105 protein-coding genes (1 of these 105 running past the window's edge) are annotated in these 115343 nt (G+C 63.2%); 68 read left to right on the forward strand and 37 right to left on the reverse strand.

What is annotated here, in order from left to right:
- The coding region (locus U5760_RS22975) for a DUF2827 family protein (RefSeq protein ID WP_322014599.1) at window positions 1-217 on the forward strand (217 nt) is incomplete at its 5' end.
- Between the two features lie 66 nt (window positions 218-283).
- On the opposite strand, the gene U5760_RS22980 is transcribed toward U5760_RS22975, so the two are convergent.
- Both U5760_RS22980 and U5760_RS22985 read right to left on the reverse strand, forming a co-directional pair.
- Window positions 284-1588: a DUF3443 domain-containing protein gene (locus U5760_RS22980; protein ID WP_322014600.1), complete on the reverse strand. Its 1305-nt coding sequence runs from the start codon at window positions 1586-1588 to the stop codon at window positions 284-286.
- Window positions 1585-2043, reverse strand: coding sequence for a DUF2844 domain-containing protein (locus U5760_RS22985; RefSeq protein WP_322014601.1), 459 nt, complete (start codon window positions 2041-2043; stop codon window positions 1585-1587). Before U5760_RS22985 ends, U5760_RS22980 begins: the two co-directional genes overlap by 4 nt.
- 601 nt (window positions 2044-2644) lie before the next feature.
- On the opposite strand from U5760_RS22985, the gene U5760_RS22990 reads away from it, so the two are divergent.
- The 5 genes from U5760_RS22990 to U5760_RS23010 all read left to right on the forward strand — a co-directional run bounded on the left by U5760_RS22990 (window position 2645) and on the right by U5760_RS23010 (window position 8914).
- Window positions 2645-2845 carry a hypothetical protein gene (locus U5760_RS22990; RefSeq protein WP_322014603.1) on the forward strand — a complete coding sequence of 67 codons (201 nt, stop codon included), beginning with the start codon at window positions 2645-2647 and terminating at the stop codon, window positions 2843-2845.
- Between the two features lie 110 nt (window positions 2846-2955).
- Window positions 2956-4353 carry a circularly permuted type 2 ATP-grasp protein gene (locus U5760_RS22995; RefSeq protein WP_322014802.1) on the forward strand — a complete coding sequence of 466 codons (1398 nt, stop codon included), beginning with the start codon at window positions 2956-2958 and terminating at the stop codon, window positions 4351-4353.
- Between the two features lie 37 nt (window positions 4354-4390).
- Window positions 4391-5332: an alpha-E domain-containing protein gene (locus U5760_RS23000; RefSeq protein ID WP_322014604.1), complete on the forward strand. Its 942-nt coding sequence runs from the start codon at window positions 4391-4393 to the stop codon at window positions 5330-5332.
- A 46-nt stretch (window positions 5333-5378) separates the two neighbouring features.
- Window positions 5379-7913 carry a circularly permuted type 2 ATP-grasp protein gene (locus tag U5760_RS23005; RefSeq protein ID WP_322014605.1) on the forward strand — a complete coding sequence of 845 codons (2535 nt, stop codon included), beginning with the start codon at window positions 5379-5381 and terminating at the stop codon, window positions 7911-7913.
- A 29-nt stretch (window positions 7914-7942) separates the two neighbouring features.
- On the forward strand, window positions 7943-8914 hold the full coding sequence (locus U5760_RS23010; protein ID WP_322014606.1) for a transglutaminase family protein: 972 nt from the start codon (window positions 7943-7945) through the stop codon (window positions 8912-8914).
- Between the two features lie 65 nt (window positions 8915-8979).
- Here the strand turns inward: U5760_RS23010 and U5760_RS23015 are convergent, their stop codons facing one another.
- Window positions 8980-9708 (reverse strand): response regulator transcription factor, encoded by a 729-nt coding sequence (locus U5760_RS23015; protein WP_322014607.1) that lies wholly within the window; start codon window positions 9706-9708, stop codon window positions 8980-8982.
- Window positions 9709-10508: 800 nt separating this feature from the next.
- Between U5760_RS23015 and U5760_RS23020 the strand changes: the two genes are divergently transcribed.
- The 14 genes from U5760_RS23020 to U5760_RS23080 all read left to right on the forward strand — a co-directional run bounded on the left by U5760_RS23020 (window position 10509) and on the right by U5760_RS23080 (window position 32731).
- On the forward strand, window positions 10509-11291 hold the full coding sequence (locus U5760_RS23020) for a response regulator (protein ID WP_322014803.1): 783 nt from the start codon (window positions 10509-10511) through the stop codon (window positions 11289-11291).
- A gap of 540 nt (window positions 11292-11831) precedes the next feature.
- The gene (locus tag U5760_RS23025; protein ID WP_322014608.1) at window positions 11832-12932 is read left to right on the forward strand and encodes a porin; all 1101 of its coding nucleotides are present in this window, start codon (window positions 11832-11834) and stop codon (window positions 12930-12932) included.
- Window positions 12933-13186: 254 nt separating this feature from the next.
- Window positions 13187-13546 (forward strand): transposase, encoded by a 360-nt coding sequence (locus U5760_RS31710; protein WP_415914158.1) that lies wholly within the window; start codon window positions 13187-13189, stop codon window positions 13544-13546.
- Entirely contained in the window at window positions 13543-14001 is a 459-nt protein-coding gene (locus U5760_RS23030) for a hypothetical protein (RefSeq protein ID WP_322014609.1), read from the forward strand. Before U5760_RS31710 ends, U5760_RS23030 begins: the two co-directional genes overlap by 4 nt.
- Before the next feature lie 559 nt (window positions 14002-14560).
- Window positions 14561-14773, forward strand: coding sequence for a hypothetical protein (locus U5760_RS23035; protein WP_322014610.1), 213 nt, complete (start codon window positions 14561-14563; stop codon window positions 14771-14773).
- Between the two features lie 289 nt (window positions 14774-15062).
- A complete protein-coding gene (locus U5760_RS23040; RefSeq protein ID WP_322014611.1) occupies window positions 15063-19988 on the forward strand; it encodes a tetratricopeptide repeat protein in 4926 nt (1641 codons plus the stop codon).
- Window positions 19989-21646: 1658 nt separating this feature from the next.
- A complete protein-coding gene (locus U5760_RS23045) occupies window positions 21647-23197 on the forward strand; it encodes an NCS1 family nucleobase:cation symporter-1 (RefSeq protein WP_322014612.1) in 1551 nt (516 codons plus the stop codon).
- Window positions 23198-23214: 17 nt separating this feature from the next.
- Window positions 23215-23943: an aspartate/glutamate racemase family protein gene (locus U5760_RS23050; protein ID WP_322014613.1), complete on the forward strand. Its 729-nt coding sequence runs from the start codon at window positions 23215-23217 to the stop codon at window positions 23941-23943.
- Window positions 23944-23992: 49 nt separating this feature from the next.
- Window positions 23993-25108 (forward strand): LysR family transcriptional regulator, encoded by a 1116-nt coding sequence (locus tag U5760_RS23055; protein ID WP_322014614.1) that lies wholly within the window; start codon window positions 23993-23995, stop codon window positions 25106-25108.
- 512 nt (window positions 25109-25620) lie between these two features.
- On the forward strand, window positions 25621-27402 hold the full coding sequence (locus tag U5760_RS23060; RefSeq protein ID WP_322014615.1) for an alkaline phosphatase family protein: 1782 nt from the start codon (window positions 25621-25623) through the stop codon (window positions 27400-27402).
- A gap of 169 nt (window positions 27403-27571) precedes the next feature.
- On the forward strand, window positions 27572-29017 hold the full coding sequence (locus U5760_RS23065) for a cytochrome-c peroxidase (RefSeq protein ID WP_415914159.1): 1446 nt from the start codon (window positions 27572-27574) through the stop codon (window positions 29015-29017).
- Between the two features lie 309 nt (window positions 29018-29326).
- On the forward strand, window positions 29327-31024 hold the full coding sequence (locus U5760_RS23070; protein ID WP_322014616.1) for a tetratricopeptide repeat-containing sulfotransferase family protein: 1698 nt from the start codon (window positions 29327-29329) through the stop codon (window positions 31022-31024).
- Window positions 31025-31436: 412 nt separating this feature from the next.
- The gene (locus U5760_RS23075; RefSeq protein ID WP_322014617.1) at window positions 31437-32183 is read left to right on the forward strand and encodes an enoyl-CoA hydratase-related protein; all 747 of its coding nucleotides are present in this window, start codon (window positions 31437-31439) and stop codon (window positions 32181-32183) included.
- 80 nt (window positions 32184-32263) lie between these two features.
- A complete protein-coding gene (locus U5760_RS23080) occupies window positions 32264-32731 on the forward strand; it encodes a MaoC family dehydratase (RefSeq protein ID WP_322014618.1) in 468 nt (155 codons plus the stop codon).
- 197 nt (window positions 32732-32928) lie between these two features.
- Here the strand turns inward: U5760_RS23080 and U5760_RS23085 are convergent, their stop codons facing one another.
- A complete protein-coding gene (locus U5760_RS23085) occupies window positions 32929-33495 on the reverse strand; it encodes a TetR/AcrR family transcriptional regulator (protein ID WP_322014619.1) in 567 nt (188 codons plus the stop codon).
- A gap of 165 nt (window positions 33496-33660) precedes the next feature.
- Between U5760_RS23085 and U5760_RS23090 the strand changes: the two genes are divergently transcribed.
- From U5760_RS23090 to U5760_RS23135, 10 genes are all read left to right on the forward strand, one after another.
- A complete protein-coding gene (locus U5760_RS23090) occupies window positions 33661-34749 on the forward strand; it encodes a histidine kinase (protein WP_322014620.1) in 1089 nt (362 codons plus the stop codon).
- On the forward strand, window positions 34746-35378 hold the full coding sequence (locus U5760_RS23095) for a response regulator transcription factor (protein WP_322014621.1): 633 nt from the start codon (window positions 34746-34748) through the stop codon (window positions 35376-35378). The genes U5760_RS23090 and U5760_RS23095 overlap by 4 nt, the downstream gene beginning before the upstream one ends.
- A 153-nt stretch (window positions 35379-35531) precedes the next feature.
- Window positions 35532-36305, forward strand: coding sequence for an enoyl-CoA hydratase (locus U5760_RS23100; RefSeq protein WP_322014622.1), 774 nt, complete (start codon window positions 35532-35534; stop codon window positions 36303-36305).
- A 46-nt stretch (window positions 36306-36351) separates the two neighbouring features.
- Window positions 36352-38430, forward strand: a complete 2079-nt coding sequence (locus U5760_RS23105) for a 3-hydroxyacyl-CoA dehydrogenase NAD-binding domain-containing protein (protein ID WP_322014623.1) — start codon at window positions 36352-36354, stop codon at window positions 38428-38430.
- A 28-nt stretch (window positions 38431-38458) separates the two neighbouring features.
- Entirely contained in the window at window positions 38459-39634 is a 1176-nt protein-coding gene (locus U5760_RS23110) for an acetyl-CoA C-acyltransferase (protein ID WP_322014624.1), read from the forward strand.
- Window positions 39635-39657: 23 nt separating this feature from the next.
- On the forward strand, window positions 39658-40440 hold the full coding sequence (locus U5760_RS23115; protein WP_322014625.1) for an SDR family oxidoreductase: 783 nt from the start codon (window positions 39658-39660) through the stop codon (window positions 40438-40440).
- Between the two features lie 53 nt (window positions 40441-40493).
- Window positions 40494-41282: a crotonase/enoyl-CoA hydratase family protein gene (locus tag U5760_RS23120; protein WP_322014626.1), complete on the forward strand. Its 789-nt coding sequence runs from the start codon at window positions 40494-40496 to the stop codon at window positions 41280-41282.
- Between the two features lie 88 nt (window positions 41283-41370).
- Window positions 41371-43278 carry an acyl-CoA synthetase gene (locus U5760_RS23125; RefSeq protein ID WP_322014627.1) on the forward strand — a complete coding sequence of 636 codons (1908 nt, stop codon included), beginning with the start codon at window positions 41371-41373 and terminating at the stop codon, window positions 43276-43278.
- Between the two features lie 89 nt (window positions 43279-43367).
- Window positions 43368-45179 (forward strand): acyl-CoA dehydrogenase C-terminal domain-containing protein, encoded by a 1812-nt coding sequence (locus tag U5760_RS23130; protein WP_322014628.1) that lies wholly within the window; start codon window positions 43368-43370, stop codon window positions 45177-45179.
- 39 nt (window positions 45180-45218) lie between these two features.
- Window positions 45219-46202: a nitronate monooxygenase family protein gene (locus U5760_RS23135; protein ID WP_322014629.1), complete on the forward strand. Its 984-nt coding sequence runs from the start codon at window positions 45219-45221 to the stop codon at window positions 46200-46202.
- A 101-nt stretch (window positions 46203-46303) separates the two neighbouring features.
- Here the strand turns inward: U5760_RS23135 and U5760_RS23140 are convergent, their stop codons facing one another.
- The 6 genes from U5760_RS23140 to U5760_RS23165 form a co-directional block, all read right to left on the reverse strand.
- On the reverse strand, window positions 46304-47056 hold the full coding sequence (locus U5760_RS23140) for a tetratricopeptide repeat protein (protein ID WP_322014630.1): 753 nt from the start codon (window positions 47054-47056) through the stop codon (window positions 46304-46306).
- A 617-nt stretch (window positions 47057-47673) separates the two neighbouring features.
- Complete coding sequence (locus U5760_RS23145) at window positions 47674-48315, reverse strand: DUF1109 domain-containing protein (protein WP_322014631.1); 642 nt, start codon at window positions 48313-48315, stop codon at window positions 47674-47676.
- Window positions 48312-48815, reverse strand: a complete 504-nt coding sequence (locus tag U5760_RS23150; protein WP_322014805.1) for a DoxX family protein — start codon at window positions 48813-48815, stop codon at window positions 48312-48314. The genes U5760_RS23145 and U5760_RS23150 overlap by 4 nt, the downstream gene beginning before the upstream one ends.
- Before the next feature lie 5 nt (window positions 48816-48820).
- Window positions 48821-49600: a DNA-binding domain-containing protein gene (locus U5760_RS23155; RefSeq protein WP_322014632.1), complete on the reverse strand. Its 780-nt coding sequence runs from the start codon at window positions 49598-49600 to the stop codon at window positions 48821-48823.
- On the reverse strand, window positions 49590-50513 hold the full coding sequence (locus tag U5760_RS23160) for a DUF692 domain-containing protein (RefSeq protein WP_322014633.1): 924 nt from the start codon (window positions 50511-50513) through the stop codon (window positions 49590-49592). The genes U5760_RS23155 and U5760_RS23160 overlap by 11 nt, the downstream gene beginning before the upstream one ends.
- A 30-nt stretch (window positions 50514-50543) precedes the next feature.
- Window positions 50544-50855 (reverse strand): DUF2282 domain-containing protein, encoded by a 312-nt coding sequence (locus tag U5760_RS23165; RefSeq protein ID WP_322014634.1) that lies wholly within the window; start codon window positions 50853-50855, stop codon window positions 50544-50546.
- 194 nt (window positions 50856-51049) lie between these two features.
- Between U5760_RS23165 and U5760_RS23170 the strand changes: the two genes are divergently transcribed.
- Complete coding sequence (locus tag U5760_RS23170) at window positions 51050-51742, forward strand: DUF1223 domain-containing protein (RefSeq protein ID WP_322014635.1); 693 nt, start codon at window positions 51050-51052, stop codon at window positions 51740-51742.
- A gap of 65 nt (window positions 51743-51807) precedes the next feature.
- Window positions 51808-52698 carry a protein-disulfide reductase DsbD domain-containing protein gene (locus U5760_RS23175; RefSeq protein ID WP_322014636.1) on the forward strand — a complete coding sequence of 297 codons (891 nt, stop codon included), beginning with the start codon at window positions 51808-51810 and terminating at the stop codon, window positions 52696-52698.
- Window positions 52699-52706: 8 nt separating this feature from the next.
- On the opposite strand, the gene U5760_RS23180 is transcribed toward U5760_RS23175, so the two are convergent.
- Both U5760_RS23180 and U5760_RS23185 read right to left on the reverse strand, forming a co-directional pair.
- Window positions 52707-53348: a DUF1109 domain-containing protein gene (locus U5760_RS23180; RefSeq protein WP_322014637.1), complete on the reverse strand. Its 642-nt coding sequence runs from the start codon at window positions 53346-53348 to the stop codon at window positions 52707-52709.
- A complete protein-coding gene (locus U5760_RS23185; protein ID WP_322014638.1) occupies window positions 53345-53890 on the reverse strand; it encodes a sigma-70 family RNA polymerase sigma factor in 546 nt (181 codons plus the stop codon). Before U5760_RS23185 ends, U5760_RS23180 begins: the two co-directional genes overlap by 4 nt.
- 206 nt (window positions 53891-54096) lie before the next feature.
- Between U5760_RS23185 and U5760_RS23190 the strand changes: the two genes are divergently transcribed.
- A complete protein-coding gene (locus U5760_RS23190; protein ID WP_322014639.1) occupies window positions 54097-54690 on the forward strand; it encodes a TetR/AcrR family transcriptional regulator in 594 nt (197 codons plus the stop codon).
- A 17-nt stretch (window positions 54691-54707) separates the two neighbouring features.
- Here U5760_RS23190 and U5760_RS23195 read toward each other — a convergent pair whose 3' ends face one another.
- The gene (locus tag U5760_RS23195; RefSeq protein ID WP_322014640.1) at window positions 54708-56780 is read right to left on the reverse strand and encodes an FAD-dependent oxidoreductase; all 2073 of its coding nucleotides are present in this window, start codon (window positions 56778-56780) and stop codon (window positions 54708-54710) included.
- Window positions 56781-57248: 468 nt separating this feature from the next.
- Between U5760_RS23195 and U5760_RS23200 the strand changes: the two genes are divergently transcribed.
- A complete protein-coding gene (locus U5760_RS23200; RefSeq protein WP_322014641.1) occupies window positions 57249-57530 on the forward strand; it encodes a hypothetical protein in 282 nt (93 codons plus the stop codon).
- Window positions 57531-57532: 2 nt separating this feature from the next.
- Window positions 57533-58528, forward strand: a complete 996-nt coding sequence (locus tag U5760_RS23205) for an alpha/beta hydrolase (RefSeq protein ID WP_322014642.1) — start codon at window positions 57533-57535, stop codon at window positions 58526-58528.
- A 55-nt stretch (window positions 58529-58583) separates the two neighbouring features.
- Here U5760_RS23205 and U5760_RS23210 read toward each other — a convergent pair whose 3' ends face one another.
- Complete coding sequence (locus U5760_RS23210) at window positions 58584-59633, reverse strand: methyl-accepting chemotaxis protein (protein ID WP_322014806.1); 1050 nt, start codon at window positions 59631-59633, stop codon at window positions 58584-58586.
- Between the two features lie 465 nt (window positions 59634-60098).
- Here U5760_RS23210 and U5760_RS23215 point away from each other — a divergent pair, with 465 nt between their 5' ends.
- From U5760_RS23215 to U5760_RS23225, 3 genes are all read left to right on the forward strand, one after another.
- The gene (locus U5760_RS23215; RefSeq protein ID WP_322014643.1) at window positions 60099-61016 is read left to right on the forward strand and encodes a LysR family transcriptional regulator; all 918 of its coding nucleotides are present in this window, start codon (window positions 60099-60101) and stop codon (window positions 61014-61016) included.
- Window positions 61006-61407: a hypothetical protein gene (locus U5760_RS23220; protein ID WP_322014644.1), complete on the forward strand. Its 402-nt coding sequence runs from the start codon at window positions 61006-61008 to the stop codon at window positions 61405-61407. The genes U5760_RS23215 and U5760_RS23220 overlap by 11 nt, the downstream gene beginning before the upstream one ends.
- A 194-nt stretch (window positions 61408-61601) precedes the next feature.
- Complete coding sequence (locus U5760_RS23225) at window positions 61602-62171, forward strand: DsrE family protein (RefSeq protein WP_322014645.1); 570 nt, start codon at window positions 61602-61604, stop codon at window positions 62169-62171.
- Window positions 62172-62191: 20 nt separating this feature from the next.
- On the opposite strand, the gene U5760_RS23230 is transcribed toward U5760_RS23225, so the two are convergent.
- Window positions 62192-62542, reverse strand: coding sequence for a HigA family addiction module antitoxin (locus U5760_RS23230; RefSeq protein ID WP_322014646.1), 351 nt, complete (start codon window positions 62540-62542; stop codon window positions 62192-62194).
- 254 nt (window positions 62543-62796) lie between these two features.
- Between U5760_RS23230 and dnaN the strand changes: the two genes are divergently transcribed.
- The 3 genes from dnaN to U5760_RS23245 all read left to right on the forward strand — a co-directional run bounded on the left by dnaN (window position 62797) and on the right by U5760_RS23245 (window position 65557).
- Entirely contained in the window at window positions 62797-64020 is a 1224-nt protein-coding gene (gene dnaN, locus U5760_RS23235; protein ID WP_322014647.1) for a DNA polymerase III subunit beta, read from the forward strand.
- Between the two features lie 209 nt (window positions 64021-64229).
- Entirely contained in the window at window positions 64230-65174 is a 945-nt protein-coding gene (locus U5760_RS23240) for a metallophosphoesterase family protein (RefSeq protein ID WP_322014648.1), read from the forward strand.
- Window positions 65175-65266: 92 nt separating this feature from the next.
- A complete protein-coding gene (locus U5760_RS23245) occupies window positions 65267-65557 on the forward strand; it encodes a cupredoxin domain-containing protein (RefSeq protein WP_415914167.1) in 291 nt (96 codons plus the stop codon).
- Window positions 65558-65598: 41 nt separating this feature from the next.
- On the opposite strand, the gene U5760_RS23250 is transcribed toward U5760_RS23245, so the two are convergent.
- Window positions 65599-66075: an OsmC family protein gene (locus U5760_RS23250; RefSeq protein ID WP_322014808.1), complete on the reverse strand. Its 477-nt coding sequence runs from the start codon at window positions 66073-66075 to the stop codon at window positions 65599-65601.
- A 171-nt stretch (window positions 66076-66246) separates the two neighbouring features.
- Between U5760_RS23250 and U5760_RS23255 the strand changes: the two genes are divergently transcribed.
- Window positions 66247-66885, forward strand: a complete 639-nt coding sequence (locus tag U5760_RS23255) for a GntR family transcriptional regulator (protein WP_322014649.1) — start codon at window positions 66247-66249, stop codon at window positions 66883-66885.
- 129 nt (window positions 66886-67014) lie between these two features.
- Entirely contained in the window at window positions 67015-67332 is a 318-nt protein-coding gene (locus tag U5760_RS23260; protein WP_322014650.1) for a hypothetical protein, read from the forward strand.
- An 81-nt stretch (window positions 67333-67413) separates the two neighbouring features.
- On the opposite strand, the gene U5760_RS23265 is transcribed toward U5760_RS23260, so the two are convergent.
- On the reverse strand, window positions 67414-68019 hold the full coding sequence (locus U5760_RS23265) for a TetR/AcrR family transcriptional regulator (protein ID WP_322014651.1): 606 nt from the start codon (window positions 68017-68019) through the stop codon (window positions 67414-67416).
- Between the two features lie 183 nt (window positions 68020-68202).
- Between U5760_RS23265 and U5760_RS23270 the strand changes: the two genes are divergently transcribed.
- Window positions 68203-68973 (forward strand): alpha/beta hydrolase, encoded by a 771-nt coding sequence (locus tag U5760_RS23270; protein ID WP_322014652.1) that lies wholly within the window; start codon window positions 68203-68205, stop codon window positions 68971-68973.
- 162 nt (window positions 68974-69135) lie between these two features.
- Here U5760_RS23270 and U5760_RS23275 read toward each other — a convergent pair whose 3' ends face one another.
- The gene (locus tag U5760_RS23275) at window positions 69136-70197 is read right to left on the reverse strand and encodes a polyamine ABC transporter substrate-binding protein (RefSeq protein ID WP_415914168.1); all 1062 of its coding nucleotides are present in this window, start codon (window positions 70195-70197) and stop codon (window positions 69136-69138) included.
- A gap of 717 nt (window positions 70198-70914) precedes the next feature.
- Between U5760_RS23275 and U5760_RS23280 the strand changes: the two genes are divergently transcribed.
- The gene (locus U5760_RS23280) at window positions 70915-72624 is read left to right on the forward strand and encodes a dihydroxyacetone kinase family protein (protein ID WP_322014654.1); all 1710 of its coding nucleotides are present in this window, start codon (window positions 70915-70917) and stop codon (window positions 72622-72624) included.
- Window positions 72625-72668: 44 nt separating this feature from the next.
- Here U5760_RS23280 and U5760_RS23285 read toward each other — a convergent pair whose 3' ends face one another.
- Window positions 72669-73541: a LysR family transcriptional regulator gene (locus U5760_RS23285; protein WP_322014655.1), complete on the reverse strand. Its 873-nt coding sequence runs from the start codon at window positions 73539-73541 to the stop codon at window positions 72669-72671.
- Between the two features lie 209 nt (window positions 73542-73750).
- Here U5760_RS23285 and U5760_RS23290 point away from each other — a divergent pair, with 209 nt between their 5' ends.
- From U5760_RS23290 to rbsK, 4 genes are all read left to right on the forward strand, one after another.
- On the forward strand, window positions 73751-74728 hold the full coding sequence (locus U5760_RS23290) for a sugar ABC transporter substrate-binding protein (protein ID WP_415914160.1): 978 nt from the start codon (window positions 73751-73753) through the stop codon (window positions 74726-74728).
- 145 nt (window positions 74729-74873) lie between these two features.
- On the forward strand, window positions 74874-76517 hold the full coding sequence (locus U5760_RS23295; protein WP_322014656.1) for a sugar ABC transporter ATP-binding protein: 1644 nt from the start codon (window positions 74874-74876) through the stop codon (window positions 76515-76517).
- Between the two features lie 51 nt (window positions 76518-76568).
- A complete protein-coding gene (locus U5760_RS23300; protein WP_322014657.1) occupies window positions 76569-77570 on the forward strand; it encodes an ABC transporter permease in 1002 nt (333 codons plus the stop codon).
- Between the two features lie 91 nt (window positions 77571-77661).
- Window positions 77662-78618: a ribokinase gene (gene rbsK, locus U5760_RS23305; protein WP_322014658.1), complete on the forward strand. Its 957-nt coding sequence runs from the start codon at window positions 77662-77664 to the stop codon at window positions 78616-78618.
- Window positions 78619-78781: 163 nt separating this feature from the next.
- Here the strand turns inward: rbsK and U5760_RS23310 are convergent, their stop codons facing one another.
- Together U5760_RS23310 and U5760_RS23315 are read right to left on the reverse strand one after the other, a co-directional pair.
- Window positions 78782-79114 carry a DUF3331 domain-containing protein gene (locus tag U5760_RS23310; RefSeq protein ID WP_322014659.1) on the reverse strand — a complete coding sequence of 111 codons (333 nt, stop codon included), beginning with the start codon at window positions 79112-79114 and terminating at the stop codon, window positions 78782-78784.
- Window positions 79115-79131: 17 nt separating this feature from the next.
- Window positions 79132-79440, reverse strand: a complete 309-nt coding sequence (locus tag U5760_RS23315) for a hypothetical protein (protein ID WP_322014660.1) — start codon at window positions 79438-79440, stop codon at window positions 79132-79134.
- A 294-nt stretch (window positions 79441-79734) separates the two neighbouring features.
- Here U5760_RS23315 and U5760_RS23320 point away from each other — a divergent pair, with 294 nt between their 5' ends.
- Both U5760_RS23320 and U5760_RS23325 read left to right on the forward strand, forming a co-directional pair.
- The gene (locus tag U5760_RS23320) at window positions 79735-80634 is read left to right on the forward strand and encodes a LysR family transcriptional regulator (RefSeq protein WP_322014661.1); all 900 of its coding nucleotides are present in this window, start codon (window positions 79735-79737) and stop codon (window positions 80632-80634) included.
- 513 nt (window positions 80635-81147) lie between these two features.
- Window positions 81148-81888: an acetoacetate decarboxylase gene (locus U5760_RS23325; protein ID WP_322014662.1), complete on the forward strand. Its 741-nt coding sequence runs from the start codon at window positions 81148-81150 to the stop codon at window positions 81886-81888.
- A 26-nt stretch (window positions 81889-81914) separates the two neighbouring features.
- Here the strand turns inward: U5760_RS23325 and U5760_RS23330 are convergent, their stop codons facing one another.
- Both U5760_RS23330 and U5760_RS23335 read right to left on the reverse strand, forming a co-directional pair.
- Entirely contained in the window at window positions 81915-82904 is a 990-nt protein-coding gene (locus tag U5760_RS23330; RefSeq protein WP_322014663.1) for a DMT family transporter, read from the reverse strand.
- An 87-nt stretch (window positions 82905-82991) separates the two neighbouring features.
- Window positions 82992-83807, reverse strand: a complete 816-nt coding sequence (locus U5760_RS23335) for an AraC family transcriptional regulator (protein WP_322014664.1) — start codon at window positions 83805-83807, stop codon at window positions 82992-82994.
- A gap of 264 nt (window positions 83808-84071) precedes the next feature.
- On the opposite strand from U5760_RS23335, the gene U5760_RS23340 reads away from it, so the two are divergent.
- Window positions 84072-84686: a thioredoxin fold domain-containing protein gene (locus U5760_RS23340; protein ID WP_322014665.1), complete on the forward strand. Its 615-nt coding sequence runs from the start codon at window positions 84072-84074 to the stop codon at window positions 84684-84686.
- Here U5760_RS23340 and U5760_RS23345 read toward each other — a convergent pair.
- The 5 genes from U5760_RS23345 to U5760_RS23365 all read right to left on the reverse strand — a co-directional run bounded on the left by U5760_RS23345 (window position 84680) and on the right by U5760_RS23365 (window position 88216).
- Window positions 84680-84964 (reverse strand): hypothetical protein, encoded by a 285-nt coding sequence (locus tag U5760_RS23345; protein ID WP_322014666.1) that lies wholly within the window; start codon window positions 84962-84964, stop codon window positions 84680-84682. The two genes, U5760_RS23340 and U5760_RS23345, sit on opposite strands and share 7 nt — an antisense overlap.
- A 90-nt stretch (window positions 84965-85054) precedes the next feature.
- Window positions 85055-86083 (reverse strand): alpha/beta hydrolase, encoded by a 1029-nt coding sequence (locus U5760_RS23350; RefSeq protein ID WP_322014667.1) that lies wholly within the window; start codon window positions 86081-86083, stop codon window positions 85055-85057.
- Window positions 86084-86129: 46 nt separating this feature from the next.
- Window positions 86130-86555 (reverse strand): organic hydroperoxide resistance protein, encoded by a 426-nt coding sequence (locus U5760_RS23355; RefSeq protein WP_322014668.1) that lies wholly within the window; start codon window positions 86553-86555, stop codon window positions 86130-86132.
- Window positions 86556-87067: 512 nt separating this feature from the next.
- On the reverse strand, window positions 87068-87271 hold the full coding sequence (locus U5760_RS23360) for a hypothetical protein (protein ID WP_322014669.1): 204 nt from the start codon (window positions 87269-87271) through the stop codon (window positions 87068-87070).
- Window positions 87272-87388: 117 nt separating this feature from the next.
- Window positions 87389-88216 (reverse strand): phosphate/phosphite/phosphonate ABC transporter substrate-binding protein, encoded by an 828-nt coding sequence (locus U5760_RS23365; RefSeq protein ID WP_322014670.1) that lies wholly within the window; start codon window positions 88214-88216, stop codon window positions 87389-87391.
- Window positions 88217-88426: 210 nt separating this feature from the next.
- On the opposite strand from U5760_RS23365, the gene U5760_RS23370 reads away from it, so the two are divergent.
- The 3 genes from U5760_RS23370 (at window position 88427) to U5760_RS23380 (ending at window position 90887) form a co-directional block, all read left to right on the forward strand.
- The gene (locus U5760_RS23370) at window positions 88427-89446 is read left to right on the forward strand and encodes a fatty acid desaturase (protein ID WP_415914161.1); all 1020 of its coding nucleotides are present in this window, start codon (window positions 88427-88429) and stop codon (window positions 89444-89446) included.
- A 104-nt stretch (window positions 89447-89550) separates the two neighbouring features.
- Window positions 89551-89895, forward strand: a complete 345-nt coding sequence (locus tag U5760_RS23375) for a hypothetical protein (RefSeq protein WP_322014671.1) — start codon at window positions 89551-89553, stop codon at window positions 89893-89895.
- A gap of 41 nt (window positions 89896-89936) precedes the next feature.
- Entirely contained in the window at window positions 89937-90887 is a 951-nt protein-coding gene (locus U5760_RS23380; RefSeq protein ID WP_322014672.1) for an aliphatic sulfonate ABC transporter substrate-binding protein, read from the forward strand.
- A 50-nt stretch (window positions 90888-90937) separates the two neighbouring features.
- Here U5760_RS23380 and U5760_RS23385 read toward each other — a convergent pair whose 3' ends face one another.
- Complete coding sequence (locus U5760_RS23385) at window positions 90938-92353, reverse strand: LLM class flavin-dependent oxidoreductase (protein ID WP_322014673.1); 1416 nt, start codon at window positions 92351-92353, stop codon at window positions 90938-90940.
- Between the two features lie 5 nt (window positions 92354-92358).
- The gene (locus U5760_RS23390; protein WP_322014674.1) at window positions 92359-93603 is read right to left on the reverse strand and encodes an acyl-CoA dehydrogenase family protein; all 1245 of its coding nucleotides are present in this window, start codon (window positions 93601-93603) and stop codon (window positions 92359-92361) included.
- A 354-nt stretch (window positions 93604-93957) separates the two neighbouring features.
- Here U5760_RS23390 and U5760_RS23395 point away from each other — a divergent pair, with 354 nt between their 5' ends.
- From U5760_RS23395 to U5760_RS23430, 8 genes are all read left to right on the forward strand, one after another.
- The gene (locus U5760_RS23395) at window positions 93958-95445 is read left to right on the forward strand and encodes a sugar ABC transporter ATP-binding protein (protein WP_322014675.1); all 1488 of its coding nucleotides are present in this window, start codon (window positions 93958-93960) and stop codon (window positions 95443-95445) included.
- Complete coding sequence (locus U5760_RS23400; protein WP_322014810.1) at window positions 95445-96503, forward strand: ABC transporter permease; 1059 nt, start codon at window positions 95445-95447, stop codon at window positions 96501-96503. The genes U5760_RS23395 and U5760_RS23400 overlap by 1 nt, the downstream gene beginning before the upstream one ends.
- Before the next feature lie 72 nt (window positions 96504-96575).
- The gene (locus U5760_RS23405) at window positions 96576-97811 is read left to right on the forward strand and encodes an SfnB family sulfur acquisition oxidoreductase (protein ID WP_322014676.1); all 1236 of its coding nucleotides are present in this window, start codon (window positions 96576-96578) and stop codon (window positions 97809-97811) included.
- Window positions 97812-97837: 26 nt separating this feature from the next.
- Window positions 97838-98920: a substrate-binding domain-containing protein gene (locus U5760_RS23410; RefSeq protein WP_415914162.1), complete on the forward strand. Its 1083-nt coding sequence runs from the start codon at window positions 97838-97840 to the stop codon at window positions 98918-98920.
- A 195-nt stretch (window positions 98921-99115) separates the two neighbouring features.
- On the forward strand, window positions 99116-99928 hold the full coding sequence (locus tag U5760_RS23415; RefSeq protein WP_322014677.1) for an ABC transporter substrate-binding protein: 813 nt from the start codon (window positions 99116-99118) through the stop codon (window positions 99926-99928).
- A 55-nt stretch (window positions 99929-99983) separates the two neighbouring features.
- Entirely contained in the window at window positions 99984-100724 is a 741-nt protein-coding gene (locus U5760_RS23420) for an amino acid ABC transporter permease (protein WP_415914163.1), read from the forward strand.
- On the forward strand, window positions 100721-101437 hold the full coding sequence (locus U5760_RS23425; RefSeq protein WP_415914164.1) for an amino acid ABC transporter permease: 717 nt from the start codon (window positions 100721-100723) through the stop codon (window positions 101435-101437). The genes U5760_RS23420 and U5760_RS23425 overlap by 4 nt, the downstream gene beginning before the upstream one ends.
- Window positions 101438-101885: 448 nt before the next feature.
- Complete coding sequence (locus tag U5760_RS23430) at window positions 101886-103544, forward strand: methyl-accepting chemotaxis protein (RefSeq protein WP_322014679.1); 1659 nt, start codon at window positions 101886-101888, stop codon at window positions 103542-103544.
- A gap of 71 nt (window positions 103545-103615) precedes the next feature.
- Here the strand turns inward: U5760_RS23430 and U5760_RS23435 are convergent, their stop codons facing one another.
- From U5760_RS23435 to U5760_RS23460, 6 genes are all read right to left on the reverse strand, one after another.
- The gene (locus U5760_RS23435; protein ID WP_322014680.1) at window positions 103616-103957 is read right to left on the reverse strand and encodes a DUF4148 domain-containing protein; all 342 of its coding nucleotides are present in this window, start codon (window positions 103955-103957) and stop codon (window positions 103616-103618) included.
- A 234-nt stretch (window positions 103958-104191) separates the two neighbouring features.
- A complete protein-coding gene (locus U5760_RS23440; protein WP_322014681.1) occupies window positions 104192-105544 on the reverse strand; it encodes a cytochrome c in 1353 nt (450 codons plus the stop codon).
- 8 nt (window positions 105545-105552) lie between these two features.
- Window positions 105553-107331, reverse strand: coding sequence for a GMC family oxidoreductase (locus U5760_RS23445; RefSeq protein ID WP_322014813.1), 1779 nt, complete (start codon window positions 107329-107331; stop codon window positions 105553-105555).
- Window positions 107328-108077 carry a gluconate 2-dehydrogenase subunit 3 family protein gene (locus U5760_RS23450; RefSeq protein ID WP_322014814.1) on the reverse strand — a complete coding sequence of 250 codons (750 nt, stop codon included), beginning with the start codon at window positions 108075-108077 and terminating at the stop codon, window positions 107328-107330. Before U5760_RS23450 ends, U5760_RS23445 begins: the two co-directional genes overlap by 4 nt.
- Window positions 108078-108426: 349 nt before the next feature.
- Window positions 108427-108660, reverse strand: coding sequence for a hypothetical protein (locus tag U5760_RS23455; RefSeq protein ID WP_322014682.1), 234 nt, complete (start codon window positions 108658-108660; stop codon window positions 108427-108429).
- 241 nt (window positions 108661-108901) lie between these two features.
- Entirely contained in the window at window positions 108902-109297 is a 396-nt protein-coding gene (locus U5760_RS23460) for a VOC family protein (RefSeq protein ID WP_322014683.1), read from the reverse strand.
- A 255-nt stretch (window positions 109298-109552) separates the two neighbouring features.
- On the opposite strand from U5760_RS23460, the gene U5760_RS23465 reads away from it, so the two are divergent.
- Together U5760_RS23465 and U5760_RS23470 are read left to right on the forward strand one after the other, a co-directional pair.
- On the forward strand, window positions 109553-110110 hold the full coding sequence (locus U5760_RS23465) for a carboxymuconolactone decarboxylase family protein (RefSeq protein ID WP_322014684.1): 558 nt from the start codon (window positions 109553-109555) through the stop codon (window positions 110108-110110).
- Between the two features lie 37 nt (window positions 110111-110147).
- Complete coding sequence (locus U5760_RS23470; protein WP_322014685.1) at window positions 110148-110996, forward strand: helix-turn-helix transcriptional regulator; 849 nt, start codon at window positions 110148-110150, stop codon at window positions 110994-110996.
- Between the two features lie 336 nt (window positions 110997-111332).
- Here U5760_RS23470 and U5760_RS23475 read toward each other — a convergent pair whose 3' ends face one another.
- On the reverse strand, window positions 111333-112220 hold the full coding sequence (locus U5760_RS23475) for a LysR family transcriptional regulator (protein ID WP_322014686.1): 888 nt from the start codon (window positions 112218-112220) through the stop codon (window positions 111333-111335).
- A gap of 106 nt (window positions 112221-112326) precedes the next feature.
- On the opposite strand from U5760_RS23475, the gene U5760_RS23480 reads away from it, so the two are divergent.
- From U5760_RS23480 to U5760_RS23490, 3 genes are all read left to right on the forward strand, one after another.
- Complete coding sequence (locus U5760_RS23480) at window positions 112327-112926, forward strand: short chain dehydrogenase (RefSeq protein WP_322014687.1); 600 nt, start codon at window positions 112327-112329, stop codon at window positions 112924-112926.
- Between the two features lie 113 nt (window positions 112927-113039).
- Window positions 113040-113978: a dihydrodipicolinate synthase family protein gene (locus tag U5760_RS23485; RefSeq protein ID WP_322014688.1), complete on the forward strand. Its 939-nt coding sequence runs from the start codon at window positions 113040-113042 to the stop codon at window positions 113976-113978.
- A gap of 42 nt (window positions 113979-114020) precedes the next feature.
- Window positions 114021-115343 carry the 5' portion of an aldehyde dehydrogenase (NADP(+)) gene (locus tag U5760_RS23490; RefSeq protein ID WP_322014689.1) on the forward strand. It continues 258 nt past the right edge of the window, so the window shows 1323 of its 1581 coding nt (coding positions 1-1323); the start codon lies at window positions 114021-114023; its stop codon lies beyond the right edge, outside the window.

Genomic DNA, 115343 nt, shown 5'->3' on the forward strand with positions numbered 1-115343 from the left:
GTCGCTCTGCCCGGATCTGGGCTACTACTACGAAAGCAGCAATGTGGAGGCCGGTGCACGCCGACTGGTTGAGGCTATCACCACGCATGACAGCCAGGCTGGCTGGTATCGCGAGCGACAGCGCACGTTGATCGGACGTCACTTGCCCGACAACCCGCAGGTGGTCGCGACTTATGCCGCCTTGCTGGATGACCTGATGAAGCGGCCGCTGCGTTAGTCCCCGCGGAAGATTGAAGTAACGGCACCCCGCGCTGGATCATCGGAAACTTCGCGTACTCTATCCTCAGAAGGCAAAGAAGGGACCATTTCCCGCGGGAGTTGTCTGGTTATCGATGGCGGCATAAACCCGTCGCCCGTAAAAGAACGGTAAACCCCACGCGAAGATGCTGCCGTTGTAGCCGGCGAGGTCGTTGAATGCCCAATTACTGGAGGCCAACAGTGTTTGTACACTGACCACGCTCATGTTAATGGAAACGTTCGTGTTGTCGATATCGGTGATGGTCGCATTCAGGTTTTGCGTTGCGCTCGAACAGAACCAGTCGCCACAGAGCGTGAAGGCACTGCTGGAAAAAAACAGGCCGTTCGCACCGCTATCCAGATAGCTCACGGGGTAGACCGTTCCATCCGAGGTGGTGGTGGTCACGAAGCCGTTCGAAGCATTGGCATGCAAGACCGTCGCCGAACCAAGCTGGTTATCCGCTTGCGTGCCGATGCCGAATGTCAACGTGCCGCTCACTGAAGAGGCGCCGTCCGCTCCGATTGCGGGCAGGTCGATCACGACGCCGTTGTTGTCCGCACTAAAGGCGGCAACGGGATTGCTGACTTGCTGCGCCAGTGGTTGGGAACTGGGTGCGCAGCCACTAGACGGGCAGGCGTAGTACCACGGCGAGATGGCCTGAGAGGCGCAGCCCAGTCCACAGTCCGAGTTGAAGAGTCCCACCCCCAGGATGCCGTTCGCGTGCAAGGTGGTGGCATTGTTCATGGCGATGCCGCTGCTTTCACAACTGCTGGGTGTGGCGGGGAAAGAGGGGTCGCCGATGACCTGGATGGGTAGCGACGTTGCGGTTTCCCCGGCGAGTTTGACATCCGCAAGGCGTACGGCGCCCCAACTGTACCCGGTGCCGAAAACGGCGCATTCGCCGGCCGCCGCCGAGCCAGAGCCTGCCGGCACGGCGGGCAGCACCAGACTGGAGGGCAAAGCGGAGGCAAGCAAGCGCAAGCCTTGTGAGCCTGTGTCGACCTGGACGTTGTCGATGGTTGCACAGTTGCTCGTACCCGGAGCGCACACGGTGACGCTCGTGGTCAGCATGTTGAGCGTTAGCGTGGGCGTAGGGCCGACGGTGACTGCCACGACGTTGGGTGTGGCCGACTGGGATACGGTGGTCGGGGTGCTGGTGGCCACCGGTGCACTGGCCGACGTTGCCGAGCTTGCGGGCGCGACTGTGGACGCGGCACCTGGACTGGCATTCGTCACCGCGGTATTCGATCCGCTGCCGCCACCACCGCCACATGCGCCAACTGTGGAGAGAAGCATGGTGCAAAACATTGCAGCAACGAACCGCGTGGCGCCACCGGGCCGGCCGTTCATTGCAGGTCTCCTTCACTCATGCCTGCGGGCAGCGCCGACGGCAGCCAGGCACGTCCCGCGTAACCGCGCATATGCCCGCCGGTTTCGACGACGACGCCAGCCGCCGTTACCCGCGCATTACGCATTTCGCCGGCGCGGGAAGCTGTGTCGCGCCAGGTGGCGGCATAGCGTCCGAGAATGGAGTCGAGATCGGGCTGTACAGGGCCATTCCACCGGTAGGCGAATGCCTTTCCGGTTGACGTTGCCACGTATTCGTCGATTGTGGTGTTGTTGGCGTCGGTGTAGCTGATGACCTGTGCCATTGTTCCGGAGAGTGTGCGCACGGTAGCGCCGCTCGGTGTCGAGGCCGGGTCCCCTAAGGCGGCGCGCACGGGCGTGCTAGCCAGACCGAGGAGACTGAAAAGGTAGACGAAAGCCGTGGTACGGCTGGTCCGCACAACGTTGAAAGCGCTCATGACACCTCCGACGTAGCTGGCGTGCCAACTCGAAGCCAGCCATCCCGTATTGATATGGAAAACTAACTATATATCGATGACTTTGTTGGACGTTCACTCCGCAAACTTGTTGCTGTCTGTGATTGAGCATACAAAGTTAAAAAATTTTTTCAATTACTGGATGCCGTTAAATTTGTGAACAAAAGTCAAATTGAGGGAATAAGCGGATGATTTAATGCTGCAGGCATTTTTTTAACAATTTGACAATGCGTATTGAATGGAGCGTGAGTGGTGCAGACAAACGTCGAGCAGTACTTCAAGGCTGGCTGGATGAATTGTTACCGTTTATTGACGGGCTCCCGGAATGGATAGGGAGACTGATGAAATGGTATGCGGAATGGTTGACAATGCTTCACAATCTATTTCTTTTGTATCGGTTAAATTTCTATGCATATTCGGTTAATTAAAACAGAAATTGCTTGAGAATTTGGGCCGTTGCGGAGCGTAACCACGCGGTCGGAAGAGACTCTGGTGCTAATTCTAGATTTATTGGTTGTGAGATCCCGGTTGTTTGGTCGAAAAAATTGAATTTCTTTTTAATTAAAAATAATCGAGCGATGATTTGAAAATAACTACGGAAATTGAATATCTCAAGAAGCTCGCGGAGCGCCTTGTTCGGCTGTACACCGATCTGGAAAGCAAGGAGAACTTCGGTCCGATCTACAGGCTGGCATTTACCCTCGAAGATCGCATAGGGAGCGGCCATCCGTTTGACGGCGATATCGAGCGGGCGGAAATGCTTCTGGGAAGAACGGGCTTCTGACTTCTGGCAGTCCTGCAACGCCTGGCGCTAAAAATCCCCTGTTGAATGACACCAATGGACTAATCGTCCCCTCCGGATGAGGAGTAGGCAATTTGAATCCCTTTGATGAAATGGTTGTGTCTGGAACCGATGTACGGCCGCCTTATACGCAGCTCATGGGATGGCTGGGCGCGCAGAATCCCGCATATCTGGCGCAAAAGACGTCCGACGCCGAGGCGGTCTTTCGTAGAACCGGAATCACGTTCGCCGTGTACGGGGACGAGCAGGCGACGGAGCGCCTGATTCCGTTCGACATCATCCCGCGTGTCATTTCATCCGCGGAGTGGACGAGACTGGCGGCAGGTATCGAGCAGCGCGTAACGGCGATCAACATGTTTCTCGACGACGTCTACCATCGCCAGGAGATTGTACGAGCGGGCATCGTGCCGCCTGAACTCATCGCGCAGAATGCGGCATTTCTCCCGGAGATGATCGGATTTCGACCGCCCGGCAACGTTTACACGCACGTCATCGGGATCGATATCGTGCGCACGGCCGAGAATCAGTTCTACGTCCTGGAAGACAACGCACGCACGCCCTCCGGTGTCTCCTACATGCTCGAGAACCGGGAGACGATGATGAAGCTATTTCCGGAATTGTTCCAGCGCGTGAAGGTGCAGCCGATCGAAACGTATCCTCAACTGCTACGTCAGTCGCTCTCGGAAGTGTGCCCGCAGGGCGTAGCGTCGGACAACCCGACCATCGCCGTGCTCACGCCTGGCATTCATAATTCGGCGTATTACGAGCATTCGTTTCTTGCGGACCAGATGGGTGTCCATCTCGTCGAGGGCAGTGATCTGCGAGTCGTCAACGGTCGCGTTGCGATGCGCACCACGGAGGGATTTCGCCCCATCGATGTCCTGTACCGCCGCATCGACGATGCCTTCATCGATCCGCTGGCTTTCCGGCGCGATTCGGTACTGGGCGTGCCGGGAATCATGGATGTGTACAGGGCGGGCAACATTACGATCGCAAACGCGCCTGGAACCGGCATCGCGGACGACAAGGCCATCTATTCCTATATGCCGGAAATCGTCAAGTTCTATACCGGGCGCTCCGCGATACTGGAGAACGTGCAGACCTGGCGTTGCGCGGAAAAGGACAGTCTGGCTTATGTCCTTGCCAATCTCGGCGAACTGGTGGTGAAGGAGGTGCATGGGTCCGGCGGGTATGGAATGCTGGTCGGTCCGGCAGCGTCTGCTGCGGAACGCGAGGCCTTCGCAGCCAGGCTGCGCGCGAACCCGGGCAATTACATCGCCCAACCCACGCTCGCTTTGTCGACCATTCCCATTCTGACTGAAAGCGGGCTGGCGCCACGGCATGTCGACTTGCGCCCCTTCGTTCTGGTTTCCCAGCGCATTCGTGTGACGCCGGGCGGACTGACGCGCGTTGCCCTGAAGGAAGGATCCCTGGTGGTGAACTCGAGTCAGGGCGGTGGAACGAAAGACACCTGGGTGCTGGCCGACTGACCCGTTCGATTCATACTAAAGCCAGGAGTCAATACCTATGTTACTCGGACGAACCGCCAGTGGCCTGTACTGGATGAGCCGCTATATCGAGCGGGCCGAAAATACCGCGCGAATCGTCGATGTCGGACTGCGCATGGCGCTTACACGAAGCCAGGATGCGGGCAGCGACTGGTCGTCGGTGGTCGTGAGCTCCGGCGTCGAGGAAGGATTTCGCAGCAAGCATGCCGCCTGTACCGTAGATTCCGTGGCCGACTATCTCCTGCGCGACCGGAGCAATCCGTCCAGCGTCCTGCTGTGCTTCGAGCGAGCCAGAGAAAACGCCCGCATGGTCAGAACTGCGCTCACGCGGGAGGTATGGGAGGGAGTGAACGAAGCGTGGATGATCGTGAAACGCGTGCTGGCCGAGCCGGTGCGTGCGGCTGAATTGACCGAGATCATCGATACCATCAAGCGACAGTCGGTGCTTATTCTCGGTACGTTCAGCGGCACGATGCTGCGCAATGAAATTTTTAATTTCATCCGTATCGGAACGTATATCGAACGTGCGGATAACACCGCGCGCATCCTGGACGTCAAGTATCACCTTCTGTTGCCCTCCGTCGCGCATGTCGGTACGTCGCTGGACTTCTATCAGTGGGAGTCCCTGTTGCGTTCGGTGGCGGCGCATCGGTCATATCGATGGGTGTACGACGCGCAATACCGCCCGCTCAATGTTGCCGATTTCCTCATTCTGAACCAGCGTATGCCCCGTTCCCTGCGTTTTTGCTACGAAGGGGTGAGCGAAAATCTCCAGCAACTGGCCGCCGGTCACGGGGCTTCCCATCCTTGTCATCGTGTCGCGGCCGCCATGCTGAAACGGCTGGCCGGGAGCTCCGTCGACTGCCTGTTCCGGGGCGGATTGCACGAATTTCTCACGGACTTCATAGCAGACAATAATCGTCTTAGCGCCGAAATCGCCGGTTGCTACAACTTCGATTGAGGATGTCATGCTTGCAGAGAAGATACGGATTGCAGAGCTTTAAGTAATGAAAGATGTCGAGCGTATCGGCGACCTGATCGGGAATGATCCCGATGGTCGCTGTGCAGTGCCTTTTCCTGTGTGGCAGGAGTTTTTTCGTTTTTCCGAAGCGGGTGGCGTGTCGTCGTTAGCGGCTGCGTACGTCGAATTGCAGCAGAGGGTGACGCAGAGCGGAATCGTGCCTCCCTTTGGTACTGATGGCGACACGCGAAACGATGCGGTTTGGTCGCCCGGAGTCCTCCCGATGATGATTGCATCGGCGGATTGGGGTCTTCTGGAAAAGGGCGTGCTGCAGCGAACACGCCTGCTCGATGCAATTCTGGAGGACACGTATGGCGACGGGAAGTTGCTGCAAGAAGGGCTGCTTCCACCGGCGCTCGTGACGGGGCACCCCGGATATATGCGGGCGATGCGGGGCGTGCGATCCGTTGGAGACATGTGGCTGTATCTCGTCGCCTTCGATGTAGTCAAGAGCCGGGATGGGAGGTGGCGCGTTCTGGCGCAGCACACTCATCACCCGTCCGGGCTGGGGTATCTGCTGGAAAACCGGCTGGCGACGTCGCATTTATTTCCCGACGCTTTTAGCGCATTGCATGTACAGCATGTAGCGGCGAGCTATCGGGCATTGTTACGTGGGCTGAGGAAATTGAGTCCGTCGAACGCGGACGCGAGAGCGGTGCTGCTGACGCCAGGTTCACGCGATCGCATGTATTGCGAGCATGCCTATCTCGCACGCTATCTCGGCTTGACGTTAGTCGAAAGCGGCGACCTTACTGTGCGAGACAATCGACTTTATCTGAAGACGATTGTGGGCCTCGAACCGGTCGGTATCGTGCTGCAGATGCAGTGCGATCTGAGCATCGATCCGCTGGAGTCATGGCCTTGCGCTGCGCCCGGAGTGCCAGGGATCGTGCAGGTTGTTCGGGCTGGACGAGTCATTGTCGCTAACGCGCCGGGGTCGACGTTTCTGGAGTCGCCGGGGCTTTTCTCATTTCTACCCCGTCTCGGCGAGCGGGTGCTGGGTGAACCTCTGAGTCTCGGGAGTGTGCCGACGCACTGGTGCGGGCATGAGGAAACGTGGCCAGGAATGCGGCCGTCCCTGCGCGCTCATATCATCAAGTCAAGTTATGGGAGGAGTGGCCATGAAAATCAATGGTTCGAACCGGTGGAGTGTGCGCAGCTGACCGAGTACGAACTGGATCGATGGGCGGCGCGGATTGACGCGCGGCCAGCAGATTATTTGCTACAGGAACCCCCGTGTGCTCAGTGGGTACCGTTTTGGCGTGAAGATCGCGAGGACGACGGGCAATACGGAATGCTGGAGCCACGTCAGACGATAGTGCGCGTATATGCCGTGGCGGACGGCCCGAAGTCCTGGCGCGTTATTCCCGGCGGCCTGTCGCATGTGTGCCCCGCAGGCGTGACGCCCGATGCCTGGCGCCTGGACGAGAGAGTCAGTATCGACACCTGGGTGTTATCGGATCGCGAGTCGGTAGTCGCGGCAGCGCAGCAACAGGAGGCGGGAGCGGAGACGTTCGGTTCGCCCAGCACCACGGTATCGAGCCGGGCGGCCGAGAATCTGTTCTGGCTGGGTCGTTATACGGAGCGCGCCGTCAACTGCGTACGACTGGCGCTCGCCGCGATCGGACGCCTCGATGGCCACACGACGCCTCGGGACGCTTCGCATCTGGAGTTGATCTGGCAGCTATGTCGCGAGAACGGAATGATCCGGGAGACCAGCGGGGCGCCGGCGCCCGACGCGATTCGCGATCGACTCGTCGCTTCGTTGAAAGGGAGCCGTAACGGCGGTCCGGGCCTGGTCTTCAACATGACGGGGATGCGCGAAGCCGCACGCGCGATCCGGGAGCGGCTTTCAACCCAGCATTGGCAATTGATTCACAACGCGTCCGAACTGGCGGTCCGGTTTGGAGACGAGGTCGGGGACGACGACTCGCTGGGCATGGGCGGAGTGATAAACGCACTTGAGAAGCTCAAGCTTTATCTCACGGCGATTACCGGGGAGCAGACCGACCATATGACACGGGACAACGGCTGGCGACTATTGTCCGTGGGCCGAAACATCGATCGTCTTTCTTATCTGGCTCACACGCTTTCCAGCGCGTTGGAATTCAGGGCGATTGATGGACCGGACGGCTTTGAACTCACGCTCGAACTGTTCGACAGCGTGGTCACGTATCTGTCCCGTTTCCAGCGCCGCTTTGACGTCGCGCCGCTGGTGGAATTGCTTGTGCTCGACGCGGACAATCCACGCTCGCTGGGCTGGGTAGCACGGACATTGCGCGCTCGACTATCGCGGATGGAGCTGGGGGACAATCACGCGCTTGGCGACATCGCCCGGACGGTCCCTGACCCGCGCGACTGGTCGTTGCAGAATCTGTGTGCAAAGGACGCAGATGGACAATATGGGAATCTCATTGGACGGGTGCGTGAGTGCCTCGCGTCGACATGGCAGTTGTCCGATCGTATTGGCGAGCGGTACTTTACCCATGCCTCGGCGGCGGACAGATCCTTGTCGAGTTGAAAGACGCTGAAAGAGAGTTGAGGTAGTGAATGTCTAAACAGGGCGAATCTCCCCCGTATCGCGTTTTGCGTGTGACGCACGAAACCGGATATCGCTATGAAGGGAGAGTCGAATACGCGTCACACGTGGCGTGGTTGAGGCCGGTTGAGCAGCTGCGTCAGAAGCTCTTGAATTTCGCCATTGAGATTGACCCCCGGCCGGATGCGATGACGTCTATGCTTGACGCCTTTGGAAATCATCGTATTCAGTTTGCGATTGATCGGCCGCACGATCATCTCTCGGTTCGGACCGTGAGCACCGTCGGGGTTCACACCTCGTTCGCTACCGACGATTTCGCGTGTCGAACAACGTCGGCGCCCGCTTCGACTTCGGTGTGCGGATTGTCTTCCTGGGAGGAAGTTCGGCAACGCTTTGCGTATAGCGGAACGAGGCCGTTCGATCGGGCCAGCGAATTTATCTTTCCGTCGCCGTTCGTGCCATGTCATTCCGATCTTGCGCGTTACGCCGCAGCGAGCTTTACGCCTGGCCGGCCGCTTCTGGAGGCGGCATGGCACCTGATGGGGCGCATTCATACGGACTTCGAATATTCACCCGGTGCCACGGATGTGAAAACTACCGCGCTCGACGCACTCGCACTTCGTCGCGGCGTATGCCAGGACTTTGCCCATGTCATGATTGGAGCGTTGCGTTCCATCGGCCTGGCCGCCCGCTATGTGAGCGGTTATCTGATGACCTATCCGGCTCCGGGTTGTCCTCGATTGATTGGGGCAGATGCGTCTCACGCCTGGGTGGCCGTGTACGATCCCTTGTGGAAAGACGACGGTGGCTGGATGGAGCTGGATCCGACGAACAACCGTGCCCCCGGCTCGGATTACGTCACCTTGGGGATTGGGCGGGACTATTCCGATGTCACACCGCTGCGCGGCATCATTCACGGTGGTGGCGTGAAGCACGATCTGAGCGTCGCCGTCACGGTGGAGGACGATGAATCCGCCCGTTGAAACCACCTGAAACCAGTGCGGAGAAGCGTTCCTGCTTGTGGGCCGCTGAACCGCCTGTGCCGCACTCAAGAAGGCGTTGTGGACGGCTGACCTGGGACGGGGTCATGCACGAGTTCGAGGCGATAGCCGTGCGTATAGATCGCACGCAGACGCACGCCATTTTCCGGCCCCAACCGAAGCTTGGTACGCAGGCGATGAATGTGTGTGTCGAGGCTTCGCGAGACCTTGTCCGGTTCGCGCCCCCAGATTCTCGTGATGAGCGTATCGCGTGGCATGACACGCTCCATGTTCCGAAAAAGCAGCGCTGCCAGATCGAATTCCTTTGGGGTTAATTCGAGAGTTTCATCGCCCAGAAGAATGAAGCGTCGGCCCAGATCAATGCGGTAGCGACCGACTTCCAGCGGGCGTCCGTGCGGCCCCGCATCGGGATAAGCCCTGCGCAACAGCGAATGAACGCGGGCGAGTAGCTCTCGCGGCCGCACCGGCTTGATCATGTAATCGTCCGCGCCGGCGTTCAGGGCGAGCACCAGCTCGTCCTCCCGCGTTCGATTGGTGAGGAAAAGAACGGGCATTTCACGCCCAATACGGTGCCTCACCCAACCGAGAACATCGAGGCCGGAGATATCGGGTACCTGCCAGTCGAGCAATAATAGATCGACCGTTTCGCTTTCCAGGTAGCGAATTGCCTGGGCACCCCGTTGAAAAGACCGCACCTCGTGTCCATCGTCTTGTAAGGTCAGCTCGAGAAATTCCGCTTGGCTACGGTCGTCTTCGAGCGAAAGAATTATCGCCAACTTTGGGTCCTCGTTCGTTGCACATGCCGAACCGGTCTCCTGGTTTCAGGTTGGGCGATTTGCTGGCATGTTCACATACCCGATCAACGATAAGTCAGTGACTTGGGTGGTTGATCGGGCATATCGATCGGAATTCGTATTTTTTGCGTGTGGTTCGTAATTTTTGCATTTCGACTCCAGGTTATTTGTGAATTTTTTTGAATGCGCGAGGAGGTCGGGAAGTTGAGGGGTTTTTGCAAAAATTGACAAAAATTATTCAGGATGAGTGCTAGTATCCGCCGCGGATTCATGAGCCGTTGCGCAGGTAGATCAGGAAATCGAAGCAATGCACTTTTCTGTGGAACGACAGGTAGTGCTATTAAGTGAGTGCTGCTAATTGTAGATCAGAAGCCGCTCGTAATATGCCGTCATATTCGGACACGGTGACGGTAGGCGGAGCGCTCGCACGATAACCCGGCAACGCACGAGAAAATGGCCACTCTGGTCAGACAGAGCTCTTGGGGGTCAAATGAATATTTCCTCGCGCTTGGCGCTCAGAATATCTCGCGGTTTTCACGGCGACATCGGGAGTTGGGTTTTCCGAGCCGATTGGGCCGCCGCATTTGAGTCGACGTTGTTCCAGTCGTCTGCCGGGCGTTGGTGACGACTTTGTGATCGACACGCGCCGACTTCCTTCGAGCCTGTTGCGGCCGGGCACAGCGAAAGGCGGCCGCGTCCTGCCGGCCGGGGCGGGTCTTTGTTTTCGCTCGATTACGGATTATGCTGACAAGCAGGGGTTGGCCCGATTAGGTTCGTTGGACATGTTCGCCGATACTCATATTCTTCTTGTAGATGACAACCCGGATGAGCTGCGACTGCTCATTGAGGCCCTGCGAGGCGCCCGATTCAGGATCAGTGTCGCCATGGATGGTATGCAGGCTTACCAACGCGCGCTCGCCGGCAAGCCCGACCTGGTCGTGATGGATATTCGAATGCCCCGCATGGATGGTTTCACCGCATGCCGGCTGCTGGCGGCCAACTCGGACACCCGTGAGATCCCGGTCATTTTCCTGAGTTCACTGAGCGACCTGGACAAGCGCCTGGAGGGGTTGGGTGCCGGCGCCGTCGACTACGTGATCAAGCCGTTCGAGCCGGCTGAAGTTGTCGCGCGAATCCAGGTGCATCTTAGAAGAGCGAGGCCTGTCCGGACGGACGTCGAAGTGGAACTGGGCGGCACGTCAGATGGGCCACTCGTGCAGGCGGCAATTGACTATCTGCTGTCCCATTTGCATGATCCGCCGACATTGGACGATCTTGCGAAGCTTCTCGGAACCAATGAGAAGCGGCTTTCTCGTGCGTTTCGCAAGAATATCGGCAAATCTCCATTCGAATATCTGCGTGAGAGGCGTCTCAAACTCGCGGCGCGTCTTCTTGCTGAAACATCGCTCGCTATCAATGCCATATCGGACGAGACGGGCTTTACCAGCGCGGCAAACTTTGCGACGGTATTTCGGGAGCACTTTGGCCAGACGCCTTCCGAGTATCGGCGGGCGAACTGCAAGGAGTCTGTGAAAGCACTGCCCGATGACAGTGAGTCACGATAAGCTCGTCGCTCAGCGGCAGCTCGATCGACTAGCTCGAGGCGAGGCAGGGCGGCTATCCTGAGAGCGTGATCGATCTTCCGTTCTTCTGGAGAACGAAGTGTCATCGATTCTGACATGGCAATCATGCTAACCGTAGGCACCCATGCTCGATACGATCAATTGAAGATCTTGAACGCGATTTTTCCCAATAGACCGAGCCGTATACATCAGCTCGACAAGATTATTCGCCTTGCGTGCGCTGCAGCTTTTATCGCGGTTACGGTCAGTATGCTTGTACCGACGTTAGTTCGTGTCCATTCCGCGTTGGAGCCGGCTTCGGCCCGCGGTAGTGTTGGCGGCTGCAAAACTGCGATTGGGTGTTGGGTGCAGTTCCACGCCCGGGCAGGTTAAAAGCAGGGCGGTCATGATGTCACCTCAGTCAGTCTGTTAGGAATGCTATTGTGCAGTGCGGTATGCGACGTCTAATCGACATCCAGGTTGGCCGCAACGGGCTTGTGTTGTACCTGGCCGGCGCCAATTTTCATGTGAAGAGGCGACAAGTTGAAAAATGCGCATCTGGCTGGACCGCTCCTGATCATCCTCTCCACGGGTGCCTTTGCCCAATCGAGTGTGACACTGTATGGGGTGATTGACTCGAACGTTCGCTACCTGACGAACGCGAGCTCTACCGGCAATTCGCTCGTGGAAATGGGAACGGGGGGAATGTCGGAGAGTGAGGTGGGTATCCGGGGTGTCGAGGACATCGGGCAAGGCGTGTCCGCAATTTTCCGCATTGAGAACCGGTTTTTTTCTGGCTCCGGGCAATCCGACCCGGCGCTCCCATTCTGGAATACGGCGTTTGTCGGGCTCCGTTCTGCGACGCTCGGGCAACTGACCTTGGGTCGACAGACGAATACCCTGGTCGACACCGTAACGAAGGTTTATGCATCCAACCCGTGGATTCCCTATTCGAATTCGTTCCAGCCTGAGCTGACAATGACGGCCGGCATCTGGACCAGCAATCTGGCGAAGTACGCGATACGGTTGGGGAGCCTGACCGGTGAAGCGTCTTACGCCTTCGGGGGGGATGCCGGTCATACTTCGTATGGTTCGCAGATGGCTTTCGGTTTGGGCTGGTTGCCTGGCGGCCCCGTGAGTCTCGCTGCTGCTTACTCGGCGATCCGGGACTCGACGAACGGATCGCTTGCGAAGCTCTGGACTGCGGGCGGCTCTTACACATGGGATGCTACGCAGTTCCACGCAGGGTATTACGAGAACCGGCTCGATCCCGGATTTAGCTCGTACCTGAATGGCCCATTCACGCAGGAAGAGCTAATGGCGCTTAAATATCTTGATTTCAGTTCGCGCCGAATGATGACGGCAGGGATTACGCAAACCGTCAGTACGACGTGGCACTTTTCGCTTAACTATTGGCGTACATGGCAATCGGGCAAGACGACCGATCTCGACGGTACCGCATCGCAGTTCCAGCTCGTTGCGGACTACAGCCTGTCGCGGCGTACCGATGTTTACCTGGAAGGTGACTACAGTTTGTACAGAGGGGATCTGATTGGCGCGCAGCTACAGGGTGCGAATGCCTTGGGGTCGGCAGTAAAGTCGACGCAGCTTGGGCTTGCCGCGGGCGTGAGACATCAGTTCTAGCGATATCGGCTTACTTATTGCTTTGAGGAGTAGTCATATCAGCGTGATTCCGGTACTCCGGGTTTCCCGGAAAATTAAATAGTTTTCCTTATTGTATCGGTTGACAAGGGTTGACATTCGTATATCAACGAATGGGCTAATCTCGATACGTGGCAGTTCTTCGACGTCTGTCTGGTATAGCTTCCTATGCTTGGCCACGCCTGTTCATTTTGTCTCCAGACACGGACCTTCGCATTGCACGATCAGGACGCGCCATGAAATGTCCCGCTATCGCCCTCGTATCTGCACCCGGCCCATCGCAGCACACATCTCACGATCTGACCCATGAACAGTGGCATCGTATCAGGCCGCTATTTACGTTGTTCGATGCGATGCCAACGCTCGGTCACCGGCATGCAAGCACGAGAGAAGCGGTTAATGGCGTTCTTTGGAAGATCGTGAATGCTTGCGCGTGGCTCAACGTGCCACGAAGCTATCCGGCCGGACCTTATTGCCAGGATATCTGCATGGAGTGGGATCAGAAGGGCCTGCTGGCTGCTATCCTGCATGAATTGCACGGGGACGCTGCTCCCCGCATGCTCGAGGAGGCCAGGCGCGCGGGTGAGATGCCATGAAAAATAAAACTCGCATGCCGCGTACGAAAGAGATGTTGTTGCCTCTGCCGGGGAGCAACGTACGAAGTATTTCTCTCGAAAATCACCTCGCGCTCGCGACGATGCGTAGCGGCCACGGCACAACCGAAACGATGGTGGCGCTCTTGCGGGTTCTCTACATGACGTATTACCTGCTTGAGCGGGATTGTACGGAGGCAGAGCTTGCGGATTTTCGCCAGGCAGAAGTCACCCTGGATCGGTGCATTCGTGCTGCGAGTGAAAAGCGAGGATGGCATCTTCCGGAGGAGGTGCTGCCGGCGATCGAACAGGTGTTGCGACGTAGCGATGAAATCGTCGGCTCTGTGCCGAAGTATCGTTACGTGGAAGCATGGGAAAGACTGGAGCGCTTCGTTCGTTCCGGCCGGCTCTCGCCCCTGCCGGGCAGTGGCATGATGCCCCGGCAGGCGGCCTTGTAGACTAGCGACGTTTGAGGGTTGCAGCCAGAGCGCGGTGTGGCGGGAGGGTGGAGTCCATCAATGTTGCACCCCGAAAAAAAGGTCCCGCACCAAGGCGGGACGCAAACATGGGAACTCGGATAGAGTCATCCTCCCATGGACTGGCATACATTCCGGAATGGAATGTACAGCTCAATTTTATCTGCGGTTAAACCCAATATTTTGAATTATTGTCAAAGTGCGGGTGCCCAATCTGCGATTGATGCTTCGCAGTCAGCAGCCGTCCGCATTGTTCAGATCCCCATCTGCTCGGCCGCACTATCGCAACCGATGTGATAGATGGTCTGGCGACATTCGTAGTATCGGCGCCGCTCCGAATTTATTCCCCTTGATGGCGGCAAGAAGTGCGATGGGGCTCGTGTCATTTGTTGACAATATTGCGCCCCTGTTTCCCTTTAGGCTAATGCAAGGGGTGCCGGCGTAGCCAATACGCGAGGCAGACCCATGAGTTCCATGTCGACCGCTCAGTTATTCGCGGCATAACGATGCAATCTGACGACGTGACTGTGGTGCCGAAAAAATGACCGTGGAAGAACTGAGAAGGCTTCTGAGCGATTTAATTGAAAAGTGCGTTTCGGACGAACTCGTGAAGAAACACCTGCTTGATCTGGTGACTCGCGATGAGCTTCCTCTCAAAGAGATACTCATCGAATTGACGCCATTTGCCTTGGGGCGGCTAAGCGAAGAAGACCGAAAAGCGATCGGCGACATGGCTTTCTACGACAGCCGATGACCGCAAACCTGATGGGTTGGTACCAACAGAGGCGAGGGTATGACGAGGGAACGCTAATGAGCCGGATCGACAGCAACATACAGGCTCCGTCACCGGATAACGAACGTAACGAACGGCCGGGCGCAAAGCTCCTGGCGATTTCGAATTTTAGACGATTCGCATAGCCACCCCTCAATTTCTCAAGAAATCGAGCCGTTATATTGGGTGGATGGCCATCCCTGGATTTTGGGGAAAACTGGCCCGATGCGATAGTCACCATTATTTTTCTCGATTCGCGCCTGGAAACCTGATGAATCACGCCGTTGAGCTCAACCTGAAGGAGCACGTCACCACTCTCGCCGATCGTGGCAACAGCTACGCCGCGCTGCCGCTGCTCGAAGCCTTGAAAAAGGACGCGAGCGTCGAGGCACAGGTTCTGTTCTCTCGTGTCGTTCGCCATCTCGGCAACGGCAGTCGGTCGCGGGCCATCGATATCCAGCTTTGGCGCCAATTTCCTGAACATCCCGAGGCCATGCTCGGCTACGCGCGCATTCTGGGCGAGCGGCGCGGGCTTTATCATGCCTGGCGCTGGACCGGCGAAAGGACGCTTCCCGCCGGCGCATCGGCCACCTGCGTTGCAGAGTGGCATTCATTGCGTGGCAGTATTGCGGCTGGCTTCCGGGACTGGGAAAGTGCCGGGTGTTTCTTTGCCGGTGCGCGGGAACTCATGCCGGATTCACCGTGGATCTGGGTCGAATACGCCTATGGCCTCGCGCTGGAGGACCGTTACGACGAGGCAATCGACGCAGCGCGCAAGGCGCTTGCGCTCGACCCGAACTACCGTTCGGCGGTTCAGGCGCTCGCACATCTGCTTTCGATGACCGACGAGGACGAAGCGGCCATCGCGCTGCTCGAACGCGCGAGCACCGTCATGCAGAATGCCGACCTCGAGATACAGTTGTTCGGCCTCTTGACCGAGCATCGGCGTTTTGACGAGGCAGGGCAGGCGCTCGATCGAAGCCGCACGTATTCGCCGTACGCCGACCGGGTGCGCCGGATCTGGTTCGAGCAGGCCAGCGCGGCGAATCTGCTCGCCCGTGAGCGCTATACCGAGGCGAGGGCACACTGCATCGCCGCAGCCGACCCGTTTCATACCGCAACCGCCGCACGCATCGACGACCTGACCGAGGGCGAAGCACCGCGTCGCGTGCTGCTCGACGTCGGCTTCGTGCGCCAGCATCACATGACTTGCTCACCGGCTACGCTCAGCGCGCTCAGCGAATTCTGGGGGCGCCCGGCGAAGCATCTGGAGATCGCCGGGCAGATTTGTTACGACGGCACGCCCACGCACAGCGAACGCGCCTGGAGCGAGCGCAACGGTTTTCTCACCCGTGAATTTACGGTGGACTGGAAGGTTGCAACGGCGCTCCTCGACGCGGGCGTGCCCTTTGCCCTCACGACCCAGAATACGGATTCCGGTCACCTCCAGGCCGTGATCGGCTATGACACGCTGCGCCGCACGCTGCTGCTGCGCGACCCGACGCATCGCATCCACACAGAGTTCGATGCCGATGCGCTATTCGAGGCGCAACGTGCGAGCGGCCCGCGCGGCATGGTGATGTTGCCGCCGGAGGAGGCGCACCGCATTGCGGGCGTGACATTGCCCGACGCCAGCGAGTGGGACGACTACCACGCGGTGATGCGTGCGCTCAATCAGCACGATCGCGATGCCGCGCAGGCCGCTGTTGAACAGCAACAGCAACAGCAATGCGCGTCCGACCATTGGTTGACGCTCTGGAGCCAGCGCAGCCTCGCATGCTACGACGGCGATGCAACGGCTGCGCTGGCCCTCCTTGAGCGTTTGATCGAGCGCTTCGGCGAGCGGCCGGAGTTGCTGCTGCAACGGCAGCAGTGGCTGGGACCGGTGGGCTCACGTGCCGAGGTTCTGGATCTGGCCGAGCGCGGCGTGCAACTCCATCCGCGCAATGCGCCGCTTCTCACCCGTCTTGCCATGCTGCAAACAGACGATGCGCGTGAACTCGGCCAAGCCGACCGGGTGCTCAAACGCGCGCTCCGCCAGAATCCTGTCGATGCACACGCGTGGCGGGCGATGGCGAACGTGCTGTGGTTGTCGGGCGACCGGCGCCACGCCCGCGAGCATTATCGGGTGGCTGCGTGCCTCGCGGACATGCAGGAGGACTTTGCGTCGGCCTATGCCCGCGCGTGCCGCGCACTCGGAGAGGTCGAGCAAGGGCTGACCTGGCTGGCGGCGCGCCAGCAGCGGCTAGGTGCGCGGTCGGCGGGCCCAACGATGACCTGCTATTGCGAACTGGAGAATCTCGAACGCCTGGTCGAGGCGTTCGCGCTGGTCGAAGACGCGTTGCGGCAGCGACCCGACGACGAAGCGCTCCGCCTCTTCTGTGCGCAAAAGTATCTTCAGCATGGAGAGGTCGAAAAGGCGCGTCAGGTGCTGCTCGCCGCCCAGGGGCGCACGCGGGCAATCGACCGGCTGCGGGTCGAGGCTGCGCTGGCGCTGCGCGAGGGTCGGCTCGACGAAGCATGGGCCGCCATTGCCGACGCCTGCGAGCAGGAACCGCTGCGCGACGACGTGCGGCGCCAGGCTGTCGAGATCCTCGCGCAGCGGTCGGGACGGCGCGCCGTGCTCGACTATCTGCGCGAGGCTTGTGCACAGCATCGAACCGTCATCGCACTGCACGCGCTGCTGCTCGAATGGCTGGCCGCCGATCCGCCGCAGGAGCGTGAGGCCGTGTTGCGCCACATACTCTTGCTGAACGGGAAAAACGCGTTCATGTTGCGCGAGCTTGCCACCAATCTGGCGAGCCAGCAGCGCCTGCCCGAAGCCTGGGAGGCGGCCCGGCAATCGCTGTCGCTCGCGCCGCAAGACGCGAATACGTATGCGGTGCTGGCGAGCCTGCATTTCGGCGTCGGGGAGATCGCAGCGGGGCAGGCGCAATGCCGCGAAGCACTGCGGCGCTCGATCGATCAGGGGTATGCGTTCAACATGCTCGTGACGTCGTGCAATTCGCACGAGGAGCGGCTTGCTGCGCTCGAATTCATCGAGGCGCAGCTTTCCGTGCAGGCGACGCAAGGGGCCGCGCTGCTGCTCTTTCAGCCGCTCGCGAAGTTCAGCTGGTCCGTCGAGGAACTCGAAGCGCGGCTCGATGCGCTGCGTGGCCGCCGGCCCGAACTCTGGCAAGCGTGGCTCGTCCCGGCGCTGCATCGCATCGAAAACGGCAAGCTGGCCGACGCGCAGGCACAACTCGAAGAAGCGGTCGAGCGCTTTCCTTTCACGGCGCGGCTGCACTACGAACTCGCGCGCATCGCGGCGATGCAGCGCAGGCCTCACGACGCCCGGGAGGCCGTGCGCCGCGCTTTGCAGCTGGAGCCGGCCTGGGGCTGGGCGATCCGCCTGTACGTCGACCTGGCGCTGGCAGACGCGGCACAGCTGGAGTCCGCTTTGGCGCTCCTCGACTCGCCCCTGTCGCGCAGTGCGGAGAGCGCGGATTGTCACGCGCTGCGTGGCAAGGTGCTATGGAAGATGGCGCGCCGCGAGGAGGCTGTCGATACGCTCGAACGCGCGCTCGAACGCTGGCCGCAACATATCGAGACGTGGCAGCTGGCGTCCGCGTGGACGCGCGAGCGGGGCGAGACCGACCGGGTGCTCCGCATCGCGACGCGCGTGGCGGAACTCCATCCTCACGACGTGACCTGCTGGGTCCGGCTCGCCGATAGCGAAACCTCGCTCGAAAGAGCCAGCGCGGCACTGGCGCGCGCCTCGGCCCTTGAGCCGCTCAATCAGCTCGTTTATGTCGCGCGGCTCAATGCGCTATTGCGCTTCAGGCAATTCGACGCTGTGCTCGAGGCAGTGCGGGAAGCGCCGTGGGGCGAACGTTCGCCGACCGCGATCAGGCGCTATGCGCCGCGTGCGTTGTGGCTGCAGCAAAAGGCGAGCGAAGCGATAGACGACATGTACGCGTTGCTGGCCGAAGAACCGAACGACTTTTCGTTGTGGCAGGAGTTGGCCGACTGGCTCAACACGACGCCGCGTCTCGACGAGTATCGGAGCGCGGCGCGTGAAATGGTCCGCCTCGCGCCGGGCACGGCCATCGCGCATGGCCACCTTGGCGAGGCGCTGCGCAAGCGCGGCGATATCGAGCTGGCGATCCAGAGTCTGCGCACCGCGTTCGATCTCGACCACAACTACGCATTCGCCGGCTTCACGCTGGCCGACCTGCTGCTGCAAGGGACATGGCAAGAAGCGCAGCCTGTTTTGCGCATCCTGCGCGAGCGCTTTCCGGGTGTCGCCGTCGCGCTGCGCGAATTGCGCTATGCCGTGGCCAGCGACTCTGCCGGCGGGATGCCCCAGCCGCTGCGCGAAATCGTACGCGCGGCGCCCGCGGCCGCCGGCATGTTCGGCGAGGCCGCAAAGGTGGTGCCGAAGGGACACGGCAAGCGCCTGCTGCTGGACGCGATTCGTGATGCGTGCGCCGACGGCGAGGCATCCGAGCCAGCCATTGCCTACTGGCTCGAACGCGAGTTCGACCTGGCCGACACCGGGCTCTTCGACCAGCTTGAGCCTTATCTGAAGGCCGACCGGGACAACCGGCTAAAGAGAGTATTCATCAGGACTGTTACGCAAAAGAAGCGATACGGCATTGTGCCGATGATCGTAGAACGGTACGGGACCGTAATGCGCGTCAACCCCATGGATTGGGGAGAAGTGAGCTATGGGCTGGTGACGGGTGACAGCTTTCGGGAAGCCATCGACTGGATGCACGATTGGCGTCGAGACGACGCGCCATGGTGGGCGCTGGACAATCTCGCGATCGCGATGCGCAGCGTGGGCATGATCGACGTGGCCCACGAGGTTTCCGCCGCATCTAATTCGAAGGAGCCCGGCCGGCCCGATGCCATGGTCTGGCTTGCCATCGACGCGGCGCTGGGAGACGATCTCGTCGCGATGCGACGCTATCTCGACAGCACGCAGGGCATGGAGTTGCGTCCTTTCTATCGGGCGTTGCGCGACGTTGTCGTGGCATATCGCGGGACTGTCGAGAGCGGACGTACCGCGGAACTGCGACGAACGTTCGCCCGGGTGCGCTTCCAGTCGAAAACGCAGAAAACGCTGGCAAGACTCATGGTAGAGGTGCGGCGCGCGTGGGTCCACAAGGCGACGGGCTTGCAGCGGCTGTGGCGTCGGGTCAGCCTGCTCTGAAGAGAGGGCGGAACCCGGTCGCAGGAACGGGAGGGCAAAAAAAACCCGTTCCAGTAACGAAACGGGTGGGAAAAGAGAGTGCAACACATTATTGAGCGGCCGGGGTGCCACCCAATAACAAGTCTAACGTCGTTCGCTTTTGCCTATTGTCAATCATTGTCACTGTTTGAATCGGCTATTGCTGAGGCAATTGCCGACATCGACATTAATTCCCGTTCTGTGTGGCGATGAATGGGACCGGGAAGTGCATTGACAACAATTGACATTCCCTCCGTATCCGATGCGCTAATCTCGCAAGCGGGCAGGTTCTACGGCTGCCCGTGCATAGTTTCATGCGCCTCCTTGAACCCCGTTCCTTTTTCGAGGAACGGGATTTTTTTCTCCTGAGATCCACATCGAATGGGCCGCCCCGCGGCCGCCTCCCATAGGGACCACCAACCGCTCATGACGTGCCTGAGAGGGCAGATCCAGCAGTACAGGGAAACGCACGAACAAGGGAGCAGCAATGACGCAGCGGTATGATGTCTCGGCTGGCCTCGGCGATCTGAAGGGTCTGGTTCGCACGCAGCCGGTTGGAGAAGACGCGCCCACGCCGGGCAGGCGCGTGTTTCGATGGACGCTACGCGCAGCAGTGGCTGGCCTTGTTGCCGCGATACTGTTCGCGTGGGGATTCCTTCATGTCGTTCTCGTGCTCATGTTCGCACCCGGTCCAATCCATCATTGACGATGCCGATGCAACTCCCGAAGTCCCTGATCGCAGTGGTAGTCATTTGCGCCTCGTCCCTGCTTGGCGGCTGCGGCTTGTTCGGCTGCGGCGCATCGGCGGCCAACGGTGCTGCGTCCGGCGGCTGTCACGTCGGCACACGGTTCTAGCTGGGTGCTCCCGACGCGATGTGAGTGACTGGCGAGGTGTAATAGATTCGGTACGTGTCAACTGGCGATATGGTTAGGCTCGGCTCTCGCGGCGGGCATCGTCTCCTGCTCTGGAGGCCGGTCGTGCTCATGACTTGTTTGAGGGTGCAGCGATCGCGCTACCTCCTTTAGGAGGATGTTTATTCGACGATCAAGGGGGGCATGGCTGGGATTGCGATATGGAATCACGGCGGCCACGACGCTCGCCTGGCAATCCGGAATGCGTTCGGCGACGAACGGGCGGCTCGAAAAAAATCCCGCCGGTTGGCGGGACGAAGGGTGCGGACCCGGAGAGTGGACGCCCGTTCGCCGCTCTCCGAAACTGCGATGTACGCCACGCTAAGGCGAACGCAACAAGTATAGATCGCGAGTTGGCGTGGAAAAGTCAACAATGGTCAGTACGGCATGCTACTGCTGCATCGTCCCGTTGATGGGTCTCTTCCGCGACGAAGCCCGCGACGAACTGGACCACGGCAAACGGTGTCGTCCGAATCCGATTCGATGTTACCGTCGGACACTTCGCACGCCCCTATCGAAATCGCCCAGGTGCCCTACGATTGGGGTTCGACGCGGCCGGCGAAGCCATCGTCGCAGAACCCCCAGTCACTTTCTCGATACCCCCCAGTTGAATATTTAATTTCCCATTGCCCCGTCACCCCTCCATACTCGCCAGCAAATCCTGGGCATAACGTCCACGGCGTTTGAACCAGAGCTGCGTGCACGCGGCCGGTTCATGCGCTCTGCACATGGAAGGAGACACCTACGTGCAACTCGATTCAACTTTTCTCCCGGACATCGCACCCGGTGCGGCCGACGCATTGCATCGAACCGAAGCGGGCATGGACGATCCCGCGCTGAGCCCGCGGCTGTACAACGCCGATCTCGCACCGACCCGGGCAGAGGGCCGCACGTGGGGCCGCTACAGCATCTTTGCGCTCTGGACCAACGACGTGCACAACATCGCCAACTACTCGTTCGCGATCGGTTTGTTCGCACTCGGCTTGTCGGGCTGGCAGATGCTCGCGTCGCTCGCGATCGGCGCGGTACTGGTGTACGGCTTCATGAACCTCACGGGTTATATGGGCCAGAAGACCGGCGTGCCGTTTCCGGTGATTAGCCGCATGAGCTTCGGTATCTACGGCGCAATGATTCCCGCCATGGTCCGCGCGATCATCGCCGTCGCCTGGTTCGGCATTCAGACCTACCTCGCGTCGGTCGTGCTGCGCGTGCTGCTCACCGCGATCTGGCCAGGCCTCGCCGCATTCGATCGGGACGCGATTCTCGGCCTCTCGTCGCTCGGCTGGATCACATTCGCCGCGATCTGGCTCGCGCAGATCGGGATCCTTGCTTACGGGATGGAGATGGTCCGCAAGTACGAGGCGCTGGCCGGCCCGATGATCCTCGTCACCACGCTGTCGCTCGCCGCGTGGATGTTCAGCAGAACGGGCGGCCATCTCGCCATGTCGATCGGCCTGCCGCTCACCGGCGTGAAGATGTGGACGCAGGTCTTCGCGGGCGGTGCGCTGTGGCTTGCGATCTACGGCACGCTGGCACTCAACTTCTGCGATTTCGCGCGCTCGTCGCCGAGTGCGAAAACGGTGCGTGTGGGCAACTTCTGGGGTTTGCCCGTGAATATTCTTGTGTTCGCAACGATCAGCTTCGTGCTCGCCGGCGCGCAGTTCAGGTTGAACGGCCACATCATCCACGGCCCGACGGAGATCATTGCGGCGGTGCCGAGCAAGCCGTTCCTCGTGCTCGGCTGTCTCGCGTTCCTGATCGTCACGGTCGCCGTGAATATCATGGCGAACTTCGTTGCGCCCGCATTCGTGTTGACGAGCCTCGCGCCGCAGCGCCTGACGTTTCGCCGCGCGGGCCTGATCAGCGCCACGGTCGCCGTGCTGATCCTGCCTTGGAATCTGTACAACACCCCGGTCGTGATCGTCTATTTCCTGTCCGGGCTTGGCGCGCTGCTGGGTCCGCTGTACGGGATCATCACGGTCGACTACTGGCTCGTGCGCAAGACCCGCGTGAACGTGCCCGATCTCTACACCGAAGCACCGGACGGCGCCTACTTCTACACGCACGGCGTGAACCGCAAGGCGCTCGCGGCGCTCGTGCCGTCCGCGCTAATCTCGATCGCGCTTGCCATCGTGCCCGCCTTCGGCGCGATCACGCCGTTCTCGTGGCTGTTCGGCGCGGGCATTGCGGGCGGCGTGTACTGGCTGCTGGCCGATCGCAAACAACACTACGAGGAGCGCTCCGGCGAGCCCATCGCGGTCGCCTGTGCTCAACACTGAACCGTACGGAGTCACCGATGAGGATACTGGTAGTCAACGTCAACACGACCGGCTCGATCACCGACGCCATCGCGGCGCAGGCGCAGGCCGTCGCGTCACCCGGCACGGAGATCGTCGGCCTGACGCCGCGCTTCGGCGCCGAGTCGATCGAGGGCAACTTCGAGAGCTACCTTGCGGCGGTCGCCGTGATGGATCGCGTGTTGCACTACGACGAACCGTTTGACGCGGTGATCCAGGCCGGCTACGGTGAACACGGCCGCGAAGGCTTGCAGGAACTGTTGACGGTGCCCGTCGTCGATATCACCGAAGCGGCAGCGAGTGTCGCGATGATGCTCGGGCATCGCTACTCGGTCGTCACGACGCTCGACCGCACCGTGCCGCTGATCGAAGACCGCCTGAAGCTCGCAGGCCTCGGCGAACGCTGTGCCTCGGTGCGCGCGAGCGGCCTCGCAGTGCTCGAGCTCGAACAGAACCCGGCGCGTGCGATCGAATCGATCGTCGGTGAGGCGCAGCGTGCGGTGAAGGACGATCGCGCGGAGGTGATCTGCCTCGGATGCGGCGGGATGGCCGGCCTCGACCGGCAAATCGCGGAATGCACGGGCGTGCCCGTCGTCGACGGCGTGTCGGCCGCGGTCGCCCTCGCCGAATCGCTCGTGCGCCTGAAGCTGACCACGTCCAAGGTGCGCACCTATGCGCCGCCGCGCCCCAAGCAGATCGTCGGGTGGCCGGGCGCGTTCGCGCAATGACGCGCCGCTGGCCGGTTGACGACTCGCGCGCGGACATCGCATTACCGGGATGCGCATCGACGTGCAGGGCGCATTGAAGCTGGGCACGGCCCGCAGCGGCGACGCCACCGCCGCGCCCGAGGTACTCGACGTACTCGACGCGAGGCTGATGCGCATCCTGTTCGTGTTGCTGACCGAACGAACCGTGTCGCGCGGGGCGGTGCGCCTCAACATGTCGCAACCCGCGACGAGTGCCGCGCTCAAACGCCTGCGCATGCTGCTCGCCGATCCGCTGCTCGTGCGCAGCCGCTACGGGATGGTGCCGACCGAGTTCGGCGCACGCCTCGTCGAGCCGCTGCGCAACGCGCTGCGCGTGATCGACTTCATTCATATCCAGCAGCCGACGTTCGATGCGCGCACGTCGGTGCGCACTTACCGGATCGGCTGCCCCGACTACCTGAACATACTGTTCGTGCCGAAGCTCGTCGCGCTGTTCCGCGAGCGCGCGCCACATGCGCAACTCGTGTTTCATCCGCTGGGTGACGGCTTCGACGACGAGCGCGCGCTGGCCGACGGCGAACTCGACATCGTGATCGACAACCGTCCCGCGCGACTGTCGCGGTTCCAGCAGGACGACCTGTTCGACGACCGCGTGGTGTGCCTGATGCGTGCCACGCATCCCGTCGCCCGGCGCGGCACCATGACGGCCGCCGATTTTGCGCAGGCGCCGCAGGTCTGCCCGACGCCTTCGTGGCTCGAGGCGTCCGGCGCGATCGACCGGCAGCTCGAACGCGTTGGGCTGCAGCGGCAGATCGTCGTCACGCTGCCGCACTTCGAACTCGCCGCCCATGCGCTCGCGCGCTCGGACCTGATCCTGACCACGACTTACCGGCTCGCGCGCCACTACGCGAAGCTGCTGCCGCTCGCCCTTGTCGCGCTGCCGGTCGAGCTGCCCGACATCGTGTACCGGATGACGTGGAACGAATCGGGCGATTGCATCGAGGGCGTTCGCTGGCTACGCGGGCTGATCGCCGAAGCGACGCAGTGCTGGCTCGATGGCGGGGCCGCGCAAGCAGCGGCGGCGGCAATGGGTGCACCGGAACCCGTCCGCGCGCGGCCTCGTTCGCGCACGACGCGACACCCGCTCGCCGTTGTGCAAAACCGCGTCGCGGCGAAATCGCACTGAAACCGGCTGCATCGCCGTACCCGGCGCCCGGGATTTCGCGCATCGATCATTCCAGAAACTGAAAATGACGCCCGGTTGCAAGGCGGTATTTTTGTTCCAAATGTAAAAAATGAAATGAAATCGTTATCTCATGGCATGAATTTTACGAATTATTTCATGTAGCGATTTCATCGGTGTATCAATTAGAAGAGAGCGGAAATCGGAAGATCTTTTTCAGCGATCCCGGAATTTCCGTAAGTTTTTAGCAAAACATTTATCCTCGTTTCTTTCAGTTTTTACCGCTAATCCTGGTGAAAACTGCTCTCCCTATCTCTATCGCTTAGTCAGAAATTTTCTCCGGCGAGCTAAGAGAAATCAGATCCCATATATAAAAGCTTCACACTCGCGTGGTCCAATGCGGCCACCGTGATGATGCGTCCAGTCAATTCATTACGGTATTTTTTCGAGTCCCCGACCTATTTCTTTCAACCAATAAGACGATGCGCCATATCTAAAGCCATGGAGCGCGCTATATGAATTTAAGAAAAACCTTGTTGTCCGTCTCGTTTGCCGCGGCGGTTGCCGCGATCGCGGCTTGCGGCAACAGCAGCAATTCGTCGAACCCCACGCCGACGGCTGCCGTTTCTCCGCAAGATGCACTCCAGACGTCCACGCCGATCAAGCACGTCGTGGTCATCTTCGGGGAGAACGAGTCCTTCGATCACTACTTCGGCACGTACCCGAATGCGCAGAACCCCGAAGGCGAGCCGGTGTTCAGCGCGGCGACGGGCACGCCGGCCGTCAACGGCCTCACGTCTGCGTTGCTGACCAATAACCCGACGGTGTCGAACACGTCGAACCCGAAAGGCACGAACATCAATCCGTTCCGTCTCGATCGCTCGCAGGCGGCCACGGAAAGCCAGAACCACAACTACACGCCGGAGCAGCTCGCGGCCGATGGCGGCAAGATGGACGCCTTCCCCCTGAACACCGGCGACAACGCGGTGGGCTCGGCGAACACGTTCGGCGAACCGGGTCTCGTGATGGGTTACTTCGACGGCAACACGGTGACCGCGCTGTGGAACTACGCGCAGCACTTCGCGATGAGCGACAACGCTTACACGGACACGTACGGGCCTTCCTCGCCGGGCGCCATTTCGGTCGTCTCCGGCCAGCACAACGGCGCCGTCGTGACGAGCAAGGGCGCCGTGGTCGCGGGCAGTGCGACGTCGAGCCCCTCGACGTCCGTGTTGTACGACCTGCAAGGCGGCTGGACGCTGGTCGGCGACCTCGACCCCACTGGCGATGCGTGTACCGTCGCGGCGGGTTCGACCACGACCGCGGGCATGACGTCGAAGAACATCGGCGATCTGCTCAATTCCGCGAGTATCACGTGGGGCGGCTTCATGGGCGGCTTCAACCTCCAGACCGTCAACGCCAACGGCACGACGGGCTGCAACCGCTCGACGTATTCGTCGGTGCTCGGCGCGAACGAAAACGACTATGTGCAGCACCATGCATGGTTCCAGTACTACAAGACCACGCAGAACCTCGCGCATACGCGGCCTTCGTCGGTGGCGGCGATCGGCTATACCGATCCGCTCGACAACACGGCGACGCCGGTGCATCACCAGTACGACGTCAACGACTTCTTCGCGGCCGTCCAGTCGGGCAACTTCCCGTCGGTGAGCTTCCTGAAGGCGCCGGCCGTCGCGGATGCCCACCCGGGCAACTCCGATCCGCTCGACGAGCAGTCGTTCGTCACGAGCGTGGTGAACTTCCTCCAGCAGCAGCCCGACTGGAAGAACACCGCGGTCATCGTGACCTACGACGATTCGGACGGCTGGTACGACCACCAGTACGTCACGCCGACGACATCCTCGTTCGACTCGACCTCGGCGGAAACGACCGGCCAGAACGTGAAGGTTGCCGTGACGGGTGCCGACCAGCTCAACGGTCCGGGCGTCTGTAACGCCGCGGGGGCAGTGCAGGGCGTGGGCGTCAACGGCGGCGCCGTGAACGGCCGCTGCGGCCCGGGCACGCGGATTCCGTTCCTCGTGATTTCGCCGTACGCGAAAGCGAACTACGTCGACAGCAGCACCGTGCTCACGCAGGCCTCGGTCGTGCGCTTCATCGAGGACAACTGGCTCGGTGGATCGCGTATCGGTCAGGGTTCGAACGACGCGAACGCGGGCAGCATCATGAATCTGTTCAACTTCGCCGCCACGACGCCGAACGCGCCGCTGTACCTCGATTCGAACCAGGGGACGCCGCTTACAGCACCGCCGGCTGCCATCACGGGGCCGTCGCTCTAGGCGAAACCACCGGAACGTCAGACCATCGACGAGCGTCCCAGCGGCATGCCGCGACGTTGGGACGCTTTTTCGCGCATCGGTCCGGCACTCGTCGGCCCGATGCGTTTTTTCCGGAAACTTTGTACACCTTGTTTTCCAGGGATTCGCGGGCCTCGCTCATCACACGCCTATGTCAATGCAACCGTACCGCACGTCGCCCCCCACCGATTCCGCCGCGCCGAATGAACCTTCGGGAGCCGGCAAGCCACGCGGTCGCAATCGCGTGCTGGCGGGATGCATAGTCGTGCTGATCGTTTTCGCCGCGCTCGCGGGTTATGCGCTTGCGTATCCCGAGCGCATGCCCGACGCGGTAGGCAATGTCGTGGAAGACATCACCGGCGCCAATCCCCATCCCGTGCATCTCGTGTTGCCGCCGCAGGCGCCGCTGAGCGCAGTGGCGAAACTCGGCAAGCAGATTTTCTACGACGCGTCGCTCTCTGCTTCGGGCAAGCAGTCGTGCGCATCGTGTCATAGCCCGACACACGCTTACGGACCGCCGAACGATCTCGACGTTCAACTGGGCGGCCCGAACCTGGATCGCCAGAGCTTCCGTCCGCCGCCGTCGCTTGCCTATCTGTATCGTCAGGCGCCGTTCAGCATCGGACCGGATGCCGCCGATGCCGCCGCGCCACCCGATTTCAACGCGCTCGCCCAGGCTGCGCTGGGCACGCAGCGTGCCGACAAGGTTGCAGGCACGACGCCCACCGCAGTCGCCATGGTGCCGCAGGGTGGACTCTTCTGGGACGGCCGGGCGGACTCGTATCAGCGTCAGGCGCTGGGGCCGCTGCTTAACCCGAATGAAATGGCGAATCCGGATATCGCCTCGGTTGTCGCGAAGCTCGCACGCGCACCGTATGCGGACACCTTCCGCAAGCTCTTCGGTCAGCGCATTTTCGACAGTCCCACCATGTTGACGGCCGAAGCCATGTTCGCGGTTGGCCGCTACGAGTTCGAGGAACCGGACTTCCACGCGTTCACCAGCAAGTACGACTACTGGCTGCAGGGCAAGGCGCGCCTCACGCACGCGGAACTGCGCGGCCTGCATCTGTTCAACGATTCGCAGAAGGCCAATTGCGCCGGTTGCCACCTGAGCCAGCCGACCCCGGACGGCCTGCCGCCGCTCTTTACGGACACGCAATACGAGGCGCTGGGAGTGCCGCGCAATCCGCGTCTCGAAGCGAATCGCGATCCGAAATTCTTCGACCTCGGTCTGTGCGGCCCGATTCGCCAGGACCTGTCGAAGCAGACGCAGTACTGCGGCATGTTCCTCACGCCGACACTGCGCAACAGTGCCATTCGTCACGTGTACTTCCACAATGGCGTCTATCACGATCTGAAGCAGGTGATGGACTTCTACAACCTGCGCAATACCGATCCGGGCAAGATCTATCCGCGCGACGCGTCGGGCAAGGTGCAGGTGTACAACGATATCCCGAAGGCGTGGCAGGCCAACGTCGATTACGCCGATGCGCCGTTCGACCGCAAGCCGACCGACCAGCCCGCGATGTCCGAGCAGGATATTCAGGACATCATCGCGTTCATCGGGACGCTCAACGACGGGTATAAGCCGAACTGAGCGCGTCGAATCGGTGCAGGAAGAATGGCCACATGCTGACATAATGCTTTCGTCGCCCGGTATGTGCGGACACGCTACCTGCTCCGATCGACGGCACGCCGGGCGAAAGCTTGAGGCTCCTTGAGCCTGTGAAGCGAGCTTCAAAGCCGCTTGAAATAAGGGGAAACATTTCGGTTTCGCCTCCGAGGCCGCGGGGCGGCACTCGGCGGGAGCAATCTCATATACTCCCGTCGAGTGGCGACCGCGGCTCCAGCCGCGCGTTGAGCCGCCAATTTCCCCCACTATCGGCACGACGGCGACGCCTTCGACATGGATTCCGCTTTTCTGCAGCAGTATTCCGAGGTCTGGTTCAAAGAGGCGCAACAGGCCTGGCAGTCGGGCAAACTGGATGAGGCCGCACAGTTGCTCGAGCGCCTTATCGCCGTCAATCCCTCGCACGCCGATGGCTTGCATCTGCGGGGTCTGGTCGCCTTTGCTGCGGACCAGCACGCCGCTGCGGAACTATGGATTTCGCACGCAATCAATGTTTCCGCCAATCCGGCGTTCTACAACAGCCTGTGTATCGTGCAGTTGGCAGCGAAGGCGTTTGCCGCCGCGATCGAAAGTGCGCGCGAAGGATTGGCGCTGCAGCCCGATTTTTCCATGCTTCATTATCATCTGGCGCTGGCTCTTCAATTCGAAGGGCATTTGCCCGATGCAGCCTTTCACTATCGAAAGGCCATCGAATTCGATCCCGGCAATTCCGAGGCACACAACAACCTCGGCATCATCCTGAATGATCTGGGCGAGCCGGAGGAGGCTCTGCGGCAGATCCGCCGTGCACTTGAACTTGCGCCGGGCGTTGCGGCGATACACCACAACCTCGGCAAGGTGCTTCTGTCGTCAGGGGAAATGGATGAGGCCGAATTGCAGTTTCGGAATGCCATTTCCATGGATCCGGAGAACTTTTCGTATTACCGGCTTTTGACCCAGACCAGAAAGCTGTCGCTTGACGATCCATGCGTTATTGCCATGGCGGATCGCATGGCGAACGTCGATTGCCTGGCCCCCGCCAACCAGATGCATTTGCACTTCGCATTCGGCCAGGCGCTGGCCGACAACGGAAATCACGAGCGTTCGTTCGAGCACTTTCAACGGGCCAATGCACTCTATCGAACCAGCATTCATTACGACGAAGAACACACGCTCAAGCTTCTCAGAGACATGCCTCGCTTGATGACGCCCGAGCTTTTCGAAGCCCATCGCGGTGTGGGCGATCCATCGTGCTCACCGGTCTTTATCGTGGGTATGCCACGCTCAGGTTCGACGCTGGTCGAACAGATACTGGCCAGTCATCCCAGTGTATTCGGGATCGGAGAGCGTCCCGAGTTCGAAAGGGTTTTAAAGGCGTTAAGGGCGTCGAGTGCGGGGGCGAACCTCAGCGGCGAGATTGACATCGATGCGCTTCGCGCGACGGTGGAGACACCCTTGGCTTCGATTGGCCGGGAGTATTTGCACCGCATTCATGAAGCCATTTCTCGTGACAAGCACTATCAGATCGTTGCCGACAAATATCTCTTCAACTTTATCTATGTCGGCATGATTCATCTTGCGTTGCCGAACGCCAGGTTTATCCATATCCGGAGGGATCCGGTGGAGACCTGCCTGTCGATATATTCGAAGCTGTTCGGCAACGTGCCGTTTGCCTACGACCTCGGCGAACTCGGTCGTTACTACCGTGCCTATGAAGATCTAATGGCGCATTGGCGAAGTATTCTGCCGCAAGGGACGATGATCGAAGTTCAGTACGAAGAACTGGTCGATGATATCGAGCACCACACCCGACGGATGCTCGCGCATTGCGGACTCGCGTGGGACGAGCGCTGCACGCGGTTCTATCAAACCCGCCGTCAGGTCTTGACCATGAGTGCCCGGCAGGTTCGCGAACCATTGTTCAAGTCGTCATTGCGGCGCTGGCGTCCGGCTCAGGCGTTCTTGCAGCCTTTGTTGGATGGATTGGCCGACTAGAAGGGCGGGGAAGGCGATGAAGGACAAGCCAGGTACGGTGTCTAACAGGTGCTCGCAGTCTCCGAAGCGGTCGCTCACACCCGGCTAATTCAACGGCTGCTTTTAACGGCGGAGCGGACGTCGGGCCGTCAACGCTTCGTTGTTCCTTTTCGAGGTGCCGTTTGTTTGAGACGCCTGGTGCTCCCAAAACGTCGAGCGCCATCTTCAGAATAATCCGACATTCACCCTGGATCATTCCTACATTCTCGCGTGGCAATGGCGTGCCACACTTGTTTGGGCCTGCCACACGAGTCGAGCCCGGATGATTCCGATCGGCGAATTTCAATGTGTTTCGATGCCGTGATGCGTGCAAGGCATTCGCCGCGGCGGCGACCGTCGCCCCGCATCCAACGGACATCGCTGGAACCCACCCATGAAATTCGTCCAAGCTGAATATACAGACGGCATCCTCATCCTCAAACTCAATCGGCCAGACAAGAAGAATGCGCTGACGCAGAATATGTATCTGCGCCTCGCACTCGCGCTCGAAGATGCGAACCACGACGATCAGATTCGCGCCGTTGTACTGCAGGGTTCGTCGGCGGTGTTCACAAGCGGCAACGACGTCGCCGACTTCGCCGACGACGGAAGCGGCACCGAAAAGCATGAATCGGAACGCTTCATGCGGGCCGTAATGCAACTGGAGAAACCGCTTGTTGCTGGAGTTTGCGGCTATGCGGTGGGTATCGGCGCGACCATGCTGCTTCATTGTGATTACGTCGTTGTGTCGGAGGATGTGCGTATCCGTTTTCCATTCGTCGATCTGGGCCTGTGCCCCGAGTTCGCGTCGACGTTGCTTTTGCCGTTAGTCGTCGGCCGTGCCAAAGCCAACGAATGGATGTTGATCGGTGCGACTGTTCAGGCGGGCGAGGCGCTTGCTGCTGGACTCGTCAACCAGATCTTGCCAAACGATCAGGTGCTCGACGATGCGAGCAACGTCGCGCGAGCGCTCGCTAAAAAGCCGACTGAGGCGTTGACGCAGACTCGCCGTCTCCTGAAGGCCGCGCAACGCGACATCATGGCCGCGCGCGTCGACGAAGAGCGACAGATATTTCGCACGCTGCGCGACACTCCCGACGCACAGCGAATTTTTCGCGATTTTCTGTCGCGCCCCCGTTAGTCATTAGTGGGACAGAACAACGTTCCAGAGTAATTAGTTCGCAATACTATTTATTATCGGAAACGACAAGGAGACCACGGATGAAGACCATATCGACATTGCAGGAGCTTGAAGCGCTGGTTGGCGAGACGTTGCAAAGCGACGGCTGGTTCACGGTGACGCAGGAAGACATCGATCTGTTCGCGCGTGCTACAGGCGATCATCAATGGATACATACCGACCCCGAACGTGCGCGCCGCGAGTCGCCCTTCGGCGTTGCCGTGGCACACGGCTTTCTAACGCTTTCGTTGCTACCCACGCTGATGGCAAAAACGATCAAGGTGAACGACGTACGAATGGGAGTCAACTACGGGCTGAATCGGGTGCGATTCACCGCGCCGGTGCCGGTCGAGGCGCGCGTCCGGTTGCATGCGACACTGCGCGGCATCGAAGTTGCCGAGTCGGCCGATGGGAGGAACGTGACACTGACGTGGTCGGTTTCGGTGGAAGTGCAGGGCGCGGAGAAGCCTGCTTGCGTTGCGGAGACCCTCAGTCGCTTGTATTTTTGAATATTCAGGAAGGTCGAGACGCGAGCAGATTGAACGCGCCTCGACCCGTCCGGTTCCCCAGATCCGACGATGCGCTCGCGCGACGCGCAATCATCTGCACGCATCCCGCGTTCGGCTTCGGGCAGCAGACGCGCTGCGCGGTAATAGAAAATCAGCGACAGCTGAGCGCCGAATGCTAATTAAAATATTCCAAACAATCAGCGTTCGCCAGGCAGTGCAAGCAAAGCCTGCTTCGCAGCGGCGAGCACGGCGTCGGAACGTTTCTCGTCGATCAACACGCGCGATACCAACAGCGCGCCAATCAGCGCGCTGACCGCGAAAAGCGCCTGGCTTTCGTCTTCGGTACCCATCGACGCCTCGAGATTCTCGACGAACTGTTCGATGCGCGCCGACATCTCCTCGCGCGCTGCTACATCGGCACGCGCGACGTCGCCGGCCAGCGCCGCAATCGCACAGCCCGACGCACGCGCATCGCGATGTTTGCGGCTCAAATAGCCGCGGATCGTTGCGCCGTAGTCGTGCGGGCCTTTGCCGTTTTTCGCCTCGAAAGCGGCTTTGCCATCGTCCAGGGCCCGCACAAGCGCATGGAGCAGCAGATCGTCGCGCGAATCGAAATGGCCGTAGAACCCCCCGTGCGTGAGGTTGGCGCTATTCATCAGCTTTCCGACGCTGACCGATTCCAGCCCTTGCTCCCTGATCTGACTCGCTGCGAGCTCAAGAATGCGTTCCCTGCTGCGAGCCTTGTCCGCCTGTGAGTGCCCCATGCCATGTCCGGGTTTGATCTATTGACATTCTGAATTATGGTCGTCATTCTTCAGCATGACAACTGTCATGCTGAATGCGGTGCCAGACAGATGATCGGGCAGGAATCGGGAAAAAATCGGGCAAAAATCGGGCGCGGCGCGACCAGGGGCAGTCCGGAGGGATAGATGGACGAACCGACTATTGAACTGGACGACTACGAGGTGCCCTTCAAGGGTATCGTCGAGCAATCCATTGCAGGCATCTATATCCTCCAGGACGGGCGCTTCCGCTACGTCAACGATACGTTTGCCTATATGAGCGGGCTGCGGCGCGACCAATTGATGGGCGCGCGGCTGGGGGATGTGGCCAACCCGGCGCAGCGAGCGGCGTTGATGTCCCAATACGAGCGCAAGATCAACTGCAGCGGGCCTTCGGGGCGTTTCATCATTCGGCGCACCTTGCCCAGCCGGCCAGGCTGCTTCGAAATACACGGTACGCGTGTGATGTTCCATGGGCGTCCGGCCATTGTCGGGGTGGGGATCGACATTACGGAACAGGAGCGGCAGCGTACGGAACTGGTCGACGCGGGACGCCGTCTCAGGGAACTCGTTTCGAACGCCAACAGCGTGCGCGAAAACGAGCGCAATCGCGTCGCGCGCGAACTTCACGACGTCGTTGGCGGCATGCTCACGGCGTTGAAATTCGACCTTTCCCGGCTCGCGCGAGGCATCGACGCGGCACAGGAGCGCAGCGCGCTAGGTGCCACTGCCGCGCAGGCGTTACAACTGGCTCAGGAAACCATCGAAGCGGTACGCGGCATTTCCGAAGGGTTGCGCCCCGGTGCGCTCGATCATCTTGGCCTGAATGACACGCTTGCGCTCGAGGTGAGTCTCTTCGAGCGACGCTATGGTATTGCCGCCCGTTTTCGCAGCAGCGGGCGCGCGTTCGGACTCGATCGCGACGCGGAAATCGGCATCTATCGCATTTTCCAGGAGGCCATGACCAACGTCGCGCGTCACGCACGCGCGACCGAAGTCACCGTCGATCTCGAGTGGCGGCCCGATGGCGTCATGCTGGAGATTGCGGACAACGGTCTCGGTTTCGGGGGCGACGAACAGGATCTGGAAGGCCACCACGGTCTGCTGGGTATGCAGGAACGCGCGCGGGAACTGAACGGCATCCTGCTGCTGGGCACGGGGCCCAAATCGGGTGCGAGTATCAAGCTCGAGATGCCGGCGCGTTGCGAAGACATTCTGGAGGAGAGACGCGCATGATCCGGCTTTTACTCGTCGATGACCACACCATTTTTCGCGAAGGCCTCAAGCGCCTGCTTGCCGAACAACATGAGTTCGATGTGGTGGCCGAAGCGGGCGATGCGTCCGAGGCGCTGGGCCGGTTGCGCGAACAGCCTGTCGACGTCGCGCTGCTCGACGTGAATATGCCTGGACGCAGTGGACTCGATATGTTGCCGTCTCTGCGCGCGGAATGGCCGTCCATGCCCGTTATCGTGCTGAGCATGTATCCGGCCGAACAATATGCGATGCGGGCGTTCCAGGGCGGCGCCTCGGGCTACGTCACAAAGGACATGGATGCGATGGCACTGGTCGAATCGATCCGTAGCGTGGCCAAAGGTGGGCGATACGTGACCCCCGCGGTAGCCAACTGCCTGATTGACGGTTTTGGCCGACCGTCCGAAGCGGCGGCTCACCAGCAACTGTCGTCGCGCGAGTACGAGATCATGCTGCTGATCGTGCGCGGCATCCGGCTTACTGAAATTGGGCGGCAGATGTATCTGAGCGTGAAGACGGTCAGCACGTATCGCACGCGCGTGCTCAGAAAGCTCGGCGTATCGAGTAACGCCGAACTGGCTCGCTACGCGCTGGAGCATCGACTGATCGACTGATCGACTGATCGGTCCTTCTGCGCTCCTCGCGCGCTCCAGCTTCAGAAAACGCTGACACGCCATAGAGTCAGTTCCGACAGCCAGACCGGCGCTCGAAGTCCACACTCTCTCTTCAGGAAACGACACAAATCGTCGAACTGAAGGGAGAAAACGATGAGCGCAGAAGTGCGGGTGCAGGTCGACGAGCGCGTGCTGGTCGTGACGCTTAACCGGCCCGCGAAGAAAAATGCCATTACGGCATCCATGTACGACGCGCTGGCCGCCGCGATGACCGACGCGGATCGTCGCGACGACATACAGGCCATACTGCTCAAGGGCGCGGGCGGCAACTTCACCAGCGGAAACGATATCGGCATGTTCGTCGATGCGCCCGACGGGGCGTTTCGCGGCTCGCCCGCGAATGACTTCCTGCTGGCAATGACCGCATTGCGCAAGCCTGTTGTGGCTTGTGTGTGCGGACACGCGGTGGGTATCGGCGCGACAGTCCTGCTGCACTGTGACTATGTCGTTGCATCGGACGATGCGCGCATCCGTTTTCCCTTCGTCGATCTCGGGCTGTGCCCTGAATTCGCTTCGACCTTGCTGCTGCAGCATGTGGTCGGCCGCAACAAGGCCACCGAATGGCTGCTGCTCGGCGCACCGATTCCCGCCGCCGAGGCGCACCTGGCGGGTCTCGTGAATCGCGTGGTGCCCGTCGATCTGGTCGGCGAAGAATCATTGTCTGTCGCAAAGCGTCTGGCCGCCAAGCCGCGTGAAGCGCTACTTGCCACACGCGGCCTTATCCGCGAATCCACCGATCGGTTGGTCGAGGCGCGCCTTCAGCGAGAAGGGACTGTTTTCGACACCCTCCGCCGCTCGCGCGAAGCGCAGGACATCTTCCAGCAATTCCTGCAACGCGAGCCCGTTGCGGCGTCCAGCTGCATCTGAGCGCGCGCTGCCGATCCAACCGGTTTTCAACGCAAAGGGACCTGTCATGAGCACCGAATACACCGTCGTCAACGACGTCGCGGTCATCACGATCGCCAATCCTCCGGTCAACGGACTGGGACACGCCGTGCGCATCGGCATTGTCGAGGGACTCGATCGCGCGCTCGCCGACGGCGAAGTAAAGGCCCTCGTTTTGACGGGCGCGGGCAAGGCCTTCTCGGGAGGCGCCGACATGAAGGAATTCAACGGTCCCATGACGGGCCGCGATCCGGGGTTGCACACCGTCCTCGCGGCCATCGAAAACAGCCCCAAGCCGGTGGTTGCCGCTGTGCACTCAGTGGCGATGGGCGGTGGACTTGAACTGGCGCTGGCCTGCCACTACCGCGTCGCTGCGCGCGGTGCGCGCATCGCGTTGTCCGAGGTCACGATGGGACTGCTGCCCGGTGCGGGCGGCACGCAGCGCCTGCCGCGCCTGATTGGGCTCGAAACAGCCACCAACATGATCGTGCATGGCGTGTCGATTACCTCGGACGCGCTTTCGGACTCGGGTCTCTTCGACCGGATGGCCGAAGGGGATGTGCTCCCCGACGCTATCGCATTCGCCAGCGAGATGGCGCGGCGTGGCGGCACGCACCCACGCGTGCGCGAGCGCGCGGTGGTGCACAGGAATCCGGAGGGTTATCTCGCCGTGGCGCGCCAGGCCGTTGCCGCGCAATACAAGGATCTGCCGGCGCCGATGTGCTGCCTCGATGCGATCGAAGCCAGCTTTACCTTGCCGTTCGACGAGGGGCTCGCACTCGAGCGACGTCTGTTCCTGGGGCTGATGAATGGGCCCGTGTCGCGGTCGTTGCGGCACGCCTTTTTCTCCGAACGGGCAGCCGCGAAGCTGCTCGACGTACCGGAAACGACGCCGGAGCGCGAGATACAAAAGGTGGCCGTTGTCGGCGCGGGCTTGATGGGTAGCGGAATCGCCATGAACTTCCTCAACATTGGCGTGCCGGTCGTGCTGCTCGATGTTTCGGAGGCGGCGGTGCACAAGGGTGTTGCTGCGATTCGCGCGAACTACGAAGCGAGCGTGAGGAAGGGCAAGCTCGATGCCGCCGTACTCGAAGCGCGCATGGCCCGGCTTCAGCCGGAGGTCTCGATCGAGCACGTGGCCGATTGCGATCTCGTCATCGAGGCCGTTTTCGAAGACATGGATGTCAAGCTGCGCACCTTCCGCGCGCTGGATGAAGTGGCCCGGCCCGGTGCGATTCTCGCGACCAACACCTCCACGCTCGACGTCGACCGTATCGCTGCGGAGACCCGTCGCCCGCAAGATGTGATCGGGCTGCACTTCTTTAGTCCTGCCAACGTGATGCGCCTGCTCGAAGTGGTGCGCGGCGCGGCGACGGCGCCCGACGTGCTCCACACGGCGATGCGACTGGCGCGACGCATCGGCAAGGTCGCTGTGGTGTCGGGCGTGTGCGACGGCTTTATTGGCAATCGCATGATTGCACGCTATGCGCATCGTGCCGGCGAGCTGCTGGAGCAGGGCGCGCTGCCGGAGCAGGTGGACCGCGCGGTCGAGCGCTTCGGCCTTGCGATGGGGCCGTTTCGTATGGGCGATCTTGCGGGCAACGACATCGGCTGGGCCATTCGCAAACGCCGATATGGGGAAGATCCGTCGATGCCGCGCTTCGAGATTGCAGATCGGCTCTGCGAGGCCGGGCACTTCGGCCAGAAAACGGGTGCTGGATGGTACGACTACGCGCCGGGGCAGCGCAAGGCACTGCCGTCCGCTCGAACGCGGGAGATGCTTCAAGCGTGGTGGCGCGAGAAGGGGGTGACGCCTCGCCGCTTCAGCGACGAAGAGATCGTCGAGCGCCTGATTTACGCACTGGTGAACGAAGGGGCTGAGATTCTCGGGGAGGGTATTGCCGCGCGTGCCTCGGATATCGACGCCGTGTACGTGCACGGCTACGGGTTCCCGCGCTGGCGCGGCGGCCCGATGTTCTACGCCGACACGGTTGGCCTCTACGACGTGCGCCGGACGATGCGCGGATTCGGCGCGGACGATCCGAGCTGGGCGCCCGCCGCCCTGATCGAGCGGCTCGCCGACGAAGGTGCCGCATTCAACGGCTGATTCCCATCCACTCTCACGGAAGAAAAAAATGAACGAGGCTGTCATCGTTTCGACCGCCCGCACCGCACTGGCCAAAAGCTGGAAGGGTGCCTTCAACATGACTCACGGCGCGACCCTCGGCGCCCATGCCGTCAAACACGCGGTAGAGCGCTCCGGTCTTGCGCCTGCCGAAATCGAGGATTGCATCATGGGCGGCACCTTCGGCGAAGGCACCACCGGCGGCAATATTGCCCGGGCGATCGCCCTGCGTGCCGGACTGCCGGTGACGACGGGCGGCGTAAGTGTGAACCGCTTCTGTTCGTCGGGTTTGCAGGCGATCGCCATGGCGGCCCAGCGCGTGATCGTGGAGGGGGTGCCCGCGATCGTTGCGGGTGGCGTCGAATCGATTTCCTGCGTGCAGAACCAGGCGAACACGCATATGCGCCTCGATCCGTGGCTCGTCGAGCACAAGCCCGAACTCTACTGGAGCATGCTGCAAACGGCGGAGCAGGTCGCGAGCCGCTATGGGATCAGCAGGGACGATCAGGATGCGTACGGTGTTCGCAGTCAGCAGCGAGCCGCGGCGGCGCAGGCAGCGGGCCGTTTCGAAGACGAGATCGTGCCGATGACCACCACGATGGGCGCGGTCGGCCCGGATGGCCGCATCGTAACCCGTGAAGTGACGATTGCGCAGGACGAGGGGATTCGCCCCGATACCACGCTCGAAGGCGTCGCGCGTATCCGGCCCGCACTCCCGGGTGGCGTCGTGACGGCAGGTAACGCCAGTCAGTTCTCCGATGGTTCGTCGGCTTGCGTCGTGATGAACGCGAAGCTCGCCGGGCAGCGTGGACTTGAGCCGCTCGGGCTATTCCGCGGCTTTGCTATCGCGGGTTGCGAGCCTGACGAAATGGGCATCGGTCCGGTTTTCGCCGTTCCCAGGTTGCTCGAGCGCGCGGGCGTCAAGCTGGAGGACGTCGGTCTGTGGGAGTTGAACGAGGCCTTTGCCTGTCAGGTTCTGTATTGCCGCGACAAACTTGGGATTCCTGACGACAGGTTGAATGTCAACGGTGGCGCGATCGCAGTGGGTCATCCCTATGGGGTCACCGGCTCGCGCTTGACCGGGCATGCGCTCATCGAAGGCAAGCGGCGCGGCGTGAAGTACGTCGTGGTAACGATGTGTATCGGCGGGGGGCAAGGCGCTGCCGGCCTGTTCGAAGTTCTTTGAGCGCTTGAGACTAGGAGACGTAAATGACAGCAGTGGCAAAGCTTTTCGATCTGCGCGGCCGCACCGCGCTCGTGACGGGTGGATCCAGCGGACTGGGTTTGCAGATCGCGGAGGCCCTTGGGACGCAGGGCGCCCGAGTCCTCATCTCGGCGCGCAAGGCCGATGGACTCCAGGCGGCCCAGGCTCACCTGGCTTCTCTTGGTGTCGATGCGGACTGGATTGCCGCGGACAACGCACAGGAAGAGGAGGTCGAACGGCTCGCGAACGAGGCCGTGCAGCGTCTGGGCCGCGTAGACATTCTCGTGAACAACGCGGGCGCCACCTGGGGCGCGGCGACGGCCGATCATCCGCTGGCCGCGTGGGACAAGGTGATGAATCTGAATGTGCGTTCGATCTTCCTGCTTACCCAAAAGATTGGCCGGCTCTCGATGATTCCGAACGGCAATGGTCGAGTCATCAATCTCGCTTCCATCGCAGGACTTAAGGGAAACGGACCGCACGCGCAAGCCACCCTGGCCTACAACACCAGCAAGGGCGCGGTGGTGAATTTCACGCGCGCTTTGGCCGGCGAGTGGGGGCCGCACGGCATCACGGTCAACGCGCTCGCACCGGGCTTTTTCCCCTCGAAGATGACGAAGGGCACCATCGAAAAGCTGGGCGTCGAAAAGCTCTCGGAGCGTGCGCCGCTGCAACGCATCGGCGATGACGACGATCTGAAAGGCGCAGCGCTGCTGTTTGCCAGCGACGCGGGCAAGCACATCACCGGGCAGATCCTCGCCGTGGACGGCGGCACTACGGCGGTCTGAATCGGCGTCCGAACCTCCCTCTACGACGTATTCCGCAATCAAGGAGCACAGCAATGAGCAATGACGCAGGCACGCCCGAAGTTCGTATGACCGTAGTGGATCACATCGCGGTGATTTCGCTCGACAACGCGGCGAAGAAGAACGCGATCACGCCCGAGTTGATGCAGCAGTTGTCGCAACGTCTGACCGAGTTCGACGACGACGACAACCTCTGGGTGGCCGTTCTCGATCCGGCTGGCGAGCACACCACGGCAGGTCTCGACATGCCGAAGTTCTTTGGCCCGAGCGCGACGGCCAAGCCGATTCCCGACGACCAGGTCGATCCGTTCGGGCTCAAGCGGCGCTGCCGCAAGCCGGTAATTTCGGTGGTGCACGGCATTACCTACACGATCGGCATCGAACAGATGTTGGCATCCGACATCGTCATCGCGGCCGATACGGCGCGCTTTTGCCAACTCGAATCGAAGCGCGGGATCGCCCCGCTCGGCGGCGCGCATTTTCGCTATCTGACGCGCACCGGTTGGGGCAATGCGATGTATCACCTGTTCCTGTGCGACGAGTTTTCCGCGCATGAGGCGTTGCGCTGCGGCTTCGTGCAGGAAGTGCATCCCTATGGTCAGCACCGTGAGCGCGCGATGGAGATCGCTGCGCTGATCTGCAAGGTCGCGCCGATCGGTCTGCGCGCGACCAAGGCGGCAGCGTTGACTTACATCGAACACGGAGAAAAGGCCGCCATCGAGGTCATTCCGCGCGTGCGTGAGGAAGTGTTCGCGTCCGAAGACTTCAAGGAAGGCATCCAGTCTTTCGTCGAGCGACGCGAGGCGCGCTTCAAGGGGCGTTGAGCGGCGGCGAGATCCGCGCTCATTGTGCGCGGCGGCATGCTGCGCCGCGCACACCCACTAAATAAAACTCGAACAGGAGACGACCAGAATGGCTCGCGCAACATCCCGTTTGCCGGACTACTACTCACCGGAACTGCTACTCAGCGAAGCTGACGTAGCGCGCTTCGAACAGGTGCCGCTGGAATCGCGCAATCTGCCGGCGTCGACCTACCAGATGCTGATGGACGGTTGCAGCATCGATCCGGACAAGGTCGCGATCCAGTTCTTTACCGACGGTGCGCGTCCGCTGGAGACGGCCACGCACATCACGTTCGCGCAACTGCGCGCAAGGATTCATCAGACCGCGAATCTGTTGACTGAGCTCGGCGTCGGCAAGGACGATGTGGTTTCGGTGCTGCTGCCTGCGATTCCCGAATCGCAGTACGTGCTTTGGGGCGCGCAGGCAGCAGGGATTGTGAACCCCGCAAACTGGATGCTGGAGCCGGAAATCCTGATCCAGATGTTTCGCGCGGCAGGTACCAAGGTCCTTGTTGCGTTTGCCGGCGACGATCATCCGGAGATCTGGGCCAAGGCCGAGGCGGTCGCGCGGGGCGTACCGTCGATCACTGCATTGATCCGCGTGGGCGGCAGGGCGCGAGGCGTCGAAGCCGTGGCGGACGTCCCCGTTATCGATTTCGATACCGTGCTCGAACGCTTTCCGGAAGACCGCCTCGTTTCGGGGCGCGTATTTGCGCCCGACGACACCGCGTCGCTCTTTCATACCGGCGGGACAACCGGTGCGCCGAAACTCGCGCGTCATCTCCATCGCAACCAGGTTTTCTGGATCTGGGCATCGAAGCATCTTTCGGGCTTCGACGTTGACGAAGTCCGTCTGGTCGGCGTGCCGATCTTCCACGTTGCCGGTGCTGTGGTGGGCTGTTACGGGCCGCTGGCCAAGGGTTCGACGATGGTCCTGATGACCTCGGGCGGGTTCCGCAATCCGACGGTACTGCCCAACATATGGCGCATCGTCGAAGCGTTCGGCGCCAATATGGTGACCTTCGTGCCGACACTGGTCAACCAGGTACTGTCGATTCCTTTAAACGGAGCGGATATTTCGACGCTCAGTTACGTCGCGTCGTCGACAGCGCCGCTATCGACAACCGTGGCACAGGCATTCCATCGGATGACCGGGTTGCGCATACGGGAAAGCTGGGGCATGACGGAGACGACTGCCGTTACGTGTATCACGCCATACGGTGATGAAGTCAAGGTGGGGAGCTCGGGTGTGCGTCTGCCCTATCAGCAGGTACGCGTGGTTCGGGTCGATTCGACGGGGCTCGCGGCGGACTGTGCGCCGGGCGAATCGGGACTGGTGATCGTGCGTGGACCGTCGGTGTTTCCCGGCTATCTCGACGACGCGCAGAGCGTGCGCTGGATCGACGGCGACTGGCTCGATACCGGCGACCTTGGCTATCTCGACGCACAGTGCTGGCTATGGATCACCGGCCGCTCCAAGGACCTGATTATTCGCGGCGGCCATAACATCGATCCCAAGATGGTCGAGGAAGCATTGTTCGCGCATCCGGCGATCCAGGATGCCGCCGTGGTCGGCGCCCCGGATGCGCACGCGGGAGAGGTGCCGGTGGCATATGTGGTGGTAAAACCGGGCGAACATGCCACAGCGGAGGCTGTTCTGCGCTTTGCCGCCGAGCACGTACCGGAGCGCGCAGCCGTGCCCAGGCACTGCTACGTGCTCCCCGAGATGCCCAAGACGCAGGTGGGCAAGATTCAGAAAAACGTACTGCGTCTTGATGCTATCGAGCGTATGTTTCGAGCCTCGCTCGACCAGGCCGGGGCTGGTGAACACACGACGTTGCGAGCGACAGACCGGGGAAGTAGCGGATTCTTCGTCGAAGTCGAGGTGCTCGACGATACTTACGATAGGGAAAAGATCGCCGAAGCGTTGCGTAGTTTTACGATCCCGCATTCAATTCGGTATGCTAATGAAGAATGACGAGGCAGATTTCCTGTCGACGCTATTTGAATCGCGAAAGCTCGTGAACGCGGCGAATGCCGCTTTGTATTCTTCAGGAGACTATTGCCGTGTCTATTGTGTATAACGCGCCCGTTGACGACTATCTCTTCCTGCTGCACGACGTGATCGGCCCGCTTGCCCCGCATGCGATCGGCGATCTCTCGCGCGACGACACCAGCCAGGTGCTGGAGCAGGCGGCCCGCTTCTTCGAGGAAGTCTGGGCGCCGCTGGATGGACCGGGCGACGAGGCCGGCTGCCGGCTCGAAAACGGCGCAGTCAAAACGCCCCCGGGTTATCAGGCCGGTCACGCCGCGCAATGCGAGGCGGGCTGGAACAGCGTATCGGCGCCGGAGGCCTATGGTGGCGCGGGATTGCCCGACTCGATTGGTCAGGCCGTGCGGGAATTTTCGGCGTCTGCCTGCAACTCGCTTGGCCTTTACACAGGGCTAACCAACGGCGCGCACGCCACCATTCGACACACCGGCGATGACTGGATGCTGCGCCATGTCGTACCGCGTATGGTGAAAGGCGAATGGGCTGGCACGATGTGCCTCACCGAGCCGCATTGCGGTACCGATCTGCGTCTCATGAAAACGCGTGCCACCCTGCAGGAAGACGGTACGTGGCGTGTGAGCGGTACGAAGATTTTTATCTCGGGTGGGGATCACGATCTGAGCGAAAACGTCATCCACCTCGTGCTCGCCAAAGTTCCGGATGAGAACGGTCGCATTGTCGACGATCTCTCCACTGTCAGGCTGTTCCTCGTGTCCAAACTGTCGATCGATACGACGACCGGGGCGCCAGGCGGCGGCAACGGCGTCACCGTCACCGGCATCGAACACAAGATGGGCCTCAAAGGCAGTGCCACGTGCACGCTCGCCTTCGAGAACGCGTGCGCCTACCCGCTTCAGGAGTCGAGGGCGGCAACGGGTTCTGCACGCAAGTCGTCGGCAGGTATGAGCGGGATGTTCGACATGATGAATCTGGCGCGCCTCGGCACCGGATTGCAGGCGCTTTCCTCTGCTAACCGCGCATACGGCCATGCAGCACGATACGCCCGTGAACGGCTGGCGGGACGTGCAGCGAAGGCCGCCGATCGCACGGGCGGCGCGGCAGACCCGATCGTCGTTCACCCCGATGTGCGGCGTCTTCTGCTGAAGCAGGCGGCGTTTATCGAAGGCGCGCGTGCCTTGGGACTGTACGTGCGTGTCTTGCTCGACGAACCTGACGAAACCCGGCGGGCGCAGCGGATCGCAATCGGCAGTCTGCTCACGCCAGTCATCAAGGCATTTTTCAGCGACCGCTCGTTTGAGTCGGCGAACGATGCCATGCAACTGATGGGCGGCCACGGTTATATCCGCGAGAATGGCGTTGAACAACTCGTTAGAGATTGCCGCATTTTCCAGCTCTATGAAGGCGCCAACGGTGTGCAGGCGCTGGACCTGGTGTTGCGGAAACTGCCGTCGTCCGAAGGGCGGCCATTCGCTGAGTTTCTGGCGATGCTGGATGAGACTGCGCGCGAAGCGCATGATCACGAGGATCTGCGTCCGTATGCAGATGCACTCGACGCTGCGGCTTGGGAAGTGCGGGACTGTGCGAGCTGGCTCAGTGAATCTTCGCGCGATGCTTACGACGCTGGCGGATCTTCCCACGACTTCCTGACGATGCTGGGCATTCTCGCCTGCGCATGGATGTGGCTGCGTATCGCTTACGTCGCGAGGACGACGCTGCCCCAGTCGGAAAACAGCGCATTCCTCGAACGCAAGCTCGCGCTTGCCCGGTACTGGTTTGACCGCGAATTGCCGGTGGTTTTCGCCCTGGGCCAGCGTGTCAGAACGGGATCGGAATGCCTGATGGCACTGCCGGCTGAGCAGTTCTGATTCGTGCGTGCCAGACTTCGAACGATAGGAGAATTTGCAGTGAGAACACAGATCACGGACCTTTTCGGCATCCAGCACCCAATCATCCAGGGGGGCATGCACTATGTCGGCTTTGCCGGCCTGGCGGCAGCGGTTTCCAATGCAGGCGGTCTCGGCATCATCACGGCGCTCACGCAGCCGACGCCGGAAGCGCTGGCGAGCGAGATTCGCGAGTGCCGGGTGGCAACCTCGAAACCGTTTGGTGTCAATCTGACGTTTCTGCCGGCACGCAATCCGCCTGACTATCCGGGGTATGTAAAGGCCATTATCGAAGGCGGCGTCAAGATCGTCGAAACCGCGGGGAATAACCCGCAGCAATGGCTGCCAGTCTTGCACGAGGCAGGCATCAAGGTGATCCACAAATGCACCTCCGTGCGGCACGCGCTTAAAGCGCAAGCTATCGGCTGCGATGCGGTGAGCGTCGACGGGTTTGAATGCGGCGGCCATCCAGGCGAGGACGATGTTCCGAATTTCATACTCTTGCCGCGCGCGGCAGACGAACTGGAGATTCCGTTCGTCGCATCGGGCGGTATGGCCGACGGCCGCTCGCTGGTTGCGGCGCTTGCAATGGGAGCAGCGGGCATCAACATGGGAACGCGTTTCGTTGCGACCCGGGAAGCACCTGTGCATCAGAAGGTGAAGGATGCAATCGTTGCCGCCAGCGAACTCGACACGCGTCTTGTGATGCGTCCGCTGCGTAATACTGAACGGGTTCTGAACAACCGGGGTGTCGAGCGCCTGCTCGAGAAAGAGCGGCAACTGGGTACGGAAATCACATTTGCCGATATCGCGCAGGAGGTGGGGGGCGTGTATCCGCGCGTCATGAAGGAGGGCGATCTGGATGCCGGGGCGTGGTCTTGCGGAATGGTGGCAGGGCTCATCCATGACATCCCGACCGTCAAGGAGTTGATTGATCGCATCATGTCCGAGGCCGAACAGATCATTACGGCAAGACTGCTGGGATCTGTCGACGTGCATCTGTGACGGATTCGAAGCGCTCACTCGGCTTCGCATTCCCGGGTGGCCACTTCTGGCTACTTCTGGCCGCCCGCCGCCATTAGCCTCCCGAGAACTTACCCACCCCCTTACCGTCCCAGCCCGGCCTGAGCCCGCTGCAGCCACTCGCTGTTGTGCTCGCGGGCATGGCGCGGCCAGTGCCGCGCATCTTGCACGATCTCGGCATACAGTTCGCGCGCACGCACGCGGTCTGCTTCATCGGGCCGCGCGGAGAGCCAGTCGGCGTACAGGCACCGCGGTTCCGCGTCGCGCGCGCTGGCGAGCGCCGTCTCGAATGCGGCGCGCGTTTGCGGCGCATCGATCGCAGCCAGCGCCTTCGCGTACAGCAAGGCTGGCTCCGGCTGCTGGCGGCAGAGGGGATGGGCCGCGAACAGCCGCTCCAGCGTCTCCTTCGCGGCCGAGGCGTCGCCGGTGGCGAACTGCGCGCGCGTCAGTCCTTCGAGCAGCGCCTGATCGGAGGCAAACGGCCCGCTGGCCGCCGTCTGGTAATGCGTCAAGGCTTCGGCGGCATCGCCCGCATCGAGCAGCGCGGCAGCCAGACGCATGCGATGCGCCACGGTCGGCGCACCGTCGAAATCCATGCGCGCCTCGCGCACCGCCCGGTTGGGATCCACGAGCCGTGAGAGGGTCCGCGTGGCGGCTCTCGCTCCGCGCGACTGGCGAAGCTCCGGCAAATAAATGGCAAAGAAGTACACCAGGCTGCCAATGCCGGGGAACAGAAACAGGATCAGCAGCCAATACAGGTGCTGCTGGGTCCGCACTGCATGGACGGCGAAAAACAGCGCGATGATGACGTGGAGGCTGATTCCGAAAATGGACATCGACAAGATTCCGTTGGGGTGCGTTGCGGGAGCCGGGGCGGCGTAAGGGCCAGCTCCGATTGTGACAGAAGTGCGCAAGGGCGCCGGCATGCGCGTCAGTTCAATCTGGGCTGCTTGCGGCGGGAGCCGTAATTTGACCGGGTTTCCGATGCGAAAAGTCGCTAATCCGCCAGCTCCGGCGTTTCGATAGCCTCTTTGACCCGTTCCACGAACGCAACGACGGCTCGCGGCAAGGTGCGGCCTGCCATCGTCCGGACTTGCAGCGTGCGCTGATGCAGCTCCGGGTTCGTGATGGTCAGGGCGTCAGCCCGCCGGGCCCCAGGCGGCTGCGCGCCGTGAGGTAGCCGTTGTGCGATTGCGCTTTATTACGGCTATCTTGTGCGGCTCAACACGACGCAGAAGATGTTTCCGGGTGTTCCGGCATCGAGCTACTTCGGTGTGGGGGGGCGGGCAACTCGTTCATGTGGATCGAGCCGTCCCCGCGCCTTGCGCTCGTCGTGCGGTGGCTCGATCCGGACGATGCGAACGAATTTTTTGCGCGCGTTTATGAAGCGCTCAGAGCGATGTAGTTTGCGTTTTAGCGAAGCCGGGAACGCTTCCATTCCGTCGATGCCGATTCACCATCGCAAATAGCGGGGCGCGACGGTCGCGCCCATGCCGGTGGTGATGGCAAGGGCGAGTACGAACCAGATTCCCCAGAAGGGCACCGCCATTTCGGAGCAATACAGCGAGTAGACCAGCAGTCCCTGCGCACCGGCCAGCAAACCGGCTCCGGCACCCGCGAGAGCAAGGCGGGTAGGGACGAGCTTCTTCATGGTGAACAGCATCACGGCAAGCGACGGCAAGGACAGGAGCACGACGTCCGCGGTGGTGGTCCGCCATGTCGTGCCGAGCATCAGCTGAAGCCGGTAACCCGGCGGCGTGGCCACCAGGATGCCTCCGGCTGCGAGCAGCACGGCTACCATCGGCAAGACGACTGCGAACCAGGCCAGCCGGATGGGGGCGCCCGGCCGCCCCAGCCGCTCTGCCAGCGCCAGCGCGGTGGCGATGATCGCAAGAGGGAAAGCGAGCCGAGCCCAGAACAGGGTTGTGAGGATCAACTCCGGCATATCGCTTCGGACACCGTATAACGCGACCAGCAGGATCGTGTTGCCCGTGAGGCCGAGCAGGAGCGCGCGCGCCAGCAGCCTGGGTATGGCGTCGCGCGCGATGGGCTGGGCGTTCCTCGCCAGCAGGGCGACCAGATCCTGGGTTTTCATGACCGGCTCGCACGGTCTCCCAGCAGGTAGTCGATCGAGATCAGGCCGGGGCCCCATGCAGCGATACCAAGCGCCATGGCTGCCCACGTGATATGAATCGGCCAGCCGTCCGGCACGGTCAATTCGATAATGCAGGTCATGGCGAACAGGCCGGCGGCGGCGAACCGGGTGCCGATGCCCAGCACCAGCAGTACAGGAAACGTGACTTCGCCGCATGCGGAAAGAAATGCGAAGACCGCGGGAGCGGGAAACGGGTAGGGGCCGCCGGGCAGGTGCAACTGGAACTCGTCCGTGAAGAGCGTGATGGCCGTGTCGTTCAGTTGCAGGAAACCCTGCCACTTCAACATACCCGATTTCCAGAAGGGGACGGCAAGGGCGATACGCAGCACCAGTTGAACGAGCCAGGGCTGCGCCAGGCCTTCGATGAACCTGCGCGCCCGAACGACGATGGCAGCGATTGCGCCCGGGATCGTGGAAGTGGATTCTTCTCGCGGCAACATCATGACTATTCTCCAGATTGTGCGGTGGCAAACACGCCGGCGGAAATCATTCCCGCCAGGTTGGCCCCCAGATCGAAGGCGGCGCTTTCGTTCAAGGCGGCTTCTACGGCGGCCCCGAGGGGCGAACCGTGCATAAGGGCAGTGAGAAAGACCGCTCCACCCGGGGGGAGCAGCGAGACGGTCACGTCCTGATCCGGTCGTGTGATCAGCGCGTCTTCGGCGTCACTCGAACAGAGCGGGGAAACCGGTCCATCGGCACGATTCATTGCGAAAATGGCGACGGCCGGATACTTCGAGCGGACGATCCGTGCGGCAGGATGCGGCACGAAGCGCAGTTGCGCGAGCGATGCCGGATCGACGCGCGCGAACTCATCCGCCACGAGTGGCGCCGCATCCGCAGCATGGTAGGCGTCGAGCCACGCGCGCTCGATGCGCGCGGTATCCGCGAGCCACGGCATGTCGCGCGCGTACTCCCAGGATTCGATGAAGGCGGGAAAATCGCGCCCATATTCGAATAGCAACGGCGAGGCGGGTGGCGTGGCCCGAACATGAAACCGTGCCATGGCGCGGAAGAACTCGACGCCGGTGATCCGTTGCACGGCGGGATAGATAGCGGCCAGCGCATCGATCAGGCTGACGGTGACGTTGTTTCGGTAGACGTTATAGCGCCTCGTCACGCCTTTTCCCGCGGTGGCGACCACATCGCCTGGCGCCGTGACGGTGGGATTGGTCAAACCGCGGGCGAACGCTGCGGCGCCTTCCCGGAAACGATGCTCAAGCTCCATGGTCCGCCTCCTCGAAGCACAAGTCGGCGTTCTCCACGGCGATGCGCCGGGCCGCTTCGGCCTGTGCCCGCAGTTCGGGCCACGCCGGCAGATTGCTGTCCCATTCGATCAGGGTAGGTATCGGTCCATGGCATGCCATGACGTGCCGGTACAGGTCCCAGACAGGGGCGGCGATTGCCCTGTCGTGACTGTCGATAAGCAATAAGGCATCCTCATCGTCGGACTGCTCGCTATGCCCGGCGAGATGAATTTCTCCAACCTGCTCGAGAGGAAAGTCGGCAAGCCAGGCGTGGGCCGAATAGCCGTGATTCACTGCCGAGACGAAAACGTTGTTGATGTCCAGCAGCAGGCTACACCCCGTCCGCTGTGCAACGGCGCGAATGAAATCCGGCTCGCTGAAAGTGGACGAAGCAAAGGCAACATAAGTGGACGGATTTTCAAGCAGGAGCGGGCGCCCGATGGCGTCCTGAACCTGGTCGATGTGCGCGCAGACCCGATCGAGGGTTTCTTTCGTATAAGGCAGCGGCAGCAGATCGTTGAAGAACGTTCCGCCGTGCGATGACCAGGCAAGATGTTCGGACACGAATGCCGGTTCGTAGCGATTCACCAGGTCGCGAAAACGCGCCAGGTGGAGAACGTCGAGCGCATCCGGTCCGCCGATCGACATGCATACCCCATGCAGGGAAAGCGCATGCCGGTCGCGAATCGTCGTGAGCGCACGATGCGCCGGACCGCCTGCGCCCATGTAGTTTTCGGCATGGACTTCGAAGAATACGTCCTGAAGCGTGTCGTCGAGAATCATGGCGAGATGTTCGTGCTTGAAACTCGTCCCGACCAGAGCGGCCGTGCCGGCCGTCGCGTGACGAGGACGGCCAGACTCAAACGTCTTTGCAGTGCCAGCGGAATGGTTCATGGCCGTCCAATGCCTCTCGTCGTTTTGCGATCAGGACTTGATCGGCGTGAGCGAGCCGTGGCCGCCACCCGGAACCTCGATGCTCGTGCAGGTACCGCCCTGAACGAACTTCCACGAATTACCCTGGAAGTCGACCGCCGACGTTCCCTGGCAAGTCGTTCCCGGGCCGGCTGCACAATCGTTTTGCCCCTTCAGCGCGACGCCGTAGCACTTTTCCTTGTGAGCCGCGACGGCGGCATTCGCTTCCGCGCTGGTGAGCGGTGCAGCATGAGCGACCGAAGCGAGCAGGCTTGCAACGGCGCCTGCGAGCAGGGCGGAACTAACAGTGGTCTTTGCGGACATGGATGTTCTCCGATGATTGAGATGGAAGGTATCCGTGGCGGATACACGAGTTAATTCGGAGGTTGCCCGGCGCCGGTTACAGCAACGGAAAAATTTCGTGGCTCATGCAGTCAATAAAAATTTCCACGATGGTGTAACCGCGGAGCGCCCCGCAACGAATTAGGAGGGCAGTCCCACTGCGCTGGAGAGGGGTCATGTTCGTACGTCTTGTTGCCGCTGCCGTTCTTGTGCTCGCCGCTCCCGTTGCTGCTTCGGCGAGGCCCGTCGTTGTCGAGCTGTTTACCTCGGAAGGGTGTTCGTCGTGTCCCCCTGCAGATGCTTACTTGTCGGAGCTCTCGCGTGAGCGTCAGGACGTACTGCCGCTTGCGTTTCACGTGACTTACTGGAACAACCTGGGCTGGGCGGATCCGTATTCCTTCGAATCTGCGACAGAGCGACAGGCGGCATATGACGTGCGATTCGGCGACGGCTCCTATACGCCGGAGATGGTGATTGACGGCCGGAAGGGACTCGTTGGTTCGGATCGCAGCGCAGTCGAGGTCGCGATCCGCGCTGCGCAACGTATCGACGACACGGGGGCGCAGGTCGAAGGCGTGCGGCGCGCGGGGTTGGTGTCGATCACGGTGGGTGCCGGTTCCGGAAGCGGGCAGGTCTTGCTGATCGGCTACGACCCGGACCACACGACTGCGGTTGGACGAGGTGAAAACTCGGGGCGCACGCTCAGGGAGTCGAATATCGTGCGTTCGATCCAACCGATTGGAAACTGGACCGGGGCGCCGTTGACGCTGGAGTCCGCGGCGCCGGCCGGAGAGCAGGCCGCGGTCATCATCCAGTCACCGGATGGTGCAATCGTTGGTGCCGCGCGAATCGCTGGCGGCACACATTGAGAAATCATAAAGGATAGCTAACAGATTTTTTCCATTCGACAGATGATCTCTGTCCTTCATGCGAGATGGGAAAATCCCAACATCTATTCCCGAGTTTCTGCGCCGGCCTGGTGGCCTGTGCGGCGCTGTTCGTCGGCCCCGTTCGCGCTGTGCAGGCAGAAGCGTCGGCGTGGGTCGGGGACCCGCGCGGTGAGGTCCGCCTGATCACGGCTGCCAACAGCGTGCATGGCAAAACACTGCAGGCCGGGCTGGAGTTCCGTTATCCGCCGGGGTGGCACGGATACTGGCGCACGCCCGGCGACACCGGTATCGCACCGACGCTGGACTGGGCGGCTTCGGTCAATCTTCGTAGTGCCGCGATAGCGTGGCCGGCGCCGTCGAGGCTCGTGGTCTCCGGCCTCCAGAACGGGGTCTACACCGGGGATGTCGTTTTGCCCTTGCTGCTGCAGGTGGACGAGGCCAATACGCAAACCCGGCTCAGTGTTGCTCTTGACTACGCGTCGTGTTCGAACGTTTGTGTTCCCCTGCACGCGGATTTGTCGCTGGTCTTGCCCGGTGGCCCGGGTGGGGCGTCGGCTGAAGCCGATGCGATTGCCAAAGCGTGGACGCTCGTGCCGGGTACCCCCAGCGCCGCCGGCATCGAGATCCTGCGCAATGCGCTGCTGGGGTCCGGGCAGCACCGGCGTCTCCTCGTGCAACTGCATAGCGATACGTTGCCCTTTCTGGCGCCGGATCTGTTTGTCGAGGGGGCGGGGAACGGGTTGCCGCCGGCACCGGTCGTCCAACGGAGCCATCACGGCCAGGACGTAGAGCTTGCTGTCGCGCTGCCTAGCAGTGGCGCGGCCGTCCGAAGCACGCCGTTGCGGTTGACCATCGTGGATGGAACGCGCGCAGCCGAATTTTCTGGACCTGCTGCTGCGGGTAATGCGGTTAGTGCAGCTAATCGATCTCCGTGACCGGGCGATTACCAGCGAAGTAGCCGCGGCCCGAGAATCGCACCAAGCGCGGCGGGCAACAGCATGCCGAGCAGATACCAGACGCTCCAGAATGTCGGACTCATTTCAGGGCAGTGAAAGCAGTAGGCGAGTGTGCCAATCGCGCTCGCAAGCAGTCCCGATACCGCACCCGCGAGCCGCAACCGTGTCGGCGCGAGTCCGCTGATGGCCGAGAAGACTGCTGCGAATGCGGGAACCGAAAGCAGCAGGATATTGAACGGACAGGATTTCCACGAATGCCCGAGCAAAACGTGGAGTCGTTCTTCGGGAGCGACGGTTGCGATGACGAGCAGTCCGGCTATCCACACGAGCAATACGGGGGCACCGATGATCGGCCAGCCCATTCCGACACGCGCACCGGGGCGAGCCAGCCGGACGGCGGCGATCAACGCGCCAATCGCCACGCACAGCGGGAAGGCGAGTTTTGCCCAGAACAGTGCGGTTCGTGCGGCAGATGAAAGATCGGGGCGAATGCCGAATAGCGTGACCATCAGCAGGGTCGAGCCGATACCCGCAAGCAGGAGCGCCACTCCGAACCGGCGCGCCTGGCCGACGCGCCTGACCGGGGCGATGCCCGTCGATAGCAGGTCAACGAGGTCGTCCGTTTTCATGCTACGCCCCGCACGCGTGCCGCCAGCGCCTTGAGTCCCCGATGGATGCTGACCTTCACGGTGGATTCGGTCAGTCCCGTCAGGCGGGCCGCCTCCGCAACGGAAAGTCCCTGCAGTTTCACGTGCAGAATCGATAACCGTTGTTTATCCGGCAGGTGATCGAGCAGGTCTCTAATATCACGGCGCGCCTCCACCGGTTCATCGTCGCATTCGGAAAAGAGGGCTTCGTGATCGTCGAGCGGGTCGTGCAGCGCCTCACGCCGGGCGTGCGTCCGGAAGAAGTCCATCAGTTTGTAGCGGCCTATTGCGTGGACCCACGGAGTCAGCGGCTCATCGGATCGAAAGGTGTGACGCGCATTGTGCACCGCCAGAAGAACTTCCTGAACGAGGTCCTCGACATCCTCGTTGTGTTGCGGAATGCGCTTGCGCAAATAGGCGCGCAGATACCGCGTCAATTCCGCGAGAAATTGACGATACTCTGCTGCATCGCCTGCAAGCCCGTTGACGAACAACGATTTCAGACGCGACTCCACAACGTACACGATCGGGACTCCAGGGTTAGCGCGCGCAGCGATCCGGGGCCGCGCGCTCGAGTGCCGGGTTCATGCCGCGAAAACGTCGACGTTTTTGTTGACACCGCCCATCGCTGTCGATCCTTGTTGAAAGAAACCTATTCTAGATCAGTTGTTCTAGAATAAACTAACACCGGTCGCGGTGCAATGTCACTGCGGCCAAGCCTGGAGACGATATGGCCCGCCCTCGGGAATTCGATGAAGACACCGTGCTTGACGCCGCCGTGTACCGCTTCTGGAGGTACGGCTACGAAGCCACATCGGTGCGCGAGCTGGCTCAGGACATGGGCATCACGAGCGCCAGTCTGTACAACGCATTCGGCGACAAACGCTCGCTGTTCGAGCGCGCCCTGGCGCACTACGTCGAAACCAGCTTCGGCGACCGGGTTTCGCGATTCGAGCTCAACCTGTCGCCTCGTGAAGCCATTCGTGCATTCTTCGAGGAGATCATCGATTGCTCGATCCGTGACGGGGATCGCAAAGGGTGTTTGCTGGTCAATTCGGCGCTCGAGGTTGCCCCACACGACGCGGCTTTCCAGACGCTGATCGCCGGCGTGCTCGTGAAGGTCGAGGCGTTTTTCCGGCGCTGCCTGATAGCGGGGCAGCGCACGGGGGAGATTTCCACCGCGCAGTCGGCCGACGACCTTGCCCGGCTGTTGCTGGGCGTGCACCTGGGCTTGCGCGTGCTGGCCCGGTCCCGGCCCGAGCGCGCGTTGATGGTGGGCATGGTGCGCCCGGCGCTGGCGCTTCTGGATCCGGCGGACCGGTGAGCGAATGGGTTCGCGATTCAGTCTGAGCGGCTGTCCGACACCGGACCGGTAATGAGCCGCGTGCTGCGCCGGTAGGTGAGATAGGCCCACAGCCAGTCGAGGAGGACCTTCGCCTTGTTGCGCCCACCCGTGAGGAACGCGATGTGGGCGGCGCCCCAGAACCACCACGCCGGCGCGCCCCACAGGCGCACGGGACCGATTTCGGCTACGGCGGCTTGTCGCCCGATCGTGGCGAGACTGCCGAAATGACGGTACTGGAAGGGGGGCGGCGGATTCCGGCCGGAGAGATGAGCATCGATGACTTGCGCCACATATTTGCCCTGCTGCTTTGCTGCCGGCGCGAGTCCGGGGACCGCGGCCCCTTTCCAGCCCAGATTGAAAGCCGTGTCGCCGATGGCGTAGACATGTTCGAGCCCCGGCACGGAAAGATCGGCATTCACCTTGATTCTTCCCGAGCCGTCCGCAGGCTGGTTCAACCATTGGGCCGCCGGCGATGCCGCGACCCCGGCGGCCCACAGGATCGTGCGCGACGCGATCCTCTCCTCGCCGGTGTCGGCGCCACCCTCGTCGACGCCCGATACCCGGGTATCGAGGTGTACCTCGACACCGAGCATGCGCAGGGACTGTTCGGCGGCGCTGGAGAGCGACGGTGCGAACGTCGGCAGCACGCGCGGCCCGGCATGAAGCAGGATCACGCGCGACGTCGACGGATCGAACGAACGATATTCGCGATCCATGCCATGACGCGCGAGTTCCGCAATGGCACCGGCCAGCTCGATACCGGTCGGCCCTCCGCCGACGATCACGAAGGTGAGCCATGCCGCGCGGGTGGCTTCGTCGGGCGCAGCCTCTGCCTCTTCGAACGCCCGCAGCAGCCGGCTCCTTATCGAGGTCGCGTCCTCCACGCTTTTCAGGCCGGGCGCATAGGGCGCCCAGTCGTCCTTGCCGAAGTAGCTATGACGGGCACCGGTTGCCAGCACGAGATAGTCGAATTTCACTCGGGTCGCGCCGATTTTCACTTCACGGGTATCGGTGTCGATGCCGGTGGCCTGGCCTAGCCGGACACGGACGTTTCCCTGGCCTCGAAAGAGACTGCGGATCGGCGTGGCAATATCGGACGGCGACAGCGCCGCCGTAGCGATCTGGTAGAGCAGCGGCTGAAACAAGTGATGGTTCCGCTGATCGATCAGGGTGATGCGGCAGCGTGAGTTGCGCAGCCCCTGTACCGTTGCGATTCCACCAAATCCGCCTCCGACGATCACAACGTTCGGACTGCTATCGAGTGGCGCTTCGTTGCTTTGAGACCCTGGGTGCATTCTGCGCGCGAGCAATCGGTCGAGCGACAGCAAACCCGGGCCTTTCGCGGCCAGCATGAGCAAAAGCAGAAGGACGGCCAGCCTGTCGTCCATGGACATGGCGATGCCGGCGAGCGGAATCATCGCTGCGTAAGTCAGCAAGGCCAGCCGCGTCAGGAAACCGGACGCGATCGCACAGGCGAGGATGGCAGCGACGCGCGAAGGGTACTCGAACGGGCTTGCCAGCGCGTTGTGGGCAACGTGACCCAGAAGGGGGAGCGTTTGCGGTACGAAGAGACCGAGAAAGGCGGCTACGCCGAGGCGTGAGACGAACAGCAGCACGACGGACACGTATTGGTCGAGCCAGTCGTAGCAACGCCGGACTAGCCGCACCGGGCCGAGCGGGGCCCATGCCAGGCCTCGTGCCAACAGCGCGTCGAGGGAGACCGGGCCTGGGCCCGATACGACGAGCCACGTCAGCAAAGCCACCCTGGCGCCTTCGGGGCCCAGATCGATCGAACCGTATGCGTTGACTAGCAGGACCAGTGCAACGGGGCGGGTGAGCAGTCCCGCGGTGAGAAGCAGCGGAACCACGCCATGCAGCGCGGCATCGACGCCGGATGGCACATGCAAGCCGGCTCCCCCGACACCGTTGCCCGCCATCATCGCCATGATCTGATGCACGAAGACGACCTGGCCGAGCCAGACGCGCGTGGCCAATAGCAGCCATGGCATGCACAACGAGTGTGCGATCGAGGCGAGACGTGCCGTAGCACGTGTAAAGGTACGGAGCATGCAGCACCTCATCGGAAGAACTCTGCATTCGGGATGGCGACACCGTGTTCTCCGTTCGCCAGACGCCACGAAAGCGGGGGAAGGTTACGGTTAATTCGGTCGCTCGGCACGAATGGTTACAGGTGCTGGGGAGATTTAAGGCGTTGCGGATCGTGACCGGATGGACGCTGCTCGCGTTGTTTGTTGCGCGTAGGGGAGTGGCCCGAACGTGCCGGGTTACTCGTCCGAACCGGCCGCACCGGCGCAGTCGCTGTTCCCGGACTATCCCTGATCTACGGCAGTTGCCCGGTACGGCGCACTGTAGTCAGCGCGCCGCCGCCGGGCGTGACGTTACGCTCACTTTTCGCTAACTCTGTCTTGCGAATATGGCGTTCAGGCGCAGGCCCAGATGAATCGGATCTGCGTGCTGCGAGCTCGTTAAAAAATGAGCCGGACTGCGCCGCCAACAACCTCAAGACGGAGATCACCATGAAAGTGCGTTACCTGGTTGCCTGTGGAGCTACGGCCGTGACGCTCTCGCTCATGTCGGCCTGTGCGACGGCCTATGAAGGCGAAGACTACGGCTACATCATGAGCCGGCATCCGGCCATCGCCGATGCCGATGCGAATGCCGCGATGGCCATCGAACGCATGCGCGAGGCGCAGCGCGCCAATGACTACCATCTCGGCGGTCACGCGGGCCGGGCGATCCAGTTGCTGCAGGACGCGCGTGCGGAAATGGCCGCTGCGGCGGCCGTGGCGACGCCCTGATCATGAGTCGCGAAGCTTCGCAGTCGAGCTGTCCTGGCGGCGCGCAGGCGCGTGACGTGCAGCCGGGGCCGAGCTGGCAGTCGATCTGGCTTCAGCGCACGATGCGTCTCGCCATGGCACTGCATTTCGGTTCGCCCGAAAGCGATGCCACCGGGATCGCGGCGATCCGCAAGTACACGAAGCGATATAGCTGGCCGTTTCGCCGTATGGCGGCGTGGCGGCACGCCCGCATTCGCCGGCAGCCCGATCGGGAACTACAAGGCGAATGGCTGCTGGCCCGGCAGGATGCGTCGGCGAATGCGGAAGGGCCCGTCGTGCTTTATCTGCACGGCGGGGGCTACTGCTTCGGCTCGCCGCTCACGCATCGTGCGTTGACGACGGAGTTCGCCAGCGCGACGAATGCCGCGGTATTGGCACTCGACTATCGGCTCGCACCCGAGCATCCCTTCCCGGCGGCACTGACCGACGCGTTGGCGGCATGGCGCACGTTGCTTGCGCGGGGTATCGCGCCCGGCTCGATTGCGATTGCGGGCGATTCCGCCGGCGCGGGTCTCGCACTGGCACTGCTCGTTGCGCTACGCGACGCAGGCAAACCGTTGCCCGCCTGTGCCGTGCTGCTCTCGCCATGGGTCGATCTCACCACGATCTGGCGGGCGGACCACGGCGACCTGATGATGAACCGCACAGCGATGGAGCAAGCCGCGAAGCAGTATCTCGGCCATGCAAGCGCGCGCAATCCGCTTGCGTCTCCCGCGCGCGCATCGATGCACGGCTTGCCGCCCGTGCACATCCAGTGGAGCGACACCGAGCTGTTGAAAATCGATGCGCTAGAGCTGGCGCACAGGTTGGAAAAGCAGGGCAACGCAGTTGAGTGCCGGCAATGGACTGCGGTGCCGCACGCATGGCATTGTTTCGCGCCGCTCCTGCCGGAAGCGCGTGCCGCAGTGGCGGGCGCCGCGGACTTCATGCGCCGCTGCTGGGGTCACCCCGTGGCGTGAGGCTGCGCCGGAGCGCTGCTCATCCGGGTCCTGACAGTAACGATGGATCGGCCGCTCAACGGCCGGCAGCAGAAGCCGGCCGCTGGCAAATCACCCCATACCAGCCCAGTCCGCGATACGTCTCGTAACCCGGGGTGGCAGCGAATGAAACGGTGCTTCCGTTCGTTGCGCGGTAGAAACCCGCCTTTTTTTCTTCCGTTTGCAGTGCGAATCGTTCTGTGAGAATGCCTTTGTCGTCCGAGGCGGCAATCACGCGAAACGACGAGTCGAGAATCATGCAGCGCGTGCGCTCCCATTCCTCGTCGCTCAGCCGTACTCCCTTCACAACCGCACCGGCTTGCGGCGCCCAGTCGAAGAAGATCACGAGTGCGCCGAGGACGCGACCGTGGGCGAGGCCCGCTTCGCGAATCGCCGTCGAATAGGTCGCCACCTGAGCATCACGCAAGAGAGGAAGGGCCTCGACGTCCTGGGCCGCGTAGTCGGCTCCAGACCGGGTTTTCATGGCCGCCTTGAACCATTCTGCGTCGGCCACGTTCTTGCCGCGCACGGGGTAGAGCGCGGGACGTCCGTTCGCAACGACCACACCGTGCTCGTCCACGACCCACAAGTCGCGATAGACGGTGTAGCTGTCGAGGATCACCGAGAGCCGCTCGCACGCGTATTCCGCCGCGGCGTGGTCGCGATTCGCGAGACACTCCACGACGGCCGAGTCCGTGGCCCACCAGCGAACATCGCACGATCGCTCGTAGAGATTGCGGTCGATCACGTCGATCATGTTCAACGCCAGGTCGGCACAACGCTGCCCGTCGTGCGAGTGCAGCCGTTCGATCATGCTGTCGCCGAGTTTCGTCAGGGTGGTCAGCGAGCCGGCCAGGTCCTTGTTCAGGTCCGCGGTGATCTCCGCGATCCGCCTGGAAACGTGCTTGACCTGATTGGCAACGACCGCGAAGCCTTTCCCGGCGTTGCCCGCGCGTGCGGCTTCGATGAGTGCGTTCAGGGCGAGAAAGGTGGTTTCCCGATTGATGTCGTTGATGTCGCTGATCTTGTTGGTGGCGAGACGCTTGACTTCATGGGTTAGGTCTACGATAGCTTGAGGATTCGACATGGCCTGGATCGTCGTGTTGATTTTGACCTGCGGCGATGCAAGCTTTGGGCCTGCCCGCGTTGCGGGCGATCGCAAACGTTTCCGTGACGGCGAAGCGGCGACCGGGCGTTCCGGGTGCCCCAGCGAGGCGCATGGGGGCACCGCCAGAGTGCCGGAAGCGACGGCTTCGGGTAGAAGCGTGTGGCGTCCGGCGTCAAGGGGGCGGATCGTCGCGGCAATTGCGTTGTTCGTTACCCGAGGTGGCAATGCCGCAGAAGCAATAGAGTGGTTCCGGGCGCGATAGTAATGTCCGGAGACTGACCGCATAGAATCCACTCCGGTATGGCTTGCCGGGGTGTCCGGTGCGCTCGATCATGGCATACGCGTTCTTCCTGGTTGTCGTCGTGATGTCTGTCACGCCGGCCTTGGTTGCGCGGCGGCCAGCAGTCGCGCGCGTGGCGTGGGATTCGAACGAGGTGCGTCGTCATGGATTATTTAGAGACATTAAGGGTGTTTCGCACGGTGGTCGAATCGCGTAGCTTCACACGCGCCGCAGACACGCTCGCCATGACGACGCCGATGGTTTCGCGGGCGATTTCATCGCTCGAAAAGCGGCTGGGCAACCCGCTCTTCGATCGCACGACCCGGCAGATCTCGCTGACCGGGACGGCAGAGCGCCTTTACGAGCGCTGTACGAGGATCCTCGATAATCTCGACGCGCTGGAAGCAGAAGTGCGCAACGAAACCCGGGAAGCCGCCGGCGTCTTGCGGCTCGTTGCGCACACAACGGCGACGATCAACATGCTGGTGCCGTTACTCGCCAGCTTCAAACGACAGCACCCCGAAGTCACGCTCGACGTCACGCTCATCGAGCGGCCCGTCGATTTCGTGGCCGACGGCTACGACGTCGGCATCGTGGCGCCTTATATGCTGACGAGTGAGCAGACCGTGACCCGTCTGCTGGAAAGCATTCCGCAGGTGATCGTGGCGTCGCCCGCGTACCTTGACGCGCATCGATTGCCGGAGGAACCGGCGGACCTTGCCGAACACGTGTTCGTGGCTGTGTCGCCCTCGATCAGGAAGTCTTCGGTGGGATTCAGGACGGGAGCGCAGGAGGTTTCGGTCGCCCTGAGCTTTCAGGTTGCCTCGAACAATCCCATGTTCAACCGGGAGATGGTGCTTCAGGGGTTCGGCCTCGGTATACTGCCCGAGGCCTTGATACAGGACGATCTCAAGTCAGGCCGGCTGATTCGGCTGCTGGAGGGGTTCGAGTTGACCGAGCGTAACGTCGAGATCCGGCTGGCCTATATCACGCGTACCCTGATGCCTGCCAGGGTGCGGGTATTTATCGAGCATGCGGTGGCCTTCTTCGAGCGCCATCCGGGAGCGCTTCATGTCCAATGACTGGAAACAACGCCTGAAGCTGTTCGTTCAGCGCTTCTGGCAGCCCACCAGCGCCTGCATGACCTGCATGCCGGGAAGCTGGGGCAATATCATGAGCGTCCTGCACTGGACGGTTGCGTTGCGCACCGGATTGTTCACCGGACTACTTGCAGTACTCCTGACCTTCACGCCGGCCGCGAAGCTTTACGGCAACCGATATGGCAATGCGCTGGTCGTCGCGTGCCTGACGACGGTGGGGGACGCTTATTCGCATACGAGTCGCTACCGCATTCCCGTGCTCGAGCACGTTACCACAGGTGTCGTGTCGGGTTTGTTCGCGCTGGTTGCGTCGTATCTGCTGGAAGACCGCGCGCGGCGTGTCCGGGCCGTATGGGCACGCGTTTTCGGATAGCCGTTGCGTTGCTTGTCTAAGCCGTTCCGGTAGAGGCGAGATTCGGCAGGTCTGCCCGATTGTCGATAGGGCCGCGACCGAACACCGGTTGCAAAGGTGCATGGCAGATCTTTCATGCGTTCAGCAGAACTTCGGCGATGACCGGCAAGTATCCTTAAAAGCGGATTCCCACTTCATTGAAACCGCAACCCGCCATGCCGAAAGTCAAATCCTTCGTGGTCTCCGCGTTTGTCGCTGCCTCTCTCTCCGCCGCTCTACCCGCTCATGCGGGCACCATGGACGCGCCCGGATTCTGGACCACGCCGACCGTTCACAACTACGGCAAGATGCACTTTCTGCCGAACGGTGCGTTCAAACCGCAACCGGGCCACACATACAAGGTGGTTTTTTCTCTGACGCAAGGGGGCAAGACTCCCGACGAGGTGAGCCCGGCTCTCGATCACGTAGCGCGGGCGGTGAATCTCTACGTGGCTTCAGGCGTGCCGCTGGACAAGCTCAAATTCGTCGCGGTCGCGTCCGGTTCGGCCACGTCGCTGGTACTTTCCGACGCGCATTACCGTGCGCAGTTTGGTGTGCCGAATCCCAATTTGCCGTTGATCGATGCCCTGAAGAAGGATGGTGTCACGATTGCCGTGTGTGGCCAGGCGATGGCGCAGCATCATTTCGAATACGACTGGATCGATCCCAGAGTGACGCTGTCGCTGTCGGCGCTGACTACCCTGACCACCTTGCAGCAGGCTGGCTACGCATTCATGCCGCTCTAGCCGGGCTTGCGACCTGGGACTCAAAAGAGTGCCGACTGCGCAGCGGGCACGAGACGGACAACATCGAGTTCTTCGAGGCGCAGCCGCGCCTTCGCCAGATCGTAGAGCACCTGGCGTTGCAGCCAGGTCTCCGCGCCGCCGCCGAATGCCTTGTCGAGGCGCAGCGCCATTTCTGCCGAAATGGCAGCTTTGCCGCCGAGCAGGTTGGTCAGCGCCTGGCGGCTGACACCCAATACCTGAGCGCCCTCGGTCACCGTGAGATTGAAGCGTTCGAGGCACTGCTGGCGGACCGCCACGCCAGGATGTTCGACTTCGTTCGTGTTTCGCATGAGCAGGGAAGGGATATCGCGCGGCCAGTCAACGGAGGCCATTTCGCGCCGCGCTTTAATGAATGTGACGCGAGTTTAATCAAACAGCACCTTAAAGACAAGTGGCGCTTGTCAGTTGACGAGAGGTTTATTCGAGTTTATTGTCTGACCTGGCTACACGGTCCGATCCGCATTTCCGTTCGACAGAATGCAAACGGACCGCATTATTGAAAGCTAGGCGCAATCTTGCGGGCAAAGGTCATGGAGCCAGTCGATTCAATCCAGTCGCTAAGGACTGCATATCGAATGAGTGGCCGATGTGGCACGCCTGGCGCGTAGAGATTGTCAATCGAACCAGAAAAATCGTATTGGGACAGGCCGATGCGCCGCCGGCGAGGCTGGCCCGGCCGACGTCCCCTAAAAGGAGCGCCCCGTTGATTGTCGATATCGTGAAGGCCCGGCGGGACGAGCTTCTTCGTCCCTTGCAGGTGGTATGCGGCATTGTGGAGCGGCGTCATACGCTGCCGGTGCTCGCCAACGTGCTGATTTCAACCGGCGACGACGGAATCCGCTTTCGAAGCACGGATCTCGATCTCGAACTCGTGGCGAGCGAGGCGATTCATGCCAATGCAGCAAGTCCGCAGGTGCTGGTGAACGCGCGCAAGCTGCTCGACGTGGTACGCGCGATGCCGGACACCGAGCTTTCGCTCGCTGCGAGCGAAAAACACTTGCTGGTGCGCTCGCAGGACAGCCGCGTCCAGCTTCAACTGGCGAACCTCGAAGACTACCCGCTCACGCGCTTCGATGAAGATAACGTGCGCCAGGTATCGGTGAGCGCGGGCGAACTGAAATGCCTGCTGCACAGCGTCCACTTTGCAATGGGCGACAACGACGTGCGCTACTTCCTGAACGGCACGCTCCTGATTACCGGACCTTGCCTTACAGCGGTTGCGATTGACGGGCATCGCCTGGCAACCGCGAGCCTTCCCCTCGAAGGCGATACAACACCCGGCGAGATCGTCGTGCCCCGGAAGGCCGTGCTCGAACTCATCCGCTTGTTGCCCGACGATGCCACGCCAGTGAAGATCGAGATTTCGACGCGGTACGCGAAGTTCGCGTTCGCGAATATTGCCTTTACCTGCAAGCTCATCGAAGGGCGATATCCGGATTACCGGCGCGTCGTGCCGACCCGGTTCGACGCCGCGTTTTCGGTGGACCGGCAGGGCTTGCTGGCGTGCCTGCAACGAGCCGTGATCCTGACCAACGAACGATTTCGGGCCATTCGTTGCATGGCCGATGGCGGCCGGCTGACCGTTTGCGCCAGCAACACCGAAAACGAAGAATCGGTCGAAGCGATGGAAATCGACTATGACGGCAAGCGTGTCGAACTCAGCTTCAATATCCGCTATCTCCTCGACGTGGCCAATACGCTCAAGACGAATCGCTTGCACGTCCAGTTCAGCACGACCCATCTCAGTGCATTGATCTGCACCGAGGATAGGGACGATTTCAAATACGTCGTGATGGCACTGCGGAACTGAGCGACTGTCGTGCCCTCAGGGACGATACGGTAAGGATCTGGAGCCATGGCGGACAACAGGCGCGATTAACCGCGCGACCAACGACGCGACCCACTGCGGGAATAAAACGAACGCCTTCGCGGTATTACGCCTGAAACCCGCTTTGAAGCAGCAGCCGGCTCGATCCGGCTGCCGGCTTTCCGAATCCACTCTTCCGTCGAGAGGACATCATGTCGTCAGACCTTCCCTCCCAGCCGTCGCGCCGCAACGCCCTGAAATGCCTCGCCTTCGGTGGGGCGGGCACCCTGTTTGTGCTGGCCGGCGGTGTTCTCACACCCGTGGAATTGGCCCTGGGTGCCGGCAGCAAGGACGAGTCGGCGGTTTCCGGCGTGCCTCTGTTCCTGCAGATCAGCGACTCGCATATCGGCTTCAACAAAGAAGCCAATCCGGACGTTGCCGGCACGCTCAAGCAGACCATCGATCTCGTCAACGCCATGCCGGTCAAGCCGGCCCTGACGATTCATACGGGCGATATCACCCACCTTTCCAAGCCGGAAGAATTCGATCTCGCAAGCCAGTTGCTATCCGGGCTGAACATTACCGAGTTGCACACGGTGCCCGGCGAGCACGACGTGACGGATGGGCCGCAAGGCGAATATTTCAGGCGCTTCGGCCAGGCGTCCGACAACCGCGGTTATTACAGCTTCGACCACAATGGCGTGCACTTTATCGGGCTCGTCAATGTCATGCACTTCAAGCCGAACGGGCTGGGAGATCTCGGTGAGGACCAGCTTGCGTGGCTGGAAAACGATCTCAAGGGCCGCTCGTCAAGCACGCCGATCGTCGTTTTCACCCATATGCCGATGTGGACGATCTACGAACCCTGGGGGTGGGGCACCGGCGACGCGGGCCAGGCGTTGAGCTACCTGAAGCGGTTTGGCTCGGTCACGGTCCTCAATGGCCATATCCATCAGATCGTTTCCAGGGTGGAGGGCAATGTCACCTTCCATACCGCGCGCTCGACTGCCTATCCGCAACCGACGGCCGGCAATGGTCCAGGGCCCGGGCCGCTGACGGTGGCGAGCGATCAGCTGCCGAAAATGCTTGGCGTGACCCGCATCAGCATTTCGCGTCATCCGCTTGCCGCGAGGCTTTCCGACGCGACACTCGCCTGACCGCGAAATGCATGCATTCCACAAGGAGCCACGCCATGCAATCCGCTTTCTTTTGTCGTACGTTTTTCCGCTCCCTCGCCAGCGTCATGCTCATGACCGCGTTGGTCGTCGGGGCGCCTGTCGCACATGCTCAGGACTCCAATGAAATCCTCATCAAGAATTTTATGTTTTCTCCCATGTCCCTGACGATCAAGGCCGGTACCACAGTGACCTGGAAGAATCTCGATGGCGAACCGCATTCGGTCGTCAATGATGCGGGCGTATTCCACTCGGCCGGGCTCGACCAGGACGATACGTATCAGTTCAAGTTCGACAAGCCAGGTGTGTACCACGTGAACTGTGGCATTCATCCCTACATGAAGGCGACCATCACTGTGCAGTAATCGATGCTGGCGACCGGGTCTGCTGAGGGCCGACCCCTGTATCAAGCATCCGCGAACTCGATCGCCGGTTCACACCGGACCGGAAAGTTCACCGAGTTCGCGATATAGCACTTCTCGTGCGCCGCATGGTGCAGTCTTGTCGCGAGTGCCCGGTCGTCGCCGTCGCGAATGACGACGCGAGGACGCAGGACCACTGCGGTGAATCGACCCTGCTCGGGACTATCGATCATCGTGCCGTGGGCCTCGTCGAGATACTCCAGAACGTGGATGCCCGCATCCGCGCACAGGTGCAAATACCAGAGCTGATGACACGCGCAAAGGGCGCCTAGAAAGAGGTCCTCAGGGTTCCAGCGAGCGGCGTCTCCGCGGAATGCTGCGTCGGCCGAGCCCGCAATCTCCGGTTTGGCACCGGCCCGGATCACATGATCGCGACCGTATTCGCGGTAGCCGGACGTGCCGGTGCCCAGGTTGCCGGTCCACCGGACCGTAACGTTGTATCGATGTTCTCCGTGTGCCATCACGCGATCCTTGAGTTCGTAGAGAGGGAGTCTGGACAGGGTGCCAGTTGCGCGGCACCGCGTCCGCCAGTCGGGGACGATGGGAGTCATTCTGGCACAAGCTCCATGAAATGGTATACCATTATTCCAGCATGAATAACAGAATGAATAACGACAGGCACGAGCAAAACATTGGACTCAATCGTCAACACTGCTGATGGCGTTGTGGCCTCGCTTCGGGAACTGATCGCGGGCGGTCAATTCGAGCCGGGCGAGCGGCTGGTCGAGCGGGATCTGGCCGACCAGTTCGGCGTGAGTCGCATCCCCATGCGCGAGGCTATCCAGCAACTGGAGCGGGAAGGTCTCGTGGAGATTTTCAGGAACCGGGGCGCGATAGTCCGGATGCTGAGCGAGGCCGACGTGAACGAGATTTACGATCTGCGCGCGCTGCTGGAAGGCGACGCGATTTATCGCAGCGTAAAGCGGATGGAAGATGAAACGCTGGCGCGCGCGGAACTCGTGCATCGGCTGCTTGGCAGTGCCAATACAAAAGCGCGGCAGGGCGAACTCAATCGCGAGTTCCATGAACTGCTCTATGCGCACTGCGGTAACGAGCGTCAACGGAAGACCATCAAGGAACTGCGTGCGCAGGTCGAGCGCTACGAGCGTCTGCAGGACACGCTGCTCGACGACACACCGTCGTTCCAGGTCGAGCACGAAGCGATTCTGCACGCATGCCTCGAGCGCAACGCGCGAGCGGCCCGCTCGCTCACGGTCGCGCATCTGGATTCCGCAAGGCGTATCGTTACCCGGCTGGTTGCGGCCGAATGAAAACGCGCGACAAGTAGTTTCCATACCAGCATAGCCGCTGAACTGGTTGCGGTGCTGCGCGCTCGCTACGATGGGGTAACTGTTCAATCGAAACAATGCGAACTACGAACCACCATCACGGAGCCCCCCATGAAGCGCTTTCATATCGCACTGGCCGTTGCGAACCTCGGTGAATCGATCGGCGATTACAGCCAGCGGCTCGGGCAGCCGCCTTCCGTCGTGGTGCCTGGGCAGTATGCGATGTGGCGCACCGACCTGCTCAACTTCTCCATCAACGAAAAACCCGAGCGGGCAGGCCAGTTGAGGCACGTCGGCTTCGAAGACGACGCAGCAGAGGGGTATTCGAGCAGCGTCGACGTGAACGGTATCGAATGGGAGTGGTTCCCGGCGGCCGAGCAGGACGTGCGTATCGTCAATGCTTATGGCGTGCCGGTGAAGCCGGCATGAGGTTCTTGTGACACCCCGGAATCTCTGCACTCCCGAGTAACGGTTCAAGTCATCGAGATCACTGGTTCTGGCACCCGGACCTCAAGCGGACCGGGTGCGTTTCGGCGTTTTGACGAGCCGTTCGATCGCCGTGTCCGTCACTTCCTTGAACAATGCCGCATTGGCATACGCTCGTGACGCGAGCATCGCACCGTAGATCAGCGACACGAGCATTGCCGCTTCGGTCTGAACCGGCGAGCCGAGCTTGATGAGGTTGGCCTTCGCGGCCGATTCCAGCGCGGGTTCGAGCCACACGGAAAGCTCGTCGAAGTACGTCCTGACCTCCTGCGCCAGTTCGGCCGGCAGCGCCGGCAGTTCGGCGGCCAGCATTCCCGCCACGCAGAACGGCGCGCTGTTGTCCGCGATACAACGCCCCCAATAGTCGATGTAAGCGCGCACCTGCACGAGGCCGTCGGCGCCGCTCGCCTGCAGCGCGGCCATGTCGGCGTCGAAACTCGAGCGCTGCTGTCTCAGCACGGCGATCACGAGATCCGTCTTGGCGGGAAAGTGGTGATGGATGCTCGCCTTGCGGATGTCGATCTCCTCGGCAATGTCCGCATAGCTGAATCCGCTGTAGCCGCGCCGCATGACGAGCTGCCGTCCCGCCTCGACGATTCTGGCTGCGGTCACTTCTCCGGTCGCTGTCATGTTTGCCTACCATCTAGTCGGATGAATAAAGGGCCAGTCTACAGGCTCGAGCCGGCAAACGCCACCTTCAAAAATTTTCTTGCACTTTAACCATCCTACTAGTAGGATGGCTACGTCGATCAACACAAACCCATCGACGCATTCATCGGTTTATTTCATTCACATTACATCCAGGAGTTTGAAATGAAGATTTCCTCGTACGTCACCCGCATCGCTGCGGCAGTCGCCTTCTCCGCCGCCGCGCTCGGCTCGCATGCCGCCGTGGCCGCTCCGGTCAAGAACGTCGTGCTGGTGCATGGTTATTTCGCCGACGGCTCGGGCTGGCAGGCCGTGTCGAAGATCCTCACCCGCGACGGCTACAAGGTTTCCGTCGTGCAGGAGCCGGAAACGTCGTTCGACGACGACGTCAAGGCCACCACCCGCGTGATTGACGCGCAGGACGGCCCCAGCATTCTGGTCGGGCACAGCTACGGCGGCGCGGTCGTGACCGAAGCCGGCAACGACGACAAGGTCGCGGGTCTCGTCTACGTGGCCGCATTCCAGCCCGACACGGGAGAAAGCCCGCTCGAACTGACGAAGAAAATGCCGCCCGCCACCAAGGCCATCAAGGCGACGGCCGACGGCCACCTGTACATCGATCCGGCCGACTTCCACCAGGATTTCGCCGCCGATCTGCCCGCGGCGGAAGCCGGTTTCATGGCCATTTCGCAGGTGACGCCCGCGGCCCAGTCGTTCGGTGTGCCGATCACGCATGCCGCATGGAGAACGAAGCCGAGCTGGGCCGTTGTCGCGACAGCCGATCGCGCCATCAATCCGGATCTCGAGCGTTTCATGACACAGCGCGCGGGCAGCAAGACGGTCGAGATCAACTCGAGCCACGTGGCTTATATGTCGCATCCGGCCGAAGTGGCGAAGCTGATCGAGCAAGCGGCAACGCAGGTCGGCAAGGAATGACGGGACGGGAACTACCGCCTCCCGGGAAGATGCGCAGCGCATCGTTTCCGTATCGCTTCAAGGCAGCAGGAACGAGCCACGACGAACAGCATCGTGGCTCGTTAGGGCCGGCCGTGCACGCTGGGTCACGTGACACAGCCGGATCAGGGGACGGTCAAACGATCAGGTACCCGACTTCAGTTGCGCCCACAAGCGATTTTGCAGACGCATGATCGCCGGCGGTTGCGGGCGCATGACAGTCATCTTGTCGAGCACCGCCTCCGAGGGGAACGTGATGGGATCCTTCGCAATCTCCGGTTGCACGAGCGGCAGCGACGCCCGGTTCGCCGTGGGATAAAACACTTCGTTGGTAATGGCCGCGCTCGTTTTCGGATCCTCGATGAAGTTGATCCATTTGAGCGCCGCTTCCGGATGCGGGGCATCTTTCGGAATGGCCATCATGTCGAACCACAGCAGTCCGCCTTCCTGCGGGTTCACGTATTGCACCTGATAGCTGCGTTTGGCTTCCACGGCGCGGCGGCGCGCAATGCCCGCATCGCCCGAATAGGCCACGGCCAAGCAGATATCGTTGTTCGCCAGATCGTTGATATAGCCCGAAGAATTGAACTGCGTAATGTAAGGCCGAACCTGCTTCAGGATTTCGTAGGCGGCGGTGTAGTCGGCGGGGTTCGTGCTGTTCGGGTTCTTGTGCATGTATTGCAGCACGGCCGGGAAGACATCGGAGGCGGAATCGAGGAACGACACGCCGCAGCCCTTAAGCTTCGCGAGATTCGCCGGGTCGAAGACCAGCGCCCACGAGTTCAGCGGCGCGGCCCTGCCGAGCGCCTTTTCCACTTCCTGCGTGTTGTACGCAATGCCGTCCGTGCCCCATGCCCAGGGCACGCCATATTGATTGCCCGGGTCGGCGTCGCTCACCATCTTCATGAGATGCGGGTCGAGGTTCGCGAGGTTCGGCAATTGCGACTTGTCGAGCTTTCGATAGACGCCCGCTTCGATCTGCCGCGCCATATAAGCGGACGAAGGCACGACCACGTCGTAGCCCGAACTGCCGGAGAGCAGTTTGGCCTGCAAGGTGTCGTCGCTGTCGTAACTGTCGTAGCGCACCTTGATGCCGGTCTCCTTTTCGAAGGTGGGGATCGTGTCGTGCGCAATGTAGTCGGACCAGTTATAGACGTTGACCTGGTTGTCGTCGGCGAAGGCGGCCTGCGAGGCGGCGGCGATCATCGAGACGGCGAGCGAGCCTGCGAGGGCGTGGTGAATCCTGGCGTGAAGTTTCATTCTGCTCCCCTATGGAGTGGTGGAGGACGGCATGCGCGTCCCCGCGCCCGGCGTTCGTCTGAACGAACGAGGCGTACGAATTGCCGCTCCTGTCGATCCGGCGCGCAAGCGGGATGGACGAGAACGGTCCTCCGCGCGCTGGACGAAGTCCAGCATCGCGCGGCACGACGTGAATCGCTAACGAGGGAGGAGAGGGCTAAGGCTTGGGGAGCAAGGACGCGATTTCATCCTTGCGAACCGCAATGAATTCGCACGTCATGACCGAGTTGTGCCGGCGCACGGAGCGAATGGAGAGGACGGTGTCGATCGAGAAATAACCGCAGGGTCTCGCCAACTTGCACGGCCCTGAAGAAATCGCGCTGCGCATGGCGAGAAATCCGCCATGTCCTCGATCGTACTGTATCAAGGGGCCACGAAATTTCATGATCTAAGGCACGCTGGGACTAAGCGTAGAGGCGTCGGATTGCTTATCGGAATGCCGGTTCGATGCGCGCGGACTCATCATGGGTTCAACCATGCAGCGATGGGTTCAGGGTCGGCGCACTTTCACCGTGCGCATTCATGGTACCTGGGCCAATAAAGGTGTCAATGGGGGCATGTGCCATGTGATGTATCGTTGAGCCCATTCGCTTCGTTCGTCGCTCCTTTTAACGGAAGGTGGTCATGAAGAAACTCGTCAATCAACCCGCTCATGTCGTGCGCGAGATGCTCGAAGGCGTCGCGCGGCAGGCTCCGCATCTCGCGATACTCGGCGAAGAGAACGTGCTGGTTCGCCAGGATCTTCCGGAAAAAGCGGGTCGCGCGGTGGCGCTCATCTCCGGCGGCGGCAGCGGCCACGAACCCGCTCATGGCGGTTACGTGGGCGCCGGCATGCTGAGTGCGGCCGTGTGCGGCGAGGTCTTCACGTCTCCTTCGACCGATGCCGTGCTCGCGGCCATTCGCGCGACGGCGGGCGCGGCGGGTGCGGTGCTGATCGTGAAGAACTACACGGGCGACCGGCTCAACTTCGGCCTTGCCGCCGAATTCGCGCGCGCCGAGGGCATCCCGGTTGAGATCGTGATCGTGGCCGACGATGTCTCGCTGCGCCGCACGACGGCACGCACGCATCGGCGCGGCATCGCCGGCACCGTGCTCGTGCACAAGATCGCGGGCGCGGCTGCCGCACAGGGTCTCCCGCTCGATCGCGTGGCGGCGCGCGCGCGCGAGGCGGCGGCGAGCCTCGGCACCATGGGCGTGGCGCTGAACGGCTGTACGCTGCCGGGCATGGAGAAGGCAGGCTTCGAGCTGGCCGACGACGAGATTGAACTCGGTCTCGGCATACATGGCGAGAAGGGTGTCGAGCGTGCGCGACCGCTGCCTGCGGACGCATTGGTCGAGACCTTGCTGACGAACATCGTCGAAGACCTCGCGCTCGAAGGCGGTCAACGCGTGGCACTGCTCGTCAACGGTCTCGGCGCCACGCCGCAAATGGAACTCGATATCGTGCTGCGCGCGGCATACGAAGGCTTGACCCGGCGAGGTGTCGTGGTCGAGCGCGCATGGTCGGGCACGCTGCTCTCGGCGCTCGACATGCCGGGCTGTTCCATTTCGGTGTTGCGCGTGGACGACGAAAGGCTCGCGCTGCTGGACGCAGCGACCGAAGCGCTGTCCTGGCCGCGCGGCGGCCGGGTGAGCCGCAAGATTCGCATCGATGCGCCCGCAACCATGCAGGAAGCGGTGACGCAGCCGGCGGGCGAGGTCGACCCGCAATGGCTGGCGGCCCTGAAGCCGGCGCTGCACGCCGTGGCCGAAGCGCTGATCGCCAATGAGCGCAGGCTCACGGAACTCGACACGCTGGCGGGAGACGGCGACCTGGGAACGAGCATGACGCGCGCGGCCCATGCGCTGCTGAGCGTGCCCGATGCGGCGCTGGCTACCCCGGCCGCCTCGCTTGCCGCGCTAGGCGGCGCATTGCGCAAGGCGATTGCGGGCAGCTCGGGGCCGTTCTATGCCACCGCGCTCTTGCGCGCGTCGCGCCGCCTTGCCGGCACGCGGCAACCGGCCGCGCCCGACTGGGCTGCCGCGTTTCGCGAAGCCGTCGAATCGGTGAGCGAACTGGGCGGCGCAAAGGCGGGCGACCGCACGATGCTCGATGCGCTGGTGCCGGCCATGGAGACCTTCGGGCATTCGCTGAGCGCGGGTCAGCCGTTGGCCGAGGCATGGACCGCTGCCGTCCTGGCGGCAGAGCAAGGCGCCCTGGCGACGGCGACGATGACCCCGCGCGCGGGCCGTGCGAGCTATCTGGGCGCACGCGCGGTGGGTGCGCCGGATGGCGGCGCCGTGGCGGTGTGCTGCTGGCTTTGGGCGCTCAAGCCGCATGTCGGTGTGAAATGAACGGTGCGAAATAACCGGCCCTGCCAGCGCCCGCAGCCTCTCCGCTACCGGAAAATCTCGACCAGCAGGTTCGCTACCGTGCGCATCCGCTCGCTGTCGCGCAGTGCGGGGTGTTGCACGAGCCACACGTCCTGATCGAGCGTCTTGATGTGTTTCTCCACGCACACGAGTTCACTCGTCGTGCTGCCCGCAAGCTGCGCGAGCACGCCGAGTCCCGAGCCGCCCAGCACGCCCTGGAGCACACCCATCCCGGAGCTGTTGCGCAACGCGGGCGCGCTCGCGCCGGGCAGGTCCCTCAGCCACTGGGTGACCCGATGGTCGGCCTGCCGGTCGTCGAGCCCGACGAGCGAAAGCTTGTCCCACTCCTTGCGCGCGATCGCCTGCTTGTGCCGCAGGTAATAGTCGCGCGACGCATAGAGGCCGAAGCGGATCCGGCCGATGCGCCGCACGAACAGGTCGCCTTCGTCCGGGCATTCGGTCCAGAGCGCGATGTCGGCTTCGCGCCGGGCCAGGCTGTACGGCCGCCGCGAGGTGAGCACCTCGATCGCGAGACCGGGCAGCCGGTCCTGGAACGAGCCGATCAGCTTCATCAGCATGTACGACGGCCACTCGGACGCGTTGATGCGCACCGTGCCGCGCGGGCCGCCGTGGCCCGTCGCGTCGGCCGCGCGGGCGATGCGGTGCGCGAGGTCCTCCATCTGCTCGGCCCACGCCAGCACTTTTGCGCCGAACGCCGTAGGGGTACACCCTGAGGGCACGCGGTCGATCAGCGGTTCTCCGAGGCGCCGCTCGAGGTCGGTGAGGCGGCGCGACAGCGTGGGCGGGCTCAGGTCGCAGGCAAGCGCCGCCGCACGCATCGTGCCTTCGCGGGCGATCGCCACCAGCAGGCGCAGATCGTCCCAGTCGATGTGTTCCATTTTTGTAACGGCAGGTTTTGAAATTTGGCATAGCATAACCCGATCCGCGGGGATAGGATTCAATCCGGGTCGGGCTCATGCCGTTGCCGCCGCACGCTTTTCAGCCTGGTCTGGCTTGCGGCGAGGCCTGGGCCCGTGACCAGAACCCATCACACGACTCGCCGGCTACCCTCCGGGTAGAGAACGGACGGGCGACCACGGAGACATCCATGATTCGACCATTCAAACCCGCACGCCGCCGCGCCATCGTGGCAACGGCCGTGGCAACCGCAACGTTCCTCGCCGGCACGATGCTGCCGGGCGCGCCCGCTTTCGCGCAGACGCCCCACAAGCCCAAGGTCGCGCTGGTGATGAAGTCGCTCGCCAACGAGTTCTTCCTGACGATGGAAAACGGCGCGAAAGACTACCAGGCGCATAACAGCAGCAAGTTCGACCTGGTGACCAACGGCATCAAGAACGAGACCGACACGGCCGCGCAGATCCAGATCGTCGAGCAGATGATCGTCTCGAAGGTCGATGCGATCGTGCTGGCGCCGGCCGATTCGAAGGCGCTCGTGCCGGTCGTGAAGAAGGCCGTGGACGCCGGCATCATCGTCGTGAACATCGACAACCGGCTCGATCCGGACGTGCTCAAGTCGAAGGACTTGAACGTGCCGTTCGTCGGCCCGGACAACGCCAAGGGCGCCGAGAAGGTGGGTGACTACCTCGCGCAGAAGCTGAAGGCGGGCGACGAGGTGGGCATCATCGAAGGCGTCTCGACCACCACCAACGCGCAGCAGCGCACGGCCGGCTTCAAGGCGGCCATGCAGAAGGCGGGCGCGAAGATCGACTCGGTGCAGTCGGGCGAATGGGAAATCGACAAGGGCAACGCCGTGGCTTCGGCGATGCTCAACGAGTATCCGAACATCAAGGCGCTGCTCGCCGGCAACGACAACATGGCGATCGGTGCGGTTTCGGCCGTGCGCGCCGCCGGCAAGCAGGGCAAGGTGTACGTGGTCGGCTACGACGACATCGACGCGATCAAGCCGATGCTCAAGGACGGCCGCGTGCTCGCCACCGCCGACCAGTACGCCGCGAAGCAGGCTGTGTTCGGCATCGACACGGCGCTCAAGGCGATCTCGGAGCACAAGAAGCAGTCCGATCTGGCGGGCGTGGTCGAAACGCCGGTCGATCTCGTGACGAAGTAACGCCCTCCGGATCCGCGCGCAACGAAGCGTGTCCCTGCGCCCCGGCGGCATCGCGCCGCCGGGGCGGTCAAAGCGGTGAAAGCGGCGTAAGCCGCCGCCCGGATCCTGTCTTGCCACACCGCATTTCATTCGCAGCCGTTACGCGATGTCCACTCCATTCCAGCCTACCCACGATGCCGCGCCTGTGCTGAGCGTGCAGGGCGTCGGCAAGACCTATGCCGCGCCGGTGCTCGCCGGTATTTCGCTGCAGCTGCACGCGGGCGAAGTGCTCGCGCTCACGGGCGAGAACGGCGCGGGCAAGAGCACGCTGTCGAAGATCGTCGGCGGCCTTGTCGTGCCGACCGACGGCACCATGACGCTCGGCGGCGCGCCGTATGCGCCTGCGAGCCGCTCCGAGGCCGAAGCGCTCGGCGTGCGCATGGTGATGCAGGAGCTGAACCTGCTGCCCACGCTGACGATTGCCGAAAACCTGTTTCTGAACCGCCTGCCGCGCCGTGGCCTGTCGGGGCGCCTCGGCCGCATCGACCGCAAGAAGCTGCGCGAGGAGGCGCGCCGCGCGATGGCGCAGGTCGGGCTCGACGCGATGGACCCCGATACGTTGGTGGGCGAGCTCGGCATCGGCCATCAGCAGATGGTGGAGATCGCGCGCAACCTGATCGGCGACTGCCGCGTGCTGATCCTCGACGAACCCACGGCCATGCTGACTGCGCGCGAGGTCGATCTGCTGTTCGCGCAGATCGCGCAGTTGAAGGCGCGCGGCGTGGCGATGGTCTATATCTCGCACCGGCTCGAAGAGCTCCAGCGCATTGCCGAACGCGCGGCGGTGCTGCGCGACGGCAAGCTGGTGCACACCGGCCCGATGCGCGAGCTCACGAGCGAGCGCCTCGTCACGCTGATGGTGGGGCGCGACGTGGGCGAGGAAATCGATCTGGGCGAGCGGCGCATCGGCGGCGTGGCGCTCAAGGTCGAGCACATGTCGCGCGGCCATGCCGTGCGCGACGTGTCGTTCGAGGTCAAGGTGGGCGAGATTTTCGGCATCAGCGGTCTGATCGGCGCGGGCCGCACCGAACTGCTGCGCCTTGTCTTCGGCGCCGACCGTGCCGATGCGGGCACCGTTTCGATCGCGCATGGCGGGGCGCCGCTCACGCCGGTTCAGGTCGCTTCGCCCGTGGATGCGGTGAAAGAGGGCATCGCGCTCATCACCGAGGACCGCAAGGGCGAGGGGCTGCTGTTGCCGCAGCCGATCGCGGCCAACGTGTCGCTCGGCAATCTCACTGCCGTTTCGAAGCGCGGCGTGATCGACGGCGCGAGCGAAGCCGCGCTCGCGCAGAAGATGATCGACGCCATGCGCATCCGCACTTCGGGCCCGGCGCAAACCGTGGCGCAACTCTCCGGCGGCAACCAGCAGAAGGTCGTGATCGGCCGCTGGCTCGCGCGCGACTGCACGGTGCTGCTGTTCGACGAACCCACGCGCGGCATCGACGTGGGCGCGCGCTTCGACATCTATACGCTGCTCGGCGCGCTGGCGCGCGAGGGCCGGGCGATCGTGGTGGTGTCGAGCGACTTGCGGGAACTGATGGCGATCTGCGACCGGATCGGCGTGATGTCGGCCGGACGCCTTACCGGCATTTTCGAGCGCGGCAACTGGACCCAGGATTCGCTGCTCGCGGCAGCTTTCGCCGGTTATGCCGCCGAGGCTACCGGGGGCACCGGGGGCACCGGGGGCACCGGGGGCACCGGGGGCACCGGGGCCGCCGACGAAGCCACGACGGAAGCGCTCGCCCGCTGAGGTGCAGCGGCAGTAGCCGCCGCCGACGAGACATTGATGGAGCATTCAAGCATGACAGCACATACCAGCCTGCCGACCGCGCAGAAAGAACCGCCCGAGCAGGCGAAACCGGCCCGCGCCCGCAGCGTCTTTTCGAATTACCTCGGCCTCATTGGCGCGCTGGCCGCGATGATCGTTCTGTTCTCGATCCTCAGTTCGCACTTCCTCACCTACGACACGTTCAGCACGATCGCGAACCAGATTCCCGATCTCGTGGTGATGGCGGTCGGCATGACCTTCGTGCTGATCATCGCCGGGATCGATCTCTCGGTCGGCTCGGTGCTCGCGCTCGGCGCGGCGATCACGAGCGTGGCCGCCTTGCAGTGGCACTGGCCGGCCATCCCGTCCGCGCTGCTCGGCATGGCGGGCGCGACGCTCACGGGCTGCATCACGGGCGCCATTACGGTGGCGTGGCGCATTCCGTCGTTCATCGTGTCGCTCGGTGTGCTCGAAGCCGCGCGCGGGCTCGCGTATCAGCTCACGAATTCGCGCACTGCCTATATCGGCGATTCGCTCGATTTCCTCTCCAATCCGATCGCGTTCGGCATTTCGCCGGCGTTCCTGATCGCCATCGCCGTGATGGTCCTGGCGCAGTGGGTGCTCACGCGCACCGTGTTCGGCCGTTATCTCATCGGCATCGGCACCAACGAGGAGGCGGTGCGGCTCGCGGGTGTCAACACGCGTCCCTACAAGGTTGCCGTGTTCGCGCTGATGGGGCTGCTTTCGGGGCTCGCGGCGCTGTTTCAGATCTCGCGCCTCGAAGCCGCCGATCCGAACGCGGGCGACGGCATCGAACTGCAGGTGATCGCCGCGGTGGTGATCGGCGGCACGAGCCTGATGGGCGGACGCGGTTCAGTCACGAGCACCTTCTTCGGTGTACTCATCATTTCCGTGCTGGCCGCGGGCCTCGCGCAGATCGGCGCGACCGAGCCCACCAAGCGCATCATCACCGGCGCCGTGATCGTGGTGGCGGTCGTGCTGGATACCTATCGGAGCCGGCGCCGGGCCGCATAATGGCGGCATGAGGTGCGCGGGCTTCAGCGCGTATTGCATGGAACGGGAGTGAGCGCCAGGGCGCTCGCTCCGGTTCGACAGGAGATTCATTGTGTCTAAAGAAACCAAACCGGCTGCCGCCGTGGCGAAGGCCGCGGGCAAGGTCGTCGTGGTCGGCAGCATCAACACCGATCTCGTGGCGCGTTCGCCGCATCTGCCGCGCCCCGGCGAAACCATCAGCGGCCACGAGTTTTCGCAGGTTGCCGGCGGCAAGGGCGCGAACCAGGCCGTTGCGGCCGCGCGCATCGGCGCGCAGGTTGCGATGGTGGGCTGCGTGGGCGGCGACGCCAACGGCGAGCAGCGCCGGCGCGACCTCGAGGCCGAAGGTATCGACTGCACCGGCATCGAGGTGAGCGACTCGCAGCCGACCGGCGTCGCCTTGATCACCGTCTCCGATGAAGGGCAAAACACGATCGTGGTGGTGGCGGGCAGCAACGGCGCGCTGACGCCCGAAGGCGTGCGCCGCCACGAGGCGATGCTGCGCTCGGCCGATGTGGTGGTGTGCCAGCTCGAATCGCCGTGGGAGGCGGTGCACGCGACGCTCGAGCTCGCACGGCGCCTCGGCAAGACCACCGTGCTGAACCCGGCACCCGCCACGGAGCCGCTGCCGGCCGAGTGGATGCCGCTCATCGACTATCTCGTGCCGAACGAAGTGGAAGCCGCGATTCTCGCGGGCTTGCCGGTGGAATCCGAAAGCGGCGCGCGCCGCGCCGCTATGGAACTGCAACGCGCGGGCGCCTGCAATGTGATCGTCACATTGGGTGCGCAGGGCGCGTATCTGCTGCGCGAAGGCGGCGAGGGCGCGCATTTCGCCGCGCCCGAAGTGCAGGCCGTGGATACGACCGCCGCGGGCGACACCTTCATCGGCGTGTTCGCGGCGCAGCTGGCGGCGCGTCAGCCGCTCGACGCCGCCATCGGCCTCGCGCAACGCGCGGCCGCGATCTCGGTCACGCGCGCCGGCGCGCAACCGTCCATTCCCACGCGCGACGAAGTCGAGCGCATGGGCTGAACAAGGCCGCGGAGGCTCTCTGTGCGCTAGTGCGCGGGGCGCCCGTTCGGCTGGACCGGTACTTCCGCGGCGATTGTCGGGATGAGCGGTCGGCAAGCCGACAACGCCTTTTTTCAGATCAATGATAAGGAATACAGAGCAATCCTCGAGTTCGGAGCAGGCGCTACGAAGCGACCGCGATTTCGCCGGCAAGGGCCAGTTCGAGCTGGCCGCGCAGCATCATCTTGTCGGCGTTGACCGGCATGGGGCGTCCGGCCGGCCGGAACACCAGGTCGCCGCGCCGGATGGGCAGCCCCGAGAGGATGCAGCGGCCGCTGTGCTTGGCGGAAATGAGGAGCCAGCGCTGCTCGCCGTAGTGGCAGCGTCCGGGCTCGACCCAGCGCAGCAGCAGTTCGTGTTCGTCGCAGGCGAATAGCGTGATCTCGGCGCCGATCCGGTCCGCCCACAGCGGGAAAGGGAAAGCCGGCCGTGCCGGCAGGGGGTTGATGCCCTTCATGGAAATGTCGACTCTGGCTAGTAGTCTTGATCGGACTGCCGGCGCACGAGGTCGATCGCGTCGCGCAACGTCATGGCGCGTACGCCGTCCTTCCTGGACAGGATGCGGGGCAGCGTGAAATAGGTGCGGTGCGTGGGGTCGCAGTACTGGTCGTGCGCCTGCTGGCTGAGCCAGTCGAGGCGTTCGCAGTCCGCATTGCCGATGTGCGCCTCGGCGAGGCGCTTGCGCAGCAGGTCGAGCTCGATGGCGGCGAGCCTGACCATATCGGCGGCGTCGCCGCTCAGGGTGTCCGCAAGTACCCGGAGTTGTTCAGATTCGACCGTCACCCATCGTTCTCCTGCAGGCTGGCCATGACGGGACAGGGTGGGTTTGCGGTCGGCTTCGGTGGAAGCAGGGACGAGTGATGCCGTCCCCGCGCCTCATGGAGAATGTCATGCGAGATCCTGCAGATGAGAACGAGCGTTCGAAAGGCGGGGCCAGGGCGCGGGCAATCGTGGGGAATTACGAAGGCCCGTGAAAAGTGGTCTAATCAAGCGCTTTCGCAGATAGCTTAGACCGCCATCCGGATTACCACTAGTCAGGCAGGATGGCGGGGTCTCATCCATAAACAAGAGGAATGCATGCTCGACCTGAACGAAATCTACATGTTCGTCGAGGTAGTCAAGGCCGGCAGCTTTGCTGAAGCCGCAAGGCGCCTGGGGATGCCGGCCAACACGGTGAGCCGGCACGTGCAGCAGCTCGAAAGCGAGCTCAAGAGCAAGCTGATACTTCGGACTACGAGGAAATTGACGCTCACGACGGTCGGCCAGTCGTTCTACGACCAGAGCGTGCGCAACATCGAGGCGCTCGTGCTCGCCGGGCAGGCTGCGGCCGATACGTATCCCGAGCCGATCGGCCCCTTGCGCGTCGCCTTGACGGCCGACTTCTTCGAGATCTTTCCGATTTCATGGGTCACGGAATTTCTCGAGCGCTATCCGGGCGTCAATCTGGAATTCGTGGTGGACAACGCGTATCTCGACCTCATGGCGAGCGGTGTGGACGTGGCCTTGCGCCCCGGATCGACACTTGCGGACAACGCCACGCGCCGGGTGCTGACTTCGTCGCACAGGCGGCTTGTCGCCGCGCCGAAGTATCTGGCGGCGCGCGGCGTACCCGCGAGCCTCGAAGAACTCGGCCAGCACGACTGCCTGCTGGTCTCGCGCAACACGGGGCCCGACATCTGGGACCTGAACGGGCCGGAAGGGCACAGCGACGTCCAGGTGTACGGACGCTTTCTCGCCAGCACGTTCAACCCGGTGCGGCAGGCGGCGATCGAGGGGCTCGGCATTGCCCTGCTTTTTGAAGAATTCGTGAAAAAGGACATCGAGGCCGGACATCTCGTGCCCGTGCTCGATCAGTATCGCTCGGACGCTTCGGACTTCTGCGCCGTGTTTCCTACTCACCGGCATATCCGGCGCATCGCCGCGTTATTCGCCGAATCGGTGCAGAACAAGATTCTGGAAATCAAGCAAGGCGGGTAAGGCAAAGCGCGCGGATTCCGGCATTGCCTCTTTCATTGCCTCCTTTCGTGGACGAGTGCCGTCCAGATTGGCCCACTAGTCGGCGGCAGAGGGCTTCGATAGATTGTTCGCACGATACCAGGGTGCTCCAGATCCGGTTCCAGGGTATCGGCGTGCGCCTTCCCCCTCCTCGATCCGAAGGCTGCGCGCGTGGCATGTTCCCCTCGGGCTCCCGGTCTTGCCGGCCGGGGGCCTTGGCACCATCGCTCCCCCTTGGGATGGTGCGCTCTTTATTCATAACGGCGGCCGTCCGCACGCGCGGACCGGCCGCCGTTCGCATGGACGCGCTGTTCCTGTGCGCCGGTTTCGCGATGTTTCCGAAAAGAAACCCGGTGCAAACGAGGCCTGCTGTGCACGCTGCGAGCGTGCAACTTTATCGGTGAGGTACAGTCAACACAGGACTGCGCACGGGCAGGCGCCGCGCGACAGGCGTTGAAACCTCGCTGTACACGGCTAAGGCAAAGGGGAATACGGATGGATGCGAATGAAGTCAGATCGAAAGCGTTTGCAATGCCGTTGACAAGCCCGGCGTTCCCGATGGGACCGTACCGCTTCGTCAACCGCGAATTTCTGATCATCACCTACCGCACCGACATCGACCGGTTGCGCGAAGTGGTGCCCGCACCGCTCAAGGTCACCGATCCTTTCGTGCATTACGAATTCATCCGGATGCCCGACTCCACGGGTTTCGGTGACTACACCGAAAGCGGCCAGGTGATCCCGGTGGAATTCAACGGCCAGAAGGGCGGCTATACGCTCGCGATGTATCTGAACGACCATCCGCCGATTGCGGGCGGCCGCGAACTGTGGGGCTTTCCCAAGAAACTCGCGAACCCCACGCTGGAAACGCACATCGACACGCTGCTCGGTACGCTCGACTACGGCCCTGTGCGCGTGGCCACGGGAACGATGGGCTACAAGCACAAGCAACTCGATATCGTCGATCAGGCAAAGCGCCTCGCGGGCCCGAATTTTCTGCTGAAGATCATTCCGCACGTGGACGGCTCGGCGCGCGTATGCGAACTCGTGCGGTACTACCTCGAAGACATCACGATGAAGGGGGCGTGGACGGGGCCGGCTTCACTGGAGCTCGCGCCGCACGCGCTCGCACCCGTTGCCGATCTGCCGGTGCTGGAGATCGTCGAAGCGCGTCACCTGATGGCCGATCTCACGCTTGGACTCGGTGAAGTGGTGTACGACTATCTCGCGCAATAGCGGCTGCCAGCACGCCGCGTTTCTTCTCAGCCGTTTCGTTCTGATCCGGCTCGATCTCGCGTAACTATCAAGGCCGTGCCGCTGTCGTCATCCCCGCAAGGGGGTGACGCGTCGGCGCGGCAAACCTTTCCCGACGAATGCCCGGTCTGCCGCGATGCTCCGAGGCTGAACACTGCGAGCAAAACGCAGCCGATGCCGATCATCTGACCGAAGCCGACGGATTCCCTCAGCAAAAAAGCCGCGAGTACGACGGCGGTGACCGGCGCCACCGCGGTGAACAACGCGGCTTCCGCGCCGCTGACCCTCGCGGCGCCCGCGTACCAGAGCACGAATCCGCCCACGGTGGGCACGAGGGCATAGTAGGCAATGGCCGTCACGGCACGGCTCGAAACGGGGTACGCCCATGGCATTTCGAAGCCGGCCGCCGTGGCGGCGACGGCGAAGCCGAATGCGGCCATGAGCGTGGAGAGCGCGAGTGGTGCGACGGGTGTGCGCAGGCGCTTGTTGAGCAGGATGAAGAGACTTTCGCAGCCCACGGCTCCGAAGATCAGCGCGTTGCCGAGAAGCGAATGCGCGCTCCCGGCATGCGAGCGCGCAACGATGGCGAGCACCCCGGCCGCGGCGAGCGCGATGGCCAGCAACACGGCAGGCCGAGGCCGCTCCCGCAGCACGACGATGGCGAATGCCGCGGACACCACGGGCAGCGTGCCGATGATCACGCCCGCGTCGGCGGCCGATGTGTAGCGCAGCCCGGAGATCAGCAGCGTCGTATAACCGACGCTGCCCGCGCCGGCCTGCACGAACAGCAGCGCCCATTCCTTCGGCGCGAGCATGGGCCAGGGCGTACGCGTTACACGCATCAGGACGAGGAACAGCGGCAATGCAATAGCAAAGCGCAGCGCCGTTGCCGTGAAAGGCGGCAGGCCGGCTGCAACGATCCGGCTTGCCACCACCGTGCTGCCGACCGTCATCATCGCCAGCGTCAAATAAACGTATCCCTGCGTGCGTTTCGACATGATCCGTGTAGGGCTTCCTTGTTGCGGGAAGCCACAGGATCGCGAGGGAGACGTTTTGCGTCTTGAACGAAATTGCAGTCGCCGTGTTTATGCGGTGCAGGCGCTGGCGTACACGCTGGGCGAGATGCCGTAGGTGCGCACGAAGAGGCGCGTCATGTGGCTCTGGTCGGCAAAGCCGCTTGCCGCAGCCGCGTGCGCGAGCGGCATGCCTTGCGCAATGAGGCGGCGCGCGGCCAGGATGCGGCGCTGGATCAGGTAGGCGTGCGGCGTGAGGCCCGTGGCGCGCGAAAATGCGCGGATGAGCTGGAACCGGCTCAGGCCGCAGGTTTGCGCGAGTTCGGACAGGCTGACTGGCGCGGCCGGGTCGTCGTCGATACGGTTTCGTGCATTAGCGATGCCTGCGGGGACCGGGGCTCGCGCTTCGACGGACGCGCTGCCATCGACGGCGCGGGCCAGCAGCGTCAGCAGCAATTCTTCGCGCAGGGTGCCCGCATAGCCGGCCTCTGCGGCGGTCATGGCCGCATACAGCGCGAGAAAGCGCTGCGCAAGCGCGGGTTGGTGCATGACCGGTCGCGTGAATTCATAGCTGCGCGTGCGCCCTTCGCTTACATCGAACATCGCATCCGCGACCACGTGGGGGTCGAAATACAGCATGCGCCAGGCGCGGCCTGCGTCGCCGATGGGCGTGCCGTCATGGACCTCGCCGGGATTGACCGTGATCGTGTGGCCGGGGCCGGCTTCCACCATGCCGCGCCCACTGGCGGACTTCTGCGCGCCGCGGACGATCACGCCGATGCCGAACTGATCGTGCGTGTGCCGCGCGAACGTGTGGCGCGTATCGGCCACCACGGCCTGCACGCCGCTGGCATGACATCGGACGATCTGGAATTGGCGCTGGGCCATCGGCGTCTCGTTCCGGGTGGGTTGCGGGTGCTGCTAGAGGCGGTGTTCCAGGGTGTGCTGCTCGCATTGCGGTGCGGATCGCGCCCCGTCTGTCCATTTTGCCATTTTCGTGTCACGCCGCCGCCCGTGGGCGCTTCGTAGCATAATCCGTTTTTTGCCGGGCTGCGGCGGTGTGCTCCGCCCGGCAGCCAAGGGCGCGAACAACGGTTTGCCACGCGGGCGGACCGGCGGGCGCGCAAGTATCGAATGACTTCAAGGTAAAGCATGAAGAAGATAGCAGGTGCCCTGATTGCAGCGGGTGTGATGGCATTTTCGGCGTCGAGCCACGCAGCGGACAATCCCGAACCGGTGTGGCTGCCGGCAACGGCCGCGACCCAGTTCCAGAATGCGCCGGCCATCGTCGAAGGTGCGCAGGGCAAGGACGTCAGGGCGACCATCTACGTCTTCATGGACCCGAACTGCATCTATTGCCACTTTGTCTGGAAGGCGCTGCAACCCTACGAGGCCGCGGGCCTCCAGGTGCACTGGATTCCGCTGGCATTCCTGAAGCCCGACTCGGCGGGCAAGGCGGCTGCACTGCTGCAGGCGCCGGATAGCGCGGCGCTTCTGAAGAAGCTCGAGCTGGGCTACAACGAGAAGGAAGAATCCGGCGGGATCGCCCCGCTTGCGACGGTGCCCGCCACGGCCCAGGCCAAGCTCGACGGCAACGCCAAACTCTTCCAGGACCTCGGCTTCCAGGGCACGCCGACCATCATTTATCGCGGCTCGGGCGGCCGCTGGGCCGACTACGGCGGCATGCCCAAGCTCGCGATGCTGCCCGGCATGCTCAACCTGCCGGCGCAGCCCGTCACCGATCCGTCGCTCAAGCCGTTTCAGTAAGTCGCTTGCGACGCGTCGGCTCCGCTGTTGTTGCGGGCCGCAAGGCGCGTCTCGCTCGAGGCGCGCGCGGTGTCTGCCGCGCGTTCTTCCGCCTGCACGGTCAGGGTGCTCACGCCGCGCTGCGAAGCGGGGGCGCCCACGACCGGATTGTATGAAGACGCGGGACCGTAACCGCTTGCGAAGGCGGGTGCGGACAGCGCAGCGGTAGCGACGACGAGTGCGACAGCCGAAAGGTTGGCGCCGAGAACGAGCAGCGAGGGAAGGGTGCGGGATTTCATGGTGGTGGCTCCGTGGATCGCAAGAATATCGGACTGCGAAATAATGGCCGAGGCGGGACCGGTCACATGCGGGCCGGTCCCGTCCGCCGCTTACTGCAGGCGTGCCTTCAACTGATCGGCCAGCTGCTTGATGGCGGCCTTCGTCGGGGCGTCGTCGGCGAGTGCGTTGAGCAGGCCGAAGTCGTGAATCGTGCCGTCGTAGCGTACGGTCGCGACTTCGTTGCCGGCTGCGTCCAGCTTGCGGCCGTAGGCCTCGCCTTCGTCGCGCAGCACGTCGGATTCGGCCACCTGAATCAGCGCGGGCGGCAGGCCCTTCAACTCATCCTCCGAAGCACGCAGCGGTGAAACGTAGATCTGGTTGCGCTGCGCGGGATCCTTCGTGTAGGCGTCCCAGAACCACTTCATCATGTCGCGTGTGAGGAAGTGACCGTTCGGGTAGGTGCGATACGAGCCGTCGTCGAAATTCGCGTTCGTGACGGGCCACATCAGCCCCTGGAAGCGGATGGCCGGCCCCTGCTTGTCCTTCGCCATCAGGCTCACGACCGCCGCCATGTTGCCGCCCACGCTGTTGCCGACCACGGCGAGCCGGCTGCCGTCCACGCCGATTTCGTTGCCGTGTTGCGCCACCCACTTCGTTGCCGCATAGGCCTGATTGATGGCCACCGGGTAACGTGCTTCGGGCGAGGGCGTGTAGTTCACGAACACCGCCACCGCGCCCGACTGCACGACGAGGTCGCGCACGAGGCGCTCGTGGGTGGGGAAGTCGCCCAGAATCCAGCCGCCGCCGTGGAAGAACATGAACACGGGCAGCGTGCCGCTCGCGCCTTGCGGGCGGACGATCGTGACCGGCACGCTGATGCCGTCCTGCTCGATGGTGCGGTTCGACACGTCGATGCCCGAGAGGTCCACCTTCACGCTGTTTTGCGCATCGACGAGCACCTGGCGCGCCTTGGCGGGCGGCAGCGTGTTGATCGCGGGACCGGTGCCGCTGTTCAGGGCATTGAGGAACGAGGACGTCACCTTGTCGGTAACGGCCGGCGCCGCCGGCGCGGCCGCCGTGGCGAATGCCGCATGGGCGGCGAGCAGGACGGCGAGGGTCAGCGGCTTGAGCGACTTCATGATCGGCTCCTTGATGAGCGTATGGATAGTCAGATAATTCGGAGTGTTAAACGAGCGTGAGCGTGACGTCGATGTTGCCGCGCGTCGCGTTCGAGTACGGGCAGACCACGTGGGCTTTCTTGACGAGTGCCTCGGCAGCCTCGCGCGGCATGCCGGGCAGCGAGATCTTCAGTTCGACTTCGATGCCGAAACCGTTCGGAATCGCGCCGATACCCACGCTGCCGTCGATCGCCACGTCGGCGGGGATCGCGATCTTCTCGCGTGCGGCGACGAACTTCATCGCGCCGAGGAAGCAGGCGCTGTAACCGGCCGCGAACAGTTGCTCCGGATTGGCGCCGGCGCCGCCGGCACCGCCCAGCTCGCGCGGGGTGGTCAGCTTGACGTCGAGGCCGCTTTCGGGGACGACGGCACGGCCGTCGCGGCCACCGGTAGCACGGGCATGGGCGCGGTAGAGCACTTGTTCGATCGACATGGTGAAACTCCTTCGGTTGGTGACTGGGTGGTTTTTTCAATCTATCTACTAAGTGATAGATTGAAGATTTCAAAAAATGGGCTTGCCGCCCTTGAGTTACGCACCTAAATCTACTGATAGATAGATTTGAGGCTATAAAAAAAATGGCCCGTGGGCCCTGGCTCGCAGTCTGGTTTCAAACACTGCTTGCCTGCCTCGTTTCCATGGATCAAACTTTATCTACCGGTAGATAGAAAGTCAAGAGATTTTTTGAACCCGTTGATGTGATGTCTGCGAGACGTCGGCGAAAGGGCGATTTATCAGACTAATGACGGATGTGTCGACTTGCGCCGCGCGTGTCGGCACTTGCCAAAGTCGATGACCGGTAAGCGTGAGGGCGAGCGCGCTCACGGGGCGATGCGTTCGCCTTGCATCGCAAAGCCAAACTCAAACCGACCGGTCGAATAGTGTTAGGACTTTTAAGTATGACGATCTGGCTGATCGCCATGACGAAGCAGTGGAGCGGGGGAGGTTCAGCGTTGGCGCAACGCCGCGTTGTACTGTTCGAGCGCGGCCATATAGCTGCGATGGGCGGCGTTGTGTTCGCGGATCAATGCCTTGATCTGCTCGTCGCTCAACGTATCGAAGATCAGCGCCTGAACCTCGCGGTTCAACTTCTCGCCCGCCTTCATCCAGGCTTCGTGTGCGTCGAGAAAGGCTTGCTTGTGATGATCCATCGGATTCGGCTCTTCAGTCCGGAGCGGTGGTTGACCTGACCCAACCGGAGGTCGGTGTTTCTGATGCGGTGGCGATTATAGCTTGGCCCAGGCCGTTTTGGATGGGTGTCCGAAAGATCATTTCAGCAGAGGATAGCCAAGCGCTGTCGCAGCGTTTGCCATTGCTGCAATGGCTTCGTACTCGTCGCGTGCGAGCCGCGCGAAGCCACGCAGGCGAAGCGCGCGCGAACGGTCGATATCGACTGCGACTGCCATGTCCAACGCGTCGCGCAGCAGCGCAGCCTCGCGTTCGCCGAGTGTGCGCGAGGCGATGAAGGGCAGGCCCGGCGCCGATGCCGTCATGGCGAGAGTCTCGACATCAGCGAGCAGTTCGCAGCCCGCATCGCGCAGCAGCGCCAGCGTGACGCAGTCGATGGCGGCGACATCGGCCGCACCCGTGGCGAGCGCGCGCAGCGACGCGAAGTGCGAGCCGCTCCACGAGACCGAAGCGAAGAAGCGGCCGTTCTGCGCGTGCGGGGCCACGGCATGGCGCAGCGCGTTCATGCCGCTGTGCGAATCCTCGCTATTGGAGACCGCGCGCAGGCCGCGGCAGGCGGCGAGGCTCGTGGCGCCGCGCGCCCGCGCCGCGGCGGACACTACGATCGCGCTGCGATAGTGCGCGCCGTCGCAGCCTGCGGCGTCGAACATCGGTGTCGAGATCAGATGGACCGTGTCCGCGAGTCCGAGCATGCGGTACGGAAAGCCGCAGGTCTGCGAGAGCAGCAGGTCGTTGCGGCGCCAGAGCTGCATCAGGTCGCCGGACGGCGCATCGAGGATCGTGGCGTCGATCTTGCCGCCCGCAGTGCGCTCGAACGTAGTCAGCGCATCGTGCAACAGGGCGCGCCACAGCGCCGCATGGCGGGGCGTGACGTTGTACATCGGCAGGGCGGCGATCCACGGGTTCATGAATACATTGTACGCACAGGCAAGCGGGCTGGATGGCTGCGTGGTCCGCAGGGTCCCGCGATGGCAGTGCGATAAGCAAATGCAAATCCGTTGTTTGGACGGGGGATGGGTTTTGGTTATGGTGGGTGCCCAAGGCGTTTTTCCGCTGACATTTCGCCGTGTGTCTTTTTTTGTGCTGTTTGTTGTCTTTTTGTACCCGCGACCAGGAACATGGCTGAATACTTCGACGTTGACCACGCACGTGAAATCGCCTCGCTAGGCGAGCGCTTCGCTGCGCGCACGGAGTGGCCGACCTGGCTCGTGATCGTCGCGGTCTACGGCGGATGGATTGCCGTGTTGTGGCTCGCAGGCGCGGGCCGCCTTCCGCTTGCGTTCGCCACGCCGTTCCTCATCGTGCTATGCGCGTGGCACATGTCGATGCAGCATGAACTGCTGCACGGCCATCCCACGCGTTACGTCTGGCTCAACAAGCTGATCGGCTGGCCGCCGCTGTCCGTCTGGTTTCCCTATACGCTGTATCGCGAGAGCCACCTCGAGCATCATCGCGACGAAGACCTCACCGTGCCCGGCGTCGATCCGGAAACGAACTACGTGTTGTCCGGGCAGTGGGCTGCCCTGCCGGCCTGGCGGCGTGCCTTGTGGTACGCGCGCAAGAGTTTCATCGGTCGTATCGTGATCGGGCCGCCTACGAGCGTTGCGGCGATGCTTGCCGGTTCGCTGCGGACGTTGCGCGGCGGCGACTGGCGCCAGGTGCCCATGTGGCTCGCGCACGTGGCCGGTGTGACGCTGCTGCTCGCGGGAATTCAGCGTTATGCGGGTATGCCGTGGTGGTATTACCTCGCTGCCGTGACCTGGCCGGCGCTGGGACTCGCGATGGTCCGCTCGCTCTACGAGCATCGCGCGGCGGCGCACCCGAAGGCGCGTATCGCCATCAACGAGGCCGGGCTGATCATGCGCCTGCTGTTCCTCAACAACAACTATCACCTCGTGCATCACGACTTGCCGGCGCTGCCGTGGTTCGATCTGCCGCGCGCCTATCGTCTACGTCGCGAAGCCTATCGGCAGAAGTGCGGCGGCTTCGTGATCGACGGTTATGGCGCGCTCTTCAGGCAGTACGCGTGGCGTGTGACCGATGTGCCCGAGCATCCTTTTGCCGACGCTGCCGTGCCTGCCGTCGAACGTGGCGCGCGCATCGCAGTGAGCGAGGGGCGCGTGCTCGTGAGCAGCTAGGCGCTGCCGGTCGCGCTTCGCCGTCATGTCTTTCGTCGCGCCGCGCGATGCGCCCGGCCGTTTTCAGTTTCGCAATAGCCGCCTGCACACGACAGGTATCCATCATGATTCCACTTTCCACAAGGTTGCTGGCGAACATGCGCCGCGGACGCGTTTATACGAGCGCGAATCTCACGCGGATTCACCGGGTCGAGCACGATGCCGTGGCGCATGCGCTCGCGGAACTCGTCGATCGGGGCGTGCTGCGCACCTGCCTGAATTCGCGCAAGCTGCCCGGTTATTGCCTGACCGAATCGTGCGCGGCGCCCGCACCGAAGTTGCCTGTAACGGTGCCGCCCGCACGCGAGGTCGCGACCCCTGCCGTGACGCGCCGCCTCGACGGCGTGCTGTCGGGTTACGAGTCCGAGCTTGCCACGCGCCGCGCGCTGGCCATGCTTGCGCGCCGCTGATCGGGTTGTACTACTAACAATTAAAGACCGAATTCCCACCGATGAAGACACGCCGCACTTTCCTGAAGATCTCGCTGGGTGCCCTGGTTTCGACCCTGGCGGGCACGAGTGCCCTGGCCGCCACGCCTGCGCGCGAGTTGCGTATCGGCAACCAGAAGGGCTACCTGAGTCTCCTCAAGGGCCGCGGCACGCTCGAACAGCGTCTCGCCCCGCTGGGTGTTAATGTCCGCTGGACCGAGTTCACGGCGGGACCGGTTCAGCTCGAAGCGCTCAACGTCGGCTCAATCGACTTCGGCGACGTGGGCGAGGCGCCGCCGATTTTCGCGCAGGCCGCCGGTGCGCCGCTCGCCTATGTGGCGGCCACGGTTCAGCGTCCGCAGTCGGAGGCGGTGCTCGTGCCGCGTCAGTCGTCCGTGCACGGGGTCGAAGACCTGAAGGGCAAGCGGATCGCGCTCAACAAGGGCAGCAACGTTCACTATTTCCTCGTGGAGCTGTTGCGCCAGCATGGCCTGCGCTATACCGACGTGAATCTCGTGTTTCTCTCGCCGGCGGATGCGCGCGCAGCCTTCGAAAACGCATCGGTGGATGCGTGGGCGATCTGGGATCCGTTCTATGCGGCGGCCGAAGGCGCGTTGGGCGCGCGCAAGCTGGCCGACGCGACCGGCGTGGTCGGCAACCGCGCCTATTATTTTTCGTCGCTCGACTACGCGCGGAAGAACCCCGACGTGATCCGGATTCTCATTGAAGAACTGGGCAAGATCGACGACTGGGGCAGCCGCAACCGCGCGGCGCTCTCGGCCGAACTGGCCGCGCTCTGGGGTTTGCCGGTGAATGTGGTGAGCGCCGCCATCGACCGTACGCAGTTCGGCACGGGGCCCATCACGCATGCGATTCTGGGAGAGCAGCAGAAGATTGCCGATACGTTCTTCGATCTCGGCCTTTTGCCGAGGCGTGTGAATGTGTTCGAAGCCTCCGTGCCGGGCATTGCCTGAAACTGGGTACCCCGGGGCAGGTTGTATTGCTTCCATCCTTTATCAGGCACTCAGGCCGGCACCGCGCATCCTTCCGCGCGCGCCGCGGCTTCCTCCCGCTTGACACGCTCGATATCGCGAAAGCGTGCCGCCGGGTGATCTTCCGGTAGCGTTGCCGAGGCGCCGAAGAGTTTCTCCCGCAAGGTGCCCGGCGCATAGTCGCGCGGATAGACGCCGCGCCGCTGCAACTCCGGTACGAGCAGACGCACCACGTCCTCGAACGTTTCGTGTGCGATCGCGTAGGCGAGGTTGAAGCCGTCGACGCCGGTTGCTTCGACCCATTGCTGCAGGATGTCGGCCACCGTCGACGGGGAGCCGACGAATACCGGGCCGAGACCTCCTATGCCGCCCCAGCGCGCCAGTTCCTCGATGGTCCACGCCTTGTCGCCGCCCGAGAGGTGTTCGACGGCGGAAACGATCGCGTTGGTCTGCACGCGCTTGACCGTGTCGGTGGGTAGGTACTGGCCGAAGTCGATGCCGGTCCAGCCCGACATGAACACGAGCGAGCCGTCGTAGGAGACGTGCTGCTTGTACTCCTCGAATTTCGCCTCGGCCTTGGCGTCGGTTTCATCGACGATCACGGTCACGAGGTTATAGATCAGCAACTTGCTTGCATCGCGCCCGGCCAGCGTGGCCTGGCGGCGCACGTCGGCCACGTAGTCGCGCAGCAGCGTTTGCGTGGGCGCGGCAACGAAAACGCACTCCGCGTGTTGCGCGGCGAACGTCTTGCCGGGGCCCGACGCGCCCGCCTGGAACAGCACCGGTGTGCGTTGCGGAGAGGGTTCGCACAGGTGATAGCCTGGCACTTCGAAGTATTTTCCGTGATGGCCGATCTCGTGAACCTTCTCCGGATGCGTGAACACGCGCTTTTCGCGGTCGCGGACCACGGCGCCGTCTTCCCAACTGCCTTCGAAGAGCTTGTATAGCACTTCGACGTACTCCGTGGCGACTTCGTAGCGGTTGTTGTGATCGGCTAGGCCGCCTTGTCCGACGTTCTTCGCGCCGCTCTCCAGATACGAGGTCACCACGTTCCAGGCGAGCCGCCCTTGCGTGTGATGATCGGCCGTCGAGAGGCGCCGCGCGAACGTATACGGATGCTCGAAGCTTGTGGAGGCCGTGATGCCGATGCCCAGATGCTGCGTCACCATCGCAATGGGTGCGGCCAGCTGGAGCGGATCATTCACGGGAATCTGCGCGGCCTGATGGAGCGCGTGGTAGTTGCCGCCCTGGTAGACGTCGTAGTAGCCGATCACGTCGGCGATGAAGATCGCGTCGAACACGCCTTCTTCGAGGATCTTTGCGAGGTCGGTCCAGTAGGCGAGGTCTTTGTATTGCCACGAACGGTCGCGTGGATGGGTCCACAATCCTGGGGACTGGTGGCCGACGCAGTTCATCTCGAAGGCATTGAAACGAATGGGTTTGCTCATGGTCGTCACTTGGTCCCGTGGGCCGGGCCGTTGCCGATGCGCCAGACGAAAGGCGGCTCGGTGCCGTTGATGGCCCAGTCGCCGATGATGCGCGCCTTGTAGACGAGCGGGTTGTGCGAAGACACGGTGCGGGCGTTGCGCCAGTGCCGGTCGAGTGCGAAGGGCGCGCGCGTGGCCGAGGCGCCGAGCGCGTCGAACAGGTGCGTGCCGGCGCGCAGCGCGAAGTCGGAGGCCACGAGCTGGCTCTGTGCGGAGGCGAGTTCCGCCTCGACGTTGAGCGCATGCTCTGCTTCGGCATTGCCCACGAAGTGCGCCTCGTAGGCGCGCTGTGCCGACTCGGCCGCCTGCAGCGTCACTGCCTGCGCGGCGTAGGCCCACGCGGCGATTTCGCCTACCACCTGCTGGATCTGGGCGTCGTCGCTCGCCTGCCCGGCGTTGCCATGGCTATAGACGCGCTTGCGGCTGCGCACGAGCGCCGCGGCGTCGCGCTTCGCGGCTTCGGCAATACCGGCAAGCGTGGCCACGTGCACGAGTTGATAGAACGCCGTCTGGTACTTGAAGCGGCGATTGAAATCGATGAGGTTGTGCGCTTCCACGATCGCATCGCGGAAGTGCGTGGTGCCGCTGCCGGTCGTGCTCTGGCCAAAGCCATCCCAGTCGTCCTCGCGCACCACGCCGGCCTGATGCACGCTCACGGCGGCGATCACATCGCTGCCGTCTTCTTCGCGCTGCGCATAGACGTCGATCCAGTCGGCATAGAGGCTGCCGGTGCTGTAGTACTTCGAACCATTCAGCACGAACTGGCCGTTCCGCTGCGCGACGCGCGTCTTGATCTGGCCGAGCGCCACGTCGCCCACTTCGGTCCACGCGTTGCCCACCAGCTGGCCGCTCACGAAGCGATCGAACCATGCACGCTGATCCGGACCGGGCGGTGCGTTGAGCCAGTCCTCGACGAACGCGAAATGCGCACGCAATGCCTGCGGCAGATTCGAGTCCGCGGCGGCCAGCTCGATCAGCAGCCGGAAGAGTTGCGGCAGCGAGGCACCTGCACCACCGTCGCGCACGGGAATGCGCACGGCACCGAATCCCGCCGCCTTGAGCGCGGCAATCGCATCGTGCGGCAGGATGCGTTCGTGGTCGCGTTGGGCAGCGCCGTGCGCGATCTCAGCGAAGATCGGCCGGAAGCGGCGGGCCAGGGTTTCGTAGTCGGTGCCGGTGGATAACCCGGTGTCGGTCTGGCGTGACGTCATGCTGTCTTCCTGATGGGCGGGCGAGAGGGGGAGGCAAGCGCGGCGTGCGGGACGCACAGGCAGTCGTGCAAGTCGCGCAGGCGGCGCCGGTGGACTCATGACTATACAAAGGCGCTTTGTCCCACTCCAATAACGGATTGGCAGATCGATATCGGCCCCGTTGATTTGGAGGGATGCGGTCGTCGCGAGGACATCGAATACGATGCGATTGCGGAGACGATGTGTAGCTTCCCTTAGCAAATGTGCGCGCATGAATATGAGCATCGCTTTGTTGGGACTGCGTGCGTGCCTCGGTAGGATGGGGGCGTTATGCATTGCTAATCCCGCATCCATCCTCTGTTCGCGACACCCGAGATGTCCGTTCCGATCCTCACTGCCCATGCGATTACGAAGCGCTTTGGCGCCACCATTGCGTTGTCGCGGCTCGATTTTTCGATCCGCGAGGGCGAGGTCGTTGCGTTGATGGGGGCGAATGGTGCGGGCAAATCGACGTTCGTGAAGATCGTGAGCGGTGTGCACGCTCACGACGAGGGGACGATGACCCTGGCGGGTGCCCCGTATGCGCCCGCCACGCCCCAGGCCGCGAGGCGGCTGGGCGTGGCGACGGTGCATCAGTCGGTGGCCGATGCCGTCGTGCCGACGCTTTCCATTGCAGACAATCTGCTGCTCGAACAGCTATGCGGCGAGGGCGCACCCTGGTGGACGCCGCGCGCGTCAAGGCGCGCCCGGGCACGCGCGCTGGCCGCGCGCGTGGGCCTGGCCGCCGATCTCGATGCGCCGCTCGGTTCGCTCTCGCTCGCAGGACAACAGCGTGTGGCGATTGCGCGGGCTCTCGCGACCCGGCCCCGCCTGCTGATCCTCGACGAGCCCACGGCGAGTCTCTCGGCTGCCGAAGCCGGGCGGCTCTACGAACTCGTCGATGGCCTGCGTGCGGAGGGCGTGGCCGTGCTGCTCGTTTCGCATCGGCTGGCCGACTTGCGCAGGCTCGCCACGCGGGTCGCGGTGGTACGCGACGGCCGCATCGTGGCGGAACAAGAGGCGCCTGTCGATTTCGACGCGGCGCTGGAGAAGATGATCGGCCGGCCGCTGGCGGCAGCGCATGCAGTGCCGAAACCGCTATCGGAAGCGCGCGCGATAGCCGCATTGAGCCTGCGCGGACTGCGCCTTTCGGCGCACAGCGAGGCGTTCGATCTCGACGTCGGCGAGGGCGAGATCGTGGCGATCGCGGGTCCGGTGGGCGCGGGGAAGTCGCGGCTTGCCCGCGTGATCTTTGGCGCAGAGCGTGCCGCCGCGGGAGCGATGTCGCTCTACGGCCGCCCCTGGCAGCCGCGCGAACCGGGTGAGGCCATTCGCGCCGGCGTTTTCTTCGCGGGCGAGGACCGTTGGCGCAGTTCGCTCTTTCCCGATTCCGTGCCGTTTGCGTCGATTGCCGGCACGATCAGCTTCCCGTTTCTGCCGCGTTGGGGGCGTGCTGCGCTGTTGCCGCGCAAGCGCGAAGCGGCGGCGGCACGCGAGGCCATCGAGCGCTTCGGCATACGCTGCGAGGGTCCCGACGACCGCCTTACCCGCCTCTCCGGCGGCAATCAGCAGAAGGTGCTGCTTGCGCGCTGGCACGCCGAGGCCGCCTGTTTACTGCTGCTCGACGAACCCTTCCAGGGCGTGGACGCCGGCGCTCGCGCCGATATCGCCGCCACGCTGCGCCGCGAAGCGGCGGGGCGTGCCACGCTCGTTTTCGTGAGCGACCTCGAAGAAGCGCATGAAGTTGCCGACCGCATCGTGCATTTCGATCGCGGCTCCGTTGACCCTGCCCACGCGGCGCCGTCCTTTTCCGCCACTGCATGATGCGATCCGTCTCCACCACGCTCACGCCCGAAGACACGCCGGCACGCGATCCCGTTGCGCGCCGTCGCGACAGCCTGTTCGCGCTGCTCGAACGCGGCGGCCTGTTGTTCGTCCTGGCCGCACTGATCGTGGTATTCGCCGTGCGCGAGCCGGCGTTCCTCAACGTGGCCAATCTGTTCAGCATCCTGCAGGCCGTGTCCATCGTTGCGTTGCTCGGCATCGGCGTGACCATCACGCTGGCGGCCGGCGGATTCGATCTCTCGGTGGGCAGCATCGCTGCCTCCGCGCAGATGGCGGCGAGCTACGTGCTGGTGGTCTGGCACGGCGGCGCGTGGGGTGCCGTGGCGGCATGCCTCGCACTCGGGATTGCGGCGGGACTGTTCAACGGTGTTCTGATTACGCGCCTGCACGTGCCCGACCAACTCGCGACGCTCGGCACGCTTTTCCTGCTCGCCGGCCTGCAACTGATTCCCACGGGCGGCCGCTCGCTTGCCACCGGCACGATCTTGCCTGATGGCACCGAAGCGGACGGCACGTTTCCCGACGCGTTCCTCGCCTTCGGCCGCGCGCGCCTGCTCGATGTCATTCCTGCGCCGGTACTCGTGCTGCTGGCCGTGACCGTAGTGGTCTCGCTCATCATGGCCGCGACGCGCTGGGGCCGCGTGATCTATGCCATCGGCGGCAACGAAACGGCGGCGCGTCTGGCGGGCGCACCGGCTGCACGCTACCGCGTTGCCGCCTATGTCGCTTCGGGGGCCATCGCTTCGCTGGGCGGCTTGCTGATTGCCGCGCGCGTGGGACGCGGCGACGTGAGCGCGGGCCATTCGCTGCTGCTGGACGCGGTGGCGGCGGCGCTCGTCGGCTACGCGGTGTGGGGCGCGAAGCGTCCGAATGTGCCCGGGACCGTGATCGGCGCCGTATTCGTGGGCGTGCTGCTCAATGGGCTAACGATGCTCAATGCGCCGTATTACCTGCAGGACTTCATCAAGGGCGCGCTGCTGGTCGTGGCGCTGGCGTTCACGTTCAGCGTGGGGCGCCGGGCGGACGGCCGGGTTTGAGTGCGCACCTGAAGATACGTGTCTCCATCGAAAAGTAAGGAAACCTGAATTCAACCGGGGCGGAGAGAAAACATGGCAGAGATACTGGAAAGCATCGAAACGCCCGAGGGCGGCACGAGCGAAACCGCGCGGGTGATCGCGACGGACGACGAAGCGATTGCCGTCGCGCAGGCGCTGGCCACGCGGCTGGCCGAAGGCGCCGCGGCGCGCGACAGCGAGCGGCGGCTGCCGCGCGAAGAAATCGAATGGTTCTCGCAGTCGGGCCTGTGGGGCATCACGGTGCCGAAGGCTTATGGCGGCGCGGGAGTCTCGTTCGTCACGCTCACCGAGGTCGTCAAGCTGATTGCCGCCGCCGATCCGTCGCTCGGGCAGTTGCCGCAGAATCATTTCGGCCTGGTCGACGTGATCGCGCTGACCGGCACCGAGGAGCAAAAGCGCTACCTCTTCGCGCAGGTCCTTGCGGGCAAGCGCTTTGGCAACGGCTTCTCCGAAAAGGGCACGAAACATGTGCTGGACCTGAAGACGCGTGTGCGCCGCGACGGCGACCACTACGTGGTGGACGGCACCAAGTTCTATTCGACCGGCGCCCTGTTTGCACATTTCGTTCCGGTACTGGGTCTCGACGAGGACCGTCGCGGCTGGCTGGCCTACATTCCGCAGGGTACCGAGGGGCTTGCGGTGGTGGACGACTGGTCGGGCTTCGGCCAGCGCACCACGGCGAGCGGGACGGTGACGCTCCAGAACGTGCGCGTGCCGGCGTCGCTCGTGCTGCCCGCGCATCGCGTGTCCGAACTGCCGACGCTCAACGGTCCCGTTTCGCAGATCATTCAGGCGGCGATCGACGCGGGCATCGCGCGCGCGGCGATCGACGACACGCTGGCGTTCGTGCGCACGCGCTCGCGCCCGTGGGTGGATAGCGGCGTCGAGCGCGCGAGCGAAGATCCGTTGACCGTGCGAGAGATCGGTCATCTGCACATTCAACTGCATGCGGCGGAAGCGCTGCTCGAACGGGCGGCACGCGTGCTCGACGACATTGCCGCGCAGCGCGCGACGACGGAAGACGACGTGGCGCGCGCCTCGGTTGCCGTCGGCGAGGCGAAGGTGCTCACGACCGAGGCCGCCCTGCTGGCCGGCGAAAAGCTGTTCGAACTCGCAGGCACGCAGTCGACGCTGGCCGCGCACAACCTCGACCGTCACTGGCGCAACGCCCGCACGCATACGCTGCACGATCCGGTGCGCTGGAAGTATCACCTCGTCGGCAACTACTACCTCAACGGCGTCAAGCCGGCGCGTCACGCCTGGAACTAGGCGCGCGATAACCTTACGGGAGACCCATGAAGATATCGGCTCAGATGACGAAGCGGGGCGGCACGCGCCGCGCGCTGGGGGCAATCGCGCTGGCAGTGGCTGCGGCTGCCATGTCCGGCCTGCCGGCGGCGCAAGCGGCTTCGCTGCAAGGGGCGCCCGCGCCCTTCAACAAGGGCGGCGTGAAGATCGCGCTCGTCAACTATCTTTCCGAAGGCGACTTCTTCCAGGCCTACGAGGCGGGGGCGCAGAAGCAGGCGAAGGCGCTGGGCATCGACCTGCGCATCTACGAAGGCCGCCAGGATGCAGCCGAAGAGCGCGACCAGATCCAGCAGGCGATCAATCTGGGCGTGGCGGCGATCATCGTCAATCACGGCTTGCCGGAGTCGCTGAAGGACGTGGTGCAGCAGGCGCTGGACAAGGGCATCAAGGTCGTGGCGTTCGACGTCGATCTCGCGAACCCGAAGGTGCCGCAGATCGAGCAGAGCGATCGCGATCTTGCCACGCTCCTGCTCGGGCAGGCCGTGAAGGACAACGGCGCGGCGTTTTCGGCGGGTTATGTATACGTGGCGGGCTTCGCGCCGCTCGACCGGCGGGACGCCGTGTGGCAGTCGTTCAAGCACGATCATCCGGGCGTGCAGGAGAAGGCGCGCTGGGGCACGGTGGACAATCCGATTGCGCAATCCGTGGCGAATCAGGCCGCTGCAGCCTACCGCGCGCATCCCGACATTCGCGTGGTGATCGCGCCGTACGACGAGTTTGCGCGCGGCGCCAATCTCGCAGCCGACGAAGCGAATCTCGGCAGCAAACTGCGCATCTACAGCGCCGATATTTCGACGGCCGATATCGAAGCGATACGCGCGCCGAACAGCGCATGGGTGGCCACGGCGGCAACCAACCCGGCCGTGGTGGGCGCCGTGTCGGTGCGGGCCGCCGCACTCGAAGTGGCGGGGCAGCCGCTCGATCATCGCATCGTCGTGAAGCCCACGCTCGTGACGCGCGACGATCTCGTGAAAAACGACATCCACACGATTGCGGAACTCGGCACGAAATTCCCGGCGTTCCGCTCGAGCGACGCCGCAACGGCGGCGTGGATTCCGGTCGATCAATGAGCCGGCAGGCTTGCGGTCCGCTTCGTCGCAAGCCGCCACGGGCGATAAATCTGCTGCGCCGATAAGTTTGTGCAAATCCGTTATTGGAGCGCTGCGCCGAGGCTTCCTATACTCGGCGTTCTAGCGGTAAACCCGGCACTCGCTGCAACCGGGGTGCCGGGCTCCCTCAACCACACAGACTGCACAAACAACAACATGAAGATCCGTACGCTCGCTGCCTGGCTTGTCGCATTGACGGCCACGTTCTCCACGCTTGCCCACGCTGATCGTCTCGACGACATCAAGAAGGCCGGCGTGCTGCGCGTAGCCACGTTCGACAGCAACCCGCCGTTCGGCTTCGTCGATCCGGCGAACAACCACATCGTCGGCCTCGACGTGGACTACGCCCAGGCGCTGGCCGACAAGCTGGGCGTGAAGCTGGAATTGCAACCGACCAATCCTGCCAACCGCATTCCCTTCCTGCTCTCGCACAAGGTCGATCTGGTGCTCGCGAACTTCACGATTACCGACGAGCGTGCGAAGCAGGTCGATTTCAGTATTCCTTACTTCTCGTCGGGCCAGCAGTTCCTCGCGAAGAAGGGTGTGCTGAAGTCGCCGGACCAGATCAACAGCCTGCGTATTGGCGTGGACAAGGGCACCACGAACGAAATTGCGGTGCGCGATAAATTCCCGCAGGCGACGCTCGTAGCCTACGACGACACGCCGTTCGCGTTCGCCGCGCTGCGCGCCGGCAACGTGCAGGCGATCACGCAGGACGGCCCGAAGCTGGTGGGACTGCTCGCCAACGTGCCGGACAAGCAGAACTACGAGATCCCGCCGTTCGCGATCACGAACGACTATATGGGCGTGGGCATCCCGAAGGGCGAACCGCGGCTGGTGGCGTTCGTGAACGACACGCTGCGCGGGCTCGAAGCGAACGGCACGGCGGCGACGATCTACAACCGCTGGTTCGGCCCGAACACGAAGACGCCGCTGCCGCGCATCTTCAAGATCGGCGATAAGGTTTGATGCCGGTTTCTCTTTCGCATCTTTCAAATTTTTCGTACCGCGGGCCGCAGGCATGATGCACGCATTGTCCCTTTCCCCGTTGGCGCCTCGCTATTTGCTGTGGCTTTGGCAGGGATTCGGCGTGACCGTAGGTGTCTCGCTGTGTGCGGGTTTCGCCGCGACGCTCGGCGGCATCGTGCTCGCGCTCGCGCGCCAGGGGAGGGTGCGGGCGTTGCGCGCGGCGGCCAATGCGTGGGTCACGGGGTTTCGCAACACACCCTTGCTGGTGCAACTGTTGTTCTGGTACTTCGGCGCGGCCACGCTGTTGCCCGATACCTTGATGCAGTGGCTGAATACGCCGCATGCGGTTTTAACGCCGTTCGGCTCGCTGCGCTGGCCTTCGTTCGAGTTCGTGGCCGCGTGGCTGGGGCTCGCGTGCTACACGTCCGCCTTTATCGCGGGCGAGTTCGAAGCCGGCATCGCCGGCGTGCGCGCGGGGCAACGTGATGCCGCCGCCGCGCTCGGGCTCACGGCGTGGCAGAGCTTTCGCTACATCGTGCTGCCGCAGGCGGTGCGCATTGCCATGCCGCCGCTTTTCGGGCAATACATGAATCTCGTGAAGAACTCTTCGCTGGCGATGGCCATCGGCCTTGCTGAGTTATCCTATGCGTCTCGCCAGGTGGAAACCGAAACGTTCCAGACCTTCGCCTCGTTCGGCATTGCCACCGTGCTCTATATCGGCACCATCGCCGTGATCGAGGGCGCGCTGCAAGGCTGGCTGCATGTGCGCACGGGCGCGGCGGGAGCGCGGCGATGATGCCCTGGAACCTGTTCGTCGCGAATCTGCCGTATCTGCTCGTCGGCGCGTTTCCGCAGGGGCCGCTTGGCGGTGCCGCGCTCACGCTCGTGCTGGCCGCTACTTCGGCGGTGGCTTCGGCAGTCCTCGGTCTCGCGCTCGGGATCGCACTGGCGATGGCTGGGCGTGCGACGCGCGTGGCACTTCTCGTCGTGATCGGTTTCTTTCGCGCGATTCCCGTGCTGATGCTGATTTTCTGGACTTACTTTCTCCTGCCGGTGCTTTTTCACGTCGATGTGCCGGGGCTTCTCTCGGTGGTTTGCGCGCTCTCGCTGATCGGCGGCGCGTACCTCGCGCATTCGGTTCACGCGGGTATCGTCGCGGTAGGGGACGCGCAGTGGCAGGCGGGTCTTTCGCTCGGCCTCACGCGCTTCGCGGCCCTGCGTCATGTGGTCTTGCCGCAGGCCGTGCGCATCATGGCGCCTTCGTTCGTCAATCAGTGGGTGTCGCTCGTGAAGGACACGTCGCTGGCCTATATCGTGGGCGTGGGCGAGTTGTCGTTCGTCGCCACGCAGGTGAACAACCGGCTCATGGTGTATCCCATCCCCATCTTTCTGTTCGTGGCCGCGCTCTATCTCGTGATGTGCACGGCGCTCGACCGGGCCGCAACGGGATGGCTCGTGCGTAGGCGCCGCGTGCCTGATGTGCGTTTCGATGTCGCGGCGGCGAGTTGAAGCATGTCCGTAAAACGAGGACACGGCCGATTTAACGACTAAAAACCTGAAAAATACAGTAGTTTTCACTGCCGGACCTGCTCTAGCATAGCCCGCACAACCATGAGCGCGGCGTCGCCCGACAATATCCGACGATATGCCGCCTTCGACCTCGGGGCAATGATGAGAACCGGCGCAGCCAGCAGGCCATTCGCGATACCGAAGACCACCAGAACCGTCGTGCGTGCGAGACAAACCGCGCACGCCGTGCCGTTCATCGCTCTATCCGCCGCGCCTTTCGCCGCCCGCACCGGGCCGCACGCCTGATCCACGACTCTTCCTGCGTTTTCCCCTGAATGCCTCGCGGCGCGTGCCTGGATTAACGCGCGCAAATCGCCGGGGCGGATAGCTGCGGCTCAATGACTCCGGCGGACGCTGCCGTACCGCCGCGGCCACTATCGTGATCATCATGGCTCAAACTCGCGTTACCACCCGGCTCGCACTAGGCTTTGGCATCGTGCTGGCGATGCTCGTCGCTCTCTCCGTGGTCGGCATGGCCGGCATGACCGCCATCCGCGCGAGGCTCGACGAAATCGTGCTGGTTCACGATGCCGAAACGATGCGCGCGACCAATCTGCGCGATGCCGTGAGCGGCATTTCCATCGCGATCCGCAACATGGCGCTGATGACCAACGATAGCGAGGTGAGCGCCGAGCAGGCCACCATCAAGGCGCAGGAAGCCGCCTATGAGGAGAACTACCGCGAGCTCGGACGCCTGTTCGACGCCTCGCCGCTCACCACCGACGAGGAACGGCGCCTCTATGCCGCGCTGCGCCAGGAGGAGGCCGAGACCTTGCCGCTCGTCGAGAAGGAAGCCATGAACTGGGCGCTCGCCAACGATCAGGACGCCGCCGTCAAGATTCTGGTGAACGAAGTGCGGCCCAAGCAAGTGGTGTGGCTTTCCACGCTCGATCGACTGGTGGCGCTCGAACAGGGTCGTGCGCGCGATGCCGCGGATGCGGCGGCGCGCACCTGGTCGCGTCTTGCTGCGTTGACGGTGGCGGCCGTGATTGCCGCGCTGTGCGTGGGCATTGCGGCGGCGGTGGTCATCACGCGCAGCATTCTGCGCCAGCTGGGTGCCGACCCCGGCGTAGCGCAGCGCCTCGCCGGCGAGATCGCGGGTGGCAACCTGGCCGTGGCCGTCACATTGCGTGCAGGCGACGCGGGCAGCTTGATGGCCTCGCTCGAATCGATGCGCCGACAATTGATGTCGATGGTCGCGCAGATCAAGACTTCGGCGGAGTCGATCGCCGTGCGCGCAGGCGAGATTGCCGCCGGCAACATGGATCTCTCGCAACGCACCGAAGAGCAGGCGGCTTCGCTGCAACAGGCGGCCGCGAGCATGGCGGAACTGACGAGCGCCGTGGCGCAGAACTCCGACGATGCGACCCACGCGAGCAGCGTGGCTCGCGCCGCCTCCGAAGCCGCTGCGCAAGGCGGCCAGGTCGTGGGGCGCGTGGTCTCCACGATGGATGACATTGCGGGCAGCTCGGCGCGGGTGGCCGAGATCATCGGCGTGATCGAAGGTATCGCGTTTCAGACCAACATACTCGCGCTCAATGCCGCGGTGGAGGCGGCCCGTGCCGGCCCGCAGGGCCGCGGCTTCGCGGTGGTGGCAAGCGAAGTGCGCACGCTGGCCCAGCGCAGCGCCGACGCCGCGAAGGAAGTGAAGGCTCTGGTGGGGGATTCGGCGGGACACGTCGAGGCGGGCTCGCGGCTCGTGGCCGATGCCGGCGCGAGCATTGCGCAACTGGTGCAGTCGGTGCACGAACTGACCGACATCATGGGCAAGATCGCACTCGCTACGGCAGCTCAGAAGAGCGACATCGAGCAGGTCAATCGCGCCGTGGCCAATATGGACGAAGCGACGCAGCGCAATGCGTCGCTCGTCGAGCAGGTGGCGGCCGCCGCGCAGACGCTCGCCGGCGGGGCGAGCGGACTACGCGAATCGGTGGCTGTTTTTACGGTGGCCGGCATACCGGTGGCCGGCACTCCGGTGGCCGGCATGCACGGTGACGGACCGGAGGGCCTGAGTTTTGCCGGGGCGCATCCGGCCTTGCCGGCGTAACCATACGCCCACTGTCGATTCGTCATCCTAAGTATTGCCCGGCGGATTGGTCCTTCAAGATGGCCGGTCATTCAGCTGCCGAAGTAAGGCATGCAGAAGTCGGCAGGACCGACGCATGCCTGCGGCGCGGCGGTGTGCATGGGCACGGATGCCGGGCTGCCCGAAGCCGACGATCCCGAGAGGGTGGAACCGTAGCTCTCGTTTTGCTGTTGCATGTGCGCGACCTGTTGCTGATAGACGGGACTGACTTCGGGATAGGAAGCGTCGGTGACGAACTGCGAGCCGTTCGCTTCGGCTTCGATCAGTTGCTGGCGCACTTCGGCGCGCGTCAGGCCCTGCGCCGAGGCGGCAGAGGCGAAGCCTACGCAGGCAAGCGCGAGAAGGGCGGCGGAAATCGATTGGCGGGTACGCATGGCAAGCTCCAGTGAGGTTGAAGTGGCATGGCGCTGCGGGATTGCTTGCCATGCCGTTGGGCTACATAGGCGTATACATCCGCACTCTGCGATCTATTCCCGGCTTTTTTGCGGCCTTTGTTATTTGTGTGCGGGGCCAGAGCTTCTGGCCCTGTTCGCTTCGAGTGGTGCGCACTCACCCGGTTGCCTCGTGATCGAGGCAGCCGGCGAGCGGTGCAAAGAGGAGAGGAAAAGCTAGCGCGCGAGCGACGCGCCCGGCGGCATCGGGGGCGCCGTCACGGTGACGGTCTTGCGGATCTTCGCGACATCGGCGGCGCTCACCGGCGCGCCGGTGTTGCCCCAGCTCGTGCGCACGAAGGTCGCAACGTCGGCGAGTTCCTCGTCGGAGAGGCGCCAGCCGAACGGCGGCATCGTGAACGAGGAGGGCGCCGCCTGCGTGCCTTCCAGCGTGTCGCCCGTGAGCAGCACGTGGATCAGGGAGGTGGGGTCCTTGCCCTGCACGACCGGATTGCCGCCCAGTGCCGGGAACACGCGCGTGTAGCCGTGGCCGTCGCTGCGATGGCAGGCCATGCAGTTGTCGCGATAGACAGCGGCGCCGCGCGCGCTCGCGTTGCCGCTGCGCAGGGCGCGGGCGGCAGTGTCGTCGTAGGCATAAGGCGTTTCGTGCGGATCGTTCGACGGCAGTGTCTTCAGATAGCGCGCGATGGCCATGAGGTCCGCGTCGGTCATGTGCTGCATGCTGTGCTGGACCACGTCGGTCATGCCGCCGAACGCGGCGCTTTGCAACGTGCGCCCCGTCTTGAGGAACTGCACGAGATCGTCTTCGGTCCACGTGCCGATGCCGGTGCGCGGATTGCCGCGCAGGCTCGACGGCACCCAGCCGTCGATCGGGGCGCCGCCCGCGAGGAAGTCGTCGCCGTCGAGATCGCCGAGCGCGAGTTCCTGCATCGTGCGCGCGCGCGGCGTGTGGCACGCGCCGCAGTGGCCGAGCCCCTGCACGAGATACGCGCCGCGCGCGATGATGGCGTCGTTGTAGTGCGTACCGTCGAACGGCGTCACCTCAGGCGCGAAGAGGTGCCGCCAGATGCCGAGCGGCCAGCGCATCGACAGCGGCCACACGATGTCTTCCGCGCGATTGTCCTGGTGTACCGGCGCGACGCCCTGCATGAAGTACGCGTAGAGCGCGTGCATGTCGTCGTCGCTCAGGCGTGCGTACGATGGGTAGGGCATCGCGGGATAGAGCGTGTCGCCGTTCGGGCGTACGCCCTCGCGCACCGCGCGCGCGAAGTCGTCGTAGGTCCACGCGCCGATGCCGGTGTCGCGCTCGGGCGTGATGTTGGTCGAGTAGATCGCGCCGATGGGCGTGTCGAACTTCAGGCCGCCCGCGAACGGCTTGCCGCTTTTCGCCGTGTGGCAGGCGATGCAGTCGCCGGCGCGCGCGAGATATTCGCCGTGCGCGAGGAGGGGGGTATCGGCGGCCTGGGCGGGTGCTGTGGCGGCCAGCGGTGCTTGCGAGTAACCGAGCGTCGCGAAAGCGGCCACTGCGAACGCCGTCACGCGGCGCGAGAGGGAATGGAACGGCTTCATGCGGCTCTTCACACGCTCACCAGCGGGCCGGGGTTCTTCAGATACTGGCCGCGAATCGCTTTCGCGGACCAGTAGGCGAGTGCGGCGACGAGGCCGGTCGGGTTGTAGCCGATGCCCTGCGGAAACGCCGACGCGCCGATCACGAACACGTTGTGCACGTCCCAGCTCTGCAGATAGCGGTTGAGGACGCTTGTATTCGGGTCCGTGCCCATGATGGCGCCGCCCACGAGGTGCGTGGTCTGATAGCGGCGCGAGTCGAAGTGCGCGCCGAACTCGCGCGTATAGACGTTGATGGCTTGCGGCCCCATCGCCTCGGCGATCTTTTTCATCTGGCCGGTCACGTACTGCGCCATCTTGATGTCGTTGTCCTTCCAGTCGAAGGTCATGCGCAGGAGCGGCTGCCCGTACGAGTCGCGGTAGGTCGGATCGAGGTCGAGAAAGACGTCGCGATACGACATGTTGCTGCCGTGCGCGTCCATCGAAATCGTGTGCGCGTAGTGGTCCTTTACGGCCTTCTTCCACGCGCTGCCCCAGGTGGGCGTGCCCGGCGGCACGGCGATGCCGCTGATGGGCTTCACGCCCGCCTGATTCACCCACAGCGGCGAGCCGCCCACGAAGCCGAGCGGCCCGTGATCGAAGTTGTCGGCGTTGAAGTCGTCCACGGCCACGCCGTTGCCGCCCGCGCCGATGAACGGGTTGGTCCACGTGTCCTGGTTGAAGAACGCCGTGATGGTCGAGAGGTTCTGGTAGGCGAAATTGCGGCCCACCACGCCTTCGCCCGAGACCGGGTCGTAGGGCTTGCCGATGCCCGAAAGCAGCAGCAGATGAACGTTGTGATACTGGAACGCCGAGACGATCACGAGGTCCGCGGGCTGGAACACTTCCTGGCCCGCCGGATCGACATAGGTCACGCCGGTGGCGCGCTTTTTCGTATCGTCGAGTTCGACGCGCAGCACATGGCACTTCGCGCGCAGCTCGAAATGCGGTTCCTGCCTGAGCGCGGGCAGGATGTTCAGGTTCGGCGAGGCCTTCGAGTACATGTAGCACGCATAGCCGCTGCAGTAGCCGCAGAAGTTGCATGGCCCCATCTGCACGCCGTACGGGTTCGTGTACGGCCCGGACGTATTCGCCGAAGGCAGCCGGTACGGATGCAGGCCGATGGACTTCGCCGCGTCGTAGAAGCGTTGCGCAGAATACGTATTCAGTTGCGCGGGCAACGGGAAATTATCGCTGCGCGGCGCCTCGAACACGTTGCCGTCGCCCACCACGTGGCCATCCACCTTGTAGGCCTGGCCCGAGGTGCCGAACACCTTCTCCGCGAAATCGAAGTGCGGCTCGAGTTCGTCGTAGCTTACGCCGTAGTCCTGAATGGTCATACCTTCGGGAATGAACGTCTTGCCGTAGCGCTCTTCGTAGTGGCTGCGCAGGCGCAGTTCTTCCGGCGTGATGCGGAAATGCACGCCCGACCAGTGCAGGCCCGCGCCGCCCACGCCTTCGCCGGGCAGAAAGGCGGCGAGCTGGCGGTAAGGCAGTGCGGTGTCGTTCACGCCGTGGCGGATCGAGACGGTGGTCTTCGACAGATCGAGGAAGAGCTTCTTGCGAATGCTGTACGTGAGTTCGTCGATGGTGTTCGGGTAGGCGCCGTCGGGATAGGTGTCGCGGTATTCGCCGCGTTCGAGCGCCACCACCGTGAGGCCCGCTTCGGTCAGCTCTTTTGCGAGGATGGCGCCGGTCCAGCCGAAGCCGACGATCACGGCATCGACGTGCGGTTTCTTCACGCTCATCAGGTGCGCTCCCCGTTGATGGAGACGGGGCCGTACGGGTAGGCCTGGCCGTTCTGGTTGACGAAGTCCATGAAGTCCGCGCGCGCGCCCGGGAAGCCGATCATTGTCCAGGCCGCCATGCCGCGGTTGCCGCCGTGGATCGGGTCGCAGAAGTAGCCTTCGCGCGTGTTCTGAAGCAACTGGCCGAAGAAGACGCTGGCGGGCACGTCCGCGAGTTCGATCGCCCCTTTTTCGAGGTCCGCGAGCGCGCTGTCGCGCGTGGCGGCGTCGAGCGCGTCGAACGCATGACCGTGTGCTTTCACGCAATGCGCGTTGACCGAGGCGATGCCGAGCCGGTACAGGTCGCGCGGCACGAGCTTCAACTGGTAGCCGAGCTCCGGCACGCCCTGCACGAACGGCCCCTGCATGTACCACAGCGCGCCGTGCGCCCAGGGCGTGTCCATCTGCCGGTCGATGAATTCCGGTACGCCTGCTTCCAGCGCGCCGGGGCCTTCGGCGTCGGCCGGAATCAGGCGGTCCACCGCCGCTTGCACGAAGGTCCATTCGCGGGCGTCGAAGAAGCGCGGCTTGTATTCGGCGCGCGGCGCGGACGCCGGCTGCGCGGCGGCCGATGCCCCGGGCTGGGCGGACGAAGTCGCGCCCGGGGTGCCGTTATTGCAACCCGCAAGCGCGCCCGCGGGCACGAGCGCGACGGCCTTGCGCAGAAAGCCCCGCCGGGAGGTCAGTGGAGATTCGGACATGTTCTGGATTCTGGATCAATTCGGCGCCGCCTGATTCTGTCGTGGCCGCGGGCGGGACGTCCTGCCGGTTCCGGCCCGTCGGCGGGAGGGATCGCGCGAGATCGCGCAAGCCATGCCGCAGTGAATGGAACCGGTTCCATCGAGTGGTGGAATTTTACAACAATTCTCCGCGGGGTCTGAAGCGATCGCACATCGAGCGCCGCCTGGAGAGGGGAGAACCGGGAGAAATCAGCGGAAAAAAAGAAGGCCCGCGTGCAAGGTGCAGGCGGGCCGATCCATGCTCGGGTGACATGGCGGGAAATCTAACCAGCCAGGGGCTGGCGGATCCGGTGCGCGTCATTTCGCGCGCCGGAGGCAGTCAGGCGGCAGTGCGTTCCTGGTTGAAGGCGGTATCGGCCTGAATGCGCTCGATCTGATTCATCAAGGCATCGATCGTGCGGAATTGGGTGTGCGAAAGTGGGGCGCCGTCCATGAGCGCCGAGAGGCGCCGGTGCCAGTAGTCGGCGGTCAGGATCGGAACGCCGTTGGCAGTCTGTAGCGACGGAATCATGATGCGCGATATATGCGCGATTTCCTGGTCGATGAGTTTCATGCGTACCCCCCGCGGTGCAAGTCAAGTCTTATGTTGTTTGCAGCCTTGACAGCACTGTAGCCGTCTGATCCGGTCTGCCTAGCTATCAGATCGGATAGGTCGGGGAACCCCGCAGGGCCTTTCTTTCGTTGCCCGAAAGTCCCTGTAAACAAGATGAAAATATAGCGCCGGCAGAAATGCTTAGTGGTGCCATTCGTGGCCTCGGCTACTGTAATCGATACCAACGTCGACCGTGGAAAGATTATTTGACGTGTGTCTGCGCGCGCGAGGGCTGCCCCATGACGAAGCGGTGGCCGTCGGGGGTGGCGAGCGTCATTTCGCGCATGCCGTACGGCAGGTCCGTGGGCGCTTCGAGCACGATGGCGCCGTGCTGCACGAACTCGCGGTAGAGGGTGTCGATGTCGTCCACCTCCATGTAGCCGAAATAGTTGTGGTCGCCGGTCTGCTCGGCCGGTATCGCGTCGGGGCAGCGCCCGAGCATCACGCGCACGCTGCCGCGCGTGACGAGACGCCAGTCGTCGGCGTCGCTCCACTCGATGGCAAAGCCCAGCGCGTCGTGGAAATAGGCGGCGCTGCGATTGATGTCCGGCACGGCCAGTACATAGGCAAACGGACGGGGCGCGCTCGCTTCGGTCATGAAAGAGTTCTCCTGGTGGCATCGCTTCGCGCGGTCGCGCGCTGAAGCGTTCGATGGGGAATGACGTATTGGCTCGAATTTACCAGGTGAAACTAGCCATTAGCTTACAACCCTCTCACAGCGCGGGGCGGCGAACGCCTGCGCGTGCATGCCGCGCGGCGATTACATGGCATGTAATTGGCCCGATTCCGGCCTGCTCCTACTCTTGGCCTGTCGCGTCGCCATCCGGGTGGCGCTCAATGCCGAGGAGCTATCATGTCCCGCTTTCCCGTCCATACGATCGAATCCGCGCCGGCCCAGTCGAAGCCCGTGCTCGAGCAACTGCACCAGGCGTTCGGCCTGATCCCGAATATCGCAGGCGCAATGGCCGGCTCGCCCGTGCTGATCAACGGGTTCATCGGCCTGTTCCAGCGCGTGCATTCGGGTAGCCTGAACGAGCGCCAGATCCAGACCTTGCTGCTCACCAATGCCGTCACGAACGCGAGCGAATGGCCCGTTGCCTTTCACACCGCGCTCGCTCTGAAGGAGGGCGTGGATCCTGCCGATATCGACGCGATCCGCCACGGTGCGCTGCCCGCCGACGCCGGACTGGCCGCGCTTTCGTTGCTCGCCCGCACGCTGATCGAAAAGCGCGGCTGTCTTGCCGGGTCGGACCAGCAGCGCTTTCTGAGTGCGGGCTTCACCGCGGAGCAGATCCTCGAGGTGATCGGGGTCGTGGCGGCATCGACCATCACGAACTACACGGCCAGCGTGACCCGGCCACCGCTCGAAGCGCCCTTCGAAGCGCATGTCTGGCGCGCGGAGGCAGCCTGAGTCCGCTTCGTTCAACCTTTGCTGAGAAGGCCATCCGATGAATGATGCCACCCGTCCCGATCCGAAAGCGCCGCAGGGCGAACTGGGGAACCTGTTGCGCTATTGGCGGGACGTGCGTGGCGTGAGTCAGCTCGATCTGTCGCTGGAGGCCGGCATCTCGCAGCGGCAGATCAGTTTTATCGAAAGCGGCCGCAGCGTGCCGGGCCGCGAAACGCTGCTGATCCTGGCCCAAACGCTCGACGTGCCGCTGCGCGAGCGCAATGCTTTATTGCTCGCGGCGGGTTATGCCCCGGTGTATTCGGAGGCGGGCTGGAGCGCGCAGGAGATGAGCAGCGTGGTACGCGCGGTGGAGCGGGTCCTGCGCCAGCACGAGCCGTTTCCTGCGATTGCGATGGACCGCCACTGGAACGTCCTCATGGCCAACGATTCGGCGCCGCGCTTTTTCAACTGCTTCATCGACATGGCGGCGCGCACGGGGCCGCGCAACATGCTGCATCTGATGTTCGATCCGCACGGGATGCGTCCTTTCGTGGACGATTGGGAGAACGTCGCGCGAAGCCTGCTGCAACGGGTGCATCGCGAATCGGTGGGGCAGGTGGTGGACGGCGGCACGCAGCATCTGCTCGACGAGCTGCTCGCTTATCCCGACGTCCCGCGCGACTGGAAGACGCATCACGGGCCGGGCACGGCGCCCGGTATGCCGATGATCCCGATGGGTTTCGTGCGCGACGGCGCCGTGCTGCGCTATTTCTCGATGGTCACGACGGTAGGGACGCCGCAGAACGTGGCGGCCCAGGAGTTACGACTGGAGTGCATGTTTCCCGCCGACGAGGAAACGGAGGCGCGGCATCGGCTGCTGCTGGCTGCGCATCCGGTGAACGGCTGAGCCAATAGCGGTGGCATGATCCTCGTGTGGAGGGTGTGTGGGCGAAACCGGATCGATCGCCCGTGCCGGCATTCGAATACGACCAGGGAGAAAAGGATGGTCGAGTTTCTCAGGCGCTTGTTCGGCGATAAACGAAAAAAAGCGCAAAACCCGCAAACGAACTGGCTGCCCGCAGGGGACTCTTCCCTGTATTCGGCGCCGCCCGCCATGTTCGCATCCGACACGTGCCGCCCGCATTCGTCGCACCAGGGCGGCCATCACACGGCGTCACACTCGCACGACGGCTTGTCCGATTGCGGGCATCACGGCTTCCAGGACGTCGACGCTGGCGGACCCTCACGCCAGTATTCCGGGCGCCTGCCCGGCAAGGAACTCCACGAAATGCCGGATCTTCGGCAGCGGCTGTCTATCCTGCCGGTACAGCACGTGAACCGGCCGCCCCGCCGGCGCCAGTTCGTCCAGCACACTCACCAGCGACCCCGCCGCAAGCGCGTCCGCCACCAGAATGTACGGCTGCAACAGCAGCCCCGCACCGCGTATCGCGGCCTGCTTGAGCGCCAACCCGTCGTTGCACACGAAGCTCGTTTCGTCGGGCCACGGGTTTTCTCCCGCGAGGCGCCAGCCATTGCGCCGGTTCCAGACCATATGCCCGATACACCGGTGCGCCGCCAGATCGTCGAGCGAGCGCGGCGTGCCGTGTTGCGCGAGGTAGGCGGGCGCTGCGCAGATCACCATGCGGTAAAGGCCCACGGGCCGCGCGACCAGATCGAGATCCGGCGCCAGTTCGCCGATACGCACGGCCACGTCGAATCCCTCGTCGATCAGATCGACTACGCTGTTGCTGAGGTCCAGCTCGATGCGCACGTTCGGCCATGCCAGCTGAAACTCGGCCGCGAGCGGCGCGACCACGCATGCGCCGAGGGTGGTCGCCGCCGTGATGCGCAGGCGCCCGCGCGGCGCCTCGCGCAACCGTTCGACGGAGGCCTCGGCCTGCGCCAGTTGCTCCAGCACCTTGCGGCTTTCGTCGTAGAAGCGCCGCCCCGCGTCGGTCAGGCTCTGCGTGCGCGTGTTGCGCTGAAGCAGCTGGGCGCCCAGATGCCGTTCGAGTTGTCCGACGTATTTGCCGACCATCACGGGGCTCAAGTCGAGCTGCCGGGCCGCGGCGCTGAAGCTGCCGCTATCCACCGCCGCCACGAAGACCTCGATACTGCGCAGCCGATCCACGATTGCTAACTCCTGGTTAGAAGTGAGCGAAATTATCGGCTATTTATTCCTTTCGATGTTAAGCCGATAGTGGTGGTTTCGATTTCCCTCGAATGGAGTGCAGATCATGAAGATTCTCGTCGTAGGCGGCGCCGGCACCGTTGGCCGCGCCATTGTCGAAAACCTGACCGCCGCCGGGCATATCGTGCTGAGCGTGGGCCGCTCCGCGGGCGAGTACCGGGTGGACATCACGAGCGACGCCAGCGTGCGCGCATTGTTCGAGCAGGTTGGCCGGGTCGATGCGATCGTGTCCGCCGCCGGCCATGTGTTCTTCGGGCCGCTTTCACAGATGAACACCGGGCAGTTCGACATTGGCCTGCAGGACAAGCTGCTGGGGCAGGTGCGGCTCGCCCTGATCGGGCAGCACTATCTGAACGAAGGCGGTTCGATCACGCTCACGAGCGGCATCGTGGGCGAGGAACCCATTGCGCAGGGCGTCAATGCCGCCACCGTGAATGCCGCGCTCGAAGGTTTCGTGCGCGCCGCCGCCACGGAACTGCCGGGTCGCCGTATCAATGTTGTCAGTCCAACCGTGCTGACCGAGTCGTGGGACGTGTTCGCGAGCTACTTCCCCGGCTTCGAAAGCGTGCCGGCGGCGCGCGTGGCGCTGGCCTACCAGCGCAGCGTGGAAGGCGTGCAGACGGGGCGTGTGTATCGCGTGGGCTAAGCCGCGCGGGCGGCACCAGGCAAACCCTAACAAATATCAAAGTTGTTTGACAACAATAGGGGTGGGTGCTACTGTGCGGACTACTGACAACCCTCTATTCCGCACGAGGCCTCATGAACGTGTCCCCGATTGTCGAGAGCGAATTTGCCTCGACGGTGATGGCCGTACCCCCGCTGGCACGCCGCCCCGACCTGACGCTCGACGTCGAAGAAAACCGCCGGCTGATCCGTCACATGGAGGCAGGCGGCATTCGCACGCTGCTCTACGGCGGCAATGCCAATCTTTATCACGTCGCCGTCAGCGAATATCGCGAGTTGCTTGACATGCTCGCCGGCCTCACGGGCGAGCAGACTCGCGTGATCCCGGCCATCGGCCCGGACTTCGGCAAGATGCTCGACCAGGCGCGCATTCTCGCGCAGACCTCGTACCGGACCGCGATGGTCCTGCCGCTCGCGGGCTTCACCACGCCGGCCGGCGTGGAAGCGGGCCTCAAGCGCATTTCGGACACCGCCGGCATTCCGCTCACGCTTTATGTCAAGAGCGAAGACTACGTGGATGCCGACACGCTCGCGCGCCTAATCGACAGCGGCACGCTGATTGCGGTGAAGTACGCCATCGTGCGCGAGGATCCGGCCAGCGATCCCTACCTGCGCCGCCTGCTGGAGCGCGTGCCGGCTTCGAAGGTCGTCTCGGGCATGGGCGAGCGCCCGGCGCTCGTTCACGTGCGCGACTTCGGCCTCGCCGCCTGGACCACGGGTTCGGGCTGCATCGCGCCGCGCGCCGTGATGGCGCTTCTGGCCGCCGCGAAGGCAGGCCGCGCGGACGAGGCCCAGCGCCTCTACGACCGCTTCCTGCCGCTCGAAACGCTGCGCGACGACATTTCGCTGATCCGCGTGCTGCACGACGCTGTGACGCTCGCGGGCATCGGCGACATGGGGCCGATCCTGCCGCTCCTGAGCGGTTCGCCCGAAGCGGAACTACCGGCCATCGAGCAGGCCGCGAAGGCGCTGCTCGCGTTCGAGAACTCGCTCGCGCAGGCGGCACGCGCGTGAGCGCCTGCCCTCTGTCTCTGTAAAGGACTACACGGAGCGAACATGCAGATATCCGGAACCATGCTGCTGGGCGCCGACGCCGTGCGCGGCACCGAGGGCGAGATGCGGGCCTTCGCGCCCGCGCTGGGCGAAGAGATCGAGCCGGCCTTTGGTCTCGGCGGTCCCGCCGACGTTGAGCGCGCCTGCACGCTGGCCGCGCAGGCCTTCGATCCCTTCCGCGCCGCGCCGCTGGAAACGCGCGCGTGCCTGCTCGAAGCGATCGCCGAGCGCATTCTCGCCATCGGCGACGCGCTGATCGAGCGCGCCCATCTCGAATCCGCGCTGCCCAAGGCGCGTCTCGAAGGCGAGCGTGGCCGCACGGTCGGCCAGTTGCGCCTTTTCGCCTCGCTCGTGCGCGACGGTCGCTGGTGCGGCGCCGTGCTCGATTCGGCATTGCCCGAGCGCAAGCCGCTGCCGCGCTCCGATCTGCGTGCGCAGCGCATCGGCCTCGGCCCCGTGGCCGTGTTCGGCGCGAGTAATTTCCCGCTGGCGTTTTCGGTGGCGGGCGGCGACACCGCCTCGGCACTTGCCGCCGGCTGCCCGGTGGTCGTGAAGGCGCACCCGGCGCACCTCGGCACTTCCGAACTGGTGGGCCGCGCAATCCAGCAGGCGGTGGCGGACGTGGGCCTGCCCGCCGGCGTGTTCTCGCTCGTCTTCGGCGGCGGCAATGCGATCGGCGAGGCGCTCGTGGCGCATCCGGCGATCAAGGCGGTGGGCTTCACCGGTTCGCGCGGCGGCGGCCTCGCGCTCGTGCGGGTCGCTTCGCAGCGTCCCGAGCCGATTCCCGTCTATGCTGAGATGAGCAGTATTAATCCGATGTTCGTGCTTCCGGCAGCGCTGGCCGCGCGCGGCGAGGCGCTGGCGAAGGGTTTCGTCGAGTCGCTCACGCTGGGCGTGGGGCAGTTCTGCACGAACCCGGGCCTCGTGCTCGGCTTCGACGGTCCGGAGCTCGACCGCTTCGTGCGCGACGCTGCCGCGGCGCTCGAGCAGAAGAGCGCGCAAACCATGTTGACGGCCGGCATCGCAGCGAGCTACCGCAAGGCGGTGGACGCGCGTGCGCAGCAGCCGGGTGTGGAGCGCGTGGCAGAGGGCACGCAGTCGGATGCGCAATGCGCCGCCCGGCCGATGCTGTTCAAGACCACGGCCGGGCAGTTTCTCGCACAGCACGCACTGGCCGACGAGATTTTCGGGCCGGCGTCGCTCGTGGTGGCGTGTCGCGACGAGGCGGAGCTGCTGCGCGTGGCCGGGCATCTGGAAGGGCAGTTGACGGCGACGCTGCAGATCGACATCGGCGACTACGCGCTGGCCCAGCGCCTTTTACCGGTG

This window comes from Paraburkholderia sp. J12 (genome assembly GCF_905220215.1).
Classification (GTDB): domain Bacteria; phylum Pseudomonadota; class Gammaproteobacteria; order Burkholderiales; family Burkholderiaceae; genus Paraburkholderia.

Bases quoted from the DNA above. Each gene is read 5' to 3' on its own strand.
- U5760_RS22980 (WP_322014600.1), bottom strand. From the start codon at position 1,588: ATGAACGGCCGGCCCGGTGGCGCCACGCGGTTCGTTGCTGCAATGTTT.
- U5760_RS22985 (WP_322014601.1), bottom strand. From the start codon at position 2,043: ATGAGCGCTTTCAACGTTGTGCGGACCAGCCGTACCACGGCTTTCGTC.
- U5760_RS22995 (WP_322014802.1), top strand. From the start codon at position 2,956: ATGGTTGTGTCTGGAACCGATGTACGGCCGCCTTATACGCAGCTCATG.
- U5760_RS23000 (WP_322014604.1), top strand. From the start codon at position 4,391: ATGTTACTCGGACGAACCGCCAGTGGCCTGTACTGGATGAGCCGCTAT.
- U5760_RS23005 (WP_322014605.1), top strand. From the start codon at position 5,379: ATGAAAGATGTCGAGCGTATCGGCGACCTGATCGGGAATGATCCCGAT.
- U5760_RS23010 (WP_322014606.1), top strand. From the start codon at position 7,943: ATGTCTAAACAGGGCGAATCTCCCCCGTATCGCGTTTTGCGTGTGACG.
- U5760_RS23020 (WP_322014803.1), top strand. From the start codon at position 10,509: ATGTTCGCCGATACTCATATTCTTCTTGTAGATGACAACCCGGATGAG.
- U5760_RS31710 (WP_415914158.1), top strand. From the start codon at position 13,187: ATGAAATGTCCCGCTATCGCCCTCGTATCTGCACCCGGCCCATCGCAG.
- U5760_RS23030 (WP_322014609.1), top strand. From the start codon at position 13,543: ATGAAAAATAAAACTCGCATGCCGCGTACGAAAGAGATGTTGTTGCCT.
- U5760_RS23035 (WP_322014610.1), top strand. From the start codon at position 14,561: ATGACCGTGGAAGAACTGAGAAGGCTTCTGAGCGATTTAATTGAAAAG.
- U5760_RS23040 (WP_322014611.1), top strand. From the start codon at position 15,063: ATGAATCACGCCGTTGAGCTCAACCTGAAGGAGCACGTCACCACTCTC.
- U5760_RS23045 (WP_322014612.1), top strand. From the start codon at position 21,647: ATGGAAGGAGACACCTACGTGCAACTCGATTCAACTTTTCTCCCGGAC.
- U5760_RS23050 (WP_322014613.1), top strand. From the start codon at position 23,215: ATGAGGATACTGGTAGTCAACGTCAACACGACCGGCTCGATCACCGAC.
- U5760_RS23055 (WP_322014614.1), top strand. From the start codon at position 23,993: ATGCGCATCGACGTGCAGGGCGCATTGAAGCTGGGCACGGCCCGCAGC.
- U5760_RS23060 (WP_322014615.1), top strand. From the start codon at position 25,621: ATGAATTTAAGAAAAACCTTGTTGTCCGTCTCGTTTGCCGCGGCGGTT.
- U5760_RS23065 (WP_415914159.1), top strand. From the start codon at position 27,572: ATGTCAATGCAACCGTACCGCACGTCGCCCCCCACCGATTCCGCCGCG.
- U5760_RS23070 (WP_322014616.1), top strand. From the start codon at position 29,327: ATGGATTCCGCTTTTCTGCAGCAGTATTCCGAGGTCTGGTTCAAAGAG.
- U5760_RS23075 (WP_322014617.1), top strand. From the start codon at position 31,437: ATGAAATTCGTCCAAGCTGAATATACAGACGGCATCCTCATCCTCAAA.
- U5760_RS23080 (WP_322014618.1), top strand. From the start codon at position 32,264: ATGAAGACCATATCGACATTGCAGGAGCTTGAAGCGCTGGTTGGCGAG.
- U5760_RS23085 (WP_322014619.1), bottom strand. From the start codon at position 33,495: ATGGGGCACTCACAGGCGGACAAGGCTCGCAGCAGGGAACGCATTCTT.
- U5760_RS23090 (WP_322014620.1), top strand. From the start codon at position 33,661: ATGGACGAACCGACTATTGAACTGGACGACTACGAGGTGCCCTTCAAG.
- U5760_RS23095 (WP_322014621.1), top strand. From the start codon at position 34,746: ATGATCCGGCTTTTACTCGTCGATGACCACACCATTTTTCGCGAAGGC.
- U5760_RS23100 (WP_322014622.1), top strand. From the start codon at position 35,532: ATGAGCGCAGAAGTGCGGGTGCAGGTCGACGAGCGCGTGCTGGTCGTG.
- U5760_RS23105 (WP_322014623.1), top strand. From the start codon at position 36,352: ATGAGCACCGAATACACCGTCGTCAACGACGTCGCGGTCATCACGATC.
- U5760_RS23110 (WP_322014624.1), top strand. From the start codon at position 38,459: ATGAACGAGGCTGTCATCGTTTCGACCGCCCGCACCGCACTGGCCAAA.
- U5760_RS23115 (WP_322014625.1), top strand. From the start codon at position 39,658: ATGACAGCAGTGGCAAAGCTTTTCGATCTGCGCGGCCGCACCGCGCTC.
- U5760_RS23120 (WP_322014626.1), top strand. From the start codon at position 40,494: ATGAGCAATGACGCAGGCACGCCCGAAGTTCGTATGACCGTAGTGGAT.
- U5760_RS23125 (WP_322014627.1), top strand. From the start codon at position 41,371: ATGGCTCGCGCAACATCCCGTTTGCCGGACTACTACTCACCGGAACTG.
- U5760_RS23140 (WP_322014630.1), bottom strand. From the start codon at position 47,056: ATGTCCATTTTCGGAATCAGCCTCCACGTCATCATCGCGCTGTTTTTC.
- U5760_RS23145 (WP_322014631.1), bottom strand. From the start codon at position 48,315: ATGAAAACCCAGGATCTGGTCGCCCTGCTGGCGAGGAACGCCCAGCCC.
- U5760_RS23150 (WP_322014805.1), bottom strand. From the start codon at position 48,815: ATGTTGCCGCGAGAAGAATCCACTTCCACGATCCCGGGCGCAATCGCT.
- U5760_RS23155 (WP_322014632.1), bottom strand. From the start codon at position 49,600: ATGGAGCTTGAGCATCGTTTCCGGGAAGGCGCCGCAGCGTTCGCCCGC.
- U5760_RS23160 (WP_322014633.1), bottom strand. From the start codon at position 50,513: ATGAACCATTCCGCTGGCACTGCAAAGACGTTTGAGTCTGGCCGTCCT.
- U5760_RS23165 (WP_322014634.1), bottom strand. From the start codon at position 50,855: ATGTCCGCAAAGACCACTGTTAGTTCCGCCCTGCTCGCAGGCGCCGTT.
- U5760_RS23170 (WP_322014635.1), top strand. From the start codon at position 51,050: ATGTTCGTACGTCTTGTTGCCGCTGCCGTTCTTGTGCTCGCCGCTCCC.
- U5760_RS23175 (WP_322014636.1), top strand. From the start codon at position 51,808: ATGGGAAAATCCCAACATCTATTCCCGAGTTTCTGCGCCGGCCTGGTG.
- U5760_RS23180 (WP_322014637.1), bottom strand. From the start codon at position 53,348: ATGAAAACGGACGACCTCGTTGACCTGCTATCGACGGGCATCGCCCCG.
- U5760_RS23190 (WP_322014639.1), top strand. From the start codon at position 54,097: ATGGCCCGCCCTCGGGAATTCGATGAAGACACCGTGCTTGACGCCGCC.
- U5760_RS23195 (WP_322014640.1), bottom strand. From the start codon at position 56,780: ATGCTCCGTACCTTTACACGTGCTACGGCACGTCTCGCCTCGATCGCA.
- U5760_RS23200 (WP_322014641.1), top strand. From the start codon at position 57,249: ATGAAAGTGCGTTACCTGGTTGCCTGTGGAGCTACGGCCGTGACGCTC.
- U5760_RS23205 (WP_322014642.1), top strand. From the start codon at position 57,533: ATGAGTCGCGAAGCTTCGCAGTCGAGCTGTCCTGGCGGCGCGCAGGCG.
- U5760_RS23210 (WP_322014806.1), bottom strand. From the start codon at position 59,633: ATGTCGAATCCTCAAGCTATCGTAGACCTAACCCATGAAGTCAAGCGT.
- U5760_RS23215 (WP_322014643.1), top strand. From the start codon at position 60,099: ATGGATTATTTAGAGACATTAAGGGTGTTTCGCACGGTGGTCGAATCG.
- U5760_RS23220 (WP_322014644.1), top strand. From the start codon at position 61,006: ATGTCCAATGACTGGAAACAACGCCTGAAGCTGTTCGTTCAGCGCTTC.
- U5760_RS23225 (WP_322014645.1), top strand. From the start codon at position 61,602: ATGCCGAAAGTCAAATCCTTCGTGGTCTCCGCGTTTGTCGCTGCCTCT.
- U5760_RS23230 (WP_322014646.1), bottom strand. From the start codon at position 62,542: ATGGCCTCCGTTGACTGGCCGCGCGATATCCCTTCCCTGCTCATGCGA.
- dnaN (WP_322014647.1), top strand. From the start codon at position 62,797: ATGTGGCACGCCTGGCGCGTAGAGATTGTCAATCGAACCAGAAAAATC.
- U5760_RS23240 (WP_322014648.1), top strand. From the start codon at position 64,230: ATGTCGTCAGACCTTCCCTCCCAGCCGTCGCGCCGCAACGCCCTGAAA.
- U5760_RS23245 (WP_415914167.1), top strand. From the start codon at position 65,267: ATGACCGCGTTGGTCGTCGGGGCGCCTGTCGCACATGCTCAGGACTCC.
- U5760_RS23250 (WP_322014808.1), bottom strand. From the start codon at position 66,075: ATGGCACACGGAGAACATCGATACAACGTTACGGTCCGGTGGACCGGC.
- U5760_RS23260 (WP_322014650.1), top strand. From the start codon at position 67,015: ATGAAGCGCTTTCATATCGCACTGGCCGTTGCGAACCTCGGTGAATCG.
- U5760_RS23265 (WP_322014651.1), bottom strand. From the start codon at position 68,019: ATGACAGCGACCGGAGAAGTGACCGCAGCCAGAATCGTCGAGGCGGGA.
- U5760_RS23270 (WP_322014652.1), top strand. From the start codon at position 68,203: ATGAAGATTTCCTCGTACGTCACCCGCATCGCTGCGGCAGTCGCCTTC.
- U5760_RS23275 (WP_415914168.1), bottom strand. From the start codon at position 70,197: ATGATCGCCGCCGCCTCGCAGGCCGCCTTCGCCGACGACAACCAGGTC.
- U5760_RS23280 (WP_322014654.1), top strand. From the start codon at position 70,915: ATGAAGAAACTCGTCAATCAACCCGCTCATGTCGTGCGCGAGATGCTC.
- U5760_RS23285 (WP_322014655.1), bottom strand. From the start codon at position 73,541: ATGGAACACATCGACTGGGACGATCTGCGCCTGCTGGTGGCGATCGCC.
- U5760_RS23290 (WP_415914160.1), top strand. From the start codon at position 73,751: ATGATTCGACCATTCAAACCCGCACGCCGCCGCGCCATCGTGGCAACG.
- U5760_RS23295 (WP_322014656.1), top strand. From the start codon at position 74,874: ATGTCCACTCCATTCCAGCCTACCCACGATGCCGCGCCTGTGCTGAGC.
- U5760_RS23300 (WP_322014657.1), top strand. From the start codon at position 76,569: ATGACAGCACATACCAGCCTGCCGACCGCGCAGAAAGAACCGCCCGAG.
- U5760_RS23310 (WP_322014659.1), bottom strand. From the start codon at position 79,114: ATGAAGGGCATCAACCCCCTGCCGGCACGGCCGGCTTTCCCTTTCCCG.
- U5760_RS23320 (WP_322014661.1), top strand. From the start codon at position 79,735: ATGCTCGACCTGAACGAAATCTACATGTTCGTCGAGGTAGTCAAGGCC.
- U5760_RS23325 (WP_322014662.1), top strand. From the start codon at position 81,148: ATGGATGCGAATGAAGTCAGATCGAAAGCGTTTGCAATGCCGTTGACA.
- U5760_RS23330 (WP_322014663.1), bottom strand. From the start codon at position 82,904: ATGTCGAAACGCACGCAGGGATACGTTTATTTGACGCTGGCGATGATG.
- U5760_RS23335 (WP_322014664.1), bottom strand. From the start codon at position 83,807: ATGGCCCAGCGCCAATTCCAGATCGTCCGATGTCATGCCAGCGGCGTG.
- U5760_RS23340 (WP_322014665.1), top strand. From the start codon at position 84,072: ATGAAGAAGATAGCAGGTGCCCTGATTGCAGCGGGTGTGATGGCATTT.
- U5760_RS23345 (WP_322014666.1), bottom strand. From the start codon at position 84,964: ATGAAATCCCGCACCCTTCCCTCGCTGCTCGTTCTCGGCGCCAACCTT.
- U5760_RS23350 (WP_322014667.1), bottom strand. From the start codon at position 86,083: ATGAAGTCGCTCAAGCCGCTGACCCTCGCCGTCCTGCTCGCCGCCCAT.
- U5760_RS23355 (WP_322014668.1), bottom strand. From the start codon at position 86,555: ATGTCGATCGAACAAGTGCTCTACCGCGCCCATGCCCGTGCTACCGGT.
- U5760_RS23360 (WP_322014669.1), bottom strand. From the start codon at position 87,271: ATGGATCATCACAAGCAAGCCTTTCTCGACGCACACGAAGCCTGGATG.
- U5760_RS23365 (WP_322014670.1), bottom strand. From the start codon at position 88,216: ATGAACCCGTGGATCGCCGCCCTGCCGATGTACAACGTCACGCCCCGC.
- U5760_RS23370 (WP_415914161.1), top strand. From the start codon at position 88,427: ATGGCTGAATACTTCGACGTTGACCACGCACGTGAAATCGCCTCGCTA.
- U5760_RS23375 (WP_322014671.1), top strand. From the start codon at position 89,551: ATGATTCCACTTTCCACAAGGTTGCTGGCGAACATGCGCCGCGGACGC.
- U5760_RS23380 (WP_322014672.1), top strand. From the start codon at position 89,937: ATGAAGACACGCCGCACTTTCCTGAAGATCTCGCTGGGTGCCCTGGTT.
- U5760_RS23385 (WP_322014673.1), bottom strand. From the start codon at position 92,353: ATGAGCAAACCCATTCGTTTCAATGCCTTCGAGATGAACTGCGTCGGC.
- U5760_RS23390 (WP_322014674.1), bottom strand. From the start codon at position 93,603: ATGACGTCACGCCAGACCGACACCGGGTTATCCACCGGCACCGACTAC.
- U5760_RS23395 (WP_322014675.1), top strand. From the start codon at position 93,958: ATGTCCGTTCCGATCCTCACTGCCCATGCGATTACGAAGCGCTTTGGC.
- U5760_RS23400 (WP_322014810.1), top strand. From the start codon at position 95,445: ATGCGATCCGTCTCCACCACGCTCACGCCCGAAGACACGCCGGCACGC.
- U5760_RS23405 (WP_322014676.1), top strand. From the start codon at position 96,576: ATGGCAGAGATACTGGAAAGCATCGAAACGCCCGAGGGCGGCACGAGC.
- U5760_RS23410 (WP_415914162.1), top strand. From the start codon at position 97,838: ATGAAGATATCGGCTCAGATGACGAAGCGGGGCGGCACGCGCCGCGCG.
- U5760_RS23415 (WP_322014677.1), top strand. From the start codon at position 99,116: ATGAAGATCCGTACGCTCGCTGCCTGGCTTGTCGCATTGACGGCCACG.
- U5760_RS23420 (WP_415914163.1), top strand. From the start codon at position 99,984: ATGCACGCATTGTCCCTTTCCCCGTTGGCGCCTCGCTATTTGCTGTGG.
- U5760_RS23425 (WP_415914164.1), top strand. From the start codon at position 100,721: ATGATGCCCTGGAACCTGTTCGTCGCGAATCTGCCGTATCTGCTCGTC.
- U5760_RS23430 (WP_322014679.1), top strand. From the start codon at position 101,886: ATGGCTCAAACTCGCGTTACCACCCGGCTCGCACTAGGCTTTGGCATC.
- U5760_RS23435 (WP_322014680.1), bottom strand. From the start codon at position 103,957: ATGCGTACCCGCCAATCGATTTCCGCCGCCCTTCTCGCGCTTGCCTGC.
- U5760_RS23440 (WP_322014681.1), bottom strand. From the start codon at position 105,544: ATGAAGCCGTTCCATTCCCTCTCGCGCCGCGTGACGGCGTTCGCAGTG.
- U5760_RS23455 (WP_322014682.1), bottom strand. From the start codon at position 108,660: ATGAAACTCATCGACCAGGAAATCGCGCATATATCGCGCATCATGATT.
- U5760_RS23460 (WP_322014683.1), bottom strand. From the start codon at position 109,297: ATGACCGAAGCGAGCGCGCCCCGTCCGTTTGCCTATGTACTGGCCGTG.
- U5760_RS23465 (WP_322014684.1), top strand. From the start codon at position 109,553: ATGTCCCGCTTTCCCGTCCATACGATCGAATCCGCGCCGGCCCAGTCG.
- U5760_RS23470 (WP_322014685.1), top strand. From the start codon at position 110,148: ATGAATGATGCCACCCGTCCCGATCCGAAAGCGCCGCAGGGCGAACTG.
- U5760_RS23480 (WP_322014687.1), top strand. From the start codon at position 112,327: ATGAAGATTCTCGTCGTAGGCGGCGCCGGCACCGTTGGCCGCGCCATT.
- U5760_RS23485 (WP_322014688.1), top strand. From the start codon at position 113,040: ATGAACGTGTCCCCGATTGTCGAGAGCGAATTTGCCTCGACGGTGATG.